General features: G+C 36.4%; 94 protein-coding genes, 1 tRNA gene and 1 pseudogene (2 of these 96 cut by a window edge). 69 read left to right on the forward strand and 27 right to left on the reverse strand.

The annotated features are described in order from the left end of the window. Positions 1-108 carry the beginning of a cation diffusion facilitator family transporter gene (locus GGR42_RS09565; protein WP_167963258.1) on the reverse strand. The gene continues 807 nt to the left of window position 1, outside the view, so only the first 108 of its 915 coding nucleotides appear in the window; it begins with the start codon at positions 106-108; its stop codon lies off the left edge, out of view. A 3-nt stretch (positions 109-111) separates the two neighbouring features. Then, complete coding sequence (locus GGR42_RS09570; protein ID WP_167963260.1) at positions 112-543, reverse strand: RpiB/LacA/LacB family sugar-phosphate isomerase; 432 nt, start codon at positions 541-543, stop codon at positions 112-114. Between the two features lie 597 nt (positions 544-1,140). Between GGR42_RS09570 and rnr the strand changes: the two genes are divergently transcribed. From rnr to GGR42_RS09585, 3 genes are all read left to right on the forward strand, one after another. Then, positions 1,141-3,333 (forward strand): ribonuclease R, encoded by a 2,193-nt coding sequence (gene rnr, locus GGR42_RS09575; protein WP_167963262.1) that lies wholly within the window; start codon positions 1,141-1,143, stop codon positions 3,331-3,333. 62 nt (positions 3,334-3,395) lie between these two features. Next, a complete protein-coding gene (locus GGR42_RS09580) occupies positions 3,396-4,076 on the forward strand; it encodes a head GIN domain-containing protein (protein ID WP_167963264.1) in 681 nt (226 codons plus the stop codon). Between the two features lie 12 nt (positions 4,077-4,088). After that, on the forward strand, positions 4,089-4,751 hold the full coding sequence (locus GGR42_RS09585; protein ID WP_167963266.1) for a LysE family translocator: 663 nt from the start codon (positions 4,089-4,091) through the stop codon (positions 4,749-4,751). 29 nt (positions 4,752-4,780) lie between these two features. Here the strand turns inward: GGR42_RS09585 and GGR42_RS09590 are convergent. From GGR42_RS09590 to GGR42_RS09620, 6 genes are all read right to left on the reverse strand, one after another. Then, positions 4,781-4,851 (reverse strand) — tRNA-Cys (locus GGR42_RS09590). Between the two features lie 49 nt (positions 4,852-4,900). Next, complete coding sequence (folB, locus tag GGR42_RS09595) at positions 4,901-5,260, reverse strand: dihydroneopterin aldolase (protein ID WP_167963268.1); 360 nt, start codon at positions 5,258-5,260, stop codon at positions 4,901-4,903. A gap of 49 nt (positions 5,261-5,309) precedes the next feature. Next, complete coding sequence (locus GGR42_RS09600; protein ID WP_167963270.1) at positions 5,310-6,257, reverse strand: PorP/SprF family type IX secretion system membrane protein; 948 nt, start codon at positions 6,255-6,257, stop codon at positions 5,310-5,312. Positions 6,258-6,279: 22 nt separating this feature from the next. Continuing rightward, the gene (locus GGR42_RS09610) at positions 6,280-24,234 is read right to left on the reverse strand and encodes a T9SS type B sorting domain-containing protein (protein ID WP_245201423.1); all 17,955 of its coding nucleotides are present in this window, start codon (positions 24,232-24,234) and stop codon (positions 6,280-6,282) included. Then, the gene (locus GGR42_RS09615; RefSeq protein ID WP_167963272.1) at positions 24,234-26,336 is read right to left on the reverse strand and encodes a PorP/SprF family type IX secretion system membrane protein; all 2,103 of its coding nucleotides are present in this window, start codon (positions 26,334-26,336) and stop codon (positions 24,234-24,236) included. The genes GGR42_RS09610 and GGR42_RS09615 overlap by 1 nt, the downstream gene beginning before the upstream one ends. A gap of 7 nt (positions 26,337-26,343) precedes the next feature. After that, positions 26,344-28,602, reverse strand: coding sequence for a T9SS type B sorting domain-containing protein (locus tag GGR42_RS09620; protein WP_167963274.1), 2,259 nt, complete (start codon positions 28,600-28,602; stop codon positions 26,344-26,346). A gap of 241 nt (positions 28,603-28,843) precedes the next feature. On the opposite strand from GGR42_RS09620, the gene GGR42_RS09625 reads away from it, so the two are divergent. Then, positions 28,844-30,529: a glutamine--tRNA ligase/YqeY domain fusion protein gene (locus tag GGR42_RS09625; protein WP_167963276.1), complete on the forward strand. Its 1,686-nt coding sequence runs from the start codon at positions 28,844-28,846 to the stop codon at positions 30,527-30,529. A 231-nt stretch (positions 30,530-30,760) separates the two neighbouring features. Here GGR42_RS09625 and GGR42_RS09630 read toward each other — a convergent pair whose 3' ends face one another. The 3 genes from GGR42_RS09630 to GGR42_RS09640 all read right to left on the reverse strand — a co-directional run bounded on the left by GGR42_RS09630 (position 30,761) and on the right by GGR42_RS09640 (position 33,848). Continuing rightward, the gene (locus GGR42_RS09630; protein WP_167963278.1) at positions 30,761-31,687 is read right to left on the reverse strand and encodes an SPFH domain-containing protein; all 927 of its coding nucleotides are present in this window, start codon (positions 31,685-31,687) and stop codon (positions 30,761-30,763) included. Positions 31,688-31,780: 93 nt separating this feature from the next. Then, positions 31,781-33,289: a glutamate--tRNA ligase gene (gltX, locus tag GGR42_RS09635; RefSeq protein ID WP_167963280.1), complete on the reverse strand. Its 1,509-nt coding sequence runs from the start codon at positions 33,287-33,289 to the stop codon at positions 31,781-31,783. Between the two features lie 58 nt (positions 33,290-33,347). After that, positions 33,348-33,848 carry a GNAT family N-acetyltransferase gene (locus tag GGR42_RS09640; protein WP_167963282.1) on the reverse strand — a complete coding sequence of 167 codons (501 nt, stop codon included), beginning with the start codon at positions 33,846-33,848 and terminating at the stop codon, positions 33,348-33,350. 492 nt (positions 33,849-34,340) lie between these two features. Between GGR42_RS09640 and GGR42_RS09645 the strand changes: the two genes are divergently transcribed. The 7 genes from GGR42_RS09645 (at position 34,341) to GGR42_RS09675 (ending at position 42,543) form a co-directional block, all read left to right on the forward strand. Further along, on the forward strand, positions 34,341-37,562 hold the full coding sequence (locus GGR42_RS09645; RefSeq protein WP_245201424.1) for a DUF4175 family protein: 3,222 nt from the start codon (positions 34,341-34,343) through the stop codon (positions 37,560-37,562). Then, complete coding sequence (gene ybeY, locus GGR42_RS09650; RefSeq protein WP_167964453.1) at positions 37,555-37,974, forward strand: rRNA maturation RNase YbeY; 420 nt, start codon at positions 37,555-37,557, stop codon at positions 37,972-37,974. Before GGR42_RS09645 ends, ybeY begins: the two co-directional genes overlap by 8 nt. A gap of 7 nt (positions 37,975-37,981) precedes the next feature. Beyond that, positions 37,982-39,850, forward strand: a complete 1,869-nt coding sequence (mnmG, locus tag GGR42_RS09655) for a tRNA uridine-5-carboxymethylaminomethyl(34) synthesis enzyme MnmG (RefSeq protein ID WP_167963286.1) — start codon at positions 37,982-37,984, stop codon at positions 39,848-39,850. 5 nt (positions 39,851-39,855) lie between these two features. Beyond that, on the forward strand, positions 39,856-40,326 hold the full coding sequence (locus tag GGR42_RS09660; protein ID WP_209023950.1) for a hypothetical protein: 471 nt from the start codon (positions 39,856-39,858) through the stop codon (positions 40,324-40,326). 93 nt (positions 40,327-40,419) lie between these two features. Next, positions 40,420-40,977: a hypothetical protein gene (locus tag GGR42_RS09665; protein WP_167963290.1), complete on the forward strand. Its 558-nt coding sequence runs from the start codon at positions 40,420-40,422 to the stop codon at positions 40,975-40,977. Continuing rightward, positions 40,955-41,782 carry a class I SAM-dependent methyltransferase gene (locus GGR42_RS09670; protein ID WP_167963292.1) on the forward strand — a complete coding sequence of 276 codons (828 nt, stop codon included), beginning with the start codon at positions 40,955-40,957 and terminating at the stop codon, positions 41,780-41,782. The genes GGR42_RS09665 and GGR42_RS09670 overlap by 23 nt, the downstream gene beginning before the upstream one ends. A 254-nt stretch (positions 41,783-42,036) precedes the next feature. Further along, entirely contained in the window at positions 42,037-42,543 is a 507-nt protein-coding gene (locus tag GGR42_RS09675) for an OmpH family outer membrane protein (protein WP_167963294.1), read from the forward strand. 59 nt (positions 42,544-42,602) lie between these two features. Here the strand turns inward: GGR42_RS09675 and GGR42_RS09680 are convergent, their stop codons facing one another. Then, complete coding sequence (locus GGR42_RS09680) at positions 42,603-43,001, reverse strand: DoxX family protein (protein WP_209023951.1); 399 nt, start codon at positions 42,999-43,001, stop codon at positions 42,603-42,605. Positions 43,002-43,010: 9 nt separating this feature from the next. Further along, positions 43,011-44,162: a DNA polymerase III subunit gene (locus tag GGR42_RS09685; RefSeq protein WP_167963296.1), complete on the reverse strand. Its 1,152-nt coding sequence runs from the start codon at positions 44,160-44,162 to the stop codon at positions 43,011-43,013. Between the two features lie 159 nt (positions 44,163-44,321). Here GGR42_RS09685 and GGR42_RS09690 point away from each other — a divergent pair, with 159 nt between their 5' ends. The 3 genes from GGR42_RS09690 (at position 44,322) to GGR42_RS09700 (ending at position 48,263) form a co-directional block, all read left to right on the forward strand. Further along, entirely contained in the window at positions 44,322-45,512 is a 1,191-nt protein-coding gene (locus GGR42_RS09690; RefSeq protein WP_167963298.1) for a phosphoglycerate kinase, read from the forward strand. A gap of 118 nt (positions 45,513-45,630) precedes the next feature. After that, the gene (locus GGR42_RS09695; RefSeq protein WP_167963300.1) at positions 45,631-47,262 is read left to right on the forward strand and encodes a lytic transglycosylase domain-containing protein; all 1,632 of its coding nucleotides are present in this window, start codon (positions 45,631-45,633) and stop codon (positions 47,260-47,262) included. An 11-nt stretch (positions 47,263-47,273) separates the two neighbouring features. Further along, positions 47,274-48,263, forward strand: a complete 990-nt coding sequence (locus GGR42_RS09700) for a DUF4837 family protein (protein ID WP_167963301.1) — start codon at positions 47,274-47,276, stop codon at positions 48,261-48,263. A 69-nt stretch (positions 48,264-48,332) separates the two neighbouring features. Here GGR42_RS09700 and GGR42_RS09705 read toward each other — a convergent pair whose 3' ends face one another. Continuing rightward, a complete protein-coding gene (locus GGR42_RS09705; RefSeq protein ID WP_245201425.1) occupies positions 48,333-50,747 on the reverse strand; it encodes an OmpA family protein in 2,415 nt (804 codons plus the stop codon). A gap of 214 nt (positions 50,748-50,961) precedes the next feature. Beyond that, entirely contained in the window at positions 50,962-51,150 is a 189-nt protein-coding gene (gene tatA / locus GGR42_RS09710) for a twin-arginine translocase TatA/TatE family subunit (RefSeq protein WP_167963303.1), read from the reverse strand. A 183-nt stretch (positions 51,151-51,333) separates the two neighbouring features. Between tatA and GGR42_RS09715 the strand changes: the two genes are divergently transcribed. The 25 genes and pseudogenes from GGR42_RS09715 to GGR42_RS16985 form a co-directional block, all read left to right on the forward strand. Then, positions 51,334-52,203, forward strand: a complete 870-nt coding sequence (locus GGR42_RS09715; protein WP_167963305.1) for a M23 family metallopeptidase — start codon at positions 51,334-51,336, stop codon at positions 52,201-52,203. Between the two features lie 6 nt (positions 52,204-52,209). Beyond that, positions 52,210-53,709: a GH3 family domain-containing protein gene (locus tag GGR42_RS09720; protein WP_167963307.1), complete on the forward strand. Its 1,500-nt coding sequence runs from the start codon at positions 52,210-52,212 to the stop codon at positions 53,707-53,709. Between the two features lie 64 nt (positions 53,710-53,773). Continuing rightward, positions 53,774-55,462 (forward strand): DUF6909 family protein, encoded by a 1,689-nt coding sequence (locus GGR42_RS09725; RefSeq protein WP_167963309.1) that lies wholly within the window; start codon positions 53,774-53,776, stop codon positions 55,460-55,462. Then, entirely contained in the window at positions 55,463-56,521 is a 1,059-nt protein-coding gene (locus GGR42_RS09730) for a hypothetical protein (protein WP_167963311.1), read from the forward strand. 261 nt (positions 56,522-56,782) lie between these two features. Then, positions 56,783-57,052, forward strand: coding sequence for a hypothetical protein (locus GGR42_RS09735; RefSeq protein ID WP_167963313.1), 270 nt, complete (start codon positions 56,783-56,785; stop codon positions 57,050-57,052). Beyond that, positions 57,049-57,855 carry a 3'(2'),5'-bisphosphate nucleotidase CysQ gene (gene cysQ / locus GGR42_RS09740; RefSeq protein ID WP_167963315.1) on the forward strand — a complete coding sequence of 269 codons (807 nt, stop codon included), beginning with the start codon at positions 57,049-57,051 and terminating at the stop codon, positions 57,853-57,855. The genes GGR42_RS09735 and cysQ overlap by 4 nt, the downstream gene beginning before the upstream one ends. A gap of 2 nt (positions 57,856-57,857) precedes the next feature. Next, complete coding sequence (locus GGR42_RS09745) at positions 57,858-58,286, forward strand: DUF2061 domain-containing protein (RefSeq protein ID WP_167963317.1); 429 nt, start codon at positions 57,858-57,860, stop codon at positions 58,284-58,286. After that, complete coding sequence (gene cysC, locus GGR42_RS09750; RefSeq protein ID WP_167963319.1) at positions 58,271-58,873, forward strand: adenylyl-sulfate kinase; 603 nt, start codon at positions 58,271-58,273, stop codon at positions 58,871-58,873. The genes GGR42_RS09745 and cysC overlap by 16 nt, the downstream gene beginning before the upstream one ends. Next, entirely contained in the window at positions 58,866-59,771 is a 906-nt protein-coding gene (cysD, locus tag GGR42_RS09755) for a sulfate adenylyltransferase subunit CysD (protein ID WP_167963321.1), read from the forward strand. The genes cysC and cysD overlap by 8 nt, the downstream gene beginning before the upstream one ends. 18 nt (positions 59,772-59,789) lie before the next feature. Beyond that, positions 59,790-61,043: a sulfate adenylyltransferase subunit CysN gene (cysN, locus tag GGR42_RS09760; protein ID WP_167963323.1), complete on the forward strand. Its 1,254-nt coding sequence runs from the start codon at positions 59,790-59,792 to the stop codon at positions 61,041-61,043. 17 nt (positions 61,044-61,060) lie between these two features. Next, a complete protein-coding gene (locus tag GGR42_RS09765) occupies positions 61,061-61,567 on the forward strand; it encodes a hypothetical protein (protein WP_167963325.1) in 507 nt (168 codons plus the stop codon). Between the two features lie 131 nt (positions 61,568-61,698). Further along, positions 61,699-62,943, forward strand: coding sequence for an O-antigen ligase family protein (locus tag GGR42_RS09770; RefSeq protein WP_167963327.1), 1,245 nt, complete (start codon positions 61,699-61,701; stop codon positions 62,941-62,943). A gap of 247 nt (positions 62,944-63,190) precedes the next feature. Beyond that, positions 63,191-64,543: an exopolysaccharide biosynthesis polyprenyl glycosylphosphotransferase gene (locus GGR42_RS09775; RefSeq protein ID WP_167963329.1), complete on the forward strand. Its 1,353-nt coding sequence runs from the start codon at positions 63,191-63,193 to the stop codon at positions 64,541-64,543. Positions 64,544-64,639: 96 nt separating this feature from the next. Continuing rightward, positions 64,640-65,626 (forward strand): UDP-glucuronic acid decarboxylase family protein, encoded by a 987-nt coding sequence (locus tag GGR42_RS09780; protein WP_167963331.1) that lies wholly within the window; start codon positions 64,640-64,642, stop codon positions 65,624-65,626. 198 nt (positions 65,627-65,824) lie between these two features. Beyond that, positions 65,825-67,096 (forward strand): phosphoribosylamine--glycine ligase, encoded by a 1,272-nt coding sequence (purD, locus tag GGR42_RS09785; RefSeq protein WP_167963333.1) that lies wholly within the window; start codon positions 65,825-65,827, stop codon positions 67,094-67,096. A gap of 388 nt (positions 67,097-67,484) precedes the next feature. Next, positions 67,485-68,639 (forward strand): polysaccharide biosynthesis protein, encoded by a 1,155-nt coding sequence (locus tag GGR42_RS09790; RefSeq protein WP_167963335.1) that lies wholly within the window; start codon positions 67,485-67,487, stop codon positions 68,637-68,639. Then, positions 68,636-69,850, forward strand: a complete 1,215-nt coding sequence (locus GGR42_RS09795) for an O-antigen ligase family protein (protein WP_167963337.1) — start codon at positions 68,636-68,638, stop codon at positions 69,848-69,850. Before GGR42_RS09790 ends, GGR42_RS09795 begins: the two co-directional genes overlap by 4 nt. A 57-nt stretch (positions 69,851-69,907) precedes the next feature. Beyond that, a complete protein-coding gene (locus tag GGR42_RS09800; protein WP_167963339.1) occupies positions 69,908-70,780 on the forward strand; it encodes a sulfotransferase in 873 nt (290 codons plus the stop codon). Then, positions 70,780-71,898 (forward strand): polysaccharide pyruvyl transferase family protein, encoded by a 1,119-nt coding sequence (locus tag GGR42_RS09805; RefSeq protein WP_167963341.1) that lies wholly within the window; start codon positions 70,780-70,782, stop codon positions 71,896-71,898. Before GGR42_RS09800 ends, GGR42_RS09805 begins: the two co-directional genes overlap by 1 nt. Positions 71,899-72,181: 283 nt before the next feature. After that, entirely contained in the window at positions 72,182-73,273 is a 1,092-nt protein-coding gene (locus GGR42_RS09810; protein WP_167963343.1) for a glycosyltransferase, read from the forward strand. After that, a complete protein-coding gene (locus GGR42_RS09815) occupies positions 73,263-74,021 on the forward strand; it encodes a polysaccharide deacetylase family protein (RefSeq protein ID WP_167963345.1) in 759 nt (252 codons plus the stop codon). The genes GGR42_RS09810 and GGR42_RS09815 overlap by 11 nt, the downstream gene beginning before the upstream one ends. Positions 74,022-74,050: 29 nt before the next feature. Beyond that, the gene (locus GGR42_RS09820) at positions 74,051-74,818 is read left to right on the forward strand and encodes a WecB/TagA/CpsF family glycosyltransferase (RefSeq protein ID WP_167963347.1); all 768 of its coding nucleotides are present in this window, start codon (positions 74,051-74,053) and stop codon (positions 74,816-74,818) included. Beyond that, a complete protein-coding gene (locus GGR42_RS09825) occupies positions 74,815-75,789 on the forward strand; it encodes an NAD-dependent epimerase/dehydratase family protein (protein WP_167963349.1) in 975 nt (324 codons plus the stop codon). Before GGR42_RS09820 ends, GGR42_RS09825 begins: the two co-directional genes overlap by 4 nt. After that, on the forward strand, positions 75,779-76,132 hold the full coding sequence (locus GGR42_RS09830; RefSeq protein WP_209023953.1) for a cupin domain-containing protein: 354 nt from the start codon (positions 75,779-75,781) through the stop codon (positions 76,130-76,132). Before GGR42_RS09825 ends, GGR42_RS09830 begins: the two co-directional genes overlap by 11 nt. Positions 76,133-76,274: 142 nt before the next feature. Continuing rightward, positions 76,275-76,484: pseudogene (locus GGR42_RS16985) on the forward strand (phosphoribosylglycinamide synthetase C domain-containing protein); the annotation flags it as partial. Here the strand turns inward: GGR42_RS16985 and GGR42_RS09840 are convergent. Further along, positions 76,479-76,700: a DUF6341 family protein gene (locus GGR42_RS09840; protein ID WP_167963351.1), complete on the reverse strand. Its 222-nt coding sequence runs from the start codon at positions 76,698-76,700 to the stop codon at positions 76,479-76,481. The pseudogene GGR42_RS16985 and the gene GGR42_RS09840 sit on opposite strands and share 6 nt — an antisense overlap. Before the next feature lie 39 nt (positions 76,701-76,739). On the opposite strand from GGR42_RS09840, the gene GGR42_RS09845 reads away from it, so the two are divergent. Genes GGR42_RS09845 through GGR42_RS09855 form a run of 3 tightly spaced genes read left to right on the forward strand, consistent with a single transcriptional unit; the run spans position 76,740 to position 79,349 of the window. Further along, entirely contained in the window at positions 76,740-77,675 is a 936-nt protein-coding gene (locus GGR42_RS09845; RefSeq protein ID WP_167963353.1) for a DUF6427 family protein, read from the forward strand. Positions 77,676-77,704: 29 nt separating this feature from the next. After that, positions 77,705-78,310 (forward strand): DUF4254 domain-containing protein, encoded by a 606-nt coding sequence (locus GGR42_RS09850; RefSeq protein WP_167963355.1) that lies wholly within the window; start codon positions 77,705-77,707, stop codon positions 78,308-78,310. After that, positions 78,294-79,349 carry a glycosyltransferase family 9 protein gene (locus tag GGR42_RS09855; protein ID WP_317169678.1) on the forward strand — a complete coding sequence of 352 codons (1,056 nt, stop codon included), beginning with the start codon at positions 78,294-78,296 and terminating at the stop codon, positions 79,347-79,349. Before GGR42_RS09850 ends, GGR42_RS09855 begins: the two co-directional genes overlap by 17 nt. Before the next feature lie 113 nt (positions 79,350-79,462). Here GGR42_RS09855 and arsS read toward each other — a convergent pair whose 3' ends face one another. From arsS to GGR42_RS09875, 4 genes are all read right to left on the reverse strand, one after another. Continuing rightward, the gene (arsS, locus tag GGR42_RS09860; protein WP_167963357.1) at positions 79,463-80,518 is read right to left on the reverse strand and encodes an arsenosugar biosynthesis radical SAM (seleno)protein ArsS; all 1,056 of its coding nucleotides are present in this window, start codon (positions 80,516-80,518) and stop codon (positions 79,463-79,465) included. A gap of 32 nt (positions 80,519-80,550) precedes the next feature. Then, positions 80,551-80,886, reverse strand: coding sequence for an arsenosugar biosynthesis-associated peroxidase-like protein (locus GGR42_RS09865; RefSeq protein WP_167963359.1), 336 nt, complete (start codon positions 80,884-80,886; stop codon positions 80,551-80,553). Positions 80,887-81,161: 275 nt separating this feature from the next. Continuing rightward, positions 81,162-83,003, reverse strand: coding sequence for a DUF885 domain-containing protein (locus GGR42_RS09870; RefSeq protein WP_167963361.1), 1,842 nt, complete (start codon positions 83,001-83,003; stop codon positions 81,162-81,164). 233 nt (positions 83,004-83,236) lie between these two features. Continuing rightward, positions 83,237-84,289, reverse strand: coding sequence for a ferredoxin--NADP reductase (locus tag GGR42_RS09875; RefSeq protein ID WP_167963363.1), 1,053 nt, complete (start codon positions 84,287-84,289; stop codon positions 83,237-83,239). A gap of 129 nt (positions 84,290-84,418) precedes the next feature. Here GGR42_RS09875 and GGR42_RS09880 point away from each other — a divergent pair, with 129 nt between their 5' ends. From GGR42_RS09880 to GGR42_RS09985, 22 genes are all read left to right on the forward strand, one after another. Beyond that, positions 84,419-85,888 carry a DUF5687 family protein gene (locus GGR42_RS09880; RefSeq protein WP_167963365.1) on the forward strand — a complete coding sequence of 490 codons (1,470 nt, stop codon included), beginning with the start codon at positions 84,419-84,421 and terminating at the stop codon, positions 85,886-85,888. Between the two features lie 34 nt (positions 85,889-85,922). Further along, a complete protein-coding gene (locus GGR42_RS09885) occupies positions 85,923-86,618 on the forward strand; it encodes an ABC transporter ATP-binding protein (RefSeq protein ID WP_167963367.1) in 696 nt (231 codons plus the stop codon). Between the two features lie 134 nt (positions 86,619-86,752). Next, complete coding sequence (gene porW, locus GGR42_RS09890; RefSeq protein ID WP_167963369.1) at positions 86,753-89,314, forward strand: type IX secretion system periplasmic lipoprotein PorW/SprE; 2,562 nt, start codon at positions 86,753-86,755, stop codon at positions 89,312-89,314. A gap of 4 nt (positions 89,315-89,318) precedes the next feature. Continuing rightward, a complete protein-coding gene (locus GGR42_RS09895; protein WP_167963371.1) occupies positions 89,319-89,759 on the forward strand; it encodes a bactofilin family protein in 441 nt (146 codons plus the stop codon). Next, on the forward strand, positions 89,737-89,964 hold the full coding sequence (locus GGR42_RS09900; protein ID WP_167963373.1) for an AtpZ/AtpI family protein: 228 nt from the start codon (positions 89,737-89,739) through the stop codon (positions 89,962-89,964). The genes GGR42_RS09895 and GGR42_RS09900 overlap by 23 nt, the downstream gene beginning before the upstream one ends. After that, complete coding sequence (locus GGR42_RS09905; protein ID WP_167963375.1) at positions 89,964-90,356, forward strand: DUF6168 family protein; 393 nt, start codon at positions 89,964-89,966, stop codon at positions 90,354-90,356. The genes GGR42_RS09900 and GGR42_RS09905 overlap by 1 nt, the downstream gene beginning before the upstream one ends. A gap of 167 nt (positions 90,357-90,523) precedes the next feature. Beyond that, positions 90,524-91,606 carry a F0F1 ATP synthase subunit A gene (gene atpB / locus GGR42_RS09910; protein ID WP_245201426.1) on the forward strand — a complete coding sequence of 361 codons (1,083 nt, stop codon included), beginning with the start codon at positions 90,524-90,526 and terminating at the stop codon, positions 91,604-91,606. Between the two features lie 33 nt (positions 91,607-91,639). Further along, on the forward strand, positions 91,640-91,831 hold the full coding sequence (atpE, locus tag GGR42_RS09915; RefSeq protein WP_167963379.1) for an ATP synthase F0 subunit C: 192 nt from the start codon (positions 91,640-91,642) through the stop codon (positions 91,829-91,831). 82 nt (positions 91,832-91,913) lie between these two features. Then, positions 91,914-92,414 carry a F0F1 ATP synthase subunit B gene (locus GGR42_RS09920; protein WP_167963381.1) on the forward strand — a complete coding sequence of 167 codons (501 nt, stop codon included), beginning with the start codon at positions 91,914-91,916 and terminating at the stop codon, positions 92,412-92,414. Between the two features lie 6 nt (positions 92,415-92,420). Continuing rightward, on the forward strand, positions 92,421-92,960 hold the full coding sequence (gene atpH, locus GGR42_RS09925; RefSeq protein ID WP_167963383.1) for an ATP synthase F1 subunit delta: 540 nt from the start codon (positions 92,421-92,423) through the stop codon (positions 92,958-92,960). A gap of 2 nt (positions 92,961-92,962) precedes the next feature. Next, positions 92,963-94,540, forward strand: a complete 1,578-nt coding sequence (gene atpA / locus GGR42_RS09930; protein WP_167963385.1) for a F0F1 ATP synthase subunit alpha — start codon at positions 92,963-92,965, stop codon at positions 94,538-94,540. A 50-nt stretch (positions 94,541-94,590) separates the two neighbouring features. Further along, complete coding sequence (atpG, locus tag GGR42_RS09935; protein WP_167963387.1) at positions 94,591-95,448, forward strand: ATP synthase F1 subunit gamma; 858 nt, start codon at positions 94,591-94,593, stop codon at positions 95,446-95,448. A 142-nt stretch (positions 95,449-95,590) separates the two neighbouring features. Next, positions 95,591-96,436, forward strand: coding sequence for an alpha/beta fold hydrolase (locus GGR42_RS09940; RefSeq protein ID WP_167963389.1), 846 nt, complete (start codon positions 95,591-95,593; stop codon positions 96,434-96,436). Beyond that, positions 96,433-96,927, forward strand: coding sequence for an RNA polymerase sigma factor (locus GGR42_RS09945; RefSeq protein WP_167963391.1), 495 nt, complete (start codon positions 96,433-96,435; stop codon positions 96,925-96,927). The genes GGR42_RS09940 and GGR42_RS09945 overlap by 4 nt, the downstream gene beginning before the upstream one ends. Beyond that, positions 96,914-97,471 carry a hypothetical protein gene (locus GGR42_RS09950; RefSeq protein WP_167963393.1) on the forward strand — a complete coding sequence of 186 codons (558 nt, stop codon included), beginning with the start codon at positions 96,914-96,916 and terminating at the stop codon, positions 97,469-97,471. Before GGR42_RS09945 ends, GGR42_RS09950 begins: the two co-directional genes overlap by 14 nt. Positions 97,472-97,533: 62 nt before the next feature. Continuing rightward, positions 97,534-98,031, forward strand: coding sequence for a hypothetical protein (locus GGR42_RS09955; RefSeq protein WP_167963395.1), 498 nt, complete (start codon positions 97,534-97,536; stop codon positions 98,029-98,031). A 49-nt stretch (positions 98,032-98,080) separates the two neighbouring features. Beyond that, positions 98,081-99,547 (forward strand): lipopolysaccharide biosynthesis protein, encoded by a 1,467-nt coding sequence (locus tag GGR42_RS09960; protein ID WP_167963397.1) that lies wholly within the window; start codon positions 98,081-98,083, stop codon positions 99,545-99,547. Then, positions 99,537-99,971 (forward strand): dUTP diphosphatase, encoded by a 435-nt coding sequence (gene dut, locus GGR42_RS09965; protein ID WP_167963399.1) that lies wholly within the window; start codon positions 99,537-99,539, stop codon positions 99,969-99,971. Before GGR42_RS09960 ends, dut begins: the two co-directional genes overlap by 11 nt. Positions 99,972-100,013: 42 nt before the next feature. Further along, positions 100,014-101,030 (forward strand): sugar phosphate nucleotidyltransferase, encoded by a 1,017-nt coding sequence (locus tag GGR42_RS09970; protein ID WP_167963401.1) that lies wholly within the window; start codon positions 100,014-100,016, stop codon positions 101,028-101,030. 64 nt (positions 101,031-101,094) lie between these two features. Next, positions 101,095-102,027 carry a tetratricopeptide repeat protein gene (locus GGR42_RS09975; protein WP_167963403.1) on the forward strand — a complete coding sequence of 311 codons (933 nt, stop codon included), beginning with the start codon at positions 101,095-101,097 and terminating at the stop codon, positions 102,025-102,027. A 4-nt stretch (positions 102,028-102,031) separates the two neighbouring features. After that, entirely contained in the window at positions 102,032-102,817 is a 786-nt protein-coding gene (locus tag GGR42_RS09980; protein ID WP_167963405.1) for a DUF4292 domain-containing protein, read from the forward strand. A gap of 67 nt (positions 102,818-102,884) precedes the next feature. Continuing rightward, positions 102,885-104,045, forward strand: a complete 1,161-nt coding sequence (locus GGR42_RS09985) for a murein hydrolase activator EnvC family protein (RefSeq protein ID WP_394352760.1) — start codon at positions 102,885-102,887, stop codon at positions 104,043-104,045. Positions 104,046-104,047: 2 nt separating this feature from the next. On the opposite strand, the gene GGR42_RS09990 is transcribed toward GGR42_RS09985, so the two are convergent. After that, positions 104,048-104,557, reverse strand: a complete 510-nt coding sequence (locus tag GGR42_RS09990; RefSeq protein WP_167963410.1) for an acyl-CoA thioesterase — start codon at positions 104,555-104,557, stop codon at positions 104,048-104,050. 49 nt (positions 104,558-104,606) lie between these two features. Beyond that, a complete protein-coding gene (locus GGR42_RS09995) occupies positions 104,607-105,590 on the reverse strand; it encodes an HU domain-containing protein (RefSeq protein ID WP_167963412.1) in 984 nt (327 codons plus the stop codon). Between the two features lie 111 nt (positions 105,591-105,701). Here GGR42_RS09995 and dprA point away from each other — a divergent pair, with 111 nt between their 5' ends. Further along, positions 105,702-106,805, forward strand: coding sequence for a DNA-processing protein DprA (dprA, locus tag GGR42_RS10000; protein WP_167963414.1), 1,104 nt, complete (start codon positions 105,702-105,704; stop codon positions 106,803-106,805). Positions 106,806-106,832: 27 nt separating this feature from the next. Here dprA and trpS read toward each other — a convergent pair whose 3' ends face one another. Continuing rightward, positions 106,833-107,801, reverse strand: coding sequence for a tryptophan--tRNA ligase (gene trpS / locus GGR42_RS10005; protein WP_167963416.1), 969 nt, complete (start codon positions 107,799-107,801; stop codon positions 106,833-106,835). 75 nt (positions 107,802-107,876) lie between these two features. Between trpS and GGR42_RS10010 the strand changes: the two genes are divergently transcribed. Beyond that, the gene (locus GGR42_RS10010) at positions 107,877-108,623 is read left to right on the forward strand and encodes a lysophospholipid acyltransferase family protein (protein ID WP_167963418.1); all 747 of its coding nucleotides are present in this window, start codon (positions 107,877-107,879) and stop codon (positions 108,621-108,623) included. A gap of 70 nt (positions 108,624-108,693) precedes the next feature. On the opposite strand, the gene GGR42_RS10015 is transcribed toward GGR42_RS10010, so the two are convergent. The 4 genes from GGR42_RS10015 to recA all read right to left on the reverse strand — a co-directional run bounded on the left by GGR42_RS10015 (position 108,694) and on the right by recA (position 112,215). Beyond that, positions 108,694-110,127 carry an outer membrane beta-barrel protein gene (locus GGR42_RS10015; RefSeq protein WP_167963421.1) on the reverse strand — a complete coding sequence of 478 codons (1,434 nt, stop codon included), beginning with the start codon at positions 110,125-110,127 and terminating at the stop codon, positions 108,694-108,696. A 12-nt stretch (positions 110,128-110,139) separates the two neighbouring features. After that, positions 110,140-110,670 carry an RNA polymerase sigma factor gene (locus GGR42_RS10020; protein WP_167963424.1) on the reverse strand — a complete coding sequence of 177 codons (531 nt, stop codon included), beginning with the start codon at positions 110,668-110,670 and terminating at the stop codon, positions 110,140-110,142. Positions 110,671-110,700: 30 nt separating this feature from the next. Next, the gene (locus GGR42_RS10025) at positions 110,701-111,120 is read right to left on the reverse strand and encodes a hypothetical protein (RefSeq protein WP_245201427.1); all 420 of its coding nucleotides are present in this window, start codon (positions 111,118-111,120) and stop codon (positions 110,701-110,703) included. A gap of 87 nt (positions 111,121-111,207) precedes the next feature. Then, on the reverse strand, positions 111,208-112,215 hold the full coding sequence (gene recA, locus GGR42_RS10030) for a recombinase RecA (protein ID WP_167963426.1): 1,008 nt from the start codon (positions 112,213-112,215) through the stop codon (positions 111,208-111,210). 294 nt (positions 112,216-112,509) lie between these two features. On the opposite strand from recA, the gene trhO reads away from it, so the two are divergent. From trhO to GGR42_RS10045, 3 genes are all read left to right on the forward strand, one after another. After that, entirely contained in the window at positions 112,510-113,541 is a 1,032-nt protein-coding gene (gene trhO / locus GGR42_RS10035; protein WP_167963428.1) for an oxygen-dependent tRNA uridine(34) hydroxylase TrhO, read from the forward strand. A gap of 164 nt (positions 113,542-113,705) precedes the next feature. Further along, positions 113,706-114,869 (forward strand): PSP1 domain-containing protein, encoded by a 1,164-nt coding sequence (locus GGR42_RS10040; RefSeq protein WP_167963430.1) that lies wholly within the window; start codon positions 113,706-113,708, stop codon positions 114,867-114,869. Then, positions 114,862-115,343: the 5' portion of a gliding motility lipoprotein GldH gene (locus tag GGR42_RS10045; RefSeq protein WP_167963433.1), read on the forward strand. It continues 7 nt past the right edge of the window; only the first 482 of its 489 coding nucleotides appear in the window; the start codon lies at positions 114,862-114,864; the stop codon falls past the right edge of the window. Before GGR42_RS10040 ends, GGR42_RS10045 begins: the two co-directional genes overlap by 8 nt.

Consider the following 115,343-nt stretch of genomic DNA (forward strand, 5'->3'; position numbering starts at 1 on the left):
TACCACTTGAGTAAGTGTTATTATAATATTTAGAAGAATGGAAATAACAAGGTTTCTCCCTTTTAAATCTGGATGTGCGTGTGAATGATTATGGTGATGATGTTCCATGTGCTAAACACAAGGTATTTTTTCTATTCGTCTTTCGTGTCTTCCGCCAGCAAATTCGGTAATTAAAAATGTTCTTACCATTTCCAACGCTTGGGGTAAAGAAATAAATCTTGCCGGAAGACTTAATATATTAGCATCATTATGTTCTCTCGCCAGTTCCACTATTTCTTTGTTCCAACAAAGGGCACATCTAATTTTTTGATGTTTATTAGCGGTCATAGAAGCTCCGTTACCGCTGCCACAGATAATAATTCCCATATCTACCTTACCTTCTTCAACCTCATTTGCTACAGGATGGATAAAATCTGCATAATCCACGCTATCTGTGCCATCTGTGCCATGATTGTTCACTTCTATATGCATGGATTTTAATAATCCAACAATAGCAAGTTTATATTCAGTTCCCGCATGATCATTTCCTATTGCTATTCTCATAACATCTACATTTTAGTGTATAAACAAAGGTACAAAACCCTTTTAATTAATATAAATAATAGGATGTTAACAATCTTATTTTTATAATTTCAAAATATTGATTATCAGCATATTAATTTTTTACTCAAATTGTTGATAGTAAACTTATAATTAATAAAACTTAATTTTTATTTCTTAAAAATAAATTGTCTTATGAAAGACTTTGTATAAATCAAAATAAACTTTTAATAAGTAAGTATCAATTTGTCAATACAAGATATCCTCGTAATTAACATTCACATAACATTAAATTATTAAAAAATTTATGTTGAAACTAGTTATTAATACTTGTTTATAAAAAACGTAACCTCTTGATAACTATTAGAAATAAGAAATGATAAAATTATAATAAAAAGATTATTGTGTTAAGAGCAAATATTTACCCATAATTTTATAGAGACTATTAACAGACAATCATAAACACTATTTTTTATTAATTATTAAAAAGAAAAATATGTATTTGTTTATATATGTTAATAACATTTAAAATGGCTCTCTTTCTAATTAAGAGAAGCTAATGGATTATAATTTGTAATTTTCCCAAAATATTAAAAGTTAATGACTAAAAGGAATAAGAGAGCTAAGAGTCAAAGAAAAAATGAGATAACGAAAGGGATTTTCACGGTACTTGAAAAAGAACCAAAAAAGAACTTTAATTATAAGCAAATTGCGGCGAAATTAGGAATTGATAATGCAAACGACAGAAATGAACTTATAAAAAGATTGGTTCAGTTAAAAGAAAAGAGGAGAATTGAGGAAATAGATCCCGGCAGGTACAAAGCTATTGCTGATACAAAATCATACCATACAGGAAGAATAGATATTACAGGAAGAGGAAATGCGTATGTAATTATAGAAGGAATGGACAATGACGTTTTTGTCCCATATAATAAATTAAGAAAGGCCTTTCATGGAGATACTGTGGAAATTTATATTTATCCTCCAAAAAAAGGAAAAAAATTAGAAGGGGAAGTCCATAAGGTGGTGGAAAGAAAGAAAACCACCTTTGTAGGTATTGTGGATTTACAAAAATCATTTGCTTTCGTAAAACCTTCTGATTTTAGAATGTATACGGATATTTTTGTTCCTTTTGATAAAATAGGAAATGCAAAAGATGGAGAAAAAGTTATTGTAGAAATTAATGAATGGCCGGATGACGCGGATTCACCAATAGGTGAAATTACAGAGGTTTTGGGAATTCCTGGAGAGCATAATACAGAAATTCATTCCATTTTAGCTGAGTATGGCTTACCCTATGAGTTTCCTGTGGATGTTGAGCGTTATGCAAATACATTGGATACAAGTATTAAAAAAGAGGAAATAGCGAAGAGAAGGGATATGAGGGATATCCTCACATTTACAATTGATCCAAAAGACGCTAAAGATTTTGATGATGCACTTTCTTTTAAAAAGTTAGAAAATGGAAATTATGAAATAGGCATTCATATTGCTGATGTTTCCCATTATTTGGTACCCAACACTATTTTGGAAGATGAAGCTTATGAGAGGGCAACTTCGGTTTATCTTGTTGATAGGGTAGTTCCCATGTTACCAGAGGTTTTGTCCAACAATGCTTGTTCATTGAGGCCTAATGAAGAAAAGTATACTTTTTCCGCAATTTTTGAAATAGATGACAAAGCTATTCTAAAAAATCAGTGGTTTGGCAGAACAGTTATTAACTCCAATGAACGTTTTGCTTATGAAGAAGCACAGTATATAATTGAAAATAAAAATGGTAATATTCCACAAGATGTTTCTATAAGAGAGAATGCTTACCAAGTTAGTGATGATGTGGTGGATGCTACATTAACTCTTGATAAATTTGCCAAAATAATGCGTTCAAAAAGAATGGATGAGGGTGCAATTTCTTTTGATAAAGTTGAAGTTCGTTTTAATCTGAACGAAAAAAACGAACCAGAAAGTGTTTATTTTAAAGAAGCTAAGGACGCAAACAAACTTATAGAGGAGTTTATGTTGTTGGCAAATAGAAAAGTTGCAGAGTTTATAGGAAAACAGAAGCCAGTAAAAACATTTGTTTATAGAGTACATGATGAGCCAGATGAAGAGAAATTAATGAATTTAAACGGTATTATTTCTCGCTTTGGGCATAAACTCGACTTTAAGAATAAAAAGACCATTAGCGACTCTTTAAATAGGCTTTTGGAGGATGTTAAAGGTCAAAAAGAACAGAACTTAGTGGATACATTAGCTATTCGAAGTATGAGTAAAGCAATTTATACAACAGATAATGTTGGCCATTATGGTTTAGCTTTTGACTATTATACACATTTTACCTCTCCCATAAGAAGATATCCAGATGTAATGGTACATCGGTTATTGCAACATTATCTTGATAAAGGAAATTCTCCAAAGGCAGAAGTGTATGAAGAAAAATGTAAGCATTCGTCCAATATGGAAAATCTTGCGGCTAATGCAGAAAGGGACTCTATAAAATATATGCAGATAAAATTTATGCAAGATCACCAGGATAAGGAATTTATAGGCGTGATATCTGGAGTTACCGAATGGGGTATTTATGTAGAAATAATTGAAAATAAATGTGAAGGGATGGTGAGGATTAGAGATATAAAAAACGATTATTATAACTTTGACGAGAAACAATATGCCATTGTTGGGGAAAGAACAGGTAGAGTATATCAATTAGGCGACACAGTTACCGTAATGGTAAAAAGCACAGATTTAATAAAAAGACATTTGGATTTTACTTTGTTGGATAAAATAAACCAATAAAAACAGTGTTCTAGTATAGTATTAGTTATCTTTTGTAGGATTTTACTTTAAAAACCAAATCAATGAAAAGGATAGTTTTATTAGTTTTTATTTGTGTAGGTATTTATTCGGGTACAGCACAAAAAGAAGAAATAATACAATCTCTAGATAAGTTTACTGAAGTTAAGGGCTTTGATGGATTGTCAATAAACTTAATTAAGTCCAATGAAAATAGGGCGGTAATTACTGGGGCAAATACCCAAAAAGTTGCTATTGTAAACAATCAAGGCGTTTTAAAGATAAGAATGGAAATCAATAAATTGTTCAGTGGTTATAGAACATTTATTGATTTATATTATACAGAAACTTTAACTGTGATTGATGTCAATGAGGATGCCAAAATAATATTAAAGGAAAAAATAACACAAGATATTCTTGAGCTTAGGGCACAAGAAGGTGGAGAATTGCATATAAATGCCGAAGTGGAACAAATACTGGTAAAAGCGGTTACGGGTGGTGTTATCACTACAAAGGGTACTTCTAAGCTTCAAGATGTAAATATTAATACTGGTGGGGTATATAATGGAAAAGAGCTAAAAACAGAATATAGCACCATTAGTGTCAATGCGGGATCCAATGCAAGTATTTTTGCCACAGATTATGTTAAAGCTACCGTTAAGGCCGGAGGAGAAGTACTAGTGTATGGTAATCCAACAAAAATGGATGAAAAAACAATTTTTGGTGGCAAGGTAACCAGAATGTAAAAGAATAGTTCAATGTTTGAAGATATACAGGCGGCAATTCCCTTAGGCTTTATCTTAAGCTTTATTATTGGCCCTGTATTTTTTGTTTTATTGGAGACCAGTGCAACAAAAGGATTTAGAGCAGCTGTATCATTTGATTTAGGTGTTATTCTGGCCGATGCAATTTTTATATTAACTGCTTATTTCAGTAGTTTCCAATTATTGGAGAATTTAAGTAACCAACCGGGATTATTTGTTTTTGGTGGTGTAATTTTACTTATTTATGGAGTAACTACTTTTTTTAAAAATGACCCAAAGGAGAATGATAAAAAAATTAAAATCTCTAAAAACTATCTAGGTCTTTTTGTCAAGGGTTTTTTGTTGAATTTTATTAATATAGGGGTTCTGGTTTTTTGGTTGGGAATCATTATTGTTGTTGGCCCCAGCCTAGACAATGACCCAAAACGAATAGTTACTTTTTTCTCCGCAATGCTTGCCGCTTATTTTGTAACCGACATATTCAAAATCTTACTTGCAAAGCAATTAAAAAGAAAACTTACTTCTAAAAGAATAGTACTTCTTAAAAAAGGTCTCGGGATTATATTGGTTATTTGTGGATTAGTATTGATAACCAAGGGATTTTTACCAAAGGACAAGTTGAATATTGAAAAAGAAATAGAAAGAATAAGAAAATAAAAAACCCGTCAAATCTGACGGGTTTTTTGAGGCATCGAGCGGATTCGAACCGCTGTACAAGCTTTTGCAGAGCTGTGCCTAGCCACTCGGCCACGATGCCATTAAGGCTGCAAATGTACTATTTTTTTAAGTTTCTAAAAAAGGAAAAATTAAGGTCTTTTTTCCTTTAACAAAACGGTAACGCTTTCTACATCCCCTCCAATTGGAGGGTTTATTTTGGATACAGAAACAGAAATTTTTTCAATTAACGAAATTTCAGAAAATAACCTGTTTATAATTCTTTTTCCAACATGTTCCAATAGTTTGGAAGGAACGGCCATTTCTTCTTTTACCACGTGGTTTATATGAACATAGTCCACTGTATCGGATAAAGCATCAGAGGTAGATGCTTTTGTTAGATTAGCCTCCACAGAAACATTAACCAAATAATCACTTCCAATAATGCTTTCTTCTTTAAGACAGCCGTGAAAGGCATAGACACGAATATTATCTACATTGATTACACCCATAAATTTTATCGAAATTTATGCAAACTTAGTTAATGTAAAGAAGATGTGGTTAAAATGAGCACCTACAATTGCTCAACCCTTGGAAAAGATCTACACCTAGAGTAACAACATGGGTTCCGGTACTGTAACCTAAAATTTCGTTTAGGATTATTTGATATGAATATCCAAAGTAAAAATTATTCTTTTTTAAGCCCACAATTGGTGCAATGTAAAGCGGATCACCAATTTGGTCATTTAAAAACCTATACGTAACCCCAGCGTAATAATAGTCTTCAAAATCGTGCCACCTAAATTTTGTGTTTACATCGGTTACAGATCGGCCATCACTTTCAAACCATTGAAAAAAAACGGAAGGTTCTATTTCTAAATTGCTGTTTTTACTTTTAGAATAACTATACCCAGTATATATGTAGTAGTTTCTTAATTTGTTCGGTTCAAATTGCGTATCAAATTTTGTTAGGTCTTTTGGTAAAACATTGGAGGCATTTGCGCTTATATAGTACTTATCCTTTCGGTACATAATTCCTATATCAAAATTGTGGTTTGTTGTTGCTCTATCGTCTATTACCCCAGGATCGTTGTTGTCAATGAAATTTTCAATATCTATCCTAAATTGGTTAAAGTTATAGGAGACACCAAAAGATAAAAACTCATCATCATATCTATCAATGGTTAAGTGGTGGGCAAAAGAGACCCTTGCCCCTCTTTGTTTTGTTTCACCATTGCTATCGTTGTATAATAACATTCCTAACCCAGACCTATTGCCCAACCTGGCATCTGCGGCCAAGGACTGTGTGTCTGGGGCATCTTCAATGCCCACCCATTGGGTCAACCCATTAATTCTAATTTTGATATGGTCACCAATACCAGCATATGTTGGGGACATTACAAAGGGATTGTCCGCCAAGTACTGGGAAAGTTGAGGAATAGTAAGCTCCTGTCCTTTTGCACAAAGCACACTCAAAAATAAAGACAAGACCAGCAGTTTACTCCGCATAGTTTTTAGGTTAAGTTTTTTGTTATCTATAAAGTGTAAAATGCCCTACAAACTCTCTATCGTCATTCTCACCCATGAGCTTAATAATATACCAGTAATCACCAGTTGGAAGCTCTGAGTTTTGGTATAATCCATCCCATCCAGCATCATTTAGTTCCATTCTATAGACCTCCCTACCATAACGGTCAAATATGATGGTTAGTATTTCAGGGAACTGCTCTATGTTTTCAGGAACCCAGAAATCATTCATTCCATCACCATCTGGGGTAAAGAAATTAGGAATTTCAATATCAATGAATTCCATAAATATTTCGGCAGAGACCGTACATCCATTTTCATCTGTAACAGTTACCGTATAGGTGTCTGTTCTTGTGATATAATAGGTATTCTCATCGCCGTTGTTAATTCCATCAAAAGTGAAAGTATAGTTCTGGGTACCACCAGTTGCAATGGCGGTAATTTCATTTATATTGTTTTGCTCTAACACTAAGGTCAAAGGTTCAAACGCATCAATTACAAAATCAATGGTGTTGATACATCCATTAGCATGTGATATAGTTAAAGTATGTGGACCAGGAGCTATATCCCCAAAGTCGTAATCCAACTGTAGATCCATTGGATCAGTTGAATCCAAAGCATACATTACATCTCCCGAAACGGACGGGTCTTCAAACAATAAGTCGATAGATGCTGTTGGCATATCATCTGAACAAGTGTAGATAGGAGTAACAATTCCATTAAGGTTTACACCGGCTTCAATTTCTACAATAATATTGGTTTCACAATCTTGGGCGTCCCTTACAAAGATAACATAAGTACCGGCGGCCAAATCTGTAAACAGTGTTTGGTCTTGTACAAAATCTGCATCATTATTAGAGTTGAACGCGGTACTATATGGAGCGGTTCCGCCAGTTATAGCAACTGAAATAGAGCCATCTTCATTGCCTGCACAAACTTCTGGTAAGGCGGTATAGGTAACATCCAATGGATTGGGTTCGCTTATGGTAAATTGGAACACCAAGAAACAACCGTTTTCATCTTGTGCAATAACATCATAATCTCCTGGCGCCAAATCTGTAAATACATTTTCAGTATCAAACTGGTTTAGGGTTGGTGAAATGGCATATAATATTTCTCCCGTTCCTCCAGAAACCTCAACAGTGATGGTTCCATCATCGGCACCATTACAGGTAACATCAGTGAAGTCTTGAAGGTCTATTTGTAAAGGAAGCGGATCAACAATTAATATTTCTGCTGATGTTTCTTCACAGTCCAAACTAGTAACATGAACATAATAGCTTCCTGCAATTAAGTTGCTGAATAGACCTGTTGATTGTGGCCCTGAAATTAGGCTAGTTAATGCAGCATCACCATAAAGTTCATAAGAATAATTGCCAAGCCCTCCAGAAGCTGTAGCTACTATGGTAGCGGTTGCTTCTCCTGTACAATTAATAACTGCCGCACTATCATCAATATCTATCATTAATGGAGGCACTGGCTCTATTGAGATTTGGTTAGATTGCATAGCGTCGCACCCAAAGGAGTCTCTCACATAATATTGATAAACACCATCGGCAACGGTAAAAGTATGTGAGTTTCCTCCTGACATTGGAGTATATGTTGTGCCATCTGCACTAAACTCATATGGCCCAGTTCCACCAGCTGCAAATAATTGTATTTGAGCTTGGTTGTTACATGTCATTTGACTTAGTTGCACCAAAGAACTGAACACATCAATGGGCTCGGTAATGGTAACTTGAACTGTTTCTATACCACAGTTCCAACCATCGGAGACAGTAATACTATAAATACCGGCTCCTAAATTATCAAAAACAGGGCTTATTTGTGCTCCAGATGTAAAATCAATTACAGTTCCGGTTGGATCATATGTATTCAATTGATATTGGTATATTCCCTGTCCATTTATAACATTGATTGCAGTTACAATTGCATTGGTGTCACCAAAACAAACCAACGTGGTTGGTGTTGCAGTAATATCTGCAGTAATAGGAATTGCAGGCACCAATACCTCTGTATCATTTATTATACATCCACCAGCATCAGTTATTTCAACAGTAAAACTTCCTGCAGAAAGACCTGTAAAAATATGGCTCGCCACATCATTTATTGTATAGGACTGACTAGTAGTGGTATTGGTCAATACAATGTCGTATGGAGCATATCCTCCGCTTGGGTTCACAATAATTTCTCCTTGGTCATCTGTACAAGTTGTATCTGCAATAGGGTCAACAACCGCTGTTAGTGGCATATCTGGAGATATGATAGTGAAGCTATTGGAATCTTCCACACATTCTGGAGCAGTTGTTTCCGTAATTCTAACAAAATAGTTTCCACCAGGTAAACCATTAATTGTATTGGGATTTACAGAGGTATTACCAGTACCTGTAATTCCTGTTGTTAGACCAGTTGATGAATTATACACCTCGTACATATAAGCACTTGTATATCCCGAAATATTAATTTCGGCCGCACCATTGGAACCTCCAAAACATGTTATAGGGGTTGTTGCCGTGGCAACTACTTCGATTAAATCATAAGGTAGAATTTCATAAGGCGCTGTATCAAAATAGCAGCCTGTTGTTGTATCCGTAATCCTGAATGTATAGTTTCCAACAGCCGTAAGGTCAAATATTGTTGTAATGTTTGTTGGCGTTGCGGTTAAGGAACCGTTAGGGTTTCCTATGGGTAACAATTCATAGGTGTACGTATTTAATGGGTTTCCATTATCTGCAACCGTAATCAATATTTCTTCTGGATTTACACAAGAAATTGCAATGTTCCGCGAAACTATTGCCGTAAATACATTTAGTGGTTGAATAGGGGCCACAACAGCAGGCACAGAACAATTGTTGGCATCAACAACGGTTACTGTGATATTTTGAATAGCACCATTGTCAATTATATCAAACGTTGTGGACGATTGGAAATTAACCCCATCAATACTATATAAATATGGAGCTGTTCCCCCGCCTGGAACCACAGTAATAGTAGATGTAGTTGCCGTATTGGAAGCATTACATGCAAAAGTTGTCGCCGTTGCCGTTGCTGTTAATACAGATGGCTCAGTAATTTCAAAAGTCTGTCTGTCCAAACATCCCCTAGATGATATTACTTCCACTTGATAAAATGCTGCAGAAAGACCGGTAAAAGTTGGGCTTGTTTGAGCAGGTTGAACAATAGTTGCCCCAAGTGCATCATAAAGAGTATAGGTATAAATAGGATTGTCATTAACCCCTAAAGATGGGGCTGTCAAGTTTATGGTCACTTCTCCGTCCGCGCCGCCATTACAAGAAACATGGGTTCTTGTAGGAGCGTCAAAAGTTACAGGTGTTGGCGTGTCCAACATTTCTGTGATTGTTTTGGTACAAACAGGATTAGTGGTGTCCAAATCGTTCACCACAAAGGTATATGTGCCAGCCTGATTAAGGCCCGTAAATACTCCTGTGGCGTTGTTTATGGTTGTTACGGCATCTGGGAATGTTACGGTATAGTCTAAATTTGCCGAACCACCGTTTACTGTTATTGTAATTTCGCCTCCAGGTGCAACAGTACAATCTATAGGCTTTACGACTGTACTTACCAAGTTCATTTCTTCATATAGCAATTCTGCTGGGGTAGTAAAAGAACAGGACCATTGATCGGTCACAAGAACCTCATAACTTCCAGCACCCAGACCAGAGAATACGGTTGATGTTTGAGTTGACCCGAATGCAACACCGTCTTTTATTAGTTGATAGGTATAGTTACTGCCTTGGCCACCAACTGTTCCAACAACTTCTATTTCACCCTCTAAATTGGTACAGTTTTCTTGGTTTACCTGCAAAGCAGCACTTATCGGTGTAGGATCCACAAGATTCACATTAGAAAGCTGTTCTACACAACCATTAACATCTGCAACCCATACTTGATAATCAGTTCCCAATCCAGGGCCTCCTGCCAATCCGGTAAATAAGGGAGAGGCTTGGTAACTTCCTGGGAATGTCGGAGCTGGATTTGAGGCCAGGTCAACAAAATAGGTATAACCACCCCAGCCTCCTAATACATCTATAACTTCAATTGCACCATCATTTAGGGAACAAGTTACAGGAGTAATATTGGTATTGGCTGTAATGGCCGCACTAGGACCCGAAATGTTAAATGCCTCTATATTGGTACATTGTGGAAAGTTGTTCTGTAGAACTTCTACAATATAACTTCCAGCTTCCAGAGTAATTGGAGCGGTAGGGCCGTTGTTCGGGAATGTACCGTTTTTCACAAAAGTATCATCTATTGTATTTGCCGTGCCATTAGAGTCATATATAACCCAGTTAAATGGCCCAACATATGTGGCATCAACAAGCTGTAGGGTAATTTCACCCGTTTCAGTCCCAAAACAAATAACATCTTGAATTTTTACGACATCGATAGTGAACGTGTTGGGGTCCGTTATGGTTTCCGATGCTGTTATTATACAACCGGTATCGATATGTCTGATCAAGAAGTTGTGTGTTCCAGCACTTAGGCCGGTGAAGACATTGGAAGCTTGATATGTGGTCCCGTTGTCTATACTATATCGAAATCTTGAAAGGTCACTGTTTACAGAGGTAACCGTGATAGTTATTTCACCATCCATACCGGGATTACAGCTCAATGGGTTTGTAATTGATGCCGTTGCGGACAACAATTCGTCATATGGCAATATGGTTGCCGTAGTGGATCCTGAACATCCGTTCTCGTCATAGACGTTAATGATGTAGGAACCACCTGTGGTATTGGTTTCCACATAGGTCGTATTTGACCCTGACTGGACCACCACATCATCCCCAGGGACCATCGGGGTACCTTGGTCATTTATAAACTCATAAATAACATAGGTTCCCGTACCGCCCGTAATTGCGGAGCCATCAATTGATATTGAGGCATTGTTTGGATTGTTCCCAGCAGAACACCCGAACTCCACCACTGTGGCATTCACATTATCTATAATGTCTGGTTGTAGAATCACTTGAGTAAGGGTTTCAACACAACCATTTGCAGCTGTAACTCTTATTGTATATGTGATACCTGGCGCGGCCAACCCATCTAGTCCAGTGAAGACGGCTGTATTAGCCGTATTTGATGTTGGAAGAATACTAACAGGGCTTGTAATTTCAAATGTATAAGGACCTATACCATTATCAGTGGCGCTTACAGAGATAGTTCCGTCAGAATTACCATTACAGGTTACATCTGTATAATTTGTTATAGAGATTATGGGCTGAATAGCATCTTCAAGTCTTCTAACTATGTTCTTACTACAAGCATCAGCCTGGTCAGTAACGGTAAATGTATAGTCACCAACCTGAGTAAGTCCAGTGAACACTCCTGTGGTGTTGTTTATGGTAGTTACGGCATCTGGGAAGGTAACGGAATAATCATAACTCCCAGAACCTCCATTTTGAGTTATAGTGATTTCCCCACCCGGGTTGATGGTACAATCAATAGGTTTTACGATGGTTGCCAAAAGGGACATTTCATCATATAATACTTCGGCCAGAGTGGTAAATGTACAGTTCCATTGATCGTTAATTTCAACTGTATAAGAACCAGCTCCCAAACCTGAGAATATGGTCGAGGTTTGTGGCGTGCCTTGCGGCGAACCGTTTCTGTACAATTGGTAAGTATAGCCAGTACCTTGTCCTCCCGAGGTTCCAATAACCTCTATTTCACCCTCTAGGTTTGTACAGTTTGCCTGGTTTATCTGTAAAGTAGCACTTATTGGCGTGGGGTCTATCAGTGTAACATCTGGTAATTGTAACTCACAACCAAATTGATCAACAACCCACACTTGGTAATCGGTTCCCAAAGCTCCTCCGGAAAGACCCGGAAACAAAGGAGAGGCTTGATAACTTCCTGGGAATGTCGGAGCTGGATTTGAGGCCAGGTCAACAAAATAAGTATAGCCTGCCCATCCGCCCAGCACATCAATAATTTCAATACTTCCATCATTCAAAGCACATGTTACCTCAGTGACATTGGTATTCGCAGTAATGGCAGCACTAGGCCCGTCAATATTAAAGAATTCCGTGTTTGTACAGGTCGGAAAATTGGACTGTGTTATGTTTACGTAATATTCCCCAGCAGGCAAGTTAATAGTTGCCGTTGGCCCGTTAGTTGGTTCGTTTCCTGTAAGCACAGAGGTGTCGTCCAGTGTTGATGCAGTACCATTGGTATTAAAGATTTCCCAATCGAAATCACCTGGGTAAGTTACATCTACTAGCTCAAAGGTTACCCCCCCTGTAGCTGTCCCAAAACAAATAACATCTTGAATTTTTACGACATCGATAGTGAAGGTGTTGGGGTCCGTTATGGTTTCCGATGCTGTTATTATACAACCGGTATCGATATGTCTGATCAAGAAGTTGTGTGTTCCAGCACTTAGGCCGGTGAAGACATTGGAAGCTTGATATGTGGTCCCGTTGTCTATACTATATCGAAATCTTGAAAGGTCACTGTTTACAGAGGTAACCGTGATAGTTATTTCACCATCCATACCGGGATTACAGCTCAATGGGTTTGTAATTGATGCCGTTGCGGACAACAATTCGTCATATGGCAATATGGTTGCCGTAGTGGATCCTGAACATCCGTTCTCGTCATAGACGTTAATGATGTAGGAACCACCTGTGGTATTGGTTTCCACATAGGTCGTATTTGACCCTGACTGGACCACCACATCATCCCCAGGGACCATCGGGGTACCTTGGTCATTTATAAACTCATAAATAACATAGGTTCCCGTACCGCCCGTAATTGCGGCGCCATCAATTGATATTGAGGCATTGTTTGGATTGTTCCCAGCAGAACACCCGAACTCCACCACTGTAGCATTTACATTGTCTATAATGTCCGGTTCATCAATTACAATTCCAGGAATTGTAGTTGTACAGTTATTGGTACCAAGCCCGGTTACCGCATATGTTCCTGGAGGAAGCCCTTCAAAAGTATTGTTGGATGCATTAAAGGTGCCCGCTACAGGAGAAATAGTGTACGTTAAAGGGTTTATTCCATTATCTGTTTCAAAAACGGCTATGGTTCCATTGTCTAATCCATTACATGTAACATCTGTTGGAACATGGGTAAAGATTGGTGTAATTGCTGGTGGTGCTTCTACATCAATTGTTCTTTGACAATAGGGGACCGGCGTTCCCACATCATATACAACAACACTATAGGTTCCCGCAACACTAGCTTGGGTCCATGTGAAAGGGTTTGACGGCATAGCCACTCTACCTTCACTTATAGGACCAACAATTTCATAATCATAATTACCAGACCCAGAAGTAACAGTTATGGTTATTTCTGCATTGTTGTTAGGGGGTCCTTCACAGTCCAATAGCTCTGTTTGTACTGCCGTAAATTCTAATGGGGGATAGATTGTAAAAGGATCTGTGTCTGGACAGCCATTTAAATCGGCCACAGCAACGGTTTGTCCCGCGCCAGAACTTAAATCTGTAATGATATACTGGTTGCTGCCATCAAACACGATGTTTTGATACGCACCACCATTTAGGCTCAAGAAATAAGGAGCCCCTATGCCTGGAGTATCTAAGGTAACAATCAATTGAAACTCTCCTTCATCTGGACAATTACTTACAACCTCTAATGAGATTTCTGGTCTTGGGTCTAAATCAACATTAATTGTATCTGTGAAAGAACAACCATACTGATCTTCAACCAAAACAGTATATGTCCCTGCCGGTGAGCCAGGTATTATTTCAACTGGATTATCTGTTGTTCCAGTAATGGTAACAAATGGAGCGGGACCCGACACTGTGTATGTGTATGTACCTCCTCCGCCAATGATATCATCAATAAGAATAAGACCAGGCGTGCTACATGTAATATTTTGTGGAGAACTTAGAGTTGCAGAAATTGGATCTAATTCTTCAATTAAAAGATTTTCACTACCAGACACACAGACATCAGTGTTGCCAGCATTTACTTCCGTCACAACAATATAATATTCGGCTGGAGAGATGCCAGTAACCGTAATTGTTGGGCTATAGGCAATATTTCCACCGCTTGATTGTACAACCAAACCGGTATTTACATCAAAAAGCTCCCATCTCATACTCGGCTCTATACTACCGTCCGTATCGGTAAGTGTATATGTTATTTCAGCATCATTTGCGCCAGAACAAGAAGGTTCAAAGGCGGCACTTATTTCAATAGGGTTAGTCGTGATATCATTTACGTTCACATTACTTTGTCGCAAACATCCACTGGAATCCCTTACATAAAACACATAGGTCCTACCAGGAATTAATCCAGTCCAAGTATGACTTCCTGGAATTGCTGCTGTCCACCCAGAAGGGGGATTAAAATTAGAAGGGTTGTCAGTATATGTATATTCATAATTAGGGACACCCTCTGTACCTTGCACGGTAACCTGAAGTTCATTACAACCAACCACAACGGTTGAAATAGTAATGTCCAGGTCATCCAAGGGGTAGGGAATGGTATATCGGGGTAAATCTGTCTGACATATTGTATTTCCTAAGCCATCAACGGTTCTTAAAGATGGGTATACGTTTGTTCCAGAAATGTAACCAGTTAAAACATCTGTTGTACCAGGAATGCTGTTATCTCCAGTCCAAGTGGCACCACCATCAGCACTAAACTCTATTGTTCCGAGGGTTGTGGGGTAGTTGCTGAATTGAAAGCCATAATCATTCGGGTCTACACTACTACAGGCAGCAGGAAGAATTGCCGTTATATCTGCAGTCAACTCATCAGGGTTGGTTATAGTAACTGGCGTGTCTGTCACCAAACAGCCAAAAGAATCGGTAACGTTTATGGTATAATCACCAGGCAATAGATTGTAAAATGTGGTTGTGGCCGTAAAGACATTTGTATTAGTCTGGTCTGAGGCACCAGCATTATCCAAATCTATTATTTCTATAGTGTATGGAGTTGTACCCGACACTATGTTGACGTCTATAGAGCCTAAACCATCATGACACTCTGGGTCATTTGGTGTTGCGGTAAATGTTAATGGAACAGCTGGGTTCACAGTAACAGTTTCCATAAGTTCACAGAAAGGCACCGCAGCGGAATTGTCTCTTACATATACATCATAAACACCATCATTTCCTGTGGTAACAGTATAGGTGTTAGCTGGACCAAAGAAGCCAGTTGGATCAGTTGTGGTTGGAACAAAGGCATATTCATAGGAACCGTCTCCACCAGAGGCAGCAACCGAAATGCTTCCATCCGTGCATGTCCCAATGTCCGTTACGGTTACCGTAGCTAACAATTGGTTATTAATAACCGCAGTCTGTTGTACAACAACACATCCATATTCATCCCTGACATCTATGGTGTACGAACCAGCAACTAAATTACTGAAGGTGTGTGTTGTTGCGGTTGCCGGACTTGGTGTAATCCATGGCCCGCTATTTAAGCTAAATTGATACCCTCCATTTCCACTAGTTACATCAACCACTATTGTGCCGTCATTAGCACCGCTATAGCAGGCAGTAGGTGTAGATGTAAATATAATTGGGTCTGGAGCTGCAACGGTAATAGCTATGTCAATAGGATCGGAACACAAGTTGGTATCTCTTGCTCTTATAATATAGTCCCCGGCAGGAACGCCATTAAAAATAGTTGAAGATTGATAGACTGTTATAACAGCGCCTAAATCGTCCTCCAGCTGATATTGGTATGTTGGCGTTCCGCCAGTTGCACTAGCGGTAATAGTTGCCCCGCCATTAGAGCAAGTAAGTTCGTCTGTAACCGTTGCGGAAGCAACCACTGGGATCGGCTCAATGATATCTTGATTTAGGATTATTGTACAACCAGCAATAGGATTGTTTACATCTCTAACAGTAATGGTATAGCTTCCCGCGCCTAACCCAGTTATTGTTTCTGGTGAAGAAGTACTACTTCCAAGAACAGTGGTAAAGCCGTCAATACTATACTCAAAACCTCCCACACCAAAATTATTGACTTCAAAGGTAATGGAGCCGTCCAAATCGCTATTACATGTTGTATTTGTTGAATCTGTGATGTTGGCTTCAATTGCATGCCCATTTTCGATTACAACAATTGTATCCACGGTACAATCACTACCATAATCAACAGTTATAGTATGACTTCCAACAGCTATGTTGTTAAAGACGTTACTGGCTTGGGCCGCACCAGCATCTATGCTGTAGGTATAAGTAACATCATTTGGTAGTACGGTAATATTACCACTTCCATCACAATTATAGACTATTGATGTGCTTAAAGTGGGCTCCGCAGGCAAAGGATCAACAATGATATTTGGCAATGTAATGGTACATGAAACATCATTAGCATCACGAACGGTTATTGTATAGGTTCCATCTGTTAAGTTGTTAAATACAGTCCCCCCTGTTGTGGCTGCGGTCCACGCACCTCCGTTTAGACTATATTGATAGTTTCCTGAGCCACCTGTAGTTGGCGTAACGCTTCCAATGGAAATTTCTCCAAGTTGTAAACATGTGTAGGCAAGTGTTTGTGTAGCTTCTGCAACAATTTGATCAGGCTGGGTAACGTCAATGCTGCTTGTCTGCTCACAATTGTTGTTATCACGGACCCTAATGTTATATGTGCCGGCAGGAAGATTAAAGAAATCTGCCGTGGTCTGGTATGTTGTGCCATTGTCAATACTATAGTCATAGGGAGCATTTCCACCGGACACAGCCAATGAGACAGCACCTGTTGTTCCACCGAAGCATGTGTTTGGGGTTGCTGTTGGTGTAATAACTATGGGGTCATCTTGAATAATTGTCAGGTCAAAACTAGTTTCGCAAAAACTAACATTTCCATTATTGTCTCTTACATATACATCATAATCCCCTGCACCAGTTATTGTTATTGGATTTGCAACACCAAAATCTCCAGGAACAGGTGAAACCCCATCTGAAACAATAGCATAGACCAAGTTTCCATCACCACCAGCTGCTGAAATAGTAACATCTGTAGTTGTTGCACAAGAGGTTATGTTAGGAGCTGTGGCGGATAAGGTTAAGGCAGGGTTAATAGTTATATTTTGTTGAACACCCACACAACTGTATTGATCCCTTACATCTATTGTATACGAACCATTTGATAAATTATTAAATGAATACGTTGTAGAAGTAGTTGGGCTAGGAACCATCCAAGGCCCACCATTAATACTGAATTGATATCCACCGTTTCCAGCAGTAACATCAACTAAGATCGTTCCATCATTTGCACCACTATAACAAGCCGTTGGTGTGGATGTAAAAACGATGTTTTCAGGGACACTTATTGTTATGGCGGTATCTGTTATATCTTCACAAAGATTTGCGTCTCTCACCCTAACATGGTAATCGCCAGGAGTATTAACAGTAAAGACATTGTTTGTTGTATTGGTGGCAAAATCATATCCCGCAATAGGATTGCCTAAAGTATCTTCTAGTTGGTATTGGTAAGTAGGTGTTCCACCTGAAGCACTAGCGGTAATTGTTGCTCCATTAACACAAGTTAATGGGCTAGTCATTGAAGCCACAGACACAACAGAAGTAGGATTGGTAATTGTTTCTGTAATTGTGATTGAACATGAGTTGTCCAACACATCTTGAACTACTATTGTATGTGTGCCCGCCCCTAGTCCATTTACCGTAATTGGCGAACTGGTTTGTGGTCCCGAAAAAGGATTTCCATCCACGCTATATTGATATCCATTTACAGCGTCAAAATTTTCTATATCAAAAGTGATGCTTCCATCAAGAGACCCATTACAAGTTGTACTTGAAACGCTGGATGAGGAGGCCATAAATTCATATCCACCCTCAATTAAAATGTCGATATCAAAAGAACCAGGGCAAGGCTCTGGTGTTTGAAAAGCCTGAATATCATCAATGGCTATATCGTTTCCATTAACTACAGCCGAATTAGTTCTTATAACAATATCTAAGTTGGTGTTAGCTCCCGGATCTAAGGTTACGGTATAATTATGCCAATCATCGGCATTGAAGTTTTTGGGCACGTTCCCGGTCGCAGTACTGGCAATTACAGCTCCGCCACCGTCTACCAATTGTATTTCAATGGTTGGGTCTCCTCCACTGGTTCCATTTCTCAACAAGTTAAAGGCCCATAAAGAAACGGTAATATCTCTATTGGCGATTACTTCAACATTTCTTTTTGCATAAACGATACCACCAACGCCTGCAACCCCCCCAACATTTATTGCCAAGAACCTTCCGTTGGCATTCCCTGTGTGGTCATTGGGGCTTTGCCACGATCCATAAGGATTTGAAATAACCTGTGTTACCGAATATTCACCATCTTGAATATGGGTGTCTGTTCCAAAACCACATAAACTAACAGATCCGTCTTGTGGCTCATAGCAATAAGCGGGATCTATTTGTGTAATGCTTGTGTTGGCTCCAAACCCAAAACTTTCTAATAATAGATTACTTGGAGCAGACGGGGTGTTACTTAAATAATTAACAGTTAAAGTATGACTGCCCACGGTAGCATCGCTAAATATATTCGATGTACTTGGAGTGTTAAGAACTCCATCTAATTCATAAGTATAATCAAAACTTCCGCTACTTGGAGTTATCGTGATTGTTCCCTCACCGTCGCATTCGTAATCAATAGAAGCTGTTGCGGTAGGGGGAGTTGGTTCTGGATCAATGGTCACTGTCATAGGAAAATCACAGCCATTGGCATCCCTAATATACACCGTATGTGTTCCAGGCATTAAATAACCTATACTGCTTGCAACATATGAGCTACCGCCATCAAAACTATACTCATATGGAGCGGTCCCTCCCTGAGCATTAGTGATTCTAACCTCTCCACCGGCTGATGGATTACACTCAACCAATTCTGTTACGGCAGCAGATGCGGATAGAGTAAAGGGTTCCGTTATGTTGTATATCTGTGTTACCTCACAATTGTTGGCATCTCTTACTCTAATGTTATAACTGCCCGCTGCTTGGTTTACAAATGTGTTGGAGGGTTGATAGGTTCCTCCATTATTGATACTGTACGTATATGGTGCCTCGCCTCCACTAGCTGTTATTGTAATGGTTGAAGTTGCTTCACCACTACATAAAATATCGGTATGGGATACTGAAATTGCCACTGGAGCATCTTGGGCCACATTGATATCATAGTTGACCTCACAGAAATTGGCGCCTCCGTTTTTGTCTCTAACATAAACATCGTAATCTCCTGCCCCGGTCACGGAAATGGAGTTGGACGCACCAAAATCACCACCATTTGGAGTAACCCCGTTGCCTACAAGCGCATAAACATAATTTCCATCTCCACCAGCTGCAGTAATGACCACATTGGTTGTTGTCCCACATGCCGCAATGTTACTAGCGGAAGCAGTTACTGTCAACTCCGGATCTATGGAAATGGTTTCAGTATCGACACAACTTTTTCCATCTCTAACTTCTATGGTATGCGTGCCCGGTGCCAAACCAGAGAAAACATTACTTGTTGTATAAACACCCCCATTAAGGCTGTATTCATAATTTCCATCTCCGCCCGAGGTTACGTTTGCTGTTAGGGTTAGCCCAACACCACTATCATAACAAATATCATTTGGAACTATTTCTAGTACAGGGGCAATGACCGGGTCCAGTGTAAATGTTGTTGTAACCAAACACCCATTTGTATCTGTTACGGATGCACTATACAATCCTGTCTGGGTAAGACCAGAGAAGTTTCCTGTTGTATTTGTCCCAAAGGGGCTGGCATCAGGATTTGTTAAAGTGAAAGAATTTCCTCCCCATCCGCCTGTAGCAGTTAGAGCAACACTTCCATCCGCGATACACGTTGGTTGCGTTTCAATAGCACTTAGGGTTAAAGCGGCCGAAGGCCCTGCAATTGTAACAGAAGCGGTATCTGTACAATTTGTATCATTGTCTGTTACCGTAATTGTATAGGTGCCATCATCCAATCCCGATAAGGGAATGGTTGTTCCAGTTTCACCCGTTCCAGAGAATGTTGCCGGACCTGTTATGGAATAGTCATAGCTAGTATTGAAACCAGAAATAGTAAACAAAGCCTCTCCATCAGTATCAGAAAAGCATGTAATATTGCTTATAAGTTGGCCAACAACATTGATAGGACTAACAGGGCCTATTGTAAAGCTTTCATCATAAAAACATCCTTTGTCATCAGTTACTCTAAATGTATATGTGTTTGGAGAAAGTCCATTAAAGAGAGCAGAGCTACCAGCAGATGAACTTGCAGCAATGGCTGAAGGTGCAATAATTTCAAAAACAAAAGGAGTATTTCCATCAACCACTGTTACAGTAACATCTGATGTTAATGAAGGACAATTGGGTTGGGTTGCACTAAAGGTTAAGTCAGAAGGTTCGTTAAGAGGGTCTATTGTTATCGTATTCGTTACGAACGTACAATTGTTGGCATCCCTTACAGTAATGTTATAAGTGCCATTGGCAAGACCAGAAAAAGTTTCTGCCCCTATACCAGAAACAAAGTTTACTCCATCAATACTATATTCATAGGGAGAAGCGCCACCAACTACAGATTGGGCTTCAATAATGCCGTCTTGTAAGCATGTATAATCTTGGGTCAACACGGCTGTACCGCTTACCGCATCTGCTGGACCACCTATGGTAAAAGTTTCTAAATAATCACAAGAAGAACCACCTTTGCTTTGCGTTAATGTAACTGTATAATCTCCCTGAGGCAAATTATTAAAAGTTCCTGATGCATTTGTAACTATGGACCCATCAGGATATAAAATGGAATAATCAACCTTGTACCCATTGGTTGCGGTCATATTGTAAACAATAGAACCGTCTTCGGCCCCAAAACAAGATTCGTCAATAATACTGGTGGTATATTCTACAGCGGGCACTAAGGTAATAGTAACTGTGTTAGAAAATGCATGACAGTTATTTCTGTCAACCACCACAAATGTATAATCCCCGGGATCCAAAATATCAAAAATTACACTTGTTTGATATTCAGAAGCGGGTATGTCATTTACTGTTGGATAGGAGGTTATTGTAGTTCCACCTTCATCAATATAAGACCATATGGCGTAACTATGAGGTGTTTGTCCGCCAGTAGAGTTCATTTGGATATTTCCTTCCCTACAGCTAATATGCTGGGAAATAACCGCGTCCAAATCTAAATCAGTCAGGTCATTTATTGTAACCTGTTCTGTGTAAGTACAACCATCATCTGTGGTTACCAACACATCGTATACTCCATCATTTAAGTTTTCAAAAGTGTAGTTGTTGTCATTGCTTGGGCCAAAAGTGTCCACTGGTGTCCCACCTTGTGATATTTCATAATAATATTGCGGCTCTACATTAAGTGCAGAAATGGATATTTCTCCCAAACCATTACAATCCGTATCTCTTGTTGTAACATCAACTTGAAAGTTACGCGTCAAAATACCAATATCCTCCAATCTAAAAACACAACCATTTACAACCCCAACCTGTCTCATTTCAACAGTATATGCTCCGTTGGACGAAATTGTAAAACTTGGTCCATTATTAGCACTATAGGGAACTAGAATAGAAGAATCTGTTGCGTCCAATAACTGATACTCATAATCAACAGGCATATTGGTCACTGTGATATTTCCTGGAGTGGTACAGATTAAATCACTGCTATTGTATTGAGGGTCTAAAGGGTTTTTAAAAACATTGAAATAGAAACGTGAAGAACAACCATTTTGATAGTTTATCACCACCCTATACTCTCCTGCATCGGATGCTAAAAAACTGCTTCCAGAACCTACATTATTCCATGTACAGGATCCATTTTTGTTGGCACAATCGGCAGGTGCCGACCCACAGCTTGCCTCATCCAGCTGTTCCCAGGAAATACTGGTTGCATCTGGAATATTAATAAGAATGGATTCGGTGTCATTTAGGCCACAGAGAAATATTTCTGGTAGTTCCTCACCATCATTTGGACAAACAAGGATTTGGCCTTCGACCGTATTGGAAGTGTCGTTAATCAGATCTGTAATGGGATTTGGCAGTGATGCGCCAAAAAGCTCAACAGTAATGATTTCTTGAAACCCTTTACAGGGGTCAGCCACAATTTTATCTACGATGTAAGTCCCCACTTGGTTAACCAGTAAAGTACTAAGGTCATTATCTGAATCCCCATCTGTAATAATGGTATCCCCTGAATCTATCAGGTTGTCTCCGTTTACATCTCTGTACCATATATAATCATCAAAATTATCACCCGCATCCAAAAGAACGTCGGCACCACACATTTGGACTGTTCTACTAAAATCACAATCCTCCAAATCATCTAATAGGAAGTTAGTGGCACCTGGAGTTATAAATCCACAATCATCAAAATCGGAGACACTTGGGTCATCTGTGATTTGATTATTATTTATAACACCCTCATAGGTTGAATATGCCAGGTTTTGAATTAAATCTGTACAAGCGTTTACAAAATCAAAGCAGTTTTCAGCCACCCTTACACGTAGTCTTATGGAGGACACAGGATCACCCTCCTGCACTAACCCGTCAGGAACATTAAAAGTAATAACATGAGTGACTGGGTCATAACTTACATTTTCAGGAGGAAAGCCTGTAGGTAGAATTAAGTTGGCTGGTATATATGTTACATTTTCTGGTAACACATCTCTTAGGACGTAATTTGTAGCATTATCATTTCCAGTATTTTGAAAAGACAAAACATAATCTAATTGTTGGCCTAAATTAACCCCAAGACCGGTTATGTCATTACCAGCAATATCCTCAACCTTCTTTTCAACAACAATATTTGGCTCTATTATTTCAACATTAAAGGAATTAAAAAATGGATAATACTGGTCCCCACTAGAGGTAAACCTAAATGTGGCTGCTGTTTCTGAGTTTGGAATTACAGAGTTGGTAGGATTGTTCAATAAAAACATATCCGTGTCATAGCCCAGCGTATTGGCACTATTAGGTGTTCTATTGGTGGTAGCAACACCATTAAGAGTAATATTACTATTAAAAAAATTATTGGCTGGATTAGTGGCATTACTAATGGTGGTAAAAGCACCTCCACTTGAAGCTGAACTGATACGCATTTGGTCCCCGGAAATTCTAAAATCTCCTTCTAGGGCAGCGGCACCGATGTTTGCTCGCACTGGACCCGCTGGGATGGTATTAAATCCATTATAATTGATATCGATTTGTGGATTGGCACTTCTTACTCTTGCAAAACCATCAAATGTTGTTATTAGTTTACCGGTTAGGGTTGGGTTTTCATATACAATGACCAATGTCCAACCCCCTGCAGCTCCTCCTCCTGGGGATAATGAACCTTGTACGGACCTTATATTGGCGATAGTGTACTCTCCTTCTGGATTGGCAAGGGGGGTAATCAAGGAGGTTACATCTGCGTAACACGCGTAAGGGCTGTTTTGGCGCATAGAGTTGTCCGCACTTGTAAAGCCATCATAGAGAATTTCATCTGCAAAAACATCGACATAGCTTCCATTGGGAACTTTTAGTTTTACTTGATTGAAATCATTTTGTCTGCCCGTGCCAACAGGATCACCAGCGTTTGCACTTGGATATGTTGCGGACCAATAAAGACCAGCGTAACGTATTAAATTACAATCTGCTTGTTCATAGGTGAGGGTTGCCGAACTAGAGTTGAATATTCCTGGTCCACCATCAACATTGATGTATTGCATGTCCTTATAATCATTATAATTATAATACCCTCCGGTTTCTGGATTTCTATTCCAGGAACCACTGCTTCCACTGTTATTTAAATTATCATATGGGTCTTCTGGCTCTGTGGTAGAAGTACCACCATCCCTATTCACAATATTGTTGGCTAAAAAAGTTAAATTACCCTTTATATTGTTCTGGTATCTAACTTCAAAATTGTTATATTCCTGTGAAAATCCAATTAATGAGCACAGAAAAATACTTATAAATAGAAGTTTTTTTATAAATGCTTTATTCATTATGCGGTTTGGTTTGGTTTAACACGCATGATCCACATTTTGTCATCGTACATGTTGTTTAGTTTTGAGTAGTAAGATATTAGGGCGTTGTTCCAAGACCCATGTTTTTTTAGGTAGACATACCTGTATTTATTTTCGGGATTTATAAAATAGCTGGCATTTAGGCCTTTAGCATTCAACAATCTAACAAAGCGATTGGCATTGTTGGCATTTGCGAAAACATTGGCTATTATGTAATAACCAGATCCTAAACCATCTATTCTAACTGTTTTTGTTGCGGGTGCATTTGCCGCTACATTGTCTTTTACCACAATGTTCTTTTGCAACACATCAGAATCATAAGTGGAAGATTTTTCCTTGATTTTGTTAACATTGTTCACATAAGCTTTGTCATAGCCATCATCATCATTGTCCACATTCATAATCCACATATCGCCGTTGTATGCACCATTGAAGTTAGATTTATGTGCAGACAAAGCTTCTTGCCATGTGTCATACCTTTGTAGATATACATACTTAAGGTTATTGTTGGGATTGGTAAAGTAATCTGCGTTTATTCCTTGTTGGTTTAAGTCCCCAACAAATTTGTCCAAATAGGGACCCCCTTTGTAAACATTTGCAACAACATAATACCCGTCTTTTACACCTGTTAGGTTTTTGAATTTTGAATTTTTAACCTTACTGCGTTTTGCTTCTTTTACAAAATCATCATTTTTAGTATTGTCCCTTACTGCCACTGCTGTTTGGGTTTTGTCCGAATCCTTTGTGCTTATAATATTATCTTTTAGTTGTAAAACCTGTTTTATACCAGTTGGTTTTTTTTCTTTTTTATCAAGGTTTTCTAAAGCCAAATCCCCATTTTCTTTGGCTTTGTCATTATTTACAAAGTATATTTCTTTTGCCTTTTCTTCTAAATCTGGCCTATTACCATTAGTTTCATTTCTTACCATTCTCATGACAGCTTCAAACCTTCTTTCAAGATTGTTTTGTCTGTTTTCTTCAATGGAATCTTGTCTAAACATTAGCTCAGCAAGTATGGCGTCGTTTTCGGCCAGTCTTTTTTTCAAGTCTTCTATTTCTTTATCCCTTTCTGCTAAAGCATCAGAATATTCTAACTCTTCATCTTCTACTAAGTCTGTATCATCATCACTATCTTCTAGCATTACCCTATCTTCGGTTAGATTTGGAGTAAAGGAGTATGCAAATGAAATCTCGTGAGTTAAACCAAAATTGTCAAAGTTATTGGACAACCCTTTTTCCATGGTGTATCCAAGGGACAATCTTTTGTTGAGATTAAAACCAACACCGGCAGCTGCACCATAAAAACTGTCATATCCTCCCTGTACCCAGCCTAGTTTGGGAAGGTCCAGAATAAGACTTCCGCCCAGAACCACATCATTTTCGCCGACTTTTCTTACTCTCGCTAATGGCATTAGTCTACCACCTTCCAGAGCTCCTTGGGCATTTTCAAATTCATGTGTATACTGTAAATGACTGGAATAGGTTTTCTCCTTAAAATCAGTAACAGATTCACTACTCTTTAAATTGTAATCAAAAAGATTCTCTGCAAAAATCCCAAAATCAAACTTACCATAGGAAAGGTTAAAAGCGGGCTGGAAAGATATTAGGTTGCTATCTTGGAAACCATTCAATAAGGGGTCATCCTCAATTGGGTTTACCCTACTTTGGTCTAGACCACTACTGTAATAGGACAGGTTGGCGCCAAAAGTAAAATTACTTTTTTCACTTAGTTTAATGCCATAGGCATAGTTTGCCAACATTCCAAAATTGGATATTATTCCCTCTTGTTGAGTGTAAAGACTTAGACCAAGACCGGTTCTATCATCTATTCTACCACTATAACTTAAGAAGTAGGCTTGGTTATTGTCATCAAAAGATACCGATTGGTTTCTATGAAGAAGGTTTATATAAGACTTATCCTCCCTTACCGTGGAAAATGTTGGGTTTATAAGGAACCTATTGAACTTAAGAAGGTTCTGTGATGGAACATCATAAGTCACAAAAGGGTTCTCTTCCTGCGCACCCACTTTGGAGAGCGCAAGAAAGAACAATAGTATATATATAAATTTCTTCGGTTTCATTTTGATTTTATCGTATGACAGTAACTGTACCCTGTTTCAGAACTTCACTGGCCTTTCTTATTTTATAAAAGAACACCTCGTTCTGTTTTGCAAATGCAGTTGTAGAGGAAGGCCAATTGTTTTGATAGTTTGTTTCGTTTATTACCTCTTCTCCTTTTTCATTATAAATGGTCACGGTGACCTCTGCGTCATTGGAATAGCTGTTTGGAAGCACCCATTGATCATTGATTCCATCACCGTTCACTGTAATAACATTGGGAACCTTAAATGTTTCCAAATAATCAACGGTTAAAGATTTAGTTATTTCACAGTTCCCGATGCTTGCAACAAGAATATAATCTCCTTCATCTGTAAAGGTCACAGAGTCAGAATTACTTAATAAGTTGTTATTCATATCTAACCAGCGATAAGCAGTACCGCCAGTAGCTCTTACAATTTTAGAGCTTCCTTCTGGAAAAACCACCCTTTCTCCTGAATCCAATGTAATTAGGGAATCATCAAAAGGAGAGATTGTTATTTCGTTTGAAATCAACGGGCACCCATTTCTTTGAACTACCAATTGGTATACTCCAGTTTCGGAAACCCTTAAAGTTTCTTCAGTGGTACTTACACTTGCACCATCTCTAAACCATTCAAAACTGCCAGTGGATAAATCCGTTGATGTTGTAATATCAATTAAATCTGTATTGCTACAGCTAACAGTCCCATTACTGGCTATAGTTAATGTTTCATTCACTAATAATTTAACTGATAATGGATTAGATGCTGGAGAATAGCTTGTTAAGGCTGCATCCACAACATAATTGCCGTTTTCAGAAATATCAGTAAGGCTTATGGTAGTTGAAGTTTCACCAGAGATATTGGCCCCGTCTTTTTGCCATTGATAGGAAAAACTACTTATAAGATCTGTTGTAACATCGGTTTTACTACCATCTCCTGCCACAGCGTTGATAGAGGAAACCTCTAAAACAATACTTGTATTTGAACAAGAAGTATAGCTGGTGGCATAATCAATATTAATTTCAAAGGCAGCTGGTGAAACCACCATGGTTTGTTCGGAATTTACAGTTGTGGAAGAACAAGCACCACCACTAAGGGTTACTGCGGCATAATAGACACCAGCTTGGGTAACATCAATAGAATTGGTCGTAGCACCTGTTATTTGAACACCATCTTTATACCACTGGTATAGTGGTGAAGATGCTGTTGTTGAAACACTTAATGTTTTTGTTTGACCAGGTAAAACTACAATGTTGTTTGGATTGTCCACTGTAACCGTAAAATCACCTGCATTTGTAATGCTTATTGGAGCGGAAAGCTCTAAACATGTACCCGAACCATCAATTTCTACCGTATAGTCACCTTCAAAGCCAGCAACGGAGGCATCCACTGTATAGGTGTCATTGTCCACGGTCGGAGAAGTAATAGCTACTCCATCCTTGTACCAGACGTAGGTAAGTCCTTGATCTATTATGTTTGCCTCTAAATCAACCGTTTCCCCAGAGCATAAATCTGTTTTAGACGGATTATTTATGGCAATACCTAAGCTTGCTCCTATTGTTATTTCTATTGTATTGGATAATGTATTTGCAGAACCCGAACATGTTGAACCATAGTCTATTTCTACATAATACATTCCTGGGGAGGACACAGTCAATGATGGACCTTTTTCACCCAACAATGTTGAACTTTTGTACCAATTATACTGATAGGTATCTGCATTGGTTATGTTATGCGGGGATAAAACGGTCGAACTGCCATCGCAAAGCTGTATGGTTCCACCAGAAGGAATATTTCCATCTCCATTTGGGCTAATCAATAATGGAGAGTCATAATCTATGTAGTACATGGGAAAGGCATCAGACTCGGGACTAGTTTTCGCCGGACTGGTGCTTTTAACCCTAAACCTATATCCTTCACCTCTAGTATCTGTAGGCAACACAAATTGAAATTCAAAATCAAAATCTGTGTTGCGAGAATTGTCATTTACTAGTTCTACAGGATTGGAAAAACTTCCGTTAGCATCAGATAGTTCCAATATAAATGAGTTATCACTGTTTACCAGTGGTGGGTTCCATGTAAAGTTTACAAAATATTCATTGAAACTTTCAGAAGCACAGGCAGCGGTCCATATGGAGTTACCACCAGTGTTGGGGTTATCTGCAGGCTCAGGTTTATTTAGTGTCTGTGCGTGCAAGGCGTCTGCACTCCCAAATAGGGACAGCACAATTGTAAATAGTAAAGTGAAATGTAGATTTGGTTTCATAGTGTATGTAGTTTTTTGGGGGGGTTACTACTTCTTTTTTGTACTTTTTTAAAGCTTTTCTTCTATAAAATCTCGTATATGACTTATACTCAACAACAAATATGGCATATAATTATACCCTAAAGAATTTATTGTTGTAGTACCATTTAATTATGTTGTGAAATGCTTTTATTTGATGGTTAGCTCTTTTTTATCGATGAATAGCACCATTTTTCCTACATTTGTGGGATAAATTTGTTGCATGGAAGAAGCTCCCAAATCACTCAATTTCATTGAGCATATTGTTGAAGAGGATTTAAAAACTGGTTTTCCAAAAGAAAAACTTAGATTTAGGTTCCCACCGGAACCAAATGGATATCTGCATATTGGACATGCCAGTTCTATTTGTTTGAACTTTGGTCTTGGTCTTAATTATGATTCACCGGTTAATTTAAGGTTTGATGATACTAACCCCGCTAAGGAAGAGCAGGAATACGTGGACGCTATTAAGGAGGACGTTAGGTGGCTGGGTTATCAATGGGACAAGGAATGCTACGCATCTGACTATTTTCAGCAACTATATGATTGGGCCATTATGCTTATAAATAAGGGTTTGGCGTATGTTGACAGTCAATCTTCGGAGGAAATGGCAAAACAAAAGGGAACCCCAACAGAGCCAGGTACAAACAGTCCTTTTAGAAATCGATCCATAACGGAGAACTTAGAGCTTTTTGATAAAATGAAGCAGGGTGATTTTGAGGAGGGAAGTCATGTTTTAAGGGCAAAAATTGATATGAAATCGTCTAATATGCTTATGCGGGACCCCATAATATACCGCATTTTGCATAGAGCGCACCACAGAACAAATACCGCTTGGTGTATTTATCCAATGTATGACTGGGCACACGGTGAGAGCGATTATATTGAGCAGGTTTCACACTCATTTTGTACATTGGAGTTTGCTATGCACAGGGAATTGTACGATTGGTTTTTGGACCAAGTCTATGATGATGGCAAAGTACGCCCAAAACAACGTGAATTTGCACGAAGAAACTTTAGTCATACCGTTGTTAGCAAGAGAAAACTGCTTCAATTGGTTGAAAGTGGAATTGTTACAGGCTGGGATGACCCAAGAATGCCTACTATTTCTGGCTTAAGGAGACGGGGCTATACAGCAGAATCTATTCGTAATTTTGTGGATACTATCGGGATTGCCAAGAGAGATAATGTAGTGGATGTTTCTTTATTGGAGTTTCATGTTCGTGAGCACTTAAATAAGGTCTCTCCCAGGGTCATGGCTGTACTTAACCCGGTAAAGGTAGTTATTACCAATTATCCGGAAGGACAAGTTGAGTGGTTGGACGCGGAGAATAACCCAGAGGATGAAGCTGCTGGAAATAGAGAAGTTCCTTTTTCAAGAGAATTATTTATAGAAAAAGAGGATTTTAGGGAAGAGGCCAACAAAAAGTTCTTTAGATTAAAGTTAGGGGGTGAAGTAAGGCTTAAGAATGGTTATATAATTAAGGCTGAGAGCTGTACAAAAGATACCGATGGGAATATTATGGAAATTCAATGCACCTATGACCCTAAAAGTAAAAGTGGCAGTGGAACGGAGGAAAGCTTAAGAAGGGTTAAGGGCACCTTGCATTGGGTTTCTATAGAGCATGCTGTTCCTGCAGAGGTGAGAATATATGATCGTTTGTTTTTGGATGAAACACCGGATGCTTATAAGGATAGGGATTTTATGGAATTCATAAATTCCAATTCTTTAAAGACTGTTACAGGTTATGTTGAGCCAAGTTTAAAAAGTAGCAAAGTTGGAGATAAATTTCAATTTCAGAGGTTGGGATATTTTAATATCGACCTGGACAGTACACCCGAAAATATGGTTTTTAATAAAACGGTTGGTTTACGTGATACATGGGCCAAAATGCAAAAGAAAAACTAACATAAAGTTTATTTATTCCTTTAAATATACCAATTGATATTTTCTATACAAAGCCAGTCTTTTTAAGGCTTTGTAAGGGCTTTTTGCTTAATTGGCTTGGCAAGGCAGAAGAGGCGATCAATAACTTCATCAGAAGGGCTCATTTGAGTTTTATGTTTATAAAAAACCTCCTTTTAGGCTTTTTGAAGAACTAAAGGAGGTTTGTAAGCATTATGCATTATAAAACGCGTTCTATTTTTTGCTCTTGACGTTTTGTGTTTTCATGGATTCGCCAATCATATTACTTGCCGTAAAAGAAGCTACCATATTATTTAACATGTCACTACCGGCTTGTGGAGAATTGGGTAACAAAATTAGATTGGTGTTGGTCTCTTCTCCAATGGATTGTAATGTATCGTAATGTTGGGTTACCACAATTAAAGCGGAGGCTTCTTGGGAATTGATACCTACTTTATTTAGAACTTCAACGGATTCCTCCAGGCCTCGGGCAATTTCCCTTCGTTGATCTGCGATACCCTGCCCTTGTAATCTTTTACTTTCTGCTTCCGCTTTCGCTTTTTCAACAATTAGTATACGAGCGGCATCACCTTCAAATTGGGCGGCAATTTTTTCTCTTTCAGAAGCATTAATACGGTTCATGGCTTCTTTAACTTGTGCGTCTGGGTCTATATCTGTAACGAGGGTTTTAATGATGTCATAGCCATAATCCAACATTGCCTCTTGCAGTTCGGTTTTTACGGCAATGGCAATATCATCTTTTTTTACAAATACATCATCCAGTTTCATTTTTGGAACTTCTGCCCTAACCACATCAAAGACGTAGGATGTTATTTGATCATGTGGATATTCTAACTTATAAAAAGCCTCATAAACTTTTTCTTTTAAAACAACATATTGTACAGAAACTTTAAGCTTCACAAATACATCATCTAAGGTTTTGGTTTCCACAATGACATCCAACTGCTGAATTTTAAGACCAATACGCGCTGCAATGCGATCTATTAGTGGAATTTTCATTTGTAAGCCTGATTGACGAATACTTTGGAATTTTCCAAAACGCTCTATGATTACGGCAGTTTGCTGTTTTACAGTAAAAAAGGAAGAGAATAAAATTAATAGGCCAAAGAAAATTAACGGTATAAAAATGAAGTTACCCATAGTGATTAGTTTTTAAGTTAATGGAATCAATTTACAAAACTCTGTAGGATATAAGTAGTGTTTTATAAAAGATTGTTACAACCTTAATCTAAATTATAGGGTCTCTATAGCTTTTTTAATTCTAGAAATGCTTTGTTCTTTACCAATAAGAGCAAGAATATCAAAAATATGGGGGCCCTTCATATCACCTACGATGACTAGCCGTAATGGGGGCATCACTTTACCAAAAGATAGCTCTTGTTCAGTTATCCACTCTTTTACAATTTTCTCTACATTTAGAGACGAAAAACTAGAAATAGATTCTAAAACTGTAATTAACTTATTCATTATGTCAGGTGTGTCTTCTTTCCATTGTTTTTTCAATGCTTTTTCTCCATAAGCAGCAGGCGGTATAAAAAAGTAATCGGACAAATTCCAAAAATCTGACACAAAAGTTGCTCGTTCCTTAATTAAAGAAACTATTTTTTCCAAGTAAGTTATGTTTGCTACAAGGGAGGAGTCCACAGGCCTGTCTTTTATATTTTCTGCAAACAACTCGGCCAACTGACTGTCTTGTTTTTGCTGTAAATAATATTGATTGTACCACTTGGTTTTTTCGGGATCAAACCGCGCTCCAGATTTGTTAACTCTCTCTAGGCTAAAGGATTCTATCAATTCATTTAGACTAAAAATTTCTTGTTCTGTTCCTGGATTCCAACCTAACAGGGCCAAAAAGTTTACAACTGCCTCAGGGAAATAGCCCGCTTCTTTGTATCCAACAGAGTCTTTCCAGGATAGGGGAAAAACTGGAAAACCAAGTTTCTCACCATCTCTTTTGCTTAGCTTTCCTTTTCCAACAGGTTTCATGATCAATGGCAGGTGGGCAAACTCTGGAGCTTCCCAGTCAAAGGCATCATATAATAATTGGTGCAGGGCCAAAGAAGGCAACCATTCTTCGCCACGAATTACATGGCTTATCTCCATTAAATGATCATCAACAATGTTTGCAAGATGATAGGTGGGCATACCATCACTTTTAAAAAGAACTTTATCATCCAGGATATTGGTGTCAATGGTTATAGCACCCCGTATGGTATCTTTTAAATGTAGTTTTTGATCTTGTGGTGATTTAAATCTGATTACATAAGCTTCTCCGGCATTCAATTTAGCTTGTAATTCTTCCTGTGATAGAGAAAGCGAATTCACCAATTTCATACGATTATGCCAATTATAGATAAAGGTTTTGCCTTTAGCCTCATGGTCTTTTCTATGAAAATCTAATTTTTCTGCTGTATCAAAAGCGTAGTAGGCCTTTCCTTTAGAAATTAGCTCATCAGCATATTTTTTATATATGTGCTTTCTTTCACTTTGCCTATATGGACCAAAACCTTTTTCTTTTCCAGGGCCCTCATCATAGGGCATATTGCACCAATTAAGTGAATCTATGATATATTGTTCCGCACCTTCAACGTACCTATTTTGGTCGGTGTCTTCTATTCTAAGAATAAAATCACCACCATGTTTCTTGACAAATAAATAATTGAACAAGGCTGTGCGAACACCCCCTATATGAAGTGCCCCCGTGGGACTTGGCGCAAAACGCACACGTACTTTTTTACTCATTAATTGATAATTTGCTACAAAGATAATTTATGTGGCAGAGATTTTATAGGGATTATCTCTATAAGTGAAGTTGCATAAAGATTAAATCCAGCCATCTGTCAAACTTATACCCCACTTCATTAAAACGACCCACCTCTTTAAACCCAAATTTTTCATGAAATTTGTAGCTTTCTTTGTTGTCTGCGTCTACACCGGCAATCATGGTGTGATAGCCTTGTAGTTTTGCAAGAATAATTAGTTCTTCCATTAATAACTTTCCTATACCAAGCCCTCTAGATGCGGACGATACATAAATGGAATGTTCAATACTAAACTTATATGCTTCCCAAGGACGATAGATGCCAAAAGACCCAAATCCAAGGATGTTCGATTCTTTTTCTGCAACCAAAATGGGCATTTTTGCTTCTTGTTTGGTATAGAACCATTGTGTTTGTTGGTTCAGTGTTCTTTCTGTGTAATCATAAATAACCGTGGAATTCTTAATCTCATGGTTAAGTATGGTTAATATTTCGGGCACATCCTTGAGAATGGCAGGTCTAATTAACAATTGGTTTGGCATACTAGTTTGTGTATTTACCAAATTTAATTCTTAATTAAATAATATCATAAGAACCTAATGCCTAGTCAGGATATAGTTTTAATATACTATTTATCTTATGAAGCGGGTTGTTAAAATTGTTTTGAGCAATATCTTAAAAAGTTGATTTTGCGTTATATAATTGTTGTTTATAATTCTTTTTAACGTTTTTTTTATATGGGTTTTTAAAGTATGGGGTATATTAGAAATTAAATACATTCAATTTTGAGCAGTTATAGAGACATTTTAGAGAAATTAAATCTTTTTATTAAGAAATACTATACTAAAGTATTGCTTAAGGGGATTCTTCTTTTTTTATCGTTTGGACTTCTTTATTTTTTGGTAACACTAGGGATTGAGTATTTTTTATGGTTAGGCTCCACTGGTAGATTTATCTTGTTAGTATTATTTATAGGTGTTGAACTTTTTTTGCTGTATAAATATATTTTAACGCCTCTGTTTTACCTCTTTAAATTGAAACATGGAATCAACAACAAACAAGCTTCTCTATTAATTGGTAAACATTTCTCAGAGGTAGATGACAAATTGTTTAATTTGTTGGATTTGGCAGAGAGTAAAGACAAATCCGAATTGTTGTTGGCCAGCATAGAACAACGCTCTGCTGGTTTAAGACCCTTTCCTTTTACAAAAGCAATCGATTATAAAGAGAATTTGAAATATGCCAAATATCTAATTATACCCATTATTATTTTTGCAACGATAGGTATTACGGGTAATTTAGCTTCTTTCTTTGGTTCTTACCAACGCATGGTAAATTATGATCTAGCATATGAACCACCTGCGCCTTTTGTTTTTAAATTATTTTCTACTGATTTGAATGTTTTGGAGAGTGAGCCTTATACCGTTCAGGTTAGTACGGATGGTCAAATAAAACCAGAACGTGTTTTTATTGTGGTTGGTGATAAAGAATTTTTGTTGCAGGAAAGCAAGGGAATTTATAGTCACACTTTTTACCCTCCATTAAGTAATACTACCTTTCATTTTAGGGCCAATGATATGGTATCCAATAGCTATGATTTAAATGTTTTGAAGGTTCCCTCTATCCAGAGTTTTAGTATGGTTTTGGATTTTCCGGACTATATTAATAAACCAACTGAACACCTTAAGGGTACGGGAAATGCTACTTTTCCTGAGGGCACAAAGGTGACATGGCAGGTTGTAGGCGATAATACCGATAGTATTTTGTTTATAGAGAAGGATACTGTTTTTGCATTTAGTAAAACTAATGAGGTATTTGGGTTATCAAAGAAAGTATATACGGATGTTGACTATCATTTGACAACATCCAATAAGAATGTGGAGGAATATGAGAAATTGGGATATTCATTACATGTTATAAAGGATAAATATCCGACTATAGAGGTGAATCAAATTTTGGACTCTATTAATCCCAATATATTTTATTTTGTTGGGGATGTTTCAGATGATTATAAAGTTAGCTCAATAGAACTTGTTTGTTATTCTAATGATACGGAAGAGCAAGTTATTAAACTTGCGGCGCCCAATTCCAATTTTAAACATTTTTATTATACCTATCCTTCTGGGCTTAATCTAGAGGCAGGAAAAGGCTATAGCTTCTTTTTTAAAGTTACTGATAACGATGCCATTCATAAAGGTAAGTCAACTAAAAGCAGGATATTTAATTTGGCGCTACTCGACTCTAATCAACTGAAAAACAATAAGTTATATAATCAAAACAAACTTATTAATGATTTAGATAGGTCTTTAGAACGATTAAAGGAGCAAAAGGAGACACTTAATGACATTAATAAAGAGCAGAAAGAGAAAAGTGAACTTAATTTTAATGAAAAAAATAAAATAAAGGATTTTTTGAAGGAACAAAAGCAACAGGAGGAGATGATGCAAAAGTTCAGTAAACAGCTTAAGGAGACTTTGGATAGTAGTGATGAGAATATGGCATTTAATAAAATGCTTAAAGAGAGGTTGGAGCGCCAGGAGTTACAAGCTAGAAAAAATGAAAGGCTACTGGAGGAACTAAATAAGGTCGCTGATAAAATAAAGAAGGAAGAGCTTTCCAGGAAATTGGATGAACTGGGTAAACAACAACAGAACAGTGAACGTAGCTTAGAGCAGCTTTTGGAGCTTACCAAAAGGTATTACGTGACTGAAAAGGCCAGTCAGTTAGCCAAAGATTTGGAGTTGTTATCTAAAGAACAAGATGTACTTTCCAATATTGAGGCTGAAGATTTTTCTCCTAATGAGCAGGAAAAACTTAATAGGGATTTTAGCAAGCTTTCGGAAGAGTTGGATGAACTGGAAAAGGACAATGAACAATTAAAAAAACCACTGCCTTTGGACATCAGTAAACCCAAACAAGAAAGCGTGAAAAAGGACCAAGAGGAAGCTTTAGAGGAATTGAACAAGCAAAAGGGTGATGAACAATCTTCAGAAAACAATAAACCTGAGGAGTCCAACAATAAAGCATCTAAAAAACAAAAATCGGCGGCCCAGAAAATGATGGAGATGAGTGAGTCATTACAACAATCTTCTTCAAATGGAAATAGTGAGTCAGAAGATGCAGAAGACGCAGAGATGCTACGACAAATATTGGACAATCTAATTACCTTTTCTTTTAAACAAGAAAATCTTTACGATAATCTTAATGGCGCTGATATTGAAATTTCCCAGTTTTCTGGTACTGTAAGGAGTCAACAGGATTTAAGAGGTTTATTTGGTCATGTAGATGACAGTCTGTTTGCCCTTTCCCTTAGGCGCGCTGAGCTTTCAGAATTCGTTAACGAACAGATAACAGAGGTTTATTATAATATTGATAAAAGCTTGGAAAGCATCACAGACAACAAAATATACCAAGGAGTATCATATCAACAGTATGTTTTGAACGCATCTAATAGCTTAGCAGATTTTCTTGCTAATGTCTTGGATAATATGCAGCAAAGTATGACTTCGGGCCAGGGCAGTGGTAAAAGCAAGGAAGGTTTTCAGCTTCCAGATATCATTAGAAGTCAAGGACAGTTACAGGATAAAATGGGTGAAATGGGGGAGAAAGGTAAATCTGGCCAACAGGGAAATCAAGGGGAATCCGGTGAGGGAAATCAAGGGGAATCTGGCAAAAAAGGAAATCAGGGAAAACAAAATGGGAGCGGACAATCTGGACGTGGTCAAGAGGGAATTCAAGGTGAGAGTAACGAAGGTGGTGTTTCTGGTGAGAATGGTGATGGGGGGCAACAAGGGGGTCAGAATCAGGGTAGTTCAGGTAATGGACAGGGAAGTGAACAGGAGCTTAGGGAGATATATGAAATTTATAAGCAGCAACAACAAATTAGGCAGCAATTGGAAGACCAATTACAAAACATGATTCGTAGTCAAGATAGGGGTTTGGCCCAAAAGCTTATTCAACAAATGGAAGATTTTGAAAATGACCTTATTGAGAATGGAATTACACAACGAACTAATAATAAAATTAATGTAATAAGGCATCAAATGTTGCGACTTGAAAATGCAACCTTAAAACAAGGTGAGAAAGAAGAGCGTAAAAGCAGTACTAATTATAGCAAATTCACAAATCCAATTATTACAAAACCGGATGTCCTAGAGGGTTATGAAAATCAAATTGAGATTTTAAACAGACAAGCATTACCTTTGCAGCAAAATTTTCAAAACAAGGTTCAGCTATATTTTAAAAATGATAATTGATTTTCACTATGAAACGGATTTTCAACTTAAGGATGACGTTAGGCATAAGAGTTGGATTCTTACAATCTTCGAGATAGAAAATAGTTTTTGTGGAGACATCAACTATATATTTTGTGATGATAGATATTTGTTGGAAATTAACAAAAAGTATTTAAATCATGATACCTATACGGATATTATAACTTTTGATTATTCCGCAGGAAATCTTATCTCTAGCGATATTTTTATTTCCATTGATAGGGTAAGGGAAAACGCTGCCAACCTAGATGTTGATTTTGAAGAGGAATTGCTTCGAGTAATGTCTCACGGTATTTTGCATCTTTTAGGTTTTAATGATAAAACAGAGGATGAAAAGGCACAAATGAGAGTTAAGGAAAATGAAATGATTAAATTGTTCCACGTGGAACATTAGATTTGTTATGTTCGAAAAAGAGTATGATGTTATTGTAGTAGGAGGTGGTCATGCGGGCGCAGAGGCCACAGCGGCCGCTGCCAATATGGGCTCAAAAACTTTATTGGTTACTATGAATTTGCAAAATATTGGACAAATGTCCTGTAACCCGGCAATGGGTGGAATTGCGAAGGGCCAAATAGTTCGTGAGATAGATGCGCTTGGAGGATATAGTGGAATTATTACGGATATGTCTGCTATTCAGTTTAAAATGCTGAACAAATCAAAAGGTCCCGCCATGTGGAGTCCAAGGGCTCAAAATGACAGAATGAGGTTTGCGGAAGAATGGCGCTTGGCCTTAGAGGGCACTCCTAATGTTGATTTTTATCAAGAAATGGTCTCTGGTGTTTTGGTTGAAAAGAACAATGTTGTTGGGGTAAGAACTTCTCTCGGCATAGATATAAAGTCCAGAGCTGTTGTTTTAACAAACGGTACTTTTTTGAATGGACTTATACATATTGGAGAGAAACAGTTTGGTGGTGGACGAGCAGGTGAAAAGGCCGCCACTGGAATTACGGAACAATTGGTTGATTATGGGTTTGATAGTGGCAGGATGAAAACAGGTACTCCACCCAGAGTGGATGGGCGGTCTTTGGACTATTCTGTAATGATTCCTCAGCCAGGGGATATTGTTCCAGAGAAGTTTTCTTATACCAACACTCTTCCCTTGAACACGCAGGTGGATTGTCATATGACACATACTAGTGAATTAGTTCATGATTTGTTGCGTGAAGGATTTGATAGATCTCCTATGTTCAACGGGCGTATTAAAAGTATTGGACCCAGATACTGCCCTTCTATAGAAGACAAAATAAATAGGTTTGCTGATAAGGATAGCCATCAAATATTTGTTGAGCCCGAGGGTTGGAAAACTGTTGAGGTATATGTAAACGGTTTTTCTACTTCTTTACCAGAAGATGTTCAGTACAGAGCATTAAAATCAGTAAAGGGATTTGAAAACGTGAAGTTTTTTAGACCTGGATATGCAATTGAGTATGATTATTTCCCCCCTACACAGTTAAGGCATACGCTGGAAACCAAGTTAGTTAACAACCTTTATTTTGCTGGTCAAATAAATGGAACAACAGGTTACGAAGAGGCGGCTTCCCAAGGGTTGATGGCGGGCATCAATGCTCATTTAAAAATAAACCAAAAAGAGCCTTTTATTTTGCAAAGAGATGAGGCATATATTGGAGTTCTTATAGACGACTTAATTACTAAAGGAACAGAAGAGCCTTATAGAATGTTTACTTCGAGGGCTGAGTATAGAACTCTTTTAAGGCAGGACAATGCTGATTTAAGACTTACACCCAAGAGCTTTGAGATAGGGTTGGCCAAAAAAGACAGGTTGACTAGAATGGAGGAAAAGTTAAAAAAGTCAAATGATTTTATAGCTTTTTTTAAGAACACCAGTGTTTTGCCAAAGGATATAAATCCAATTTTGGAAAGCGTTTCTTCTGCAAAAGTGAAGCAATCTGATAAAATGTTTAAAGTATTTTCTAGACCAAAAGTAACTATGGAACATATGCTTCAATTGGAAGCTGTTTCCAAATATGCGAGTGAGAATTCTTTTGACAGGGAAGTAATGGAGCAGACCGAAATACAGGTAAAATATTCTGGTTATATAGAAAAGGAAAAGAACAATGCAGACAAATTACATCGACTTGAAAATGTGAAAATCCCAGAAGGGTTTGATTATAGCAAATTAAAATCTTTATCTCATGAAGCCCGGGAAAAATTGAACTTAATCCGACCGGTTACTATATCACAAGCCTCAAGAATTAGTGGTGTATCTCCAAGCGACATTAGTGTGCTATTAGTTTTCATGGGAAGATGAAAAATGTGTTGTTTTTTAAACAAACAAAGCCAACTACGGTTAAGGTTTTGGGAGTAGCGATGCTCTTATTATCTCTTTTTATTTTGTGGAATAATCCATTGGCTTGGCACCAGGCAATTACGATGTCTGTGCTTGGCGTTTTGCTGTTAGGGTATTCCGTTACTTATAGCATAAATAATCAATTTGAGGCCTGGCGGCATTTTCAAATTTTTGGAATTAGTGTTTACAAGAGCAAATTGCGCATTGAATTTCCTGAATATATAACAGTCTTTTCTTTAAAACACAAGCAAAGCTCTGATTGGGGCCCTGTTGCGGCCATGGGAACAGGAAGGAAAGGGGATAGTTATGTAATTAGAATATTCAAGGGTAACAAACATTTTACCCTGTATCGGGCCTGTTCTTTGGAAAAGGCCAGGGACAAGGCAAAGGAACTTTCTAGCCTTACGGGAATACAATTGCTCGGTAGCGACCAATAATGTTCCACGTGGAACATTTTCTTTTCCAAACATTTTATAGCACTATTGGCGTGGTTTTTGATAAGTTTAAAATCAACTTCAAAACCGGCTAAAATGAAAAAATCCTTATCCTATGTTTTTCTGTTGATTTTTATCCAATCCTGTATACCAATTCGTATAGCCCCTAATATTTCAGACTATAAACTAACTACGGGTAAAAAATTTAAAAGGAACCTTCCAAAGAGAAATATGTTCATTTTCGAGGACCCAAAGGAAGCTGGGCATTTTTATGATTATGTCAATATTAAATTTCAATTGAATGATGAAGATGTTTATGATGATGTTCCCTTTGTGGTTGATGGCATTCAATATTTTTTTGCATTCTATGAGACGGAAATTCAAGACAAGAGCATTCCCATTTTGGCAGCTTTAATGGATGTGGCCTTGAGCAGAGCAACTAGCAGCGATGATTATGAACCTGTTTTTACACCCAAAGGAGGAGTATATCGAAAAGGAAATTGGTATATAGCCATAGAGGTTTATAGTGATTTGGAAAAAGACTGCTTAGGGGAAAATTCGTTTTCCAGAGAAGTTGTTTTAAAGTATCTTCGAAGCTTAAAAGACGAATACCTTTCTACTCACAATTATAATGAAATTGTACTTAAAAACTAAAGATTATTCTGTTTCTGGAGAGAAGTTCCAGTTGCTTCATAATCTGGAATTGGATATGTTGGTTACAGATCCCCAGCCAGAAAATCTTGAAAAATTTTATCAGAGCGAAGATTACATATCACATACAGATTCTCAAGAAACATTTCTTGATAAAATCTATCAGAATGTAAAGAAGCACAGCCTTAAAAAGAAGCTGAAATTGATAGGTGGGCAAACTAAGGAAAACAAAACACTTTTGGATGTTGGATCTGGGACAGGAGACTTTTTGTTGGTGGCCAAAAATTCTGGTTGGAAAATTGATGGAGTAGAGCCCAATGAAAAGGCAAGAAAAAGATCTAAAGAAAAAGGAGTTGAAACTTTCAGCAATCTAAACGAACTATCATCAAACAAATATGCTGTAATTACCTTGTGGCATGTTTTAGAGCATTTGCCCAATTTGGAAAGGCAGATTACTAAAATAAGTTCTTTGTTGGAAGAGAACGGAACCTTGATTGTTGCTGTGCCAAATTATAAATCCTTTGACGCATTGTATTATAAAAATTTTTGGGCCGCCTTTGATGTTCCAAGACACCTATGGCATTTCTCCAAAGAAAGTGTCAAAGCCCTTTTTCAGAAAGAAAACATGATAGTCACAAAAATTAGGCCCATGGTTTTTGATTCGTACTATGTCTCCCTTTTGTCGGAAAAATATAAAACTGGAAAACAGAATTTTATCAAGGCATGTTTTATTGGTTTGGTTTCTAATCTGAAGGCTTGGAGAACCAAAGAGTATTCTTCCCTAATTTACATTATTAAAAAGGCCTAATTTGCGTTTTAAAGCCATTTCCAAGGCTTTGATCGGGGGTTCGGCAATCTACACTTCACAAGGAGAGAAAAGCCGCCCAACCCTTTTTGTGCAACTCAAATTGCATCGAAAAAAACAATCAAACAAGACAATAACAATAGTTTTTACTTATTTAATGATTTTAGACTATTGTCTTGCTCAATAAGTGTTTTAACCTAAAGTTTCTTAATTTATTAAAAAGCTTTCCTATTTTTGCCCAACTTTAAAAAACAAGAATGAAAAAAATAATTTTGGCAGTAGTGCTAATGGGAATGGTAGCATGCCAACAAGATAAGTTAGGTTATGTGGATAATGTAAAAGTAATGTCCGATTATCAAGAGAAAATAGATATCGATGCGAAATACAAAACGTTGGCAGAAACTTTTGCTAAAAAGCGTGATAGTATCTCACAAACTTTTCAGATGGAGGCTCAGGCTTTTCAAGTAAAAGCCCAGAGTATGTCACAAACAAAAGCCCAGGAAGAGTATGCGGTTATTCAGCAAAAGGGACAATTCATAGGACAGCAACTGCAACAAGAAGAGCTGGCCTTGCAACAAAAGAACCAAACCGAAATGGATAGCTTGATTACTAAAGTAAAAGATGAAATTAAAGCATATGGAAAAGCTAATGGCTATACATATTTGCTAAGTGGAGGTGATGGTGGTTCTGTACTTTATGGCACGGAAACCAATGATGTTACAGACGCAATTGTAAAAATCTTAAACGATAAGTATAAGAAGTAAGCTTTAAAATAATAGTTTTTTTAAAAGCCCTAGCATTCAGTTGTTGGGGCTTTTTTGTTTTACAATTGAAGTAAAAACACCAAGAATATTGCTGGGACCAAGTAAATAACAATGGTTCTTGCGCCGTCATAATCTTTGGCTATGCGCTGTCCAAATAAAAGTAACAACAAGGTTATGCATGAAAGAATTGCCCCATAGAAGGCATAAGTTATTTTTCCCATCGCAAGGATATTGTATATGCCAAGTAAACATATAATTGCGACCAAAATTTCCAATATTAAAATTGTGGCAACCAATAATGGAACCACACCCTTAAGAAATGTAGCTGAAAAATGTTCTTTTAGCCAGGATATATTTCCATTCCAATCAAAGATTTTGTCCAATCCACTTTGCAGAAACGTAATGACTAAAAAAATTAATAATAGAATTTCTGTTGCATTATTCAATAGGGAGTCCATAGTTAAATTTTATGCGGCCTTTTTATGAAGAAGCCTTGTTAGTTTAATGGATAAATCGGTCAATATAAGTTTGGAATTCCCATTCCGCTCAATATGATAAATAGCACTTTCTAGCTCCTCGGAAATATCAAGAATATTATTTTCATGAACAAAGGGAGCAAATTTTTCCAATTGAAATCCGTCCACATGTATTTTCAAATAAGCCAGTTCGGTCGCATTGTAGTTAATGAGTAATGCCTGTCTCATTACACCTAAACAATATTTTAAAAATTTTTTCTGTGTTTCCCTTCCAGTTTTGGCAACCTCTTCACTCCATAAAATAAGTTCGTGGATTGCCGCTTTGTTTCCTTTTGCCTTAAAAGCACTGCGCACCCATTGTACAAACCACTTTTCAAAAACCAAATCTTCAGAATTATTGTTCTTTAAATCTAGGGCCTTGTTAAAGTTGCCATTTGCTTCGTGTGCTATTCTATACGCCTCTTCTAGTGACAAGCCATCTTCTTGTAATGCATTTGCAATAACATTTTCGGCAAGGGGAGGGAAATTTAATATTTGACAACGAGACCTTATAGTTTGAATGATTTGCTCTTCGTCCTCTGCAAGTAACAGGAAAACAGTTTTCTCGGGAGGCTCTTCAATTAGCTTTAAAAGTTTGTTGGCCGCAGCCCCGTTCATTTTATCTGCCATCCAAATAATCATCACTTTATAGCCACCTTCGTAAGATTTTAAGGATAGTTTTTTAACAACATCTTGGGCTTCATCCACCCCAATTTGACCTTGTTTTTTTTCGATTCCTATTAATCTGTACCAATCAAAAAGATTCCCATAAGGTTGTTCCTGTAAAAATTGGCGCCATTCTTCCATATAATTATTGCTAACAGCATGGCTTTTTATTTTATCGCTATTGGCGACTGGGAAAGCAAAATGAACGTCCGGATGGGAAAAAGAATTGCATTTGATGTTACAAGCACTATTCCCAGCTATATTTTCTCCATTGACGTTGGAACATATAACATATTGTGCATAGGCCAAAGCCATGGGAAGTGATCCACAACCTTCTGGCCCCACAAACAATTGCGCATGGGGAATTCTACCCGCGTCCGCACTCTGGGACAGGTGTTTTTTTATATGTACAAGACCTAAAATATCTTTGAAAAGCATCGACCAAAGATAGTTTTTTTTGATGTTTTGTATTATATGCCAATGGCTTGTTAAAATAATAACAAAGAATACCCTCATATAACTTTAATTTATAGTAGCACACCTTTACAAGCACCTCATAAATCTTTACATTTGCCACTCTTATAAAACTAAAGCAAAATGAAAACCATAGACACAATAAACTTTGAAGGGAAAAAGGCATTGATACGAGTTGATTTCAATGTTCCTTTGGACGCTGATTTCAATGTAACGGATACGAATAGAATTGAAGCGGCAAAACCAACAATCATTAAAGTTTTGGAAGATGGTGGAAGCGCCATTCTAATGAGTCACTTGGGAAGACCAAAAGGACAAAAGAATTCCGATCTGTCTTTGAAACATATTTGTGACAAGGTTTCGGATATTATAGGTGTCGAAGTAAAGTTTGTTGAGGACTGTATTGGAGAAGAAGTTGAAAATGCTACTTCTAACCTACAAAGCGGAGAGGTACTTTTATTAGAAAATTTACGCTTTCATGACGAGGAAGAAAAAGGTGATGAAACCTTTGCAAAACAGTTGTCCAAATTAGGCGATGTTTATATAAATGATGCCTTTGGAACAGCTCATAGGGCGCATGCATCCACAACAATAGTTGCTAAGTTTTTTCCAGAGAACAAATGTTTTGGATACCTTTTGGCAAAGGAAATTGAGGCTATTGAAAAAGTGATGCAAACTGGGGAAAAACCTGTTTTGGCAATTTTGGGAGGTGCTAAAGTATCCTCTAAAATAACCATAATTGAAAATATTTTGGATAAGGTAGACCACCTGATAATTGGTGGTGGAATGACCTATACGTTTGTTAAAGCAAAGGGAGGAGAAGTTGGTGATTCCATTTGTGAGGACGATAAAATGGAATTAGCATTGGATATTCTAAAACAAGCAAAAGAAAAGGGTGTACAAGTTCATATTCCTGTGGATGTTTTGGCGGCTGATGACTTTAACAATAACGCCAACACCCAAGTGCTGGACGTGGATAAAATTCCAAGCGGATGGCAAGGACTGGACGCAGGGCCAAAGACATTAAAGAATTTTAAAGATGTTATACTTGCCTCTAAAACAATTCTTTGGAATGGTCCAATTGGTGTATTTGAAATGGAAAATTTTGCCAATGGTACTATTTCTTTAGGCAACTTCATTGATCAAGCCACAAAGAATGGAGCATTTTCCTTAGTGGGTGGTGGAGATTCTGTTGCAGCTGTAAAACAATTTGGCTTTGAGGACAAGGTAAGTTACGTTTCCACAGGTGGCGGGGCCATGCTAGAGAGTTTAGAAGGAAAAACATTGCCAGGAATTGCCGCAATATTAGAGTAGATAGGGCGTTATCGATTAACGGGCTTTTCTCATCCGAGAATTACTTTTAAGTTAAAAATTTTATTTTTCAGGAAAAATAAACGATTTTTAACGGCTATGTTAGTTTAAACGAAACCTTATGTACACCTTAAAAACAATACAATCTTGTGCTTTTCTGTTATTGGCGGGTGCTATTTTAAATGCCCAACAAAACGATAGTATTATTATTAGTAATGCAAAGGTTGTTTCTATTGAAGAAACGCCTCAAGATTCTACACGCTTAATCCAAGAACCTACGGAACAGAAGGAACTTGTGAAAGTTTCAGGCAGTTTGGATGCTACATCTATATTCGTAACTACCGATGGATCAAAATATAATCTTAAAGACCATGAAGACGCAGCCACTTATGATAAACTATGGTTAAAAGAACTTGCAGACCAAGCATCTCTTTTTGATAGTATGTATGAAGAGGTTTCCAATCTGGAAGTTGATTCCGCATATGCCTATAGTTTGGATACGGAGACCTTAAAAAAAAGATTGGAAGTTCTTGATCAAAAAACACCTTTTAATATTTCATACAACCCCTCTCTAGAGAGTGTTATTAAGTCTTTTTTGACTAGAAAAAGAGGTCTTATAGAAAGAATGCTTACAACTAGCCAATTTTATTTCCCATTGTTTGAACAGGAGTTGGACAACCAAAATTTGCCATTGGAAATAAAATACCTGTCGATTGTAGAGTCTGCATTAAATCCAAGGGCCCGATCTAGAGTAGGGGCAACAGGGCTATGGCAGTTTATGTATGGCACAGGAAAAATGTACGATTTGGATGTAAGTAGTTATGTGGATGAGCGCATGGATCCTATTAAATCAACCAAAGCATCTGCAAAATATCTTTCAAAGTTGCATGATATTTTTGGTGATTGGGATTTGGCTTTGGCGGCTTATAATTCCGGACCGGGAAATGTAAATAAGGCTATTAGAAGGTCTGGGGGGTACAAAAATTATTGGAACATAAGAAGAAATTTGCCAAGGGAAACAGCGGGATACCTTCCAGCATTTTTAGCAACCATGTATTTATTTGAATATGCGGAAGAGCACGGTTTTAAAACTGAAAAAGTAGAGCGTGCATATTTTATGACCGATACGGTTCAGGTTAAAAGCTTAATAACTTTTAATCAAATTTCGGAATTGGTAGATGTATCAGTAGATGAGTTAAAGGTTCTTAATCCATCTTATAAATTGGATATTATTCCTTATGTTAAAGGAAAAGAGTATACATTGAGATTGCCCTTGGAAGCCATAGGAAAATTTGTTGCCAACGAAGAAGCAATATATGCTCATGTTGAAAAGGAGCTTAAATCCAAAGAAAGTCCTTTGCCCCAGCTGGTGAAAGCAAATGATCAAATACGCTATAAAGTACGAAGTGGAGATTATTTGGGAAAAATAGCAGAACGTTATAGGGTTAGGATAAGCGATATTAAAAGATGGAACGGGCTCCGAAGCAATGATCTTAGAATAGGACAGCGACTTACGATTTTTACTAGAAACCCAAACATAAGTACAGCTGTTGCAAGTGCTAAAACCAACTCATCAAAAACCAGTCCCATCAAGGGAGCAAAAATACATACGGTGCAACATGGAGATTCACTTTGGACCATCTCAAGAAAATATCCTGGAATTAGTATTGAAAATTTACGAGAATGGAACGGTATTAGCGGTAGTAATTTAAAACCGGGCACAAAACTTAAATTGTGTGATTGTTCATCGTAAAATTTAGACCAATGAAAAGTTTAAGGACACTTCTAGTATTAGCAATTACAATTTCTTTCTTTCTCTCTTGTAAGAACAAAAATAAAACAGATTATAAACCCTCATCTATAGGTGGTATTAATACATTGACCGTGGTTATGGACAATGATCTATGGAATGGACCTGCAGGTGACAAGATAAGGGAACATTTTGCTGCACCACTTACAGGAATGATATGGGATGAACCCAAATTTTCAATCAACCAAATACCAAAAAGTGTGTTCAGTGGGGCAATAAGAAACTCTAGAAGCTTGATTTTTGCTGATATTGACACCGTAAGTATATCACACGTTAAAACAAATCTATACGCCAGACCTCAAAAAATAGGGGTTTTTAAGGGCAGAACTTTGGATGAATTAATTGCCAACATAGAGAACAAAGCAAATGATGCCATAGCGGGCTTTAAGGAGTTGGAAATAGAAGAAGCGCAAACACGCTTTAAAAGATCCGTTAGCAAGGAAAAAGTACTAGAAGAAAAGTTTGGGGTGTCCATGACAGTTCCATCAATATACAAAGTAGGTAAGCAGGAGGATAATTTTGTGTGGATGGACAGACAAATACCAAAAGGACATATGAATATTATTGTTTACTCAATGCCCGAAGATAGTTTTAACACAGATTCTACCTTTGTCAAGGATATTATTAAAATGAGGGATTCCATAGGCGAGAAATATGTTCCTGGACCCGATATGCCCGGAAAAGTAACATATATGATTACCGAGAAAGCTTTTGCCCCCGCTGTTTTTCCTGCTGAGATAGGAGGAAAAAAGGCAGCTGAGGTTAGAGGTATTTGGGAAGTTAAAAACGATTTCATGGCAGGGCCTTTTTTAACGTACATCATCAATGATGAAGCAAATAAGAGAAAGTTGGTAGTAGAAGGGTTTACCTTTGCTCCAGCAACGGAAAAAAGAGATTATATGTTTGAGCTGGAGGCCATTCTAAAAACGCTTAAAATAGGCTAAGAAACTATTGTAAAAACAAAAGAGCCTCCTTTTAAGGAGGCTCTTTTGTTTATGCTATATTCACAGGAATCACATTTTTACAATGATAAACTCTGAACGTCTGTTTTGTTTATGCTTCTCTCTACTGCAAGGCACCCCATCGTCGCACTCGTTTAGGAGACGTTCTTCTCCATATCCAATGGCACTTTCAATTCTATCTGACGATATGCCTTTTTGTATTAAGTAGTCCCTTGAGGATTTAGCCCTCTTGTCCGAGAGGTATTTATTATATGCGCTGTCACCGTAGGAATCTGTATGGGACTCAATTTTAATCACCATATCCTGGTGTTCGTTCATTACATCAACTAATTTATCAAGCTCTATGGCAGCATCTTTTCTAATATTGAACTTATCAAAATTAAAGAAAATCATATCTGTCTTAAGTTTTTTGATGCCTTCCTCCACTAGAATAAGTTCTTTTAATTTTCTTAATGTAAGATCTACATTTACGACTTCATTTTGTCTTGTACTTACATCAATTTCCTCATCATCATAACCTTCTTTTTTAGTGGCTATGGTATATTTAGTATTTCCATTAAGGTCCTCAAAAATAAAGCTGCCGTTATCTTCTACTATTATTTCCTTTAGTTTGATATTGTTTTCATCCAACAATGTCACCATGGCTTTTGGCATAACATCCCCAGTAATAAGCTCTGTAACAACACCCGCAATTGCATTTTCTTCAATCTCTTCAGGAATTAAACGTTTAAAGGAATAAATATCATCATCCCCTTTGCCACCAGCTCTGTTTGATGCAAAAAACCCTTTTTGGGTCTTTTCATCCACTATGTATGAGAAATCATCTTTAACTCCATTTACGGGAGCCCCAATGTTTTTTAATTCTTTAAAACCATTTTCTTTATCCAGTGTTACTTCAAAAATATCTAAACCACCTAACCCAGGATGGCCATTGGAAGAAAAATAAAGCTTCTCATTATTGATGAATGGAAACATCTCTCTTCTTTCTGTATTTACCTTAGGCCCAAGATTTTTGGGTTCGGAAAACAGCCCATCCTCCAACACATCAACCACAAAAATATCTGTCATGCCTATGCTTCCGGGCATATCGGAAACAAAATAAAGCTTTTTTCCATCTGGGCTTAGAGCGGGATGGCCTGTAGAATATTCATCACTGTTGAATGGTACTTCAACGGCCTCTAACCATTCCCCATTCAACTTTTTTGACATGTATATTTTAAGGTTGTTGACCCCCTTTTTGTCTCTTTTCAGCTTCTTTTTATAATTGTTTCTGGTAAAATACATGGTTTTGTTATCGGGGGAAAAGGTAACAGAAGCCTCATGATACTTTGTATTTATTTTTCTTGAAAACTTAATTGCATTTCTAAGTTCGTAAGATTCTTTATTAAGTTTTGCAGTATAAAGGTCTAAATAGGGCTGCTGGTTTTGCTTATATAAATTAGTACTATAAACAGAACTATCTTTAGAAGAAGTAAAAACAACTTCATCTTCATTATAAAACATTGGTGAAAACTCAGCGTATCTAGAGTTTATGGCCAAATTTTTTATTTCATACAAATCAGCTTGGTTCATGATGTTGTCTAAAACCACTACTCGCTCTTTTTTGCTCACACCTCTTTTGGTTTTACCATTTGTTTTTGGCATTTTATCGTAGAGTTTCATCAATCTTTTGGCTCTACCATATTTACCAGCACCTTTTAGTGTATGGGCATATTTAAAAATAACATCTGCGGAAAGACTGTCTTCATATTTTTCAAAAAGTATATTGTACCAATAGTAGGCTCTTTCCATATTGGTATTAAAATAGTGGGCATCACCAGCTTTTTTAAGAATATCTATGGTTTGGAATTCTTTGTTACCGTACAAGGCTTGTTCATAGAGTTCTGCTGCCTCTTCATACCACATTTTATTAAAATAGTCGTCTGCTCTTTTAATTAATTTATTGTTTGGGGATTTTTCTTTCGTCTGAAAATAAGAATTGTCATTTTCAACAATCATTACCCATAGATTTTTGTGGTATGTGCCATTTAGCTTTGTCTCACAAGCTTTATATGCATCATCCCAATTTATATGGCGGTCTATATATAAATAATGGAGATTGTTGTTGGAGTTAAAGAGATACTTCGCATCAATGCCTTTTTTTCGAAGTGATTTCACCTCTTTTTTAAGGTAAGCTTTATTTTTATAAACGTTGGAAATGATATAATAACCATTCTCAACATTGTCCAAGTTTGTAAATGTTCTGCTTTTTATGCTTTCTTTTTTGTCACCAAATGGAATAGTTTTCGTTTCAACGGGACCTAATTTATTGTGAGCACCCGCAAACAGACAAAATGAGAATAAAAAAATAAAGACCTTAATAGGTATTTTCATGCGTTTTATATTTATAAAAACACCACTATCATCATCAATTTGGGTTTCTTTTAGATATGCACAGCACATAGTCGTGCCAATTTCAATTTTCAAATTTAGAGGCTCTTGTCTAGGAATTGTAGTTTTTGTTGTGAAAGTCTTGTTTTGTGTCGTAAACTAGGAAAATATGTAGTTTATCGATAAGGCTATATATACGTTGACAATAGAAGAAGGGTGTTTTTGGGAAGTTTTAAAGAAAACAAATAAAACAAAAAGCCCATCACTTAAAAATGATGGGCTTTTTATTATTCAAAAAAATATGAAATTATTAATCTTCTTTTTTTTCTTCAAGTTTTTCTTCTTCCTTAGAAGCATCCTTGAATTCTTTGATTCCGCTTCCTAGACCTCTCATTAGCTCTGGAATTTTTTTGCCGCCAAACAACAATAATATAACCATAACGATAATCGCTATTTGCCATGGGCCTATCATTCCTAAAAAAATATGTGATGATATCATAATAATCAGATTTTAACTAATAACAAATGTAACAAATAAAGGTGTAAGAATATAGTTAATATTAATGTTACACAATATTTTTAATTGCAAGATACCCTATTTGGTTTTCCAATACAGTTAAGGATTATATAAATTAGTAATCACTTTCGCTAAAATTCAATAGTAACCTTATATTTGTGTTCTATGGCCAAAAAAGAAAAAAAGGGGACAGAAATCAAGAAAAAGCTCTTGCACAAGTACCGTTTGGTGATTCTTAACGAGAGCACTTTTGAAGAAAAAATCTCCTTTAAGTTAAGCCGACTCAATGTTTTTGTCACAGGAACTTTACTAATGATTGTTTTAATAGGCCTAACCACACTATTGATTGCTTTCACTCCCTTAAGAGAGTATATTCCGGGGTATTCTTCTACACAATTAAAGAGACAGGCTACGGAGCTAACTTATAAAACAGATTCTTTGGTCAACGTTTTAAATTATACCAATAGGTACTTAGACAATGTTAGAATGGTTTTAAGGGGAGATGTGGCCAATAATGAAATTAATAGAGATTCTCTTTTTGAACAATTTAAAATAGACCCATCCACAGTTAATTTAACCCCAATTAAGGAAGATTCCTTATTGAGGGCCCAAGTAGCTTTAGAGGATAAATATAATTTGTTTGAAAGAGATGTAAACGATGTACACATTGTTCTGTTCCCGCCAGTCTCAGGAATACTTTCTCAAGGATATGATCCAGAAAAAAAGCATTATGCCGTGGATATAGTTACACAAAAGGATGCGCCGGTAAAAGCAACTGCCAGTGGAACAGTTATTTTTGCAGAATGGACCACAGAAACGGGTTACGTCATAATTTTAGAACACGCAGAGGGATTGTTATCCGTATATAAGCATAATGGCTCGTTAAACAAGGCCCAAGGTGATTTGGTCAGGGCAGGAGAAGTTATAGCTGTGGTAGGCAACACTGGCGAACTTACAACAGGGCCCCATTTACACTTTGAACTGTGGAGTAGAGGAAATCCTGAAAACCCAACGGATTATATCGATTTTAAATAACTGGATATGTCCTTAAAGTCGCTCGCAGCAAAACAGTTTGCAAAAAAAATTGCAAGGAAAACCTCCAAATGGGTGGACAGTCCCATAGAAACCCAGGAAAAGGTATTCATGGAACTTATTAATTCCGGCAAGGATACCTTGTTTGGGTCCGACCATCAATTTTCAAGAATTACAACCCACTTAGATTTTATAAAACATGTTCCGATAAGGGATTATGAGGAATTAAAAAATTACGTGGAAAAAGTGGTGGCAGGAGAGGAGAACATTTTATGGCCAGGAAAGCCGATTTATTTTGCGAAAACTTCAGGAACTACATCTGGGGCAAAATATATTCCAATAACCAAGAAGTCTATCAAAAATCAGGTTGAAGCCTCCAGAAATGCCATTCTAAATTATATTCACGAAACTGGAAATTCTGATTTTGTTGATGGGAAAATGATTTTTTTGCAAGGCAGTCCAGAGCTTACAGAAAAGAACGGTGTGAAACTAGGAAGGCTATCGGGTATTTCGGCGCATTATGTGCCAAAATATCTTCAAAAAAACAGATTGCCCAGCTGGGAAACTAATTGTATTGAAGATTGGGAAACCAAAGTGGATTCTATAGTTGAAGAAACCAAAAATCAAGACATGACCGTTATTGCAGGGATTCCTTCTTGGGTGCAAATGTATTTTGAAAAGCTGAATGTTAAGACCAATAAAAAAGTAGGCGAACTTTTTAAGAGCTTTACATTATTTATTTACGGAGGGGTCAACTATGAGCCCTATAGGTCCAAATTTGAAAACCTTATTGGAAGAAAAGTGGATAGTATAGAGCTTTTTCCGGCAAGTGAGGGTTTTTTTGCATATCAGAATTCCCAAGAGGAAAAGGGGATGCTCTTGTTGTTAAACTCAGGAATCTTCTATGAATTTGTAAAGGTAGATGAGTTCTTTAATGAAAACCCCAAGAGAATCACTATTAAGGATGTGGAGCTAGGAGTAAATTATGTGATGATAATCTCTACTAATGCGGGGCTATGGGCGTACAATTTAGGAGATACCGTTCAGTTTATTTCTTTAAAGCCCTTTAAAATAATAGTTTCGGGCAGGATAAAGCATTTTATTTCTGCCTTTGGGGAACATGTCATTGCAAAAGAAGTGGAGGAAGCTATGCGACAAGCGATTGAAGCAACAGATGCAAGGGTAAATGAATTTACAGTCGCGCCTCAAATCAATCCAAAAGAGAATGAACTGCCCTATCATGAATGGCTAATTGAGTTTGAAAAAAAACCATCGGAAATGAAAAAGTTCATTGAGGTTTTAGACAAATCACTTCAAGAGCAGAATAGTTATTATTTTGATTTGATTGATGGAAAAATTCTTCAAACTTTAAAAATTACCCATATCAAAGTAGGAGGTTTTATAGAGTATATGAAGTCTATGGGAAAATTGGGAGGACAAAACAAAGTTCAACGTTTATCCAATGATCGAAAAGTTGCCGACGCTTTGATGCTTCAAAAAGAATCTTAAACGTAGGATATTTTATCCAATAACTTGGTAAGAAAAATATTAGATGTAATTTTACCGAGAAAATATGAGCAAAATAAAGAACACTACCCGAGCTCAAGAATCAACAAATGCAATTGAGCGTTTGTACATTACTATGAGGCACTTGTTTAACCGTGGGTTTTACAAACCATCTGGTGTTTCAGGTGAAGCCTTAAGAAATGCATTGTTACTTTTGCGCCCAGAGATTTATGGGACTGTTGCCGAAGAAAAAGCCGAACTTAATGGCCTTATCTATGTTCTTGAACGCCTACCAGAAGGAATAGAGGAGTGTAGATTTATAAATCTAACTTCTGATGAAGGATATAAAAAATCACATCTTAAACCTATCGTACCTGCTAAGAGAAGGAGAAATTGTTATCGAATAGATGATGAGCAAATGAATATTGAAATTACAAGGGGGCGCTCAGATATTTATGACATTCTTACCCACCTTACCTTCCTCTTTATAGAATCAAAAAAGATTTGTGATAGGGTATTGATAGAAGATACGGATAAAACCATACGGGATTGGCAAAAACTTGAAGAAGCTATAACAAAAGGAAAGCTTAGCCAAGACCAAAGAGAGGTTGCGTTGATACATACTGCAAATATTTTGGGCAGGTCTTTCGAGGAAACACTAGACATTTATGGTAAGCTTTCTTCTAAAGAAAATCCAGAAAGATTCCTAAAAATTGTCTATTGGTTGGGGAAACTTGCCGTTGAAGAGGAGACTACTGGTGAAAAAAGAACCATTGCCTTTAGCGCGCTGTTGAGGGAGCGTTTGGGACATCATATCCATGGGGAAAGATGGGCGAATAAAATAAAAGAAACCCTTGTTAAATATGATTTGTTAGAAAGACCTATTCACATTATAAGCGCAAATATGCATAGTGTAATGAATAGTTTATTTGCAAAAAGAGCGCTATCAAAAGAGTTCCCAAATACGGATTCCTTAGAAATTTATGAAACTCTTAGTAACTCTGAAAATGTTGTTTTAAGAACCAAAGTAGAAGAAATTGCCACAAAAAATGGAATGATTTCCATAAATGACACTTCTGGAACTAATATAGACGTGCAGATTTTTGATATGGCTAAACTGGGAAAGGATACCTGCTGTTATGAAATTGACAAGGAAATACCAAATGACAAAAAACCTGTTATCTTTGTAATGGACTATGCTTTTGGGGAACAGGCTTATGAGACCATAGATGAGTTTTTAAAGCCATATTTTGTTAAAAAGAGCCCGAAGAGGTTTTTAAATATAAACTCTATTTCCATTATGGGAAAAGCTGGTATTTTGGAAGGGGGAAAAGGAGATCTTATGATTCCTTCTGCACATATTTTTGAGGGAACGGCGGATAACTACCCTTTTGAAAATGCATTGTGCGCGGAAGATTTTAAAGGATATGGATTAAATGTATATGAAGGAGCCATGGTAACTGTTTTAGGAACATCTCTCCAGAACAAGGATATTTTAAAGTTTTTTCATGATTCCACATGGAATGTGATTGGTCTGGAAATGGAGGGAGTGCATTATCAAAAAGCGATACAGTCGGCGTCAAAAATAAGAAAAAGCATTAGGGAGGATATAACAATTAGATATGCCTACTATGCATCGGATAACCCTTTGGAAACGGGAAGTACTTTAGCATCGGGAGGTTTAGGCGCAACAGGCGTAAAACCCACCTATTTAATTACAGATAAGATTTTAACTCAGATATTCAATACTAAATAAATGGCAAAACAAGTTCAACCAAACACACCACAAACCTCTGATGAAATAGACTTAGGGCAGTTATTTCAACTTATAGGTAATGGCTTTAAAAAGTTTTTCAATTTTATAGGAAGTATCTTTAAAGGCATATTTCATATAATAATTCTTTTTCTTCTATTTATTCAAAAACACTTTATAAAGTTTGCCATAGCAGGACTGCTAGGTCTTATTTTAGGGATTTATTTGGACATGAATAAAGAACCGAAGTATTTATCCACTATGGTGGTAGAGCCAAATTTTAATAGTGTACAGCAACTATATAATAACATTCATTTTTATAATGAATTAGCTGAGGCGGAAGACTCTGTTACTTTGGCAGAAGCTTTAAATATATCTATTAAGGAAGCTGCGTTTATTAATGAGTTTGAGGTTGAATCCTATTCTGATGAAAACCAAAAGGTGCAGCTTTTTGATAGGTTTGTAAAGAGTTTGGATACAACCACACAAAAGGTAATAGACATTGAAAATTATTTAAAAAATTTTAATTCTTTAGATGCTCGTTTTCATACAATCTCTGTTAAAGCAACAAACAATGCTGTTGCAAAAAAAATTCAATCTTCTATAATAAATTCTATTTCGAGAAACGAATATTTTCAATTGCAACAAAGTATAAATGATAAAAATATATCCTTGCAAGACAGTTTATATAAAAAACAATTGGTCGAAATAGACTCACTACAGGGCTTATATAAACGGGTCATGGAAAAAGAGGCAGAAAAGCCTGCGCAAGGAACAAATATTAGTCTTGGTGAGAGTGGAAATCAAGACAATAGGGAATTGGCATTAATTAATCAGATGGACAAATTAAAACAAAGCCTTGTTTTATTAAATGAGGAAAGAGCCAACAAATCTAGCATACTTAATGTAATATCAGATTTTCCTAGAAGAGGAGTAGAGTTAAAGGGCATTTGGAATAGTTATAAGTTTTGGGCGCCTGTGGGCTTTATGGGACTGCTATTTTTAATATTAGGCCTTGTGTCATTAAATAGTTATTTAATAAAATATAAGAAAAATTCATAATTAACAGCATTCTCAAATTTACTTTTTTATCTTGACTTGTTGTCAATAACTTTAAACTTCTTTGAATTACTTCCAAGAAACCTATTTAATTAATATTGATAAATTACCTATACCAGAAACATTGAATATTTGTAGAAGGTTGAGAGAAATTTTCAGGATGCTTTTGTTCAAGTTTATGTTTGCCATTGGTCAATATGCTTTATGAATTATGTAATATAGGTGTAGTTCAATTCGCTATAGAATGGCATATTTATAATTCTATTGAAATTGATCTATAAAAGCCAAATAGAAAAAGCTGATATTCTTAGGACTATTAGTAATTATGGAAAGCCCAACTTAAAATTTATTGTTGAGGAAAATCAAAAAGATAACAATTGTCGCTTTAATTATGGAAAATTTGTTGGTTGGTTTGGTTTTGCCGAAAAAACAGTGAAGGATAACGGTTTCAACAAAATAAAGATTGTTAAGGATAATAATTATAGTAGTTTTGTTAAAAGACCATTACAAAGCGTTTTTAAGAAATTAGCATGAAAAAATCGGATTCATTTTTAATTGCCATTAAGGCCTCCATAGAGGCTGGGAAAAGCATCATGGAATTATATGAACAAGGAAAAGTCAAAATAGAAAGTAAAGAAGACAACTCTCCTTTAACAGCTGCTGATACGGCATCCAATAATGTTATAATTGAGGAATTAAAGGGAACCAATATTCCAATTATTAGTGAAGAAAACAAACAAATTAGTTATATAGACAGAAAGGATTGGCCTTTTTGTTGGATTGTAGACCCATTGGATGGAACAAAAGAGTTTATTAAAAGAAACGGAGAATTTACGGTTAACATTGCTCTAGTTCAAAAAGGCGTCCCAATACTTGGGGTTATATATGTCCCGGTGACCAGAGAACTTTATTATTCTGATGTCAAACAAGAAAAAGCATATAAAACCGTTTTGAACAAAGAGCATATATTGACCAGAGAACTATTTGATGAAAAAGACAGAATCATACCGACTATTAGCAAAAAAAATGACTTAATAAAAGTTGTTGGAAGTAGGTCTCATATGAATCAGGATACAGAAGATTTTATAAAAAATCTTAGGATGGATTTTAATGAAGTAGAAATTGTTTCTAAAGGTAGTTCTCTGAAGTTTTGTCTTATTGCCGAAGGCAGGGCCGATGTGTATCCAAGGTTTGCGCCTACCATGGAATGGGATACCGCGGCGGGACACGCTATATGCAGCGCAGTAGGGTTAAAAGTCATATCTAAAAGGACCAATTCAGAATTAAAATACAACAAGGATAGCTTGTTAAATGATTATTTCGTGGTAAGAAAATAGAAGTGGGAAACGGGTCATATAAAAGACATATAGCGAAAACCATTACCTGGCGGTTAGTAGGAACCTTGGATACAATATTTTTGTCCTGGCTTATTACCGGAAACCCATTAACAGGGTTGAAAATAGGGTTTTCTGAAATGGCCACAAAAATGATTTTGTATTATGCCCATGAAAGGGCTTGGTTTAGAATAAAATTACCTGATAGTCAAAAAAGGCATTTAATAAAGACGATTACTTGGCGCGTTGTAGGAACGATTGACACCATACTTTTGTCATGGTTTATATCAGGCAATCCATTAACTGGATTAAAGATTGGTTTTGCGGAAGTGTTGACAAAAATGATACTTTATTATTTCCACGAGAGACTTTGGTATAGAATAAATTTTGGTTTGGATAAAAGAAATAGAGCAAAAAAATGGAAAAGAACATAACATCCCATAGCTTTGTCATAAACAGAAAGGCAAGAAGAATGGCTAATGGCCACAATTCTTTTCTTATTTTTTTTACTGGACTTTCAGGATCAGGGAAATCAACTATAGCAAATGCTTTGGAAGAAAAGCTTTATAGAAGTAATGTTAAAACATATATTCTTGATGGGGATAATATTCGCCTAGGAATAAATAGAGGCCTTACCTTTAGTCCAGAGGACAGGTCAGAGAATAATCGTAGAATTGGGGAGATCTCCAAATTGTTTATTGATGCAGGAATGTTGGTTTTAGCCGCATTTGTGGCACCTTACAAGAAGGACCGTGAATTGATAAAAACTACAGTAGGAAAAGATAATTATATTGAGGTTTTTGTAAACACAAGTATAGAGGAGTGTGAAAGGCGTGATGTGAAAGGATTATACAAAAAAGCGAGATTAGGAGAAATTAAAAATATGACAGGTGTTTCTGCGCCATACGAATCACCCATAAATCCAGATGTTGAGGTGACACACCATGATACTGTGAAAGAATCAGTTGAAATGATATATGAAAAAATCAAGTTAAAACTAGAAATTATAAATAATGAGTAAATATTATTTAAACTACTTAGATGAATTGGAATCGGAGGCCATCTTCATTTTGCGGGAAGTATGGGCACAATTTCAAAACCCTGTGATTTTATTCTCGGGAGGTAAAGATTCAATACTGGTCACACATTTAGCCAAGAAAGCATTTTATCCGTCAAAAATTCCGTTTCCCCTAATGCATGTAGATACGGGACATAACTTTCCTGAAACAATTAAATTCAGAGATGATATTATTAGAGAATTGGGAGTTGAACTTATTGTTGGATCTGTACAAGAGTCAATAGATCAAGGTAGGGTTGCTGAAGAAAGGGGTAAAAACGCAACCCGAAACGCACTACAAATAACAACTCTTTTGGATGCTATTGAAACAAATAAAATAGATTGTGCTATTGGAGGAGGAAGAAGGGATGAAGAAAAAGCAAGGGCGAAAGAAAGGTTTTTTTCTCACCGAGATGATTTTGGGCAATGGGATCCAAAAAACCAGAGACCGGAGCTATGGAATATATTTAACGGCAAACATTTTCAAGGAGAACATTTTAGGGCTTTTCCAATTAGTAATTGGACAGAAATGGATGTTTGGAATTATATAAAAAGAGAAAATATTTCTATCCCATCTTTATATTTTGCCCATGAACGAGAAGTGGTGTGGAGACAAGATTCATGGATACCCAATTCAGAATTTTTAATACTAGAAGACCATGAAGAAATTGTAATGAAGAGAATACGTTTTAGAACATTGGGGGATATTACGATTACTGGTGGTATTGAATCTGATGCTGACACATTGGAGAAAATCGCCCAAGAAGTTTCGGGAATGAGAAAGACTGAAAGAGGAAATAGAAGTGATGACAAACGATCTGAATCCGCCATGGAAGACCGTAAACGACAGGGTTATTTTTAATTACAAATTATAAGCATTATGTTAGATAACAACCAATTATTACGATTTACTACGGCAGGAAGTGTAGACGATGGAAAAAGCACCTTAATAGGAAGATTATTATATGATTCAAAATCCATTTTTGAGGACCAATTACAGTCAATAGAAAACACTAGTAAGAAAAAGGGGCATGAAGGTGTAGACTTAGCACTTTTTACAGATGGACTTAGGGACGAAAGGGAACAAGGAATTACAATTGATGTTGCTTATAGATATTTTACAACACCAAAGAGAAAATTCATAATTGCCGATACTCCTGGACATATACAGTATACCAGAAACATGGTTACTGGGGCATCAACGGCAAATGTTGCGACCATCTTAATTGATGCACGTCACGGGGTTATTGAACAGACAAAAAGACATGCATTTATCGCTTCGCTATTGCAGATTCCACATGTGATTGTTTGTATAAATAAAATGGACCTAGTAGATTTTTCGGAAGATGTTTATAACGAGATTGTTTCGCAGTTTGAGGAGATTTCTTCTAAAATGCTGGTAAAAGATGTACGATTTATTCCTATGAGTGCATTGCTTGGGGATAATGTGGTACATAAATCAGAAAATATGCCATGGTTCCAAGGAGCCCCAATGCTACATACCTTAGAAACCATGCATATTAGTAGCGACACAAACAAGGTAGATGCCCGCTTCCCAGTACAAACAGTTTTAAGGCCTCAACGAGAAGGATATATAGACTACAGAGGTTATGCCGGACGAATGGCAAGTGGTGTACTGAGAAAAGGAGATGAAATAACAGTAATGCCTTCTGGCTTCACCTCTAAAATTAGGACTATTGGCACTTATGATGGCGAAATTGAAGAAGCTTTTGCGCCAATGTCGGTCTCTATTACACTTGAGGATGATATAGATATAAGCAGGGGGGATATGATTGTAAGGTCAAATAATAAACCAGAAGCATTGCAGGATATTGAGGTTATGTTATGCTGGTTAAACAATAGGGCAGCCCAACCTAGGACAAAATACACTATTAAGCATACCTCAAATGAACAGAAGGCCATGATTAAGGAGGTAGTGTATAAAATAGACATCAACTCTTTAGATCGAAATAAAGAGGACAAAGATTTACAGATGAACGATATTTCTAAAGTAAAAATCAGAACTACAAAACCTTTAATGGTAGATTCTTATAGGGAAAATAGAACTACGGGCAGTATTATTCTAGTTGATGACACTTCAAACGAAACTGTTGCTGCAGGAATGGTGGTTTAAAATAACACATACCTCTTTTGGATAGGATTGAAAAAATTAAATTTGAAATCAAGGTTTATCGATGCTTCTTTTCTTTTATATTAATCATACTGGTTGGGTGCAAAAGGGAGAGCAAAATATATAAAATTGATAAGCGAAGCAATTTGGGAATAAGTCTTATTGAGCACCCATATGTTTTTGAGGGAGAAGACTATGAAGTCAATTCATTTTTCGTTCATAAAGACTTAAATACAAACGAATATGTTTTAAACCTAAGCCTTATGGGAAATGTATCTCAATTTTCTAAAAACCATCGAGCATTTATTCATGGGTTTAAAAATTGGTCAGATAGTGATAAGAAAATTAACCTTGTTATGAATAACCCTAAAACTAAAGGTGATTCAGTGGTATTTTGTAAGACCTTAACCTTGAAAAAGGACAGTTTGTTTGAAAGAATGAATTTTGGAGTTGAGGATAAGATAACTAAACAAAGAATATTTGTTCTAACGCTCAAAAATGTAGATTTACATGAATTTATTCATTGATAACACCTTATTTTGACATTTACTTAATTCTAAATGTCAAAATAAGTTTTAAGATTATGTGCAAATATTTCAAGTCCTTTCGTAGGGTCTTCTTTATTTTTTAAGGAGAATCTAACTAACTCGTGTACAAGATGATTACTTCTAAAGTCAAGAGTTGTATAAATTGGGAAAATTTAATTACTCTTTTTGCCATTACTATCCCTCTTGGTAGAGGTTTGTTCAATTCCGCATTCATTCTATTAATCGGTTATTGGATTTATAGGGTTTATAAAGGAGGGATTGTTTTTGGTAAAAGCGAAATCATTTTTTTGATTATAGTAAGCTCTTATTACCTCTATTCGATAGTAAGTTTATTATATACGGATAATATCGAATATGGATTAGACAAGATATATTCCCAATCCTATATACTGCTTTTTCCCTTATTTTTTTTATCCTTTAAGAAAGAAATGGGAGAAAAAACCTATTTGAAAGCATTTAAAGGTTTTTTGCTCTCCTTAACTTTAGTAAGCGTTCTTTCTATCGGCAAACAGTTATATGGGGTTTTATTGGGTAAGTATGGTTTGGAAGCTTTAACACAAAACAACATATCTACCTCGGTTGTAGACAATTATTTTTTAGGCCTTTCTTTACTAATTTCTTTTTGCGTAATTACTTATACCTACATCAAACTATTTAAACCCCATATTAAATTGTTTGGACTAAATGCTTTGGAGACAATAGTTATTTCCATTTTGACCATTACTTTGGTATTGCTCAATAGCAGAAACCTTATTTTTCTATCAGCTTTTAGTATTTGTGTGCTATTCTTTGCAAAATCGGTTCTGATAAAAAGGCCGTTCTTTTTTATCAAAATATTTTTTGCAATGACAGCGGCAATATGCATAAACTATTGGGCTAACCCTTACTTTGGGGGAAAAATGAAAGAGGTGGTAAATTATAGCCAAGAAAACAGTAAAGATAAATATTGGGGAGGAATGAGACAGTCTATATGGGATTGCACTGTAAAGGTTATTAAAACGGATCCTGTTATAGGTGTCGGCGTTGGAGACCAAAAAGATCAACTTGAATTATGCTACAAGGTATATATGCATAATCGACTACTGGTCACGGACAATAATTTTAATGCCCATAATATATTCTTACAGGTTTTTCTGGAAATAGGAATCTTAGGGGTTATGATGTTTCTTCTTTCCTTTGCCTACATGATTAGGGCTGCAATTTTATCAAATAACATGTATTATGTAATATTTGTGGGAGTATTTATTTTAGCAGGCTTAACTGAGTCCTATTTTGAGAGAAATTTGACGATGGTTTTTTTTTCCTTCTATGGCTGTTTGTCTTTTTTTTCAAAAAGTAATTTAGGTCGGCCATGAAGATGGTATAAAAACAATAAAGGTTTATGATAGATTTAATTGCCCATTGGCTACATTTGCAAGTAAAACCCCCTATTTGATTGGAATTAGGGTAAACAAATAATGGCGGTTATTACTTAAAAATGAAATATAATAATTAGCCTTGATTTAAATGTTATCTGAAAACAAAGTGTCTAAAGTTTTTTGGATATAAAAAAATTTGGTTTTTAGAATTGATGACCTGTAAACCTTAATAGAAACACTCAAAATGCCTTTTAACAGAAGACGACCATATTCAAATCTGATTACACCTGTTTCATATATTATTGATTTGGCAATAATTAATGTTTTTGCATATTTATGGCCAATGCATCTTTATGAGCGATTACTTTTCCATTCATATGTTACTTTGGCATGGGTGATTCTTTCCATAAAAAGTGGGTTTTACGAAATGTACAGGTATACCAAAGCCCCTGTTATCCTGAAAAAATTAGCAACCCAATTCTTTTTTTTCTTTTTGATTTTGTATGCTTTTATAGGGCTTTTTAAACAGCCCAACATAAGTAGATTAAATCTTGGCCTTTTTTTCTTGTCAGTTTTTGTTTTGGTGTTCATATTTAAGTTTCTCAACTATTATTTTTTAATGACTTATAGGGCCAAAATAAAAGGAAATTTGAGATATGTAGTAGTCCTAGGGAGCAACAACAAAACAAATCAACTTATAAACATGTTTGAAAAACATGGAGAATATGGCTATAGAGTGGTCAAACAATTTTCCCCTAAGGATGATAAATTTGAGTTTACGGATTTTTTTAAATATGTTGAGAAGCAAAACATTGACGAAATATATAGTTCAGTAAAGGAATTACAAAACAAAGAGATTGTAAAACTTATTAGCTATGCTGATAATAACCTAATACAGCTCAAGTTTATTCCTGACAACAAGGAAATTTTCACCAAAGACTTGAAATTGGATTATTATGAGTATTTACCTATTTTATCTCTTCGTGATATACCCTTAGATGATCCATTCAATAGGTTTGCCAAACGAGTTTTCGACTTGATGTTCTCCTCTCTAATAATTGTATTTCTTTTATCATGGCTTATGCCAATTATTGGACTACTGATAAAGCTTGACTCCAAAGGTCCTATTTACTTCAAACAAAATAGACCAGGGTTTAAGGAGGAGGGGTTCGGCTGTTATAAATTCAGGACAATGGCAATTAATGATGACACCGAAATGTCAGCTACTAGAAATGACCCTAGAGTTACCAAAATAGGAGCCTTTTTAAGAAGGACAAGTATGGATGAGTTCCCACAATTTATTAATGTTTTATTTGGACAAATGTCAGTGGTTGGCCCACGTCCACATTTATGGAGGCAAAATCAAGAATATAACACCACCATTCAAAAGTATATGCTAAGACATTATGTAAAACCAGGAATAACAGGTTTGGCACAAGCGAAAGGTTGTAGGGGAGAGATTGTCAAAAATGAAGACATTGTAAATAGGACACGATATGATTTTTTTTACGTTGAAAACTGGTCCTTGCTACTGGATATTAAAATAATTTGGCAGACAGTATTGAATGTTATCAAAGGCGAGGAAAAAGCCTATTGAATCGATAATTTGCTAATGATTAACAAAAAAGTTTCTTTAAAGCGATTGAATAAGTTAAGTTTGCATGTACACTCAACGCGATTAATATAACATTAGATGAAGCGAATTTTAATTACTGGAGCAGCGGGTTTTATTGGTTCCCATCTTTGTGACAGATTTATTGCCGAAGGCCATGAGGTCATTGCAATGGATAACCTGATTACTGGAGACCTTAAAAATATCAAGCATCTTTTTCCTTTGGAACGATTTACTTTCTATAATCATGATGTCACCAACTTTGTATATGTTCCAGGAAAGTTAGATTATATTCTTCATTTTGCTTCGCCAGCCAGCCCAATAGACTACCTTAAAATTCCCATACAAACACTTAAAGTGGGTGCTTTGGGAACGCATAACTTATTGGGTCTGGCGAAGGAGAAGAAAGCACGTTTCATGATTGCTTCAACTTCTGAGATTTATGGAGATCCATTGGTTCATCCACAAACAGAAGAGTACTACGGTAACGTAAATACTATTGGCCCCAGAGGTGTTTATGATGAGGCAAAGCGTTTCCAAGAATCCATCACCATGGCATACCACCGTTTCCATGGATTAGACACTCGAATTGTTCGAATTTTCAACACCTACGGCCCTAGAATGAGACTTAACGATGGTCGTGTGATACCCGCCTTCATGGGGCAAGCACTTCGTGGTGAAGACTTGACTGTTTTTGGAGATGGGTCCCAAACCCGTTCATTCTGCTATGTGGATGATGAAATTGAAGGTATATACCGCTTGTTGATGAGTGATTATACACACCCAGTGAATATTGGTAACCCGAATGAAATCACGATTAAGGATTTTGCTGAGGAAATCATTAAACTTACAGGAACGGATCAAAAGATTATCTACAAACCCCTACCTAAAGATGATCCCATGCAACGTCAGCCCGATATTACCAAGGCAAAAGAAATTTTGGGATGGGAACCAAAGGTTGGGCGTGAAGAAGGCATGCGAAAAACCTTTGAATTTTTCAAGGGATTGTCCACAGAAGAATTGGAAAAAACAGAACACCGAGATTTTACAGCCCATAACAAAAAGTAAACATTGTACTTTCGAAGAAGAAAAGCTGCTGAGAAACCTGCTTTATAATAAACTTCTAGCACACGCTCAAGATGACAATCGATGCAATGTTTAAATGGTAGGAATTTGTGTAATTCGTGTCAAAAGTATATTCAGATCATTTGAAAATAATCACTAAATTCAATTTGAATTGAATTATTTTTGCCAAAACATTGAATCATGAACATCTTGGTCTTGGGTTCTGGCGGACGCGAACATGCCATTTCTCTCAAAATTTCTCAAAGTCCTAAAACTTCTAAATTGATTGTCGCTCCTGGTAATGCGGGAACAGCTCAAATAGCCACTAATGTTGAGGTAGGAGTAAACGATTTTGAAGCCATCAAAAAATTGGTGATTAACAAAAGTATCCACTTGGTGGTGGTAGGACCTGAAGACCCTTTGGTCAATGGAGTTCATGATTTTTTCTTGAATGATGATGAGTTAAAGTCTATTCCTGTAATTGGACCTGAGAAGGCCGCAGCTGAACTTGAGGGAAGCAAGGAATTTGCCAAAGAATTCATGATGCGCCACAACATTCCCACCGCAGCCTACGAAAGTTTTACTAGGGAGTCTCTGGAAAAAGGTTATGCTTTTTTGGAAAGCCTAAGTCCACCTTATGTTTTAAAAGCCGATGGTTTGGCTGCTGGAAAAGGAGTTTTGATTCTAAAAGATTTACAGGAAGCAAAAGATGAACTCAAATCTATGTTGGTCGATTCCAAATTTGGAAACGCAAGTGCCACTGTGGTTATCGAGGAGTTCTTGAATGGTATCGAATTAAGCTGTTTTGTACTTACCGATGGAACCAACTACAAAATACTTCCAACAGCAAAAGATTACAAAAGAATTGGAGAGGGCGATACTGGACTCAATACAGGGGGTATGGGCGCCATTTCACCTGTTCCTTTTGTGGATGAAGTCTTAATGGATAAGATTGAGCAGCAAATTGTAAAACCGACCGTAGATGGCCTTAAAAAAGATAATTTGCCATATGTGGGATTCATCTTCATTGGTTTGATTAAAGTTGGTGTAGAACCCAAAGTAATTGAATATAACGTTCGAATGGGTGATCCTGAGACCGAAGTAGTGATTCCTCGATTAAAAAGTGACTTGGTTGAGGTGCTTTCTGCAATGGCCAATGGAACGTTGGACCAAATAGACCTTCAAATTGACAAGCGTGCAGCAACGACCGTAATGGCAGTTTCTGGAGGTTATCCAGAAGCGTACGAAAAAGGAAAGGAAATCACAGGAACCGAAAACATTCAAGATTCCATCGTTTTCCATGCAGGCACCAAGCTTTCAGATGGTAAAGTAGTGACTAATGGAGGTCGTGTAATAGCAATCACCTCCTTTGGAAAGGACTTTAAGGAAGCACTAAAAACATCCTATCAAAATATGGAAAAACTCCATTTTGATGGAATGTATTACCGTAAAGATTTAGGTTTTGATTTATAGAAAAATTAACCTAAAGCCAAGACAATCAGTACGGTATTTTAATCTCGAGTTATCTGCCCAAAGTCGGTTTGATTGTATTTATGTCTCGAAAAATTAGAAGGCCAAAAACAAAGAATGCTTTCCAGTCTTAAAAACTCTAAATTTTTACTTTTTTTTGATTAATAAATTGAGAAGCATCAAACATTTTGACACTAGATGAGGTACATCAAAGATTTATATCTTTGCAAGAGCAAACTTTTGGATTCAACCTTAAATAAGGTTAAACAACAGTCATTTTCAGATAAATTAATTATTGTGACACACAGAATTGCAAAAATATTTTCAAATTAAATATAAATCTCTTAGTAAAATGGTCATCAATAGTAAATTACACCTTCAGGCTTAAAATATGAATTTTAAGAATATATCTTCCATATTACTTCGGCTATCATCCAAAGTAGGTAGTGCCTTGGTTATCTTTGCAATAAGTTTATTTTCTTCAAAGGATTTTTTTGGGGATTTTCTGATATATTGGGGCATTGTAAGGGTAATGAGCGTTCTTACATCTTTTGGTTTGGACAATGGGGTTTTTGCTAAAAACAACCCAAAAGATATTTCCGATGAGATTCGTTTCATACTTATTTTTGGACATATACTGTTACTTGGAGGCGTCACAATGTCAATTAGCCCATTGACCACTCCCATACATAATATTATTGCATTGATATATGCGGCCATATTCACGTCCATAACCAGGGTGCTTTGTAGTTCAATGACCTACGATATGTCGTTTAGAAAGCCCATCTTGATTGAGGATGTAACAAAATCTATTTTACTTTTGGTTTCAGCACTGTTTTGCAGCGTGTATTACATTGACGGGATACCGATCGCCATCTTAGTTAGTTCTGCTATTCCATTTTTTTTGGCTTGGATAACCTTTGATGGAACTATCAAAATCAGGCCAGAGACCCAGAGAATATTCGTGTCCCTTAAAAAAATATGGAAATCCAATATTACCTATGCATTTCAAGGTGTTGGAACTGTTTACCTTTTTCAATTTGACAAGTTAAATGCGGCCTTATTCTTTGAAAAAGAAGTGGTGGCAAGTATTGGCGTTCATGGCCTTGTTTTTTTGGTATTTAGCCTAACCAAAGGCGCTATCAATTTTGTTGCCCTTCCAGCAATAAAAAAACATGGAGTAGCAGAATTTAAAAAACTTAGAAAAATTTCTTTTTTAATATCTGTCTTTTATTGTTTGATGTATTTCCTTTTCGCTAAAAGTTTATTTGCGCTCTTATATGGGAAACAATATGATTTTGTTTCGGAATATGGAATAATATATCTTATTGGCGGTGTACTGTTTCTGTCAGCTGGCCCGTTGGGACCATTGTTGGTAATCAACAAGAAAAAGAAGAAACTTTTTCTTATGGTTATGCTTCAATTGAGTCTTGTAGTGATTTTAAGTCTATTTCAGTTTATAGATGCCAAGGAAATATATTATTTGATGACTGTTCCCGCTGTTTGGACAGTTCATTTTTTATTTTCATACCTTAGGAAAAAATGAACTCCAAGACAACTAATTATATTCTCGTTTTATTGTTGTTGTTGGCTGTATATGGAAAAGGCCTTTTTCAAGACAGCATACATGTACATGATGTAGATCAAGCGAGGTCTGGCATCATAAAAATCGGTAATATTTTTTCATTGGGATGTCTATTATCCATTTTTTTGTTAAAAGGAAAGGTCTGGGGTATAACATTCAAATTCAATCGGGAAAACTGGCTAATGAATGGTTTTTATGCCTTTATGTTTTTAAGCGCAATTATCTCCCTAAACCCTATTATCAGTGTTTCAAAGTTTTTTCAACTACTTATTCTTATATATGCTGCTAGAACAGTTTTTAATCATGTAGGAAACGCACAGAATTTTCTGATCTCCTATAGAAATATTGTTCTTGTTTTTAGTGTTAGCTGTCTTTTATTTCCAGCTTCACAGGTGGGGTCTTTCATAGATCAAAACCGGATTGCGGGAAATTTATTAATGTATATCCCACCTAATGAAATGGCCGAGTTAGTACTTTTCTCACTGGCTTTTTCTGTTTTTTTATTTTATAGGAGACAACAAACTTTTATAGATGTCATTAATGTTATCGTTGGTATTCTAGTAATTTTTGGAACAAAATCGCGATTTGCATATTTGATTGTTGCATTAATAGTCTTTTTGTACCTGCTCACTAACATTAAGAGATTTGCAATTGTTTTTTTTGCTGGTTTTGTCATTATTCTTTATGCGGTCTTTCAAACCGATTTTATTGAGGTTTACATTTTGCGAGATGGGGATACTTCAAAGCTTCTCGAATTGACCGGGCGTGTAAAATATTGGGCCTTTGCAATAGAGAACATCGATTGGAAGTCATTGCTCATGGGTCACGGTTTTTACTTTGGATCAAGGTTTTATTTACCCACGATTGACCCTCATTTTGCTTATAAGAGCAATCTGGATAATACCTATCTCGAGATTTTATTCAACTCAGGCATAATTTCATTGATTCTGTTTATTCTTGTATTGGCCAAAATGTTCCATATTTCGTTGAAAAGAGGATATGATTCAATGCTTTTTATTTCATTCATCATGATTATTTCCGTAAAAAGCTTGATTGGCCCATCAATTGTAAAAGAGACTATTTCGCTGGTTTTTTTCTTTTTAATCTATCATTTTTGCAGACCTTTGGTTAAATATAGAATCAAACCGGTTTCTGGATATAATCAAGGGTAAGACTAGTATTAATTTATTGAGTAGTTTTACAAATTATTCATGGACACCTAAAATCATATGGACCTAGATTTTCTGTTAATTGGAGCGCAGAAGTGCGCCACTACTTGGATTTACCACTGCCTTAATGAGCACCCTGAGCTTTATGTGGGAGGAGGAAAAAATGAAACCTACTATTTTGGAGGCAAAACCTTTGATCAAAAAGGTCTTGATTGGTTCGAAGGTCTTTTTTCGGATGCTTCCACCTACCAAAAGCTTGGCAGTGCTTCTGTAGATTATATTTGGGACGTTGCATCCATAGAGCTGGCTCGCAAGCAATATCCTGACATTAAAATCATAGCTGCGCTTCGTAACCCTGTAGAGCGTACGATATCAGCTTTTTTTTGGCTAATGAGGAAAAACATTATCGAGGATGGGTCGCTAGAAGATGGTATTAGAAAGGCAATTGATGACTACAAATCTGGTTCTGACACTATTTATTCAGAATTGATCAGACGAAGTCTATACACTGATGCAATAATTGAACTTCATGAAAATTTTGAAAAAGATAACATTAGATTAATTTTGTTCGATGACATTCAAAATACCCCTAAAACTGTTTTGCATGGTATTTATTCTTTTTTAGGTGTTTCCCCGGGCTATATGCCATCCTCCTTAAAAAGAAAACCAAAGGGCAACAGCTATTCCTCGACACTTGTTTATCTAGAAAGAAAAATGCCCGTCAATAAATTTGCCACTAAGGTATTGAACGGTATTAGTGAGCTCATCAAGATATCGTCCAAAACCAAGAGCCCTCAATTAAACTCTGGGCTGACCCAAGAACTTTCGGATATATATAAGGGGCCTTTTGGCAGACTATACAATTGGCTGGAAGAAAATGGGTCGAATGATAATATGGCTATTAAAAAAGCAAAAAAAAGTTGGAATTTGTAATGGGAAGAAAAAATACATTTATTATTGGTCACTACGGAGGAGATAATTTCGGCGATGAATTTATGCTGGAAGCATTGCTTGAATATCTTGATACTGTCAAAATAATTGGTAAAATTTTTATTGTATGTAAAAAAAGACATAGTTCGGCAACTAAAGCTACTTTTGTCTCTCCAAGTTTCTTAAGCATACTCAAAGTCTTTTTCCAGACCAAAATATTAATTCTGGGCGGTGGTACGCATTTCCACGATGACTATCACAAAAAACGCCTGCAAAGGCACTATTTATACCTCACCAAGATATTGGCTATATCCTTATTATATAGGTTAAGTTTCAAAAAAGTGTATTATCTCGGGGTAGGATACGCTCCATTGGATTCTCCCCTAATCAAGAAATATACAAAGCTATCCTTGTTGCTTACCAACCACATTACCGTAAGAGACAAAATTTCATTAAAAAACCTGAACAACTTGTCAAGAAAACCATGTTCTTCGAGGGAACACCTTACGTTTGATTTGGCGTCTCTTCATAAAGAAGTGGGGCATATAAAGACAAAAGATGAAACACTAGTAGGTATTTCGCTTACTTCTTTCAGCTATTCATCCAACCCTAATGAAGATACTTTATGGGATGATTACATAATTCCTGAAATAGGGGCTATCTACAGAAATACAACTATATCCATCCGAATCTTTGTATTTAGAGGGGGACCTAAAGAATCTGATATCCCATTAAGTAAAAAATTGCAAGAACATTTATATAAAATTGACCCAGTTAGGATAACAACTTATGAGCATACAGATGACACTGAGAAATTTGTAGCTCCCTTGGTCGAATGCGAGTATTTTATTGCAACAAGATACCACTCTGCAGTAATTGCTTATTTGGTAGGGTGTAAGATGCTGATAATACCATATCATCAAAAACTAATTGATGTCGTGGACATGATAGACCTTGACATGCATGCCGTATTTGATTTAAGGGAACCTGAAACCTTCGCCTTTAAGTTCAAGGAGTTGTTGGCCAATGATAAAAGGTATATTCCTAGAGTACCCCCATTGAAAAACAAGGCCCTTACTTTGGACATTATGAATAGCATTTTTAATAAAAAAGAACAATAGTACAAGGTCGTGTTTTTATGAGAAACAGGCATTCGACCAAGGCATGTTGTGAATCCATTTATTAGGCCTGTGTGCTACCCACATAGAATTATCATGATTCTGAATGCATCTGAATCATAATAATTCCATATTTTTGCCTCTTGGGTTTGAGAGGCATAGCTTTTCAGGAAAAATGCCAGATGAAATCAAAAGCCAACACTTATTTAGCCTTCAAAAAAATGAACTCCGTTGACTAGAGATGTCGGTGCTATATCAGTCTTTGTATTCCAATAACAATAAGTAAATGAACTGCATTCATATATTATATACTAGAACTTTTGGAGGCCCTCATAACCAAGTTGTGCAATTGGCAATAAAAAAGGGCAAAAGACGACATATTATCATAGCCCCCAAAGGCATTTCTAAATTCGAGGCCATTCACAACAACAATGATATAATCTATTGTCCCTTGCGCCTATGGAGGCCTACCAAGAGAAATATTCCAACCGTTTTGTTTTTTCCGCTCATTTTGATTTTAGATACAATAAGGCTCTCTTTCAAGCTCAAAAGCCACCTTAATTCCAATACGGCAGTCATAAATTATGGCTCGTTATATATCACTGGTCTTGTTTTTTCCAAGACACATGGATTAAAAAGTATTTCTGAAATACCAGGGTTATTTACACCAAAGCCATTCAGAAAGATAATTGGAAACACGCACAAGTTCCTTGCCGATAAAATCCTTCTTACCGGCAAGTCTGTTGCAGCCGCATATGGCATTGAAATTAATGATTTCAACAAAGTTTTTTTTCCTCCGATACGAAAAGAAGTCATTGCTGAAAAAAGTAAAAAAAAGGGTGTTCTTACCATTGGAACCCTTGGAAATAGAAATTGGCAAAAGGCTCACGAAAGATGTGTGGAAATTGCACATTCACTGAACAACAACAATGTTGATTTCAATTGGATAATTCAGGGGAGAAACTCCAAAGGACAAGAAAACTATTATCAGCACGATGTAATGGACAAAGCCATTGATTTAAAACTTAATATGGTTAACTTTGTGTCTAATATGTCCCCGTCAGAACTATTTTCGCAAATAGACCTTTTTGTGCTCACGAGTAAAGTTGAAGGGGTCCCTACCGTAGTTCTCGAGTCGTGTGTAAATGGAGTGCACACTATTAGTTTATCTGTGGGGGCTGTAGAAGAACTCACACCGGTTTTTGATAATCTAACTGTATTGCCGGACACAGATAGCATAGCAAATTTCATATTAGAAAATAGACAGGAGATTATTGATGCCAGAAAAATGGTTTGCGATTACTCAGAAAAGCAGAAAAAGCTGGAGGAGGTAAATACTTTATTTTTTAAACCACATTATGAAGCGCTTGATTTTTAATTTCAATAGAGTTTTTTTTGATAAAATACTGAAAGATGGGGTTTATCCTCAGACCATACACATATTTCATCATTATTTCAAAGACGAAAACGCTTATCTAAAAGAATTTATACGATTTGCCCAAAATAAAGGATATGTGATAAGAGGCTATAATTATAATCAAAAAACCGGGGAAAAAGTAGTATATCTTAGTTTTGATGATAACTATGAAACATGGTATGAAATGGCTCAAATGTTAAAGGAAGAAGGTGCCACCTGCACTTTTTTCATCAATTTTGCGCCAAACTTGATGAGTGATGGTCTTATCAACGCCTATTATAATTCTCTAGGCTTGATAAATGGCAAACCAATTGGGCTTGATAAAATTTCAGACCTAATTCAACAAGGATTTGATTTTGGGAATCATGGACTTTCTCATGTTACTTTTAGTGATTTGCAATTGTCCCATGTGAAAACTGACCTTGACCTAAACCGAAACTTTTTTCAGCGGCATTTCGAAGCAAAATTGACAAATGTGGCTTTCCCGTATGGTTCAATGAGATATTTCAAAAAAGAATGGATAGATGAAATTAGCGAGGAATTTGGCACTATATACGCAGGTCATCCCCTGAGCCAGACCGAAAATAATGACAAATTTGTTTTCAGGTCTCCGTTATACATCTCCGAAAGCTTTGAATTCAATTTAAAAATACAAAGGATTTCAAACATCAAGCCAAGCCTAACTTTTGGTAAAAGCTTGATTGGATGAGCAATGATTAGCATGAAAAACAACAAATAGTGAAGCAGGAAGTAAAAATTTTAGGAATAAATATATTTGCAATAAACATTGAAAAGGCGGTAGACCTACTTTTACATACCAACAATGGCTCTTCTCAATCAAGGTGTGTGAGTGCCACAGGGGCACATGGCTTGGTATATTCCAAAAGAAATGAAGGATTTAGGCAAATCCTTCATTCATTCTTTCTCAACCTTCCTGATGGCATGCCCTCTGCTTGGATAGGCAGATTAAAAGGAGCAAAAAAAATGAAGCGATGCTATGGTCCAGATTTCTTTAAAGAAACCATGATTGCATCAGCAAGCACAAATACGACCCATTTTCTTTGTGGAGGAAAAGAAGGTGTAGCAGACAAACTAAAAAAAGTCTGCGAAAACCAATTTGAAGCAACAATTTCAGGAACATATTGTCCTCCCTTCCTCGATGTGTACGATTATGATTATCCGGCCATTGCAAAAACCATCAATGAAACAGAAACTAACATTGTGTGGATAGGTCTGAGCACTCCGAAGCAAGAGGTTTTTGCATGCAATCTATCCAAATATACTAAGGTCGATTATATATGCTGTGTTGGTGCGGCATTTGATTTTCATATTGGCAATGTAAAACAAGCGCCTAGTTGGATACAAAAATTAGGTATGGAATGGTTCTTCAGATTGCTGATGGAGCCGAAAAGATTATGGAAAAGATATTTTGATATTGTTCCTTTTTTTATTTATTATAACTTTGTTGAATTAATCAATGGAAACTTTTTAAAAAAAAAAACATGAAAAAAGCTTTAGTATGCGGATCTGGAGGATTTATCGGGGGACATCTTGTAAACCGCTTGAAAAAAGAAGGGTATTGGGTTCGAGGAGTTGATTTAAAAGAAAACGAGTATGGAAACAACAATGCCGACGAGTTTATCATAGGAGACCTTAGAAATATTGATGTTGTCAAACAAGTGGTGACAGAAGATCTTGATGAAGTATACCAACTTGCCGCCGACATGGGTGGCGCAGGGTTTGTGTTTACTGGTGATAATGATTCCGATATTATGCATAACTCAGCATTATGTAACCTTAATGTATTGGAAGAAGTAAAAAATAAAGGGGTAAAGAAAGTTTTTTATTCCTCATCAGCTTGTATGTACCCCGAGTATAACCAAATGGATCCTGAGAATCCCAAATGTTCTGAAGATTCTGCATATCCAGCCGCTCCAGATAGCGAATATGGCTGGGAAAAGCTCTTTAGCGAACGGTTATATCTTACATATCATAGAAACCATGGAATAGAAGTAAGAGTCGCTCGTTTTCATAATATTTTTGGCCCCCAAGGTACTTGGGACGGGGGTAGAGAAAAGGCTCCTGCCGCTCTTTGCAGAAAAGTGGCAGAAACAGAGGACAATGGATATATCGAAGTTTGGGGAGATGGTAAGCAAACCCGTTCATTTTTATTGGTCGACGAATGTGTTGAAGGAATAAGAAGGCTTATGGAGTCTGATTTTATAGGGCCTGTAAATATTGGTTCGGAAGAAATGATATCCATTAATGACTATGCAAAAATGATTATTGACATCTCTGGAAAGGACATTTCCATTAAAAATATTGAAGGCCCAACAGGTGTGGCTGGTAGAAACTCTGATAATGCATTGATTAGGGAAAAGCTAGACTGGGAACCATCAATGAGCCTAAGGGAAAGTACCGAAATCACATTCAAGTGGATTTCTAAACAGTTAAAAAGCAGGAACCTTGTCAACTAAGGTTAAGTTATTTGAATACATACAAAACATTGAAGGTGAGTCCACGGCTCACCTTTCTGGGCTAAAAAAGGTTTTTTTAAAGAATACTGATACCAATTCCAAGCTAACTCAATTTGCCCATGGTTTGTTTATGCCAGGAGAAGTTTGCGAACTTCATGCACATCCAACAATGGATGAACTTTTTTATTTCATCAACGGAACAGGGATTTACAAAGTTAATGACGAAGAAATAAAGTTAAAACCGGGAACTTTTATTAGAATACCTGCCAAATCTCAACATGAGTTGGTTAATAACGGAAAAAATAACTTGGAGTTTGTATATTTTGGAATAGCGCTGGATTAAATTTCGCAACCTTTTTTAATTACATATAGTATAGGCATACAGGTTTTAAGCGGAATTATGACCATAGAGCTATCAATAATTAAACTGAAACCTTTATTAATTATCTTAAGGGCTGTCCTAAAACATATAAAAAAAAGTAAACACCGGAACCGAAAACATTAAAGATTCAATCATTTTCCATACAGGCACCAAACTGTCAGAATGAAAAGTAGTCACTAATGGGGGTAGGGTCATGGCAATCACTTCTTATGGAGGCAATTTTAAAGAAGCATTGCAAAAATCATATCAAAATATGAAAAACTTACATTTTGATGGAATGTACTATCGTAAAGATATTGGATTTGACCTATAGGTAAGAGTGGGAAGAAATACTTTTATCCTCTTCACCATTGTCACTAAATGTTTTAAGCTGTAGCATCCAATAAACCATGGCTACTGCACCTATCAGCATAAAAATCCAGTTGATGGAGTTTGAAGCCCACCAGCTTTCCATAAAACGGAACATATCATAGGGAGCAAAAAGAACATTGACAAATAAATCCTCTATACCTTCAAAAAATGACTTCATCTTAGTTATATTTACGATACAAAAATAGTAAAACCCAAGATGATTTCAAGCATTTTTGGAAAAACAAAGCCTATAAGTTTCATTATTGTGCTTTCCTTTCTGTTCCTTTTTTATTGGGCTACCTCTTTTTTATTGTTTTCAAAGAACATTTTAATTGGAACAATTTCCTTGGAACTTTTTTATCTAGTGGCATTATTGCTCAGTATTTTTGTTGTGAATTTTATAGTAAGTAGGAATAAGTTAACAGGTGCAAATACATACACCATACTTATATTCACGTTGTTTATTTTGGTTTTTCCTAGGGTAATGGCAAATGGGAAAGCAATATTATCGGGACTATTTATCCTTATTTCCATTAGAAGGTTGATCAGTATTAAGACGCTGAACAATGTAAAGAAGAAAATTTTCGACGCTACAAGTTGGGTGCTAATATCCAGCTTGTTTTATGATTGGGCCCTGCTTTATTTGGTCTTGGTCTTTATTACTATTTATTTCTATCAGCCAAAAAAAATTAGAAACTGGCTGGTCCCTATTGTGGCTTTTTTTGCAATATCAATTATTATATACAGTGTTTTATTGATTACTGGTAATATTGAATTTTTAGAAAACCATTATTTGTTTTCCTTTAAGATTGATGATGGGATTTTTCAAAATTGGAGAAACCACACGTTGGTCTTTTTATATATTTTGAGTGTGGCTTTTTCTATTTTCTTTTCATTTGTAAAATTGGGAAAAACAGGGCTGGGAAGGGTAATTTCTCTTAGATTGATACTTATTTCCCTCATAGTCGGACTAGTGGTGTTTGTTTTAAAAAATTTATCAGAACCTGTACTTATTTTTACATTCTTTCCTGCTGCGGTATTTGTAACCAATTATATAGAATCCATAAAGCGACCAAATATCAAGGAAACGGTTTTAATATGCTCTGTTGTTATCTCTATCGGCATTGCCATATCTGGCTTTTTCATAAAATAAATACGGTATCTTTGTAAAAAATTCTATGTATGTTTAGCGAGTATGCCTATTCAATTTTTTTGAAAAGTATAAAACAGTATCATATTGAGGATACCGTAAATCAAGTTTTTGAAAACCCCTATGAGAAGGAAGACATAGCACATTTGTTGTATAGAAAAAACTGGATAGATACTGTGCAATGGCATTATGAGGACATTATTAGAGACCCAAACATTAATCCGAATGAAGCTTTGACTTTAAAGCGAAAAATTGATGCCAGTAACCAAGATAGGACGGATTTAGTAGAATATATTGACAATTATTTTCTTAATAAGTACGAATCGGTTAAAATTAATGAAGACGCCACTATTAATACTGAAAGCCCGGCTTGGGCAATAGACAGGCTATCCATTCTGGCACTTAAAATCTATCATATGCAGGAGGAGGCAACCCGAATTGACGCTTCCCCTGAACACTTGGATAAATGTCAACTTAAACTTGATATTTTATTGGAACAAAAGAAGGACCTTTGTAGCGCCATAGATCAACTTATAGGAGACATTGAAGCAGGTAATAAGTATATGAAGGTCTATAGGCAAATGAAGATGTACAATGATGAAGAGTTAAACCCGATTCTTCGTGGGCAAAAGCAGTAAAAAGAAAGAACTATCACATTTACTGGTGATACGCCTCTCGGCCATGGGCGATGTTGCCATGACTGTTCCCGTACTTTATGCATTGACTCGCCAATATCCTGAGTTAAAAATAACAGTCCTTACTAGGGTTTTTTTTAAACCCATGTTTTCCCAGCTAAGAAATGTATCCATATTTGAAGCTGATGTTAATGGAAAACACAAAGGAATTCATGGGTTGTGGAAACTTTTTAAAGAGCTAAAAACGCTTAAAATTGATGGAGTGGCTGATCTTCACAATGTTTTGCGAAGTAATATCCTTAAAAAGTTTTTTAAGAGGGATGACATTCCTTTTGTACAAATAGATAAAGGTAGAAAAGAAAAAAAGCGACTTATATCTTCAAAAAATAAAATCTTTAAACCTTTAAAATCTACCTATGAAAGATATGCGGATGTCTTTAAAGAATTAGGTTTTCCACTGGAGTTCAAAAATAAGGAGTTCTTAACCAAAGAAGCACTTTCTAATAAGGTTCAAAAAATAATTGAACCCGAAACCAAAAAATGGATAGGAATAGCACCCTTTGCGGCATTTGAAGGAAAGATGTACCCACTTCATTTTATGGAAAAGGTGATAGAAAAATTAAATAATACCGAAAAGTATAAAATATTATTATTTGGCGGCGGGGGCTTAGAAACAGAGAAACTTAACCAACTTTCCAAAAAGTATTCAAACGTAATTTCCATTGCCGGTCTACTTTCCTTTGAGGACGAACTTTTGGTTATTTCTAATTTGGATGTAATGGTGGCAATGGATAGTGGCAATGGGCACTTATCGGCAATGTATGGAGTGCCAACAATAACCTTATGGGGTGTTACACATCCTTTTGCCGGTTTTTCACCTTTTGGTCAAGATATTAATAATTCAATTTTGGCGGACAGGGATAAATTTCCATTCATTCCAACATCTGTCTATGGAAATAAATTTCCAAAAGGATATGAAAAGGTAATGGAAACTATTCAACCAGAACAAGTCGTTCAAAAAATACTTCAGCTGTTGAATTAGATTAGGGTTTTTATGTTGATGTTTGATAATACCTTAAAGCAATCTCTCATCATAATTTACAAGGCTATCAGATTCATCTGATCTATCTTAAAACCGATTTTCTTTTCTTTGAATTAAGCTACTGTTCCTTGGCAACTGCTACCAGCACCAGCTGTACAACCATAGCAATGTTGGGATATTATAATGTTTCGGTCTGTTAATACTTCTTCATTATAATCTTTAATGTGTTTTATTTTACTGGCAACTTTTAAATCCAGCATTTGGTTAAAATCACAATCGTACAACCAACCGTCCCAACTAACGGATATGGTATTGGTACACATTACATTGGCAACAGCAGCTGGATTATAAGCTTCTACAAGGGCATACATATAATCCTCATAATTTTCAGAGGCTAATAAGTAATCCAAAAATCTGGAAATTGGTAAATTGGTAATGGCAAAAAGATTGTGAAACTCTATATTAAAATCCTCTCGTAGTGCTTTTTTAAAATCTTGTTCTAAAGCTATTTGGTCACCTGGAAGATATGCTCCAGAAGGATTGTAGACCAAATCTAACCTTAGGTCACTATCTGGTATACCATAACCCACGGTGTTAAGCTCTTGCAGTGCTTTTATGGATTTATCAAAAACGCCATCACCACGCTGCTTGTCAGTTTTGCCCCTTGTATAATGTGGCATGGACGAGACAACATGTACATTGTGTTTTTTAAAGAATTCTGGCAAATCGTAATATTTTTTATTGGCTCGTATAATGGTAAGATTAGAGCGAACAATAAAATCTTTTACCCCAGCCCTGGATGCCTCTTCTACAAACCATCTAAAATTTGGATTCATTTCAGGAGCTCCACCTGTAAGGTCTAGCGTATGTGCTCCGGTATTCTTAATTACTTCCAGACATTGCGCCATGGTTTCTTTGGTCATAATCTCTTTTCTGTCCGGACCTGCATCCACATGGCAGTGTGCGCACACTTGATTGCACATATATCCTACATTTATTTGAAGAATTTCCAATTTTGTTGGACGCAGAGGAAAATGACCTATTTCTGCTATTTTATCCTTAAAATAAGGAAGTTCCCCATCAGCAAAAATGCCATTGTTCAACACCTCCAATTGTTTGTTGGCAGATGAAAGTTCACTTTGTTGTGCTTTTAAGGATTTTGTCGCCATTATTTTTGTTATCGGTTGGTAAAACCTACCCTTTACATTGATAATTTATTATACTTGTTCATCATCTGCACTCCATGTACTAAAGTGGCACCACTTTCAATTGCGGCACCAGCATGTACTGCCTCCATCATTTCTTCTTTTGTAATGCCACGCTGTAAGCCATCTTTGGTATATGCATCTATACAGTATGGGCATTTTACAACATGCGCCACTGCCAATGCAATCAAAGACTTTTCTCGAGCAGAAAGGGCCCCTTCCTCGAATACCTTACTATAATAATCAAAAAATTTACTTCCTAATTCCTCGCTCCATTCTGTAATATTTCCAAATTTTCGTAAATCTTTCGGGTCGTAATATGAGTCTGCCATTTTGTAATGTTTAGTATTGTTTTGGGGATAAACTTACGATAAAAACCTATTTTGGGTTTGGTCGATACCATAAATAGTTCTTTACAAAAGATGTTGGATAGTTTTAAATTTATAGGAAATATAACAACCATAGGCCTTTACTGCCTATGCTGTAAAAATTTTGGGATTAAACATGAAAATAAAACAATAGGACAGAAAGCTTGAAAGGTATTAAACGTATAAAACCCCTAAACCTATTTAAAAGGCTTAAGGGGTTTTCTAAATAATTACGTCTTTTATCCTTTAATTTCTTTTTTGGAATTTATCCATGCATTGACTCTACGTTCCAATAATTCCAAGGGTAGGGCACCCCCTCCAAGTACTGTATCATGAAACCCTTTAATGTCAAAATTGTTTCCTAGTTCTGCTTCTGCCTTTTTACGCAATTCCTGAATCTTAAGCATTCCTATTTTATAAGAAGTAGCTTGTCCTGGCATTACCATATAGCGTTGCACTTCTGCTTTTATGGCTCCTTGTGAAATGGAAGAGTTTTCGGTAAAATATTTTATCCCGTCTGCTTCTGTCCATCCTTTTGCATGCAGTCCGGTATCCACTACTAGTCTAATTGCTCTCCAAATCTCATTTACTAAACGTCCAAAATCATAGTATGGATTCTGGTATCCGCCCATTTCTTTTGCCAAAGCTTCTGAGTACAACCCCCAGCCTTCGCTGTATACGCTGAACCCTGCTTGAGTCCTAAACTTAGGAACAGATTCTAATTCTTGGGCAATAGAAATCTGCATATGATGACCAGGATTTCCTTCATGATAGGCTACGCCTTCCATGGTTGATTTAGGCATGGCATTCATATCCGACAGATGCACATAGTATGTGCCAGACCTTGATCCATCCGGTGTTCCTGCAGAATAGTGCTGAGGAGCACCATCTTGTTCTCTAAAAGCCTCAACACGTTTTACCTCTAATTTAGCTTTAGGTAGAATTCCAAAATAGTCGGGTAATTTCTTTGTTAGGTCATCCAGATATTTGGTGGATTCATCTAAGTAAGCCTGTCTCCCTTCATCGGTATTTGGAAAGAAAAATTGCTTGTCAGTATTTACAAACTTAAAGAATGCATTTAAATCCTCCTTAAAACCAACTTTTTCTTTAATGGCCATCATTTCACCTTTAATTCTGGCAACTTCTTTTAAACCAATCTCATGAATTTCATCTGCAGTGAGCCCAGTTGTAGTAAAGACCTTTAACCGGTAATTATAAAAATCTTTTCCATTAGGGTGTCTACTAACACCTGTAGGAGTTTCTTCGGCGTTGTCAATCTCGGTTTCTAACCACGCTAAAAGATTGTCGTAAGCTGGTTTAAAATAATCTATAAGGGCTTTCTCCGATTTTTCTTTGAGAGAATCCGCTTGCTCGGAGGTTATTTTGCCATCGGACAAAAGCGCCTCAATTTTTCCGTTCATATCGCTCAATAAAGGGGAATTTTTTTCACTTTCGGAAAAAGGCTTACCCTCTATCAAGGCCTTAGTTTGCTTAATGACAGTTTCAAAGGCAAATTTTGGAGGTAGAATACCTAGGGTGGCCTGTTCTTTTGCCCTGTCAACCAATTGATTCATTGCTCTTCCCGTTTCTTGAATCCTCGAGACATAGGCGTTCATATCGGCAAGACTGTCCACTTTGTGAAAATTGATTAAATAACTTGGAAGACGCGTATGCATTCCCCGCATTTGATCAAAAACATAATCCGTGTCTCTATAAGCAACACCTTCTTTTAAAGTCTCATATTGATATACCCATAAATCATATGAAGTTTGGTCGGCCTCATCCAGACTATTATAGTCGAATTTTTCTTTTAGCTCGTTGGTGCTTTCCGAATACCATGCCAATTGTTCATCCTCGGCCTCTTTGCTTAAGTCATCAATTTTATCATATTGGTCTTTTCTTCCTAATGCAGTAAGATGTAACGGGCTCATCTGAAGTACTTCCTCGTACTTATCATCAAACCATTGGTTTAGGGCCTCCGTTTGGTTGACTTCTTGTTTAGGGGATTCTTTACAGGAAGAAATCAATAAAAGAATAAATAGAAAGGGTATTACAATACTTGAAGAGGTGAATTTTTTCATGATACTAGTTTAAAGGTTATAACACTGAATATAGTATGGGTGCACTCCTAAACTAAATAGAGAACGCTTTGTTAAAAATATAGCAATCCTGACAATTATATGTCTTTACAAAGAGAATTTTCTTTGAAAACAATCTCAAAAGACAATATTGACCCATTAACAATATGTTCAATTTATACAAGTAGTATTTTTAAGGAAAAAAGGAATTGGTTTATTTAGCAGGTATATTAATCTTATACATCATCATAGTCCAGTTTCAACTTTGATGTGGTAGGATGTGCTTGGCAAGTTAAAATTAACCCCTCTGCAATCTCACCATCTGTTAAAATCTGGTTTTGGACCATTTCCGCCTTTCCTTCAACAACTCTGGCAATACAACTACTGCATACCCCACCTTGACAGGAATAAGGAGCATCGATATTTTCCTTTAATACGGCGTCCAGGACCAATTTCTTCTTATCCATAGTAAAATGGAAAGACTCATCATCTAGAACAACCTCTACTTGGGTTTTTCCTTCTAATTCTTCGGCTAAAAGATCTTCACTTTCTTCAGGAGTTGTAAAAAGCTCAAAATGAATTTTGTCTTCAGAAATCCCGGAACTTTTTAGAGTATCGGAAACCAATTCTATCATTTCCTCTGGACCACAAAGATAAAAGGCATCAAAGGAAGTTTCCTTGAACTGGTTTTTTAGTATATAATTGACCGATGAGGTTTCTATTCTCCCAAAAAGAGCATTTTCTTCTTGAGCACGACTAAAGACATATTTAACAAAAAATCTATTGGTATATTTTTTTGACAATTCTTGGATTTCACTATAAAACATGGTCTCTTCCGGAGATTTATTTCCGTAAACCAAAACAAATGTACTTGCATCATTATCTTCCAGCACTGTTTTAGCAATACTCATTATGGGGGTGATGCCACTACCTGCAGCAAAAGCAGCAATATTTTTTGGTGTGCCGGAGGGTTTAAAAATAAAACGCCCTTCAGGGATCATAACTTCTAAAACATCACCAACCTTTAGTTCTGTATTGGCGTAAACAGAAAAGGTACCATCATCTACTTTTTTTATTCCGACCGTTAATTTATTTGAGGAAGGAGCCGAAGAAATGGAATAAGCTCTTCTTAGTTCTTGTCCAGCCACCATATGCTTAATAGTAATGTACTGGCCAGGACTATATGTATATGCGTCTTTTATATTTTCTGGTACAATAAAAGTTATAGCGACCGAATTAGGAGTGAGTTGATCTACTGCAGAAACGGTAAGGGAGTGAAAAATGCTCATTAAATAAAAATTTGTGCAAAATTAAGGAAACAACAGGCCATTTTTATTGGGATTATGAAAAATTTAGTTCTTGGTGTAACAAAAATTGTATTTTAGTTACTTATCCTAGTGTAAATTAACCAGCCCATTATGTTCAAACACTTTTTAAACCTTCAATGGAAATCATTTTTTAGAGCTTCTTCCTTCAAAACGGAGATTTGGTTCAAAATACTAATGATTTTTGGAGCCCTTTATTTTATTGCCGTATTCCTAGCGCTTGGTGTAGGTTCCTATTTTATGATAGAAAAGGCAGGATGGGGAGATCCCTTAAGAGTAGTGAACAAATTCATGATTTATTATTTGGTTATGGATTTGGTCATGCGCTATATGCTCCAAAAAATGCCAGTGACCAACATAAAACCTTTATTATACCTGCCTTTTAAAAAGAGTCAGGTGGTAAATTACTCTTTAGGTAAGACAGTGGTTTCATTTTTTAACTGGGCACATGCTTTTTTCTTTATTCCCTTTTCTATTGTTCTTTTGGTTAAGGGCTACTCTCCCATTGGAGTAATAAGATGGCACTTGGGAATGATGGCCCTATTTTATTGTAATAATTTCATCAATGTTTTAGTAAACAATAAAAACGTCATTTTTTATACCATAGCTGGTGTTTTGTTTGTTTTAGGAATCTGTCAATATTATGAGGTTTTCGATATTACAACATACACTGCACCTTTTTTTGATGCGTTGTATGACATGCCTTGGACTGCATTTTTGCCATGGATTGTATTAATAGGGTTGTATCTTACTTCTTTTAATTACTTTAAAAAGAATATGTATTTAGATGGTGGTTTGGCCACAAAACACACAGAAGCCAAAACGGAAGATTTTACTTGGTTGGACAAGTATGGAAAATTGGGCACCTTCTTAAAAAATGATATTAAATTAATCAAAAGAAACAAGCGCTCCAAGACTACCGTCATTATGAGTGTTTTATTCCTTTTTTATGGATTGCTATTCTTTACGGGGGGTATTGAAGCATACGAAAACCCAGTATGGAAGATTTTTGCTGGAATTTTTGTTTCGGGAGGGTTTATGTTCACTTTTGGTTCCTATGTTCCAAGCTGGGACAGTTCGTATTATCCTTTGATGATGAGTCAGAACATATCCTACAAAGAATACTTGGACTCCAAATGGTACCTTGTTATTATTGCTACAGTAATTAGTACTGTTATAGGGACATTTTATCTTTATTTTGGGTGGGATGCTTACTTGGCCGTTTTGGTTGGAGCAGTTTACAATGTTGGGATTAATTCTTATTTGGTGCTTTGGGGAGGGGCTTATATAAAGACACCAATCGATTTAACATCGAACAAAAAAGCGTTTGGGGACAAACAGGCTTTTAATGCCAAAACCCTTTTGTTGACAATTCCAAAAATGATACTGCCATTGGTTATATATGCCATAGGCCACTATACTATAAATCCGACAGCCGGATATATTTTTGTAGCTCTCACGGGAGTAGTGGGCTTTGCATTTAAAAATTGGGTATTCAAAAAAATAGAACAGATTTATAAAAAAGAAAAATATAAAACCTTGTTGGCCTACAAAGAAAAGTAGACTTATTTTATACAAAAAGATTTAAAAGAAACACATGATAACAGCAACCAATCTTAGTAAAACATACGGGGCGCAAACCGTTCTCAATATTGAAAATCTTGAAATCCCAAAAGGCGAAAGTTTTGGTCTTGTTGGAAACAACGGAGCAGGAAAAACTACTTTTTTTAGTCTTTTGTTGGATTTGATCCAACCTACAACGGGACATATTCTAAACAACGATGTCCAAGTAAATACCAGTGAGGATTGGAAACCATTTACTTCAGCATTCATTGACGAGACTTTTTTGATAGGCTATTTAACTCCGGAGGAATACTTTTATTTCATAGGGGAGCTTAGAGGTCAGAATAAAGCTGACGTAGATGCCTTAATTTCCAATTTTGAGGACTTCTTCCATGGAGAAATATTGGGGCAGAAAAAATATTTAAGAGACTTATCCAAAGGAAATCAGAAAAAGGCAGGAATCGTGGCATCTTTTATTGGAAATCCAGAGGTAGTTATTTTGGACGAACCTTTTGCCAATCTGGATCCAACTACGCAAATAAGACTAAAAGGAATTATCAAGGATTTGGCAAAAAACAATGATGTTACCGTGTTGGTATCAAGTCATGACTTAATCCATGTAACTGAGGTTTGTGAACGTATTGTAGTGTTAAACAAGGGAGAGGTTGTAAAAGATATCCGAACATCAACAGAAACACTTAAGGAGCTGGAAAGTTTCTTTGCGGGATAGGCTTTCTGTGTTGTAAAAAAAGGACTGGGCGCAAATGCATTTTGGAACTCCGAAAAAATAAATGCATTTTACCGATGAAGCATATAATATTCTGCTAGTTTTTCAGTTAAGAGTAAACAAGAATATCGATAATTTTGAAGCTTTATTTTAAATTTGTTTTATCTGCCGTTTTGGGGATTGTGGTCTTTAATGCATGTTCCACAAAGAAAGATGCCCTTATAAACAGGAATTGGCATGCGCTTAATACCAAGTACAATACCCTGTACAATGGCAATATTGCTTTTGAGGAAGGCAGGGAAACACTCAATGACTCATACCAGGATGACTATTGGGAGATTTTGCCTATAGAACGCCTCGAGGTTACAGATGAAATAAAACTGGATTCTGAAAACAACAACCCCAATTTTGTAATTGCAGAGGAAAAGGCCACCAAGGCCATACAAAAGCACAGTATGGACATTAAGGATGTGGAACGAAATCCACAGACTGATGAGGCATTCCTCTTATTGGGAAAGGCTCGATATTTTGATCAACGCTATATACCAGCCTTAGAATCTTTTAATTATATTCTTAGGAAATATGAAGAGAGCGACAAATTAAATGAAGCCACTATTTGGAGAGAGAAGGTGAACATACGGTTGGAGAACGAAGAATTGGCCATAAAAAACCTAAAGACACTTTTTAAATACGAAACCTTAAGGAATCAGGAGTATGCCGATGCAAGGGCGGTAATGGCTCAGGCCTATATTAATCTAAAAGCTCCCGACACGGCCATTCATCAACTTAAAATTGCATCCACCTACACCAACAAAAACGCTGAAAAGGGGAGATATTATTTCATTATTGGTCAGTTGTACAATCAATTGGAACATAAGGACAGTGCCAACTATGCTTTTGACAAGGTAATTGCCTTGAATAGAAAATCCCCAAGAGTATATATGATCAATGCACATCTTCAAAAAATAAAAAACACAGAAGTTACTGAAGAAAATGAGGAAGAACTATTGGACTATTTGACCGATTTAGAGGAAAATCGGGAAAACAGACCTTTCTTGGATAAAATCTACAGGCAGATTGCCGAATATCATTTGAATAATAAGTCTGATAGCTTGGCTTTGGTATATTTCAATAAGTCTCTTAGGGCAACTCAGAACGAACCTAAATTAAATGCTTTTAATTATACAGATTTGGCGGAACATCATTTTGATAAAAATGAATACAAAACTGCTGGGGCATACTATGATAGTGTATTAACAAATCTACCTGAAAACACTAGGACGTACCGCTCTATAAAAAAGAAGCTGGATAATTTAGAGGATGTAATTTCCTATGAAGAAGTTGTACAATATACAGATAGCGTAATTAACCTGTACAACATGCCCAAAGAAAAGCAGACGGCCTATTTTGAGGAATATATTGCAGAGATAAAGAGAAAAGATGAGGAGGCCGCCAAAAAGGAAACGGAACGTCAAAACGCAGGTATAGCTGCTTTCGCCGAAACCAAAGGGGGAAAGGCAAATAAAGGCAAGTTCTATTTCTATAACATTACAAGTTTGGGTTACGGTAAAACGGACTTTAGAAACAATTGGGGAGAACGTGTTCTAGAAGACAATTGGAGATGGTCCAATAAAAGCATCACTATTCCGGTTGATGGTATTGAGGGAGAAATTGTGTCCACTACAGGAACAGCCACCACAGGCGAAATCACCGAAGAACAAAAATATTCCTTGGATTTTTATCTGGACAAAATACCAACAGATATTGCTGTCATTGATAGCTTAAAAACAGAAAGAAACTTTGCTAACTATCAGCTAGGCCTAATTTATAAAGAAAAATTTAAGGAGAATCTTTTGGCTGCCGGTAAATTGGAGCGGGTCTTAGAATCTAATCCAGAAGAGCGTTTGGTGCTTCCATCCAAATATAACCTTTATAAGATATATGAGGAATCGGGAAGTAATTTAGCGTCGGGTATGAAGGACAACATAATTAAAAACCATCCTGATTCTCGTTATGCTGAAATTTTATTGAATCCACAAGCGTTGTTGGAAGATAATATTGGGGGCCCGGATGATAAATATGCTCAATTGTATAAGCTATATCAAAACCAAGAATTTCTGCAGGTAATTACTGGTGCAGAAGAAAATATAAACACGTATACAGGGGATGAAATAGTGCCAAAGTTTGAAATGTTGAAAGCAAATGCCATTGGTAGACTAAATGGATATACAGATTTTAAAGAAGCCCTTAATTATGTGGCCCTAAACTACCCCAATAATCCTGAAGGCAAAAAAGCACAGCAAATGGTGGATGAGCAATTGCCAAAATTGGAACCTAAGGAATTTAAATTGGAAACTGGGGCAACCAATAGTGGAAATTGGAAAGTTGTTTTCCCGTTCAAAAGAAGGGATAATGAGAAAGCAAAAGCATTGATGGAGCTTCTTAAGAAATCCATAACAGATTTGAGGTACAGTAACGTAGTGTCCAAAGATATTTACAATTTAGAGAACCAATTTGTCGTGGTGCATGGCTTTTCAACAAAAGATAGGGCATTGGGCTATGCGGAGCTTTTAAAAAACAATAAGGATTATAAGGTGGCTTATGAGAATTTTGTAATTTTATCATCCAACTACAAAACAATACAAGTACATAAAAATTTAGAGGAATATAAAGAGCAAGTTTTAACCCCAAAACCCTAGAACAATGTTTTCAGACAACAAAAAACCCAGAGTTATGACAGAATTAGGTGGACAACCCAACAGAATTGAGAAAAACACAAAAATCAAAGGAGATATTATCTCTGAAGCGGATTTTAGAATAGATGGAAAACTGGACGGAAATGTAAAAACATCCGGCAAAGTAGTAATTGGTAAAGATGGCTACATTCACGGCAAAGTAGAGTGTGTAAATGCGGATATAGAAGGTAGTTTTAATGGAGAGCTTTTGGTTTCCCAGCTATTATCTTTAAAATCATCTGCGGTTATAGAGGGAACAGTTTCTGTTGCAAAATTGGCCGTTGAACCTGGAGCAACTTTTAATGCAGCTTGCACGATGGGGGCAAAAACTTCAAGCAATACATCCAGTGCTTCTTCTAGCTTTAAACAAGGAGCTATAAAAACCAATGAGCCAGCAAAAGCCTCGTAAGAAGAATACATTAAAAAATGCTTTAGTGCTTACGGGCATAGCTTTTGAAATGGGAGCCATTATTTTTTTGGCTGCCAATGGGGGAAAATGGCTGGACAGCTATTATGGTAATGAAAAAAGAATTTTTACCGCATTTGCCACACTTATTGGTGTGGCAATTTCTATTTGGGTAGTTTTGCGACAACTTAAAAGAATTAATCAATAATGCCAAAATCCAATACTATTCCGCGATTTCTTGTTTATCTATTAATCTCTTTAGGGCTGGCTTTTGTTGTGCACATAACAATTCTAAAAAGTGCAGGTTTTCCCAAATATGACAACTTTATTGTAAAGTCTTATATAGTTAATGGCACACTCGCCGGACTTATATATATTATAATTTTTGTTTTTAAGCAAAAGCTTAAGAACCAAATAGGATTTCTATTTATGGGGGGTAGTTTTCTAAAGTTTATTTTCTTTTTTCTTCTTTTTTACCCTCTTTACAAAGAGGATGGCAATATTAATAGGTTGGAGTTTGCAGCTTTCTTTGTGCCTTATGCAATTTCCTTGATAATTGAGACAATTTTTATGGCCAAAATGCTCAATAATCTTAAATAACTGGCACATCTCTTTTTACGTTAGAAATTCCTTGAAAATAACTCGGCAAATGCTTTTTTCTTTTTGGTATAATAGCGTACATTTGCACCGATTTTTAGAGACCGATATTTTTGACCGACATGCGAAAACAATTTTTTGTTAAGTTTCTTTTTATTGCTTTGTGCCTTATGGGCTTTACTTCATATGCGAGTGATAAGGAAAATGCAACTGAGGAGTCTGGAAAAGACCTTAAAACGGAAATAAAAGAATATATTCAGCATCACTTACAGGATTCTCATGATTTTTCTTTGTTTTCTTATACAAAGGAAAATGGAGAACATAAATATGTAGGCTTTCCTTTGCCTATTATTTTATGGGATAATGGGTTAAAAGTATTCTCGTCATCTAAATTCCATCATGGAGAAGAAATTGCCGAGGTTGATGGAAATCATTATAAACTGTACCACAGCAAAATATATAAGACAGATGCTCATGGAGCCATCAATTATGATGAAGAGCATCACCCTACTAATGCAAAACCTTTGGATTTTTCAATTACCAAGAATGTTGTAATGATATTCATTACTGGGTTGTTGATGCTTTGGTTGTTCACAAGTTTGGCTAAGTCATATTCAAAGAACAATGGAGTTCCAACAGGAGCTGGGCGTTTCTTTGAGCCAATTGTGTTGTATATCAGGGATGATATTGCAAGACCCAATATTGGTGAAAAAAGATACAAGAAGTACATGCCTTTCTTGTTGACCATCTTTTTCTTTATTTGGTTCTTGAATATTTTTGGGCTAACGCCATTAGGGATTAACGTCACGGGAAATATAGCTATAACATTCTCTTTGGCTATAATGACATTCTTGATTACCAATTTCACGGGAACAAAAGATTATTGGATGCACCAGTTTGATCCTTTGGGAAAGTCTTTGCCTTGGTATGGTAAAATATTATTATACATCATATTGGTGCCAATTGAATTGCTTGGGTTAATCATAAAACCTTTTTCATTATTGATTCGTCTATATGCGAATATGCAGGCGGGACATATTGTATTAATGAGCTTAATAGGGTTAATGTTTATTTTTAAAAGCTGGTTGGGAAGCCCACTTTCATTTTTATTGGCCTTCGCCATTTCATTGATTGAGATTTTAGTAGCATTGCTACAAGCATATATTTTCACCATGTTGTCTGCTTTGTATTTTGGATTTGCATCTGAAGAACATGAGCATGAGCATGAACACGAGGCGGAATTGTCTCACTAAAAATGAATTTTTAATTTTTAAACTAGATAGATTATGGAAATTCCATTAATGGTAGGTGCAGGTTTGGTTGTTATCGGTGTTGGTATCGGTATTGGTAAGATTGGTGGTTCAGCAATGGACGCTATTGCTCGTCAGCCTGAGGCTTATGGAAAGATTCAAACGGCGATGTTGATTGCAGCAGCGCTTATTGAAGGTATTGGTTTTGCTGCCTTGTTTGCGGTATAATCGAAAGTAAAGACAAATAGCTGCAACGGTTGGTTGCAGCTATTGTTTCTATTTAAAAATTAAGCTTTTTAAAATTTAAGAAATGGAAAAGTTATTAAATGAATTTTCAATTGGTTTGTTCTTTTGGCAAACTCTATTGTTCGGTTTGCTGTTGTTCCTTTTATGGAAGTTTGCATGGAAGCCAATCTTAAATGCCGTTAACGATAGGGAAGATGGTATCAAGGATGCACTTGCAGCTGCTGAAAATGCTAAAAAAGAGATGCAAAATGTAACCGCCGATAGCGAAAAGTTGCTGAAAGAAGCAAGGGCTGAACGTGAAGCTTTGTTAAAAGAAGCCCGCGAAATAAAGAATACCATTGTTTCAGACGCAAAAGAACTGGCTAAAACAGAAGGAGATAAAATCATAAAGCAGGCCCAAGCCGCTATAGAAAGCGAGAAAAAGGCAGCGGTTGCAGATATAAAAAATCAGGTAGCTAATTTATCAGTGGAAATTGCTGAAAAAGTTATCAAAGAAGAATTGTCGGACAAAAGCAAGCAGTTAAAACTTGTTGAGGGGATGTTGGGCGATATCAAATTGAACTAAGTTAAGATGAACGAAGCTAGAGCAGCCATACGTTATGCCAAAGCAACTTTGAACCTTGCAGTTGATAAAAAAGCTGCGGATGCCATAGATGTAGATATGCGTACTATTTCTAGTACCATAACAGATAATACTGAGTTACAGAATTTTCTCGACAGTCCGGTGACTAAGGGAGAAGTAAAAAAGAATGCCTTAAAAGAGGTATTTAAGGGAAGTCATGAAATTACTAAAGGATTAATTGATACCCTTACAGATAACAAACGTATTACTTTGTTAAAGGATGTTGCCTTAAAATATATAATTCTTCATGAGCAGTTAAAAGGGAAAGACATTGCCTATGTAACAACGGCAGTTCCTTTAACAGCGGATTTAGAAAAGAAAATATTGGCCCAAGTGGTTAAGCTTACAGGAAACAATGTTACAATTGAAAATAAGGTTGATGAAAGCATTGTTGGTGGTTTTGTATTGCGTGTAGGAGATTTGCAATATGATGCTAGTGTAGCAAATAAATTAAACGGATTAAAACGAGAATTTACAAATAGTCTATAAAGATGGCAGGAGTAAAAGCAGCTGAGGTATCAGCAATATTAAAACAACAATTATCCGGATTCGAAGCTAAAGCTTCTTTGGATGAAGTAGGAACGGTTTTACAAATTGGTGATGGTATCGCTAGAGTATACGGTTTGTCCAATGTTGGGTACGGAGAATTGGTAGAGTTCGAAGGAGGCTTACAGGGAATAGTACTAAACTTGGAAGAAGACAACGTAGGTGTGGTATTATTAAGCCCTTCTAGAGATGTTAAAGAAGGCTCAACTGTAAAGAGAACACAAACTATTGCATCCATTAAAGTGGGTGAAGGTATTGTTGGACGTGTTGTAAACACTCTAGGAGAACCTATCGATGGAAAAGGAGCTATTTCTGGTGATTTGTTCGAAATGCCCTTGGAGCGTAAAGCGCCAGGTGTTATCTATCGGGAACCGGTAACTGAGCCACTTCAAACAGGTATTAAGGCAATTGATGCCATGATACCAGTAGGAAGAGGGCAACGTGAGTTGGTTATTGGTGACCGTCAGACAGGTAAGACTACTGTTTGTATTGATACCATATTAAATCAAAAGGAATTTTACGATGCGGGAGTTCCTGTATACTGTATATATGTTGCTATTGGTCAAAAAGCATCTACGGTTGCTGCCATTGCGCAAACATTAGAGGACAAAGGAGCATTGGCTTATACAACTATTGTTGCGGCTAACGCATCCGACCCTGCTGCAATGCAGGTGTATGCTCCATTTGCCGGTGCTGCAATTGGTGAGTACTTTAGAGATACTGGTAGACCAGCATTAATTATTTATGATGATTTATCTAAGCAAGCTGTTGCATATCGTGAGGTTTCTTTATTGTTAAGAAGACCACCGGGACGTGAGGCTTACCCTGGAGATGTTTTCTACCTTCACTCTAGATTATTGGAGCGTTCGGCAAAAGTTATTGCGGATGATGGTATTGCTAAAAACATGAATGACCTTCCAGACTCATTAAAACCAATCGTAAAAGGTGGAGGTTCTTTAACGGCCTTGCCAATTATTGAGACCCAGGCAGGAGATGTATCGGCCTATATTCCAACCAACGTAATTTCTATTACTGATGGTCAAATTTTCTTGGAGCAAGATTTGTTCAACCAAGGGGTTCGTCCTGCGATTAACGTAGGTATATCAGTATCTCGTGTGGGAGGTTCTGCTCAGATTAAATCCATGAAAAAAGTGGCAGGTACATTAAAACTTGATCAGGCACAATTCCGTGAATTGGAAGCATTTGCCAAGTTTGGTTCTGATTTGGATGCTGCAACCTTAAATGTGATTGAAAAAGGACGTCGCAACGTTGAAATATTAAAACAAGCACAAAACGACCCTTATACAGTAGAAGATCAAGTAGCAATTATTTATGCAGGGTCTAAGAACTTGTTAAAAGATGTTCCTGTTGATAAGGTAAAAGAATTTGAAACTGATTTTATAGAATTCTTAAACGCCAAGCATAGGGGAGTTTTAGACACCTTAAAAGCCGGTAAGCTTACTGATGAGGTTACGGACACCTTAACATCAGTTTGTAAGGAAATGTCTGAGAAGTATAATTAATCCAATTTTAATCAAGTTCTTTCTTTTAGAAAGGATTTAGAATAGGAAAGATGGCAAACTTAAAAGAAATACGTAATAGAATAGCATCGGTTTCATCAACCATGCAGATTACCAGTGCCATGAAAATGGTATCGGCTGCTAAATTGAAGAAGGCTCAAGATGCTATTACCGCTATGAGACCATATTCGGATAAACTAACTGAACTTTTACAAAGTTTAAGTGGGAGTTTAACTGAAGGAGGAAGCAAATTTGCTGATAATAGAGAAGTGGAAAAAGTGTTGGTGGTAGCCATTACCTCAAATCGAGGTTTGTGTGGTGCTTTTAATACGAATATCTTAAAGCAGAGTCATATATTGGGTAAGAATACCTATGCAGGCAAGCAGGTAGATTTTGTTGCGATAGGGAAAAAGGCCAATGATAGTTTAGGCAAGAATTTTAATGTAATAGCCAATCATAGTGGTGTATTTGATGATTTAACATTTGATAATATAGCAGAAATTGCCGAAAATTTAATGAAGCAATTTACTACTGGCGAATATGATAAAATTGAATTGGTTTATAATAAATTTAAAAATGCCGCCACTCAAATCATTATGACGGAGCAGTTTTTGCCTATTGTTCCTTTAGAAGGAGATGCCAATTCTAATGCTGATTATATTTTTGAACCTTCTAAGGTAGAAATAGTGGAGCAATTGATTCCTAAGTCCCTAAAAACACAATTGTACAAGGCGGTGCGTGATTCTTTTGCCAGTGAGCACGGTGCACGAATGACGGCAATGCACAAGGCAACTGATAATGCAACGGAACTTAGAGACCAGTTGAAATTAACGTACAATAAAGCAAGACAAGCGGCGATTACCAATGAAATCCTTGAGATTGTTGGCGGAGCGGAAGCTTTAAATAACTAATCAACTTTGTTTCCTGCTGAAACAGGAATTTAGATAAGTAGAAACCTCACATTATTGTGAGGTTTTTTATTTTTTAAAATAATATGTAACATTTTGGAAAAATTGTATCAAAAGGGAAAATAAGCTAAAAATCAATTCTCTTATGAAAACAATTAAAACTAGATTAATCGTATTATTTACAATCTTTTCTTTATCGGTATCAGCTCAAAACAAAGCTTTTGAGGTAGAGGTAGTAGGAAAAGGTCAGCCCATTCTTTTCTTCCCAGGATTTACATGTACTGGTGAGGTTTGGGAAGATACGGTAGCCGAACTTTCCAAAACAAATGAGTGCCATGTATTTACTTTCGCAGGTTTTGGGAATGTTGCACCAATTGAAAAGCCATGGTTGCCAAAAATAAAAAACGCCGTAGAGGAATATATCAAAGAAAACAATTTAATAAGACCAATTGTTGTTGGTCACAGTCTTGGTGGAGCTTTAGGTCTTTGGATGGCATCTGAAGAAATAGTTGTGCTAGACAATCTTATTGTTGTTGATGCCCTGCCGTCAACAGGAGCTTTAATTATGCCTAATTTCAATAGTGATTATATGATATATGATAGCCCATATAACAAACAAACTCTAGCTATGAGTGATGAGGATTTTGAGGCCATGGCTAGCCAAATGGCGCAAGGGATGACAATGAATATTGAGAAAAAAGATTTAATTAAAAATTGGATGATACAGGCAGATAGGGAAACTTATGTGTATGGGTATACAGATTTGCTTAAGTTGGACTTACGAAAAGATATTTCAAATATTAAAATTCCCGTAACAGTATTGGGGGCAACACAGCCTTATGGAAAAGAAGCTGCACAAAAAAACTACAAAGAACAGTATAAAAACTTGGAATCCTACAACCTGATTTTTGCAGAAGGGGCTGCCCATTTTATTATGTTTGATAATCCAGAATGGTTTGTAGATCAGTTAAAGGCCCAATTTAAGCAATGAAAGAAGATATCAATTTTGAGCGACTTTATTATGAGAACTACAATATAGTAGTCCGTATATGCTTGGGGTATTTAAAAGGAAATGAATCCTTGGCTCAAGATTTGGCCCAAGAGGTATTTGTAAAGGTTTGGGAAAGCTTAGGGGGCTTTAAAGGAAATAGTAAACTCTCTACATGGATTTATAGAATTACGGTAAACACATGCCTTCTAGAACTTAGGAAAAAGAAATACACATCAGATAAAAACATAGAAGACATTGCCGAAATAAATAATACCGAGGTTGATGCTAGAAAGGAAAATCAATTAAAAAAATTGCATGGTTGTATACAGCATCTTTCAGTAGAAAAAAAAGCACTTATACTTTTAGAGATGGAAGATGTGCCACAAAAGGAAATAGCCGATATTCTTGGGCTTTCCCATGAAGTGGTCAGGACTAGAATTCACAGAATAAAAAATAATCTTAAAAAATGTATTCTCAATGGAAATATTTGAAAATTTAAAAAACGACTGGCAAAATCAATCACATCAAATTCCTTCAGATAAAGAGTTTAAAATGGTGAAGAACAAAATTAAAGCTGTAAAAAGCAAACAACGAATCATGAATGTAATTTTATTGGCAACAGTTTCAATACTTGTTTTCTTTTTCTTTTATGTGTCAGCTTATACGCAAAGTAGAATGATATGGGGCTTGACCTTAATGATAGTGCCGCTTTTGGTTAGAGTAACTATAGAGTTATTTAGTATTAGAAAGCTTAATAAAGTTAATAGAGGTATTGCTTCCAAAGCTTTTAAAGATATACTTAGGAAATATTATAAGTTGAGGAAGCAAATTCATTTTGTAGTTACACCAATTTTAGTTGGCTTATATATTTATGGGTTTACGATGCTTTTGCCGTTTTTTAAGAAAGAACTGTCTACAGGATTTTATAATTATATTGTTGTTTCATCTGTTGTAATATTAATAGTTTTGTCAATTTTTATCATCAAAGAAATTAGAAAAGAACTTCTGTTTTTGAGTGAAATCAAATTAAATTAAAACTATTTAATTTTGGCACTACTTTTGGTTTTATATCTTTATAGCATCAATTATTTGTAAAAATGAAAAACTTAATATATTCAGGAATAATATTGACTTTACTTTTTTCAGGCTGTTCTTCTCAAAAAATTCTACAAACAGAAGCCCCTTTTGTTTTAGGAAATGTTACTGCTCAAAAATGGGTTGGCGGAATGGAACAAACTGGAACTGGGTATGAGTTGAAGATTCCGATACCAGAAATACTCAAGGATAATGTAGTACTGGAAGAAGTTTTTTTTAGAGGGAGAATTGCTGAGATTACCATGGAAAACAAGCAGGTGGCAATGGCAAAATATACCAGTTCCAAGCCAGATATCATAATGCATGCTGATCCTAAGGAAGAAGTTGGAAACCAACCTCCATCCATGGACAAGAAAAGTAAAAAAAAGTTTCCGTTTGAGCTCACTTCCAGTGAAGCTGTTCTAAGCTACAATGAAGATGGAAAAACTAAATACTTTAAAATTAAAAAAGTCAAAGAATTGGCCCCTAAAATATTTCCTGCTGCAAAACCAAGGGACTAACTTTGTCCACAGGGTTTAAATAACTACTTTTAAGCTCTATTTTGTAGCATTGAGCCCATTAAAAAAACTTTTTAAGCAAACTTTTATTTATGGTTTGGCAACTGTCTTGCCAAAAATGCTCTCATTTTTGCTTCTGCCTTTATATACGGGTATTTTGGAAACTGCGGGTTATGGTGAAATATCTGTAATTTTTGCATGGTTTGCAATTTTTAACGTAATTCTTGCCTATGGCATGGAAACCTCTTTTTTTAGGTTTTACAATGGATCCAGAGATAAACACAAAGTAACCTCCACAGCTTTAATATCAATTTTGGCAACTACTCTTATTTTCTTGGTTTTGGCACTTTTGCTACAAAGCACAATTGCCAACATCACCAAAATTGATGCAATGTACATTAAGTATGCTATATATATTATTGCACTAGATGCCTTGGTTGTTGTTCCTTTTGCTTGGCTAAGGGCAAGAGAAAAGCCAATGCGCTATTCCTTGGTTAAAATTTTGAATGTGGTCATTAATTTGGGTTTGAATGTCTTTTTCCTTTTGATTCTTCCAAAAATTATGGCCAACAATCCTGATTCAGTTTTAAAAGGTCTGTACAAGCCCAATTTTGAGATTTCATACATCTTTATATCCAATTTAATTGCCAGCGGGATAACGCTTTTATTAATGATAAGGCTTTATTTTAGAAGGCCCTATGTGTTTGGTTTTTCCTTGTGGAAAAAAATGATGAAGTATGGATTGCCCATTTTGGTAGCTGGAATTGCATTTACTATTAATGAGGTTTTTGACCGTATTTTACTTACAGAACTTCTTCCTGAAAGTATTGCTGATAGTGAAGTGGGGAAATATTCTGCCTGTTACAAATTGGCTTTATTTATGACGCTTTTTGGCACGGCTTTTAGAATGGGAATAGAACCTTTCTTTTTTAGCCACTCTTCATCTAGTAAACCACAATTGGCCTATGCCCAAATCACCAATTATTTTGTAATTCTGGGAAGTGTTATTTTATTGGGAGTCATTGTATTTTCGGATGTGCTAAAAGTAATTTTTATCCAAAATAAAGAGTATTGGGAGGCCATGACCATTGTTCCCATTGTGATTTTAGCGGCCTTCTTTTTAGGAATTTATCATAACCTATCGGTATGGTATAAAGTAACCGATAAAACAATCTATGGAGCTTATATTTCATTGATTGGCGCTATATTAACGATAATAATTAATTATGCTTTAATACCCGAAATTGGTTATATGGCTTCTGCTATCGCAACTTTGTCGGCTTATGGCAGTATGATGTTTTTGTCGTATTTCTTTGGAAGAAAATATTACCCAGTTCCATATAATATGAGGAAAATATTATTTTATCTATTAGTGTCAATTCTGTTTTCTGCTTTATCCTTTTATGCATTTAATAGAAATTTGATTGTTGGTAGTATGCTGTTCTTATTGTTTTTGGGATTGGTATACAAACTGGAAAATGAAAAACTAAAAAGAATATTTATTAAAAATGAAGATTAAAATAATAAATTGTTCCAATCATCCGTTGCCACATTATGAAACCATTGCTTCTGCTGGTATGGACCTCAGGGCTAATATTTCAGAACCTGTAACATTGGCACCTTTAGCAAGGGCCATTATTAAAACAGGTCTATTTATTGAGTTGCCAATAGGTTTTGAGGCTCAGGTAAGACCTAGAAGTGGCTTGGCGGCCAAAAAGGGAGTTACAGTTCTCAATGCCCCTGGAACCGTGGATGCTGATTATAGGGGCGAAATTGGGGTTATTCTTGTGAATCTTTCCAATGTAGAATTTGTTATCGAAGCAGGAGAACGAATTGCCCAGCTGGTCATTGCAAAACATGAAAGGGCAGAATGGATAGAAGTAGATGAATTAACAGAAACCCAAAGAGGAGAAGGAGGCTTTGGTAGTACTGGCGTAAAATAAATTATCATTTTGGCAGAGCCGAAGATTTTGAAAAAAGAATAAATGAAAATTATAGTTCCAATGGCCGGTAGAGGCTCAAGATTAAGACCACATAGTTTAACAGTTCCAAAACCTTTGATTCCTGTCGCGGGAAGGCCTATTGTTCACCGATTGGTTAGTGATATTATCAAGGTATTAGGTGAAAAGGTGGATGAAATTGCTTTTATTTTGGGAGACCCAGCCTTTTTTGGTGATGATGTGGTGGAAAGCTTAAAGGAACTGGCTCAAAACCTGGGCGCAAAACCAAGTATTTATCGGCAATTAGACCCAAAAGGCACAGGCCACGCTATTATGTGTGCGGAGCCATCACTTTTTGGACCGGCTGTAATTGCATATGCGGACACATTGATCAGGGCGGATTTTAATTTGGATAAAGAGGCGGATAGTGTTATTTGGACAAAACGAGTTGATAACCCAGAAGCTTATGGGGTGGTAAACCTGAATGACAAGGAAGAAATCACAGAACTGGTAGAAAAACCGGAGACTTTTGTGAGTGACCAAGCTGTTATTGGGATATATTATTTTAAGGACGTAGGGGTTTTAAAAAATGAACTTCAATATGTTTTGGACAACAACATCATCAACGGAGGGGAATATCAAATAAATGATGGTATAAAACGCATGATGGCCTCCGGAAAAGTGTTTAAAACTGGAACCGTGGATGAATGGATGGATTGCGGAAATAAAAGGGTTACCGTAGAAACCAATCAAAGAATGTTAGGGTTTTTGGAAAAGGATGGAGAATCGTTAATTTCAAATTCCGTACAATTGGATAATGCCAATATCATTGAGCCTTGTTTCATTGGGGAAAACGTTGTTTTAAAGAACACAACAGTTGGTCCTTATGTTTCTATTGGCAATAATACGGTAATAGAGAACTCAACCGTTAAGAATAGTATAATTCAGACCCATAGTAAAATTAATAATGCTAATTTGGACAATGCAATGATTGGCAACCATGCAGTTTTTAATGGTAAGTTTGAAACAATAAGTATTGGTGATTATTCTGTATTGGAATAGTTTTTGTAATTAGTACAGAAATGTTGTTTTCTGGCGTATGCCGTATCTTGAAATCTTTGATTGAATGAGAACGTATCTGCATTTCCTTTTATACTTTGCAATTGGGTGTTTAGCCCTTGGAAATTTATATGCGCAAGAGGGAGAGATAGATGTGGAGGAAAGTGCTGAAGTTTTTTTGGAAGAATATTCGGATGAGTTTCAAGAAACTTTTTTTGAAGCTTTAAAACAAAAGGGAATTGAAAACTATGACCGGGCCATTAACCTCCTTTTAAAATGTAAAAATCTTGACCCTAATAATAAAGTGGTGGATGCGGAACTGGCAAAGGCCTATTATATGTCAAAAGAATACATTTCTGCCCAAGAATATGCCATCAACGCAGTAAATGCAGCTCCAGAAAATATTTGGTACTTAAGTACGTTGGTGGATGTAGTTCAAAGGCAGGGAACAACCATGGAAAGTGTCCATTCTCAAATTCCCTATGGTAATATCAAATTAAAAGAGAATCTGGCCTTAATCTATTACAGGCAGAGAAAATATACAACTGCCTTGAATATACTAAAAGGTATAAAAAAATCGAGTTTTGCAGAAAATTTAACTTCCAAAATTAATGATTCAATTGCTCAAACCGCAAAAATTGCCGATCAAGAGGTTGACAGGGCTAAATTGGATGAAGAAAACGACCCTGTTGATGAACTAAAAGAGCAAATGAATGGTTTAATTGCCGAAAAGGATTTCAAGGGCTTGGAGGTGGTGAGTTTGGAGGCTATGGAGAGTTTCCCCTCCCAACCCTATTTTTATTATGTAAATGGAGTGGCATTGAATAAAAATGGCAGTACAAAGGAGGCAATAGAGGTTTTGAAACTTGCTTTGGATTACACTTTTGATGATGTGGATCTGACCAATAAAATATATTCGGAGCTTGCCAATGCATATAATGCCCTAGGGAACAGTTCCAAGGCAAATATTTATCTTAGTAAAATTAAATCGGGTTTGTAGGACTATGGAGAATTATCTAAAATTTTTACAAAAAGGGGCGCTAGCTATACTTACTTTTTTATTTGTTTTTTCGTGTAAATCCAATAAAGTAGTAATAGATGGAGCTGTTGATGAGAGTATGGTGGCAAAGAATATCATCAAGAACCACTATAGCAATCAACTTAATTATAGGACACTTTCGGGTAGAATGAAAATTGATTATTCTGATGGGGTATCTTCACAAGGAGTGAGTGTTAGTTTACGAATGGAAAGGGATAAGGCCATATGGATAAGTGCACCGCTTGGAATGGTAAAAGCCTACATTACACCAGATAGAGTATCGTTTTATAATAAATTGCAAAACGAATATTTTGATGGAAACTTTAATTATCTAAGTAATCTATTGGGAACTGAACTGGATTTTAAGAAAGTAGAAAACCTTTTGCTGGGTCAGGCTATTTTTGATTTAAGACAAGAGAAGTATAATGCCACTGTTAACAATAGTAATTATGAGCTTAAGCCAAAAAAAGTTCATGAACTATTTAAGGCACTGTTCCAAATAGAGCCCAAAAATTTTAAAATGGCCACGCAGCAAATTTCCCAACCGTGGGAGAAAAGATTGCTGGAAATACAGTATAAAAACTATCAAGAAATAGACAAAAGGGTTTTGCCCAATGAAATTGGTATTGTTGCAATACAGGATGAGGAAAAAACAATGATTGATATAGAATACAGAAATATTGAATTCAACAAACCCATGAATTTTCCTTATAAAATACCAAAAGGTTTTAAGGAAGTGGTTTTAAAGTAATATGAGAAATAAAAGGTTTAATTTTATTTATATTGTTTTAATTACATTATTTGTTTGTGCTCCTTTAATGGCCCAAACCAATGAGCAAAAAGCACTTGAAGCAAAAAGGGCACAGCTTCAAAATGAAATAAAAGAAATAAACCGCCTTCTTTTTGCCGAAAAAAAAGAAAAGGGCAATGTGTTGGATCAAATGGATGCTTTGGACCAAAAAATAAATGTGAGCCAACAACTTATCAGGGTTACCAATCAGCAATCCAATTTATTGAACCGACAAATAAATACCAACATACGTAGCATATCTAAATTAAGGGAAGATTTAAAAACCTTAAAAGAGGAATATGCCAATATGATTCAAAAATCATATCAAAATAAGTCCCAACAAAGTAGATTAATGTTCTTGCTGTCTTCTGAGAATTTTTTCCAGGCGTTTAAGCGCTTTCAATATATGAAACAGTATACGGAATATAGAAAAGAACAAGGAGAGCAAATTGTGACAAAGACGGATGAGCTTGCCAATTTGAACAAGGGACTTACGGAGCAAAGAAAACAAAAGGATGTATTGGTGGCGGAAAATATAAAAATAAAGAATCAACTTTCTGTTGAAATGAACAACCAGAAAGAGTTGTTAAGATCTATTAGGAGTAATGAAAGCAAATATGCTTCGGCAATTCAGAAGAAAACAACTGAAGCCCGTAAAATAGACCAACAAATTGAGCGATTGATTCGTAGTGCCATTGTAGCGTCCAACAGGGAATCTGGAAATACTTCTAACAGTAGTACTTTTGCCCTTACTCCTGAGGCGACCCTTATTGCCAACAATTTTACCGCCAATAAGGGCAAACTTATTTGGCCAGTAGAAAAGGGAATTAAAAGCAAGGGTTTTGGCGTATATAGTGATGCTGTTTACCCCGGAATAAAGCATCAGAACAACGGAGTTATTATAGCCACGGACAAGGGCACTAGGGCACGTGCCGTTTTTGAAGGCGAGGTCATTGCCGTTTTGGCTGTCCCAGGGGGCAGTAAAGGAGTGCAAATAAAACACGGAAATTTTATAAGTACATATTATAATTTATCCAATTTGTATGTGAAAAAGGGGGATAAAGTAGTGGTAAAGCAGGAATTAGGGGAAATAAATACCAATCGGTCTAATGGACAGACCCAATTAAAGTTCTATTTGTATAAAAATACAACAAAACTAAATCCAGAAGACTGGATCTATCAGTTATAACCTTACCCAACAAACAGAGCCTTAAGCTCTGTCGCGTCATCAGGCTTCATTTTTCCTGCCAAGACTAGACTTAGTTGTTTTCTTCGCAAAGCCCCCGCAAATCGCTCCTTTTCGAGCTCAGTTTCAGGATGTATGGCAGGTACTTTTGTCGGTTTCCCTGCATCATCAACAGCAACAAAGGTATATATGGCTTCATTTGCCTTAAGACGGCTCCCATCCACATTCTCCATCCATACATCTATATAGACTTCCATCGATGTTGTAAAAGCTCTTGATACCTTGGCTTCCACGGTAACAACGCTTCCCAGGGGAACAGCAATATTAAAGGCAACATGGTTAACGGAGGCGGTTACGGTGATACATTTGCTATGGCGACCGGCCGCAATACTTGCCGCTCTGTCCATTCTTGCCAATAATTCTCCCCCGAACAGATTGTTCAAGGAATTGGTCTCACTTGGGAGCACCATGTCGGTCATTGTGGTTATGGATTCGCTGGGCGTTTTGGACTGCATATCTTTTTTTGGCAAAGATAGGCACTTACTTAAAATAATAAAGCGAATATTATTTTACGGATAGCATCCATGCTTCGCTGGACTCCGTTCTCTTAATTTTTCTCAGAAACTGCAAGGCTTCCTTGGCATCTGTAAAACTATCGTAACTTATTTGGTGCAATCCATAGGCATTGGTGCCAATATAGGTAGCGTTATAACCTCTGTCCCTCAGTTCCTGTACTTTTTTCTCGGCGTTTGTTTCAATTCTGAAGGCACCGGCCACGATGTGATGTATTTTCTGGCCTTTTGATGGAGTGGGGGCAACTTTGTCCGTGCCCTTAGTTTTTGCATTAATGGTCAAAGGGGGTAATTCCAAGGGTTTGGAATTAAAGAATGTTGCTTCTTGAATGCTTCTAAAAACCTCTTCGTTAGCTTCTTGCCTTACTACTTCTTGATTTCCTATATTATTCTTATAAAACTGAAAACCAGTAAAACCAGTGGATAGCGCCAATAGAACAACCGCTGCATATTTTAAATAGGGTCTAAAAGAATGGTTTTCAGTCACCTCTTGTCTACTTTCCGGAGTAATGATAAATGGAATTTTTTCTTCTAATTCAACAACTTCCTCTTTTAAGACCTCTCTTGTAATTGGAGCAGATACAAAAGAATTTAACCCATAGGAAGAAGTTAGATAATTGACCAACTGCGTAGGTTGAAACTGGATTTTCCCCTCATCATTTAGCCACATATCTCCTATATTGGGTAGCATAAGTCTTTCCCCGTTCTTTAGTTGTTTTTTCCATTCCCCTACAGAATTTTCTACATGGATGAGCATTTCTTCATAAGAAGTTTTCTCTACATCGGCCATATAAGAAACCAAAAGTCCGTCATTGGATGATACCTGTTCGTTAAACGAAAGGACTTTGCTAGGGGGGTAAAATGAATTTGTATGCTCTAGGATATAGGCAGATTTAATTTGAGTAAGGAACGCACCAAGTTTTGGTACTGCTACACAATTATATCGATACAATAAATCAGCTATATATTTTTCCATAGGTTCTAGAACAAATATTGAAAAAAAACTGAACGAATAAAATAAGCGGCATAACTTTTTATTAACATTCTAATTTGTGTATTTTGCCACCCTTACAATATTGTTTTTTAAATGACTAAAGATGAATTAATTGCGGCCTTAAGGCTTCAGAACATACCCAATATTGGGGATGTTACCGCTAAAAAGCTGATTTCACATTGTGGCAGTCCAATAGCAGTTTTTGATGACAAACCGCAAAACTTATTAAAAATTAATGGTATAGGGACTAATACCCTAAAGGGTCTTTTTGATGCGGAACATATGGAGGCTGCCGAGAATGAATATCAATATATTCAGGATAATGAAGTGTCATACAATTACTTTATGGATGCTGATTATCCTGATTATCTAAAGCATTGTATTGATGGGCCTATTTTGGTTTTTAGTAAGGGAAATATAGATTTAGCCAACCGAAAAATCATAAGTGTGGTTGGTACTAGGAACATTACAAGTTATGGCACTGCTTTTTGTGAAAGATTAATAGAGGATTTGGCACCTCTGAACCCCATTATTGTCAGTGGTTTTGCCTATGGAGTGGATATATGCATACAGCGGGCGGCTATTAAGTATAATCTACAAACTATAGGTTGTTTGGCACATGGACTAAACCAAATATACCCAAAGGTACATTCCAAGTATGTACCACAGGTGCATAAAAATGGAGGTTTTATGACGGAATTTTGGAGCAATACCAACCCAGAACGGGAAAATTTTTTAAAACGAAATAGAATTATTGCCGGCATGACAGAGGCCACTATAGTCGTAGAATCGGCCGAAAAAGGAGGAAGCTTGGTAACAGCTGATATTGCGAATAGTTATGATAGGGAAGTTTTTGCTGTTCCGGGACGGGCAGGAGATAAGTATAGTACGGGTTGTAATAATCTTATAAAGCAACAAAAGGCACATGTATTGACATCCGCAGCTGACTTAATCTATTTGTTGAACTGGGATGTGGAAAACATGGAAAACACAACGATTCAAAAGCAATTGTTTGTGGAATTGAATGAAGAAGAAGGAATCATATACGATTTATTGCAAAAAAAAGGAAAGCAAATGTTAGATGCAATTGCATTGGAATGCAAGATTCCTGTTTATAAAGCATCCTCTACACTTTTAAACATGGAAATGAAAGGGGTGATACGCCCTTTACCTGGAAAATTGTTTGAAGCTATTTAGTTTTTCACCTTATAATGTCTAATGTTATTAGTATCCCACCTTACTTCTAACCCTTTCCAGCACTTCATTGGCTACTTTTTTGGCCTTTTCTGCGCCAAGAGCCAAAGCTTCATCCACTTCGTTTAAGTTGTTCATATAATAATCAAACTTATCGCGAGCATCGCCAAACTTGGTGGAAATGACTTCGTACAATGCTTGTTTGGCATGTCCATATCCATAATTTCCTGCCAAGTAGTTGGCACTCATTTCTTCTATTTCCTCTTGTGAAGCTAAAATTTTATACAAGGCAAAGACATTGTCATGGGTTGGGTCTTTTGGGTCTTCCATGGGTGTACTATCGGTTTGGATGCCCATAATCTGTTTTCGTAGTTTTTTATCGGTTTGGAAAATATCTATAATATTTCCTTGGCTTTTACTCATTTTACCACCATCAGTACCTGGAATGTACATGGTTTCTTCTTGCACCTTGGCTTCCGGCAACACAAAAGTCTCCCCAAGTTGTGCATGAAAACGGGAAGCTACGTCCCTTGTCATTTCCAAATGCTGTAACTGGTCTTTTCCCACAGGCACAATATTGGCATCATACAACAAAATATCGGCCGCCATAAGCATGGGGTAGGTAAATAAACCGGCATTTACGTCCTCCAACCTATCCGCTTTATCTTTAAAAGAATGAGCAAGTGTTAATCTTTGATATGGAAAAAAACAACTTAAATACCAGGAAAGTTCCGTTACCTGGGGCACATCACTTTGTCTATAAAAAACAGATTTTTCAATATCAAGTCCAAAAGCCAACCATGTTGCAGCTGTGGCGTAGGTGTTGTTGCGCAAAGTTGTACCATCCTTTATCTGTGTAAGCGAGTGCATATCGGCGATAAAAAGAAAGGCTTCGTTATCTGGGTTTTCCGCCATTTGTATAGCTGGTAATATTGCTCCCAATATATTTCCTAGGTGTGGGGTTCCTGTACTTTGTACTCCTGTTAAGATTCTTGCCATTTATAATTTAGATGAAAGTGGGACAAAGGTAAAAGAAATCGTAAAAAACCTTTTGAAATTCTTACTTTTGATGAAATGCGAACCTTTTTTAGGCATATAGGACATATTTTCTACCGCATTTGGTTCTATATTTTGGTGGCTATTCCTATTTTTTTGTTTTTTCCTTTACTTTTTGTTTTTTCCATTTCGGAAAAGACCTATCCCCAATTTTTCTGGCTTGCAAGGAACATCTGGGCCAATTTTATACTGTATGGTATGGGGTGCTTTCCTAGAATTGGATGGGAACAGAAAATGGAAGAGGGGAAAAGTTATATGTTGGTCGCCAACCATACCAGTATGTTGGATATTATGTTAATGCTTAAAATTAGTAAAACCCCTTTTGTGTTTATTGGCAAGAAGGAATTGGTGAAAATTCCAGTGTTTGGATTTTTCTATAAACGTGTCTGTATTATGGTGGATAGAGATAGTAGCAGGAGCAGGGTTGGAGTATATAGAAGAGCGCAAAAAAGATTGAATGAAGGCTCTAGTATTTGTATTTTTCCAGAAGGAGGGGTGCCAGATGAAAAACTTGTTTTGGATGAATTTAAGGATGGTGCATTTAGAATGGCAATTGCACATAAAATCCCTATTGTACCCATGACTTTTTATGATAATAAAAACCGGTTTTCATTTACTTTTTTCAGTGGAAAACCTGGTCCGTTACGTGTTAAAGTCCATCCATTTTTTGAAACAGGTATGCTGGATGAAGATGATAAATACAATCTAAAGGTAGAAGTAAGGGAAACTATTTATAATGAATTGATGGCAGATATAAAAAAATAAGCGCCCCACAAGTGTGGGGCGCTTAAAAGCATCACTGTATAGTCACAGTGATTACCTAACCAACATCTTTCTAAAACTTAAATTTTATTCCACTATACACACCTATGGAATAGGGTTGAAAACTCCCTGAAGCTTCTGAAAAGGTATTCAGATGATATTTAAACATGGGTTCCACATTAAGCTGTGTCTTTGGTGTTATTTTGTAATTGATTCCAAAACCAATATTGGTACTAAAGTTTATGGGGTTTATATTGTTGGCCTCACCCATTTCGGTGGATAGCCCATCGGATTCCAATACTATATTGTTGTCCATAAGAAACATAGAGCTAACTCCTCCAATTAAATTTACCCCCAACTTCTTATCAACTAGTGCATAGTTCAATTCTAAGGGCATTTCTAAATATCCAAATTGTTGTAACATGTTGCCGTTCAAAGCGGGAGCAGATGCAGAAGTTTCATTGTCCACAAAAGACTTAGGCTTTAAACTACTCTCTACCACAATACTTCTGGAACTTTTGGAATAGTTGATATTGTCTATGTCCGCTGTACCGTTCAACGTTGATGAAAAGGCAATATCATTGGTATTGTATCCATAATCTGCACGATGTATTCCAGAACGGATACTTAATTTTTTGCTAATATCATAAGAGACATTAATACCAAAGCTTAAGTTTACATCACCAGATTTGGAATTGGAAGCAAAATCCGAGTCAATAGGAGAACCATTGCCAATACTATTGTAATATACTGGGGCAATGCTTGGGCCAATAGACCATCTTTTAGAATTGTTTTCCACGATTGCCTCTTCGGCGTTATTTTCTTTTATCTCATCAAGAAGTGATTTTTTAGATGATTTTTCTAGAAGATCTTCTTTTTTCTCTTCCCTTTGAGCAACCGTATTTTCCTCATCTTTTATAAGAACTGTATTGACAGTGTTTCTCTTTTCATTACTGGAATCCGCAAGATTGTCCGCATTCACAACGACTTCTTTATCAACAACAGACGAAAAATTATAACTATCGGTATTTTCTTGCGAAGCCATTCCGTCAGATTCTTCCCTAGAACTATTTGCCAAGTCGGGTTGACTATTTTTTTCGGTCTGTTTTTTAGGAATATTTATCGAATTATTATCACTGGAGCCACTATTTTTATCGCTGGAATTGACGTCATCGTTAGTAACCACTGCACTCTCATTCTCCGTAATTGGCACAATCAAATCTTTATTCGAATTTGGTTTCTCTTTGTTGACTGGAATTGTTGTATTTTCAATATCAGTTGTGATGGGGTTTGTGGTATTATCGTCTTTAAAAGGGTTGATTATATAAAATAAAATGGCCAATAGCGCGGCTATGCCTCCAAGTCTCCACCATATGGGGATAACTTTTCGGTCTTTTTTCATATTGTCCAAGGAAACTTCGATAGATCTCCAGACTTTCTCATCTGGAATCTTTTCAAAGTCTTTAAACTTTTCTTGAAACAAATTGTCCAAATTCTTTTTGCTCATTTCTCTGATGCGTTAGGCAATGTTTATGCTTTCTTTTTCGATTTTTTCTTTTAATATCATCCTTGCTCTTGCAAGATTGGATTTTGATGTGCCTGTGGACGTTCCTAAGAGTTCGCTTATTTCCTTATGGGAAAATCCGTCCAGGACATAAAGGTTAAAGGTTGTTCTGTATTTGTTTGGCAGTTCCTGTATATAACCAAGAAGTGTTGCTAGACTAATATCTACATAACCACTTTCAACAGTAGTTTCTTCCTCATAATTTTCTGAAACTACATTTAAATGTTCTTCTTTTCTATATTTCTGTAAAACCGTATTTACAGTAATTCTTTTTATCCACCCTTCAAAAGAGCCTTTTTGGGAGTATTGGTCTATTTTGTTGAAAATGGTCAAGAAACTATCATGCAGGTTGTCTTCAGCCTCGGTCTTATTTCGAGAATATTTTAGGCATACACCGAACAGTATACTAGCATATTTGCGGTATAGCTGTTCTTGGGCTTTTCTATTTCCCTTCTTACAATCGTGTATGAGCCTATCTAAACTCAAAATATTGGTTAGGTATTTAGTTTTTAGCACTTAGTTTACTGGGATGTCTACCTCTATAAATTGAGGATTTCCATTTTCATCTTCCCCACTCCAAAATTTAAAATGATATGTATCTGAATATAACACTTGAAAATCAAAAGAAGTTTGCACTTCTTGGTTTACTTCGACACAAGTTGTTTGATCTGTAAAAACAGACCCAACAACCACAACCTCCCTTGTGGTCTGGTCAACTTTGATTACGTCAAAACCTTGAAAAAATGTACACTCATCAGACCTAAGATACGTAACATTAATTTGATAGGTGTCATTAACATCAAAGGATTCCGGAACCTCAACTTCAACAATCTGTAAATAGGCAAATTCAAAATTTGCGTCATCATTGTCCAAGCTGCAAGACCCTAAGGTTATGGCGGCAAATAAGGCAACCATATAGAAAAACAACCTCTTCATAACTCTTGATTTTCTTACTAAAGATGAAAATTAAAAATAAAGGTTGCGTGAGGAAACAAAAAATCCCGCAAATAGCGGGATTTTAACTTATTCTTTTATGGCATTCAGTGCTTCTTTTATCTTTCCTTCGAGTTCTTCCAAGAGTTCTGGATTATCCAAGAGAAGGTTTTTTACGGCATCCCTACCTTGACCAAGCTTGGTGTCCCCATAACTGAACCAAGAACCACTTTTCTTGATTATCTCATACTCTACACCAAGATCCAAAATCTCTCCTACTTTGGAAATTCCTTCTCCGTACATAATATCAAACTCTGCAGTCCTAAAAGGGGGTGCCACTTTGTTTTTCACCACTTTAACACGGGTTTTATTTCCTTGAACAGCACCATCGGTATCTTTTATCTGTGTAGATCTTCTAATGTCCAATCTTACGGAGGCATAGAACTTAAGGGCGTTACCACCTGTTGTGGTTTCGGGGTTTCCAAACATCACTCCAATTTTTTCACGCAATTGGTTAATGAATATTACGGTACATTTTGTTTTACTAATGGATGAGGTTAATTTTCGCAATGCCTGCGACATTAAACGAGCGTGCAAACCCATTTTGGAGTCACCCATTTCTCCTTCTATCTCACTTTTTGGGGTCAGTGCAGCTACAGAATCAATAATTACTATATCAATAGCTCCGGAACGAATTAAATTATCGGCTATTTCCAGCGCTTGTTCCCCATTATCTGGTTGGGAAATAATTAGATTGTCAATATCTACACCCAACTTCTTTGCATAAAAACGATCAAAGGCATGTTCAGCATCAATAAAAGCAGCAATACCTCCACTTTTTTGCGCTTCGGCAATAGCATGTAGGGTTAAAGTTGTCTTACCCGAAGACTCAGGCCCATAAATTTCCACAACTCTTCCACGAGGATAACCACCTACTCCCAAAGCAATATCCAATCCCAATGAACCAGAAGAAATTACTTCTACATCTTCAATAACACTGTCACCCATTTTCATGACCGCACCTTTTCCGTACGTTTTATCCAATTTGTCCAATGTAAGTTTAAGGGCTTTTAGCTTTGCTTCTTTTTCTGTGCTCATTATCTATTAAATTAGGAAGGCTAAATTACCAATTCTTTTATCATATAACAATGTCAACGCAACCTTTTTGTAAATGATGCATCTAAAGATTAAACTAACTCAGATACCATGGTTTTTTGCCATGGGCAACGATGGTCATACTCTTTCCATTTTGTTGTAATTTCTATGAAAAAGAGAACATATAGAGATGGCCTTAAAAGAGCTTTGGTACTACCAAAGCTCTTTTTAATTTGGGCTTAATTATTATCTTTGCCATTTTAGAACAATTCTTTTAACTTAAACTATTGGTATAGCATGCAACTGTACAATACACTAAGTGCAAAGGAAAGAGAAATTTTGATTGAGGAGGCTGGGAAAGACCGGCTTACCATCTCTTTCTATAAATATGCACATATTGGAAATCCACAAATTTTAAGGAACCATCTTTTTATCCAATGGAACGATTTGGAGGTTCTAGGAAGAATCTATGTGGCCAATGAAGGAATAAATGCACAACTATCTGTGCCGGCGGATAATTTTGAGGCCTTTAAAACACATTTGGACAGTATTGTTTTCTTGGAAAATGTTCGTTTGAACATTGCCAGGGAACAGGACAATAAATCATTTTTGAAACTAAAGGTGAAAGTACGGCATAAGATTGTGGCGGATGGATTGAACGATGCCACTTTTGATGTGACCAACAAAGGAATCCATGTCAACGCCGAAAAATTCAATGAACTTATTGAAGACCCAGACACTGTTCTGGTTGATATGCGAAACCACTACGAAAGTGAAATAGGCCATTTTAAGAATGCTGTGACACCAGATGTGGATACATTTCGTGACTCATTGGATATTATTGAGGCGGACTTAAAAGACCATAAAGAGGATAAAAAATTGGTCATGTATTGTACAGGGGGTATCCGTTGTGAAAAGGCCAGTGCCTATTATAGACACAAAGGTTTTAAACAAGTCTATCAATTGGAGGGGGGGATTATTGAATATGCCAGACAGGTAGAAAACCAGAAACTCGAGAATAAATTTTTTGGAAAAAACTTTGTTTTCGACCATAGAAGGGGAGAGCGCATTTCTTCTGATATTATATCCAATTGCCATCAATGTGGAGAAGCATGCGATACACATGTAAATTGTGCCAATGAAGCATGCCACTTGTTGTTTATCCAGTGCGAATCCTGCGCTGAAAAAATGAACACCTGTTGTTCAAATGAATGTAAAGAGATACATGCTTTGCCTTTCGAGGAGCAAAAGAAGTTGAGAAAAGGGAAGGGTGCCAGCAATAAAATTTTTAAAAAAGGACGTTCAGAGGCTTTGAAATATAAAAAATAGAGGCGCTCTCTTTCAATAGATTATGAGGTGTTCCATTTAACATCCATTTATAAGCCCAGATTTCTTATCTGTAACAATTTGTGCTATCTTTACCTTTAAGTAAATTTTTATGAACCTTATTTTAGCGATATAACATTTCTTTTCGCTAAATCAATATATAAAATATGGGTTGTAGCAGTTGTTCAACTGGTAAAGACGGCCAACCTAAGGGGTGCAAAAACAATGGCACTTGCGGTACGGACGGCTGTAATAAATTAACGGTTTTTGATTGGCTTTCTAATATGTCCCCTCCCAATGGGCAAGAACAGTTTAATTGTGTTGAGGTCCGTTTTAAAAATAGTAGAAAAGAATTTTTTAGAAATTCAGAAAAACTATCCCTTTCTATTGGAGATGTAGTTGCCACTCAGGCAAAATCGGGTCATGATGTGGGCATGGTTACCTTGACAGGGGAGCTGGTCCGGGTACAGATGACCAAGAAAAAAATTGACTATAAAGACCCCGAACTTCCTAAACTATATAGAAAGGCATCACAAAAAGATATTGACATATGGCAAAAATGTCGCAATAAGGAAGAAGAGATAAAGAAACGTGCTCGAGAAATTGCCATTGTCCTTAAGCTTCAAATGAAAATTTCCGATGTGGAATTTCAAGGTGATGGATCCAAAGCTACTTTCTATTATACAGCTGAGGATAGAGTGGATTTTAGACAGTTGATAAAAGACATGGCCAAAGCCTTTAGTATTCGTATTGAAATGCGCCAAATTGGATATAGACAAGAAGCTCAGCGTCTTGGAGGAATAGGTTCTTGTGGGCGGGAGTTGTGCTGTTCTACTTGGTTAACAGACTTTAGGTCTGTGAGCACGGCTGCGGCACGGTACCAACAACTTTCGTTAAATCCACAGAAACTGGCAGGACAGTGTGGCAAGTTAAAATGTTGTCTAAATTATGAATTGGATATGTATTTGGATGCATTAAAAGATTTTCCGTCCAATGATAGTAAGCTACAAACTGAAAAAGGCCTTGCTTTTTGCCAGAAGTCAGATATTTTCAAAGAGACCCTATGGTTTTCATATAGAAATGACCCAGCTACATGGCATACCTTAAAAAAAGAGCAGGTCTTGGAAATTTTGGAAAAAAATAAAAAAGGGGAAAAAGTGGAAAGCTTGGAAGATTACTCCGAAGACAATGTAGTTGAAGAGAAAAAAGTCTTTGAAAACGTTGTTGGGCAAGATAGCCTTACCCGTTTTGATCAACCCAAGCGCAGGAGAAATAAAAACAAGAACAAGAATAGAAGAAATAAGAAAAAGAAACCTGTAAAAAATGAATAACAGATTATTTTTTGTGTTGCTTTTGGTGGTTTTTGTTAGTAGTTGTAACGATGGGAAAACCTTGTTTTCTGAATACAACGGCACAGAGAATGGAAGTTGGTCAAAAGACGGAATTGTAGAGTTCAATTATTCCAATATGGACACCATCAATCCTCATAATTTGTTCATCAACATACGAAATGACAATACATTTGCATATAGCAATCTTTTTTTGATTGCCGAATTAAACTACCCAAATGGAGAAACAGTTAAGGATACTTTGGAATATGAAATGGCATTTCCGGACGGACAATGGATGGGAAAAGGATATGGAAGTATAAGAGAAAACAAATTATGGTACAAGGAAAACATCGTTTTTCCCGTTAGCGGCGTATATAATGTACAACTATCACATGCTATGAGAAAAAACGGAAATGTGGAAGGTGTAATAAATTTAGAAGGGATTACCGATGTAGGGTTCCAAATAGAAAAAAG

This window comes from Saonia flava (assembly GCF_011927795.1).
Classification (GTDB): domain Bacteria; phylum Bacteroidota; class Bacteroidia; order Flavobacteriales; family Flavobacteriaceae; genus Saonia; species Saonia flava.

Excerpts from the sequence above, each read along its gene's own strand:
- GGR42_RS09615 (WP_167963272.1), bottom strand. The coding sequence starts at position 26,336 with ATGAAACCGAAGAAATTTATATATATACTATTGTTCTTTCTTGCGCTC.
- GGR42_RS09620 (WP_167963274.1), bottom strand. The coding sequence starts at position 28,602 with ATGAAACCAAATCTACATTTCACTTTACTATTTACAATTGTGCTGTCC.
- GGR42_RS09975 (WP_167963403.1), top strand. The coding sequence starts at position 101,095 with ATGAGAACGTATCTGCATTTCCTTTTATACTTTGCAATTGGGTGTTTA.
- GGR42_RS09770 (WP_167963327.1), top strand. The coding sequence starts at position 61,699 with ATGATTACTTCTAAAGTCAAGAGTTGTATAAATTGGGAAAATTTAATT.
- GGR42_RS09990 (WP_167963410.1), bottom strand. The coding sequence starts at position 104,557 with ATGCAGTCCAAAACGCCCAGCGAATCCATAACCACAATGACCGACATG.
- GGR42_RS09850 (WP_167963355.1), top strand. The coding sequence starts at position 77,705 with ATGTTTAGCGAGTATGCCTATTCAATTTTTTTGAAAAGTATAAAACAG.
- GGR42_RS09945 (WP_167963391.1), top strand. The coding sequence starts at position 96,433 with ATGAAAGAAGATATCAATTTTGAGCGACTTTATTATGAGAACTACAAT.
- GGR42_RS09670 (WP_167963292.1), top strand. The coding sequence starts at position 40,955 with ATGAAATTGTACTTAAAAACTAAAGATTATTCTGTTTCTGGAGAGAAG.
- GGR42_RS09580 (WP_167963264.1), top strand. The coding sequence starts at position 3,396 with ATGAAAAGGATAGTTTTATTAGTTTTTATTTGTGTAGGTATTTATTCG.
- GGR42_RS09870 (WP_167963361.1), bottom strand. The coding sequence starts at position 83,003 with ATGAAAAAATTCACCTCTTCAAGTATTGTAATACCCTTTCTATTTATT.
- GGR42_RS09970 (WP_167963401.1), top strand. The coding sequence starts at position 100,014 with ATGAAAATTATAGTTCCAATGGCCGGTAGAGGCTCAAGATTAAGACCA.
- GGR42_RS09625 (WP_167963276.1), top strand. The coding sequence starts at position 28,844 with ATGGAAGAAGCTCCCAAATCACTCAATTTCATTGAGCATATTGTTGAA.
- purD (WP_167963333.1), top strand. The coding sequence starts at position 65,825 with ATGAACATCTTGGTCTTGGGTTCTGGCGGACGCGAACATGCCATTTCT.
- GGR42_RS09695 (WP_167963300.1), top strand. The coding sequence starts at position 45,631 with ATGTACACCTTAAAAACAATACAATCTTGTGCTTTTCTGTTATTGGCG.
- GGR42_RS09680 (WP_209023951.1), bottom strand. The coding sequence starts at position 43,001 with ATGGACTCCCTATTGAATAATGCAACAGAAATTCTATTATTAATTTTT.
- GGR42_RS09865 (WP_167963359.1), bottom strand. The coding sequence starts at position 80,886 with ATGGCAGACTCATATTACGACCCGAAAGATTTACGAAAATTTGGAAAT.
- recA (WP_167963426.1), bottom strand. The coding sequence starts at position 112,215 with ATGAGCACAGAAAAAGAAGCAAAGCTAAAAGCCCTTAAACTTACATTG.
- dut (WP_167963399.1), top strand. The coding sequence starts at position 99,537 with ATGAAGATTAAAATAATAAATTGTTCCAATCATCCGTTGCCACATTAT.
- GGR42_RS09665 (WP_167963290.1), top strand. The coding sequence starts at position 40,420 with ATGAAAAAATCCTTATCCTATGTTTTTCTGTTGATTTTTATCCAATCC.
- GGR42_RS10025 (WP_245201427.1), bottom strand. The coding sequence starts at position 111,120 with ATGAAGAGGTTGTTTTTCTATATGGTTGCCTTATTTGCCGCCATAACC.
- GGR42_RS09790 (WP_167963335.1), top strand. The coding sequence starts at position 67,485 with ATGAATTTTAAGAATATATCTTCCATATTACTTCGGCTATCATCCAAA.
- GGR42_RS09845 (WP_167963353.1), top strand. The coding sequence starts at position 76,740 with ATGATTTCAAGCATTTTTGGAAAAACAAAGCCTATAAGTTTCATTATT.
- GGR42_RS09900 (WP_167963373.1), top strand. The coding sequence starts at position 89,737 with ATGAGCCAGCAAAAGCCTCGTAAGAAGAATACATTAAAAAATGCTTTA.
- gltX (WP_167963280.1), bottom strand. The coding sequence starts at position 33,289 with ATGAGTAAAAAAGTACGTGTGCGTTTTGCGCCAAGTCCCACGGGGGCA.
- atpH (WP_167963383.1), top strand. The coding sequence starts at position 92,421 with ATGAACGAAGCTAGAGCAGCCATACGTTATGCCAAAGCAACTTTGAAC.
- GGR42_RS09895 (WP_167963371.1), top strand. The coding sequence starts at position 89,319 with ATGTTTTCAGACAACAAAAAACCCAGAGTTATGACAGAATTAGGTGGA.
- GGR42_RS09880 (WP_167963365.1), top strand. The coding sequence starts at position 84,419 with ATGTTCAAACACTTTTTAAACCTTCAATGGAAATCATTTTTTAGAGCT.
- GGR42_RS09600 (WP_167963270.1), bottom strand. The coding sequence starts at position 6,257 with ATGCGGAGTAAACTGCTGGTCTTGTCTTTATTTTTGAGTGTGCTTTGT.
- GGR42_RS09950 (WP_167963393.1), top strand. The coding sequence starts at position 96,914 with ATGGAAATATTTGAAAATTTAAAAAACGACTGGCAAAATCAATCACAT.
- GGR42_RS09795 (WP_167963337.1), top strand. The coding sequence starts at position 68,636 with ATGAACTCCAAGACAACTAATTATATTCTCGTTTTATTGTTGTTGTTG.
- cysC (WP_167963319.1), top strand. The coding sequence starts at position 58,271 with ATGGAAAAGAACATAACATCCCATAGCTTTGTCATAAACAGAAAGGCA.
- GGR42_RS09995 (WP_167963412.1), bottom strand. The coding sequence starts at position 105,590 with ATGGAAAAATATATAGCTGATTTATTGTATCGATATAATTGTGTAGCA.
- cysQ (WP_167963315.1), top strand. The coding sequence starts at position 57,049 with ATGAAAAAATCGGATTCATTTTTAATTGCCATTAAGGCCTCCATAGAG.
- GGR42_RS09810 (WP_167963343.1), top strand. The coding sequence starts at position 72,182 with ATGAACTGCATTCATATATTATATACTAGAACTTTTGGAGGCCCTCAT.
- GGR42_RS10015 (WP_167963421.1), bottom strand. The coding sequence starts at position 110,127 with ATGAGCAAAAAGAATTTGGACAATTTGTTTCAAGAAAAGTTTAAAGAC.
- GGR42_RS09980 (WP_167963405.1), top strand. The coding sequence starts at position 102,032 with ATGGAGAATTATCTAAAATTTTTACAAAAAGGGGCGCTAGCTATACTT.
- dprA (WP_167963414.1), top strand. The coding sequence starts at position 105,702 with ATGACTAAAGATGAATTAATTGCGGCCTTAAGGCTTCAGAACATACCC.
- GGR42_RS09570 (WP_167963260.1), bottom strand. The coding sequence starts at position 543 with ATGAGAATAGCAATAGGAAATGATCATGCGGGAACTGAATATAAACTT.
- GGR42_RS09800 (WP_167963339.1), top strand. The coding sequence starts at position 69,908 with ATGGACCTAGATTTTCTGTTAATTGGAGCGCAGAAGTGCGCCACTACT.
- rnr (WP_167963262.1), top strand. The coding sequence starts at position 1,141 with ATGACTAAAAGGAATAAGAGAGCTAAGAGTCAAAGAAAAAATGAGATA.
- GGR42_RS09725 (WP_167963309.1), top strand. The coding sequence starts at position 53,774 with ATGAGCAAAATAAAGAACACTACCCGAGCTCAAGAATCAACAAATGCA.
- tatA (WP_167963303.1), bottom strand. The coding sequence starts at position 51,150 with ATGATATCATCACATATTTTTTTAGGAATGATAGGCCCATGGCAAATA.
- cysN (WP_167963323.1), top strand. The coding sequence starts at position 59,790 with ATGTTAGATAACAACCAATTATTACGATTTACTACGGCAGGAAGTGTA.
- atpG (WP_167963387.1), top strand. The coding sequence starts at position 94,591 with ATGGCAAACTTAAAAGAAATACGTAATAGAATAGCATCGGTTTCATCA.
- GGR42_RS09985 (WP_394352760.1), top strand. The coding sequence starts at position 102,885 with ATGGCCCAAACCAATGAGCAAAAAGCACTTGAAGCAAAAAGGGCACAG.
- GGR42_RS09920 (WP_167963381.1), top strand. The coding sequence starts at position 91,914 with ATGGAAAAGTTATTAAATGAATTTTCAATTGGTTTGTTCTTTTGGCAA.
- mnmG (WP_167963286.1), top strand. The coding sequence starts at position 37,982 with ATGTTCGAAAAAGAGTATGATGTTATTGTAGTAGGAGGTGGTCATGCG.
- GGR42_RS09720 (WP_167963307.1), top strand. The coding sequence starts at position 52,210 with ATGTCCTTAAAGTCGCTCGCAGCAAAACAGTTTGCAAAAAAAATTGCA.
- GGR42_RS09640 (WP_167963282.1), bottom strand. The coding sequence starts at position 33,848 with ATGCCAAACCAATTGTTAATTAGACCTGCCATTCTCAAGGATGTGCCC.
- cysD (WP_167963321.1), top strand. The coding sequence starts at position 58,866 with ATGAGTAAATATTATTTAAACTACTTAGATGAATTGGAATCGGAGGCC.
- GGR42_RS09675 (WP_167963294.1), top strand. The coding sequence starts at position 42,037 with ATGAAAAAAATAATTTTGGCAGTAGTGCTAATGGGAATGGTAGCATGC.
- GGR42_RS09690 (WP_167963298.1), top strand. The coding sequence starts at position 44,322 with ATGAAAACCATAGACACAATAAACTTTGAAGGGAAAAAGGCATTGATA.
- GGR42_RS09715 (WP_167963305.1), top strand. The coding sequence starts at position 51,334 with ATGGCCAAAAAAGAAAAAAAGGGGACAGAAATCAAGAAAAAGCTCTTG.
- trhO (WP_167963428.1), top strand. The coding sequence starts at position 112,510 with ATGCAACTGTACAATACACTAAGTGCAAAGGAAAGAGAAATTTTGATT.
- GGR42_RS09840 (WP_167963351.1), bottom strand. The coding sequence starts at position 76,700 with ATGAAGTCATTTTTTGAAGGTATAGAGGATTTATTTGTCAATGTTCTT.
- GGR42_RS09885 (WP_167963367.1), top strand. The coding sequence starts at position 85,923 with ATGATAACAGCAACCAATCTTAGTAAAACATACGGGGCGCAAACCGTT.
- GGR42_RS10010 (WP_167963418.1), top strand. The coding sequence starts at position 107,877 with ATGCGAACCTTTTTTAGGCATATAGGACATATTTTCTACCGCATTTGG.
- GGR42_RS09825 (WP_167963349.1), top strand. The coding sequence starts at position 74,815 with ATGAAAAAAGCTTTAGTATGCGGATCTGGAGGATTTATCGGGGGACAT.
- trpS (WP_167963416.1), bottom strand. The coding sequence starts at position 107,801 with ATGGCAAGAATCTTAACAGGAGTACAAAGTACAGGAACCCCACACCTA.
- GGR42_RS09730 (WP_167963311.1), top strand. The coding sequence starts at position 55,463 with ATGGCAAAACAAGTTCAACCAAACACACCACAAACCTCTGATGAAATA.
- GGR42_RS09585 (WP_167963266.1), top strand. The coding sequence starts at position 4,089 with ATGTTTGAAGATATACAGGCGGCAATTCCCTTAGGCTTTATCTTAAGC.
- GGR42_RS09630 (WP_167963278.1), bottom strand. The coding sequence starts at position 31,687 with ATGGGTAACTTCATTTTTATACCGTTAATTTTCTTTGGCCTATTAATT.
- GGR42_RS09955 (WP_167963395.1), top strand. The coding sequence starts at position 97,534 with ATGAAAAACTTAATATATTCAGGAATAATATTGACTTTACTTTTTTCA.
- folB (WP_167963268.1), bottom strand. The coding sequence starts at position 5,260 with ATGGGTGTAATCAATGTAGATAATATTCGTGTCTATGCCTTTCACGGC.
- atpB (WP_245201426.1), top strand. The coding sequence starts at position 90,524 with ATGGGCTTTACTTCATATGCGAGTGATAAGGAAAATGCAACTGAGGAG.
- atpA (WP_167963385.1), top strand. The coding sequence starts at position 92,963 with ATGGCAGGAGTAAAAGCAGCTGAGGTATCAGCAATATTAAAACAACAA.
- GGR42_RS09805 (WP_167963341.1), top strand. The coding sequence starts at position 70,780 with ATGGGAAGAAAAAATACATTTATTATTGGTCACTACGGAGGAGATAAT.
- GGR42_RS09780 (WP_167963331.1), top strand. The coding sequence starts at position 64,640 with ATGAAGCGAATTTTAATTACTGGAGCAGCGGGTTTTATTGGTTCCCAT.
- GGR42_RS10040 (WP_167963430.1), top strand. The coding sequence starts at position 113,706 with ATGGGTTGTAGCAGTTGTTCAACTGGTAAAGACGGCCAACCTAAGGGG.
- GGR42_RS09875 (WP_167963363.1), bottom strand. The coding sequence starts at position 84,289 with ATGAGCATTTTTCACTCCCTTACCGTTTCTGCAGTAGATCAACTCACT.
- GGR42_RS09610 (WP_245201423.1), bottom strand. The coding sequence starts at position 24,234 with ATGAATAAAGCATTTATAAAAAAACTTCTATTTATAAGTATTTTTCTG.
- arsS (WP_167963357.1), bottom strand. The coding sequence starts at position 80,518 with ATGGCGACAAAATCCTTAAAAGCACAACAAAGTGAACTTTCATCTGCC.
- GGR42_RS09685 (WP_167963296.1), bottom strand. The coding sequence starts at position 44,162 with ATGCTTTTCAAAGATATTTTAGGTCTTGTACATATAAAAAAACACCTG.
- GGR42_RS09905 (WP_167963375.1), top strand. The coding sequence starts at position 89,964 with ATGCCAAAATCCAATACTATTCCGCGATTTCTTGTTTATCTATTAATC.
- atpE (WP_167963379.1), top strand. The coding sequence starts at position 91,640 with ATGGAAATTCCATTAATGGTAGGTGCAGGTTTGGTTGTTATCGGTGTT.
- GGR42_RS09940 (WP_167963389.1), top strand. The coding sequence starts at position 95,591 with ATGAAAACAATTAAAACTAGATTAATCGTATTATTTACAATCTTTTCT.
- GGR42_RS09700 (WP_167963301.1), top strand. The coding sequence starts at position 47,274 with ATGAAAAGTTTAAGGACACTTCTAGTATTAGCAATTACAATTTCTTTC.
- GGR42_RS09775 (WP_167963329.1), top strand. The coding sequence starts at position 63,191 with ATGCCTTTTAACAGAAGACGACCATATTCAAATCTGATTACACCTGTT.